Source organism: Amycolatopsis vancoresmycina (genome assembly GCF_000716785.1).
GTDB lineage: Bacteria > Actinomycetota > Actinomycetes > Mycobacteriales > Pseudonocardiaceae > Amycolatopsis > Amycolatopsis vancoresmycina.
The window spans coordinates 284221-395945 of record NZ_JNYY01000001.1 but is presented as its reverse complement, the minus strand read 5'-3'; the positions used below and the strand labels follow the sequence as shown (position 1 = coordinate 395945).

At 72.7% G+C, this 111725-nt stretch carries 112 protein-coding genes (2 of these 112 only partly in view); 45 read left to right on the top strand and 67 right to left on the bottom strand.

What is annotated here, in order from left to right:
- The 3 genes in view from OO60_RS46265 to OO60_RS01805 are tightly spaced (each overlapping or abutting the next) and all read left to right on the top strand, a layout consistent with a single transcriptional unit that may run on beyond the window.
- On the top strand, positions 1–641 hold the 3' portion of the coding sequence (locus OO60_RS46265; protein WP_051767613.1) for a hypothetical protein. It extends 535 nt beyond the left edge of the window; only the last 641 of its 1176 coding nucleotides appear in the window; the start codon falls outside the window, past its left edge; its stop codon occupies positions 639–641.
- Positions 635–2056, top strand: coding sequence for a vWA domain-containing protein (locus OO60_RS46260; protein ID WP_244885473.1), 1422 nt, complete (start codon positions 635–637; stop codon positions 2054–2056). The genes OO60_RS46265 and OO60_RS46260 overlap by 7 nt, the downstream gene beginning before the upstream one ends.
- The gene (locus OO60_RS01805) at positions 2043–2762 is read left to right on the top strand and encodes a hypothetical protein (RefSeq protein ID WP_155848946.1); all 720 of its coding nucleotides are present in this window, start codon (positions 2043–2045) and stop codon (positions 2760–2762) included. Before OO60_RS46260 ends, OO60_RS01805 begins: the two co-directional genes overlap by 14 nt.
- Positions 2763–2803: 41 nt before the next feature.
- Here the strand turns inward: OO60_RS01805 and OO60_RS01800 are convergent, their stop codons facing one another.
- Both OO60_RS01800 and OO60_RS01795 read right to left on the bottom strand, forming a co-directional pair.
- Positions 2804–3337, bottom strand: coding sequence for a carboxymuconolactone decarboxylase family protein (locus tag OO60_RS01800; protein WP_003092449.1), 534 nt, complete (start codon positions 3335–3337; stop codon positions 2804–2806).
- Between the two features lie 101 nt (positions 3338–3438).
- Complete coding sequence (locus OO60_RS01795; protein ID WP_003092445.1) at positions 3439–5154, bottom strand: glycosyl hydrolase family 18 protein; 1716 nt, start codon at positions 5152–5154, stop codon at positions 3439–3441.
- Positions 5155–5439: 285 nt separating this feature from the next.
- Between OO60_RS01795 and OO60_RS01790 the strand changes: the two genes are divergently transcribed.
- The 4 genes from OO60_RS01790 (at position 5440) to OO60_RS01775 (ending at position 9822) form a co-directional block, all read left to right on the top strand.
- Entirely contained in the window at positions 5440–8022 is a 2583-nt protein-coding gene (locus OO60_RS01790) for an FtsX-like permease family protein (protein WP_003092441.1), read from the top strand.
- A complete protein-coding gene (locus OO60_RS01785) occupies positions 8015–8707 on the top strand; it encodes an ABC transporter ATP-binding protein (protein ID WP_003092438.1) in 693 nt (230 codons plus the stop codon). The genes OO60_RS01790 and OO60_RS01785 overlap by 8 nt, the downstream gene beginning before the upstream one ends.
- On the top strand, positions 8704–9372 hold the full coding sequence (locus OO60_RS01780; RefSeq protein WP_003092436.1) for an ABC transporter ATP-binding protein: 669 nt from the start codon (positions 8704–8706) through the stop codon (positions 9370–9372). Before OO60_RS01785 ends, OO60_RS01780 begins: the two co-directional genes overlap by 4 nt.
- Before the next feature lie 96 nt (positions 9373–9468).
- Entirely contained in the window at positions 9469–9822 is a 354-nt protein-coding gene (locus OO60_RS01775; protein WP_003092433.1) for a VOC family protein, read from the top strand.
- On the opposite strand, the gene OO60_RS01770 is transcribed toward OO60_RS01775, so the two are convergent.
- Complete coding sequence (locus tag OO60_RS01770; RefSeq protein WP_003092430.1) at positions 9819–10658, bottom strand: oxidoreductase; 840 nt, start codon at positions 10656–10658, stop codon at positions 9819–9821. The two genes, OO60_RS01775 and OO60_RS01770, sit on opposite strands and share 4 nt — an antisense overlap.
- 97 nt (positions 10659–10755) lie before the next feature.
- On the opposite strand from OO60_RS01770, the gene OO60_RS01765 reads away from it, so the two are divergent.
- The gene (locus OO60_RS01765; protein WP_003092428.1) at positions 10756–11658 is read left to right on the top strand and encodes a LysR family transcriptional regulator; all 903 of its coding nucleotides are present in this window, start codon (positions 10756–10758) and stop codon (positions 11656–11658) included.
- Here OO60_RS01765 and OO60_RS01760 read toward each other — a convergent pair.
- Both OO60_RS01760 and OO60_RS01755 read right to left on the bottom strand, forming a co-directional pair.
- Positions 11646–11981, bottom strand: coding sequence for a rhodanese-like domain-containing protein (locus OO60_RS01760; RefSeq protein WP_003092425.1), 336 nt, complete (start codon positions 11979–11981; stop codon positions 11646–11648). The two genes, OO60_RS01765 and OO60_RS01760, sit on opposite strands and share 13 nt — an antisense overlap.
- A gap of 11 nt (positions 11982–11992) precedes the next feature.
- Positions 11993–12622 (bottom strand): FMN-dependent NADH-azoreductase, encoded by a 630-nt coding sequence (locus OO60_RS01755; RefSeq protein WP_003092423.1) that lies wholly within the window; start codon positions 12620–12622, stop codon positions 11993–11995.
- 62 nt (positions 12623–12684) lie between these two features.
- Here OO60_RS01755 and OO60_RS01750 point away from each other — a divergent pair, with 62 nt between their 5' ends.
- Both OO60_RS01750 and OO60_RS01745 read left to right on the top strand, forming a co-directional pair.
- On the top strand, positions 12685–13317 hold the full coding sequence (locus tag OO60_RS01750; RefSeq protein ID WP_003092420.1) for a TetR/AcrR family transcriptional regulator: 633 nt from the start codon (positions 12685–12687) through the stop codon (positions 13315–13317).
- Between the two features lie 43 nt (positions 13318–13360).
- Positions 13361–14440: a GDSL-type esterase/lipase family protein gene (locus tag OO60_RS01745; RefSeq protein WP_205624208.1), complete on the top strand. Its 1080-nt coding sequence runs from the start codon at positions 13361–13363 to the stop codon at positions 14438–14440.
- 133 nt (positions 14441–14573) lie between these two features.
- Here OO60_RS01745 and OO60_RS01740 read toward each other — a convergent pair whose 3' ends face one another.
- From OO60_RS01740 to OO60_RS01725, 4 genes are read right to left on the bottom strand one after another with little or no spacing between them, the layout of a single operon-like run.
- Entirely contained in the window at positions 14574–14873 is a 300-nt protein-coding gene (locus OO60_RS01740) for a hypothetical protein (protein ID WP_003092405.1), read from the bottom strand.
- Entirely contained in the window at positions 14860–15084 is a 225-nt protein-coding gene (locus tag OO60_RS01735; protein WP_033260675.1) for a hypothetical protein, read from the bottom strand. Before OO60_RS01735 ends, OO60_RS01740 begins: the two co-directional genes overlap by 14 nt.
- A 45-nt stretch (positions 15085–15129) precedes the next feature.
- Positions 15130–15585 carry an Lrp/AsnC family transcriptional regulator gene (locus OO60_RS01730; protein WP_003092399.1) on the bottom strand — a complete coding sequence of 152 codons (456 nt, stop codon included), beginning with the start codon at positions 15583–15585 and terminating at the stop codon, positions 15130–15132.
- Complete coding sequence (locus tag OO60_RS01725; RefSeq protein ID WP_033260674.1) at positions 15582–16724, bottom strand: M24 family metallopeptidase; 1143 nt, start codon at positions 16722–16724, stop codon at positions 15582–15584. The genes OO60_RS01730 and OO60_RS01725 overlap by 4 nt, the downstream gene beginning before the upstream one ends.
- A gap of 205 nt (positions 16725–16929) precedes the next feature.
- On the opposite strand from OO60_RS01725, the gene OO60_RS01720 reads away from it, so the two are divergent.
- Positions 16930–17874 (top strand): 5'-3' exonuclease, encoded by a 945-nt coding sequence (locus tag OO60_RS01720; RefSeq protein WP_033260883.1) that lies wholly within the window; start codon positions 16930–16932, stop codon positions 17872–17874.
- On the opposite strand, the gene OO60_RS01715 is transcribed toward OO60_RS01720, so the two are convergent.
- The 4 genes from OO60_RS01715 to OO60_RS01700 form a co-directional block, all read right to left on the bottom strand.
- Complete coding sequence (locus OO60_RS01715; RefSeq protein WP_003065109.1) at positions 17871–19088, bottom strand: GNAT family N-acetyltransferase; 1218 nt, start codon at positions 19086–19088, stop codon at positions 17871–17873. The genes OO60_RS01720 and OO60_RS01715 overlap by 4 nt on opposite strands.
- 49 nt (positions 19089–19137) lie before the next feature.
- A complete protein-coding gene (locus tag OO60_RS01710; RefSeq protein ID WP_003065105.1) occupies positions 19138–20340 on the bottom strand; it encodes a GNAT family N-acetyltransferase in 1203 nt (400 codons plus the stop codon).
- Between the two features lie 70 nt (positions 20341–20410).
- Positions 20411–21169: a DUF4333 domain-containing protein gene (locus OO60_RS01705; RefSeq protein WP_033260673.1), complete on the bottom strand. Its 759-nt coding sequence runs from the start codon at positions 21167–21169 to the stop codon at positions 20411–20413.
- Positions 21170–21419: 250 nt separating this feature from the next.
- Entirely contained in the window at positions 21420–24197 is a 2778-nt protein-coding gene (locus tag OO60_RS01700) for a DEAD/DEAH box helicase (RefSeq protein WP_003065098.1), read from the bottom strand.
- A 166-nt stretch (positions 24198–24363) separates the two neighbouring features.
- Between OO60_RS01700 and OO60_RS01695 the strand changes: the two genes are divergently transcribed.
- Positions 24364–24927, top strand: coding sequence for a hypothetical protein (locus OO60_RS01695; RefSeq protein ID WP_003065095.1), 564 nt, complete (start codon positions 24364–24366; stop codon positions 24925–24927).
- On the opposite strand, the gene OO60_RS01690 is transcribed toward OO60_RS01695, so the two are convergent.
- The 7 genes from OO60_RS01690 to OO60_RS01660 form a co-directional block, all read right to left on the bottom strand.
- Positions 24924–25805 (bottom strand): diacylglycerol/lipid kinase family protein, encoded by an 882-nt coding sequence (locus tag OO60_RS01690; RefSeq protein WP_003065093.1) that lies wholly within the window; start codon positions 25803–25805, stop codon positions 24924–24926. The two genes, OO60_RS01695 and OO60_RS01690, sit on opposite strands and share 4 nt — an antisense overlap.
- Positions 25805–26776: a twin-arginine translocase subunit TatC gene (gene tatC / locus OO60_RS01685; protein ID WP_003065090.1), complete on the bottom strand. Its 972-nt coding sequence runs from the start codon at positions 26774–26776 to the stop codon at positions 25805–25807. The genes OO60_RS01690 and tatC overlap by 1 nt, the downstream gene beginning before the upstream one ends.
- Before the next feature lie 89 nt (positions 26777–26865).
- Positions 26866–27153, bottom strand: a complete 288-nt coding sequence (tatA, locus tag OO60_RS01680) for a Sec-independent protein translocase subunit TatA (protein ID WP_003065087.1) — start codon at positions 27151–27153, stop codon at positions 26866–26868.
- A gap of 61 nt (positions 27154–27214) precedes the next feature.
- Positions 27215–27427 carry a bacteriophage holin gene (locus OO60_RS01675; protein ID WP_003065084.1) on the bottom strand — a complete coding sequence of 71 codons (213 nt, stop codon included), beginning with the start codon at positions 27425–27427 and terminating at the stop codon, positions 27215–27217.
- A 9-nt stretch (positions 27428–27436) separates the two neighbouring features.
- Positions 27437–28417: a helix-turn-helix transcriptional regulator gene (locus OO60_RS01670; protein ID WP_003065081.1), complete on the bottom strand. Its 981-nt coding sequence runs from the start codon at positions 28415–28417 to the stop codon at positions 27437–27439.
- Entirely contained in the window at positions 28414–29397 is a 984-nt protein-coding gene (locus tag OO60_RS01665) for a helix-turn-helix transcriptional regulator (protein WP_033260671.1), read from the bottom strand. Before OO60_RS01665 ends, OO60_RS01670 begins: the two co-directional genes overlap by 4 nt.
- A 10-nt stretch (positions 29398–29407) precedes the next feature.
- Positions 29408–29839 carry a winged helix-turn-helix transcriptional regulator gene (locus OO60_RS01660; protein ID WP_003065074.1) on the bottom strand — a complete coding sequence of 144 codons (432 nt, stop codon included), beginning with the start codon at positions 29837–29839 and terminating at the stop codon, positions 29408–29410.
- A gap of 104 nt (positions 29840–29943) precedes the next feature.
- Here OO60_RS01660 and OO60_RS01655 point away from each other — a divergent pair, with 104 nt between their 5' ends.
- Positions 29944–30864, top strand: a complete 921-nt coding sequence (locus tag OO60_RS01655) for an NADP-dependent oxidoreductase (RefSeq protein ID WP_003065072.1) — start codon at positions 29944–29946, stop codon at positions 30862–30864.
- Between the two features lie 21 nt (positions 30865–30885).
- On the top strand, positions 30886–31584 hold the full coding sequence (locus tag OO60_RS01650; RefSeq protein ID WP_003065069.1) for an SDR family oxidoreductase: 699 nt from the start codon (positions 30886–30888) through the stop codon (positions 31582–31584).
- Here the strand turns inward: OO60_RS01650 and OO60_RS01645 are convergent.
- The gene (locus tag OO60_RS01645) at positions 31581–32603 is read right to left on the bottom strand and encodes a WD40/YVTN/BNR-like repeat-containing protein (protein ID WP_033260670.1); all 1023 of its coding nucleotides are present in this window, start codon (positions 32601–32603) and stop codon (positions 31581–31583) included. The genes OO60_RS01650 and OO60_RS01645 overlap by 4 nt on opposite strands.
- A gap of 99 nt (positions 32604–32702) precedes the next feature.
- Positions 32703–34061: a Pup--protein ligase gene (pafA, locus tag OO60_RS01640; RefSeq protein ID WP_033260669.1), complete on the bottom strand. Its 1359-nt coding sequence runs from the start codon at positions 34059–34061 to the stop codon at positions 32703–32705.
- 200 nt (positions 34062–34261) lie between these two features.
- On the opposite strand from pafA, the gene OO60_RS01635 reads away from it, so the two are divergent.
- Together OO60_RS01635 and OO60_RS01630 are read left to right on the top strand one after the other, a co-directional pair.
- Positions 34262–35686: a bifunctional phosphatase PAP2/diacylglycerol kinase family protein gene (locus OO60_RS01635; RefSeq protein ID WP_051767635.1), complete on the top strand. Its 1425-nt coding sequence runs from the start codon at positions 34262–34264 to the stop codon at positions 35684–35686.
- A gap of 100 nt (positions 35687–35786) precedes the next feature.
- Entirely contained in the window at positions 35787–37013 is a 1227-nt protein-coding gene (locus OO60_RS01630; RefSeq protein ID WP_003075637.1) for an alpha/beta hydrolase, read from the top strand.
- A gap of 287 nt (positions 37014–37300) precedes the next feature.
- On the opposite strand, the gene prcA is transcribed toward OO60_RS01630, so the two are convergent.
- The 4 genes from prcA to dop form a co-directional block, all read right to left on the bottom strand.
- Positions 37301–38089, bottom strand: coding sequence for a proteasome subunit alpha (prcA, locus tag OO60_RS01625; RefSeq protein ID WP_081655801.1), 789 nt, complete (start codon positions 38087–38089; stop codon positions 37301–37303).
- A 57-nt stretch (positions 38090–38146) separates the two neighbouring features.
- Positions 38147–39001: a proteasome subunit beta gene (prcB, locus tag OO60_RS01620; RefSeq protein ID WP_003075643.1), complete on the bottom strand. Its 855-nt coding sequence runs from the start codon at positions 38999–39001 to the stop codon at positions 38147–38149.
- Positions 39002–39111: 110 nt separating this feature from the next.
- A complete protein-coding gene (locus OO60_RS01615; RefSeq protein ID WP_003075646.1) occupies positions 39112–39306 on the bottom strand; it encodes a ubiquitin-like protein Pup in 195 nt (64 codons plus the stop codon).
- Between the two features lie 86 nt (positions 39307–39392).
- Positions 39393–40895 (bottom strand): depupylase/deamidase Dop, encoded by a 1503-nt coding sequence (gene dop / locus OO60_RS01610; protein ID WP_033260668.1) that lies wholly within the window; start codon positions 40893–40895, stop codon positions 39393–39395.
- Between the two features lie 41 nt (positions 40896–40936).
- Between dop and OO60_RS01605 the strand changes: the two genes are divergently transcribed.
- Positions 40937–41455, top strand: a complete 519-nt coding sequence (locus OO60_RS01605) for an NUDIX domain-containing protein (RefSeq protein ID WP_003075656.1) — start codon at positions 40937–40939, stop codon at positions 41453–41455.
- On the opposite strand, the gene OO60_RS01600 is transcribed toward OO60_RS01605, so the two are convergent.
- The 3 genes from OO60_RS01600 to OO60_RS01590 are packed head-to-tail and all read right to left on the bottom strand — an operon-like array spanning position 41446 to position 43376.
- Positions 41446–42057, bottom strand: coding sequence for a hypothetical protein (locus OO60_RS01600; RefSeq protein WP_240490661.1), 612 nt, complete (start codon positions 42055–42057; stop codon positions 41446–41448). The genes OO60_RS01605 and OO60_RS01600 overlap by 10 nt on opposite strands.
- A gap of 48 nt (positions 42058–42105) precedes the next feature.
- Positions 42106–43041 (bottom strand): aldo/keto reductase, encoded by a 936-nt coding sequence (locus tag OO60_RS01595; RefSeq protein ID WP_003075662.1) that lies wholly within the window; start codon positions 43039–43041, stop codon positions 42106–42108.
- Complete coding sequence (locus OO60_RS01590; RefSeq protein ID WP_003075665.1) at positions 43038–43376, bottom strand: hypothetical protein; 339 nt, start codon at positions 43374–43376, stop codon at positions 43038–43040. The genes OO60_RS01595 and OO60_RS01590 overlap by 4 nt, the downstream gene beginning before the upstream one ends.
- A gap of 47 nt (positions 43377–43423) precedes the next feature.
- On the opposite strand from OO60_RS01590, the gene OO60_RS01585 reads away from it, so the two are divergent.
- Both OO60_RS01585 and OO60_RS01580 read left to right on the top strand, forming a co-directional pair.
- Positions 43424–43762, top strand: a complete 339-nt coding sequence (locus OO60_RS01585; protein ID WP_003075668.1) for an ArsR/SmtB family transcription factor — start codon at positions 43424–43426, stop codon at positions 43760–43762.
- A gap of 66 nt (positions 43763–43828) precedes the next feature.
- Complete coding sequence (locus OO60_RS01580) at positions 43829–44704, top strand: TIGR03620 family F420-dependent LLM class oxidoreductase (RefSeq protein ID WP_003075671.1); 876 nt, start codon at positions 43829–43831, stop codon at positions 44702–44704.
- On the opposite strand, the gene OO60_RS01575 is transcribed toward OO60_RS01580, so the two are convergent.
- Positions 44693–45517: a DUF3626 domain-containing protein gene (locus OO60_RS01575; protein WP_003075674.1), complete on the bottom strand. Its 825-nt coding sequence runs from the start codon at positions 45515–45517 to the stop codon at positions 44693–44695. The genes OO60_RS01580 and OO60_RS01575 overlap by 12 nt on opposite strands.
- A gap of 76 nt (positions 45518–45593) precedes the next feature.
- Between OO60_RS01575 and OO60_RS01570 the strand changes: the two genes are divergently transcribed.
- Entirely contained in the window at positions 45594–46520 is a 927-nt protein-coding gene (locus tag OO60_RS01570; protein ID WP_003075677.1) for a DMT family transporter, read from the top strand.
- A gap of 50 nt (positions 46521–46570) precedes the next feature.
- Here the strand turns inward: OO60_RS01570 and arc are convergent, their stop codons facing one another.
- Positions 46571–48373 (bottom strand): proteasome ATPase, encoded by a 1803-nt coding sequence (arc, locus tag OO60_RS01565; RefSeq protein WP_033260667.1) that lies wholly within the window; start codon positions 48371–48373, stop codon positions 46571–46573.
- Between the two features lie 367 nt (positions 48374–48740).
- On the opposite strand from arc, the gene OO60_RS01560 reads away from it, so the two are divergent.
- Positions 48741–49619, top strand: a complete 879-nt coding sequence (locus OO60_RS01560) for a hypothetical protein (protein ID WP_003075684.1) — start codon at positions 48741–48743, stop codon at positions 49617–49619.
- Between the two features lie 13 nt (positions 49620–49632).
- Positions 49633–50079, top strand: a complete 447-nt coding sequence (locus tag OO60_RS01555; RefSeq protein ID WP_033260666.1) for a hypothetical protein — start codon at positions 49633–49635, stop codon at positions 50077–50079.
- Between the two features lie 61 nt (positions 50080–50140).
- Here the strand turns inward: OO60_RS01555 and OO60_RS01550 are convergent, their stop codons facing one another.
- Together OO60_RS01550 and OO60_RS01545 are read right to left on the bottom strand one after the other, a co-directional pair.
- Positions 50141–50971 (bottom strand): tRNA (adenine-N1)-methyltransferase, encoded by an 831-nt coding sequence (locus OO60_RS01550; RefSeq protein ID WP_033260665.1) that lies wholly within the window; start codon positions 50969–50971, stop codon positions 50141–50143.
- 62 nt (positions 50972–51033) lie between these two features.
- Positions 51034–52185, bottom strand: coding sequence for a site-2 protease family protein (locus tag OO60_RS01545; protein WP_051767612.1), 1152 nt, complete (start codon positions 52183–52185; stop codon positions 51034–51036).
- A 261-nt stretch (positions 52186–52446) separates the two neighbouring features.
- On the opposite strand from OO60_RS01545, the gene OO60_RS01540 reads away from it, so the two are divergent.
- From OO60_RS01540 to OO60_RS01530, 3 genes are all read left to right on the top strand, one after another.
- Complete coding sequence (locus tag OO60_RS01540; RefSeq protein WP_003099141.1) at positions 52447–53346, top strand: RecB family exonuclease; 900 nt, start codon at positions 52447–52449, stop codon at positions 53344–53346.
- Entirely contained in the window at positions 53346–54137 is a 792-nt protein-coding gene (locus tag OO60_RS01535) for a thioesterase family protein (RefSeq protein WP_003099144.1), read from the top strand. The genes OO60_RS01540 and OO60_RS01535 overlap by 1 nt, the downstream gene beginning before the upstream one ends.
- A 64-nt stretch (positions 54138–54201) precedes the next feature.
- Positions 54202–55137, top strand: coding sequence for a ParA family protein (locus tag OO60_RS01530; RefSeq protein ID WP_003099146.1), 936 nt, complete (start codon positions 54202–54204; stop codon positions 55135–55137).
- An 87-nt stretch (positions 55138–55224) separates the two neighbouring features.
- On the opposite strand, the gene hisG is transcribed toward OO60_RS01530, so the two are convergent.
- From hisG to metH, 6 genes are all read right to left on the bottom strand, one after another.
- The gene (hisG, locus tag OO60_RS01525) at positions 55225–56070 is read right to left on the bottom strand and encodes an ATP phosphoribosyltransferase (protein ID WP_003099149.1); all 846 of its coding nucleotides are present in this window, start codon (positions 56068–56070) and stop codon (positions 55225–55227) included.
- Positions 56071–56102: 32 nt separating this feature from the next.
- A complete protein-coding gene (locus OO60_RS01520) occupies positions 56103–56366 on the bottom strand; it encodes a phosphoribosyl-ATP diphosphatase (protein ID WP_003099151.1) in 264 nt (87 codons plus the stop codon).
- Between the two features lie 102 nt (positions 56367–56468).
- Positions 56469–56954 (bottom strand): methylated-DNA--[protein]-cysteine S-methyltransferase, encoded by a 486-nt coding sequence (locus OO60_RS01515; protein WP_003099155.1) that lies wholly within the window; start codon positions 56952–56954, stop codon positions 56469–56471.
- Between the two features lie 17 nt (positions 56955–56971).
- Entirely contained in the window at positions 56972–58435 is a 1464-nt protein-coding gene (locus tag OO60_RS01510) for an AlkA N-terminal domain-containing protein (protein WP_033260664.1), read from the bottom strand.
- 59 nt (positions 58436–58494) lie between these two features.
- A complete protein-coding gene (locus OO60_RS01505) occupies positions 58495–59127 on the bottom strand; it encodes an HAD family hydrolase (protein WP_240490623.1) in 633 nt (210 codons plus the stop codon).
- A gap of 49 nt (positions 59128–59176) precedes the next feature.
- Positions 59177–62731 (bottom strand): methionine synthase, encoded by a 3555-nt coding sequence (gene metH / locus OO60_RS01500; protein ID WP_033260663.1) that lies wholly within the window; start codon positions 62729–62731, stop codon positions 59177–59179.
- A gap of 38 nt (positions 62732–62769) precedes the next feature.
- Between metH and OO60_RS01495 the strand changes: the two genes are divergently transcribed.
- Positions 62770–63675 carry a PAC2 family protein gene (locus OO60_RS01495; RefSeq protein WP_003064933.1) on the top strand — a complete coding sequence of 302 codons (906 nt, stop codon included), beginning with the start codon at positions 62770–62772 and terminating at the stop codon, positions 63673–63675.
- Between the two features lie 18 nt (positions 63676–63693).
- On the opposite strand, the gene OO60_RS01490 is transcribed toward OO60_RS01495, so the two are convergent.
- Complete coding sequence (locus tag OO60_RS01490) at positions 63694–64629, bottom strand: phosphotriesterase family protein (RefSeq protein ID WP_240490622.1); 936 nt, start codon at positions 64627–64629, stop codon at positions 63694–63696.
- Positions 64630–64667: 38 nt separating this feature from the next.
- Between OO60_RS01490 and OO60_RS01485 the strand changes: the two genes are divergently transcribed.
- On the top strand, positions 64668–65213 hold the full coding sequence (locus OO60_RS01485) for a CGNR zinc finger domain-containing protein (protein WP_033260662.1): 546 nt from the start codon (positions 64668–64670) through the stop codon (positions 65211–65213).
- Here OO60_RS01485 and OO60_RS01480 read toward each other — a convergent pair.
- From OO60_RS01480 to OO60_RS01470, 3 genes are read right to left on the bottom strand one after another with little or no spacing between them, the layout of a single operon-like run.
- Positions 65208–66041, bottom strand: coding sequence for a metallophosphoesterase family protein (locus OO60_RS01480; RefSeq protein WP_033260661.1), 834 nt, complete (start codon positions 66039–66041; stop codon positions 65208–65210). The genes OO60_RS01485 and OO60_RS01480 overlap by 6 nt on opposite strands.
- Entirely contained in the window at positions 66005–67267 is a 1263-nt protein-coding gene (locus OO60_RS01475) for an MFS transporter (protein ID WP_033260660.1), read from the bottom strand. Before OO60_RS01475 ends, OO60_RS01480 begins: the two co-directional genes overlap by 37 nt.
- Positions 67264–67851: an ArsR/SmtB family transcription factor gene (locus OO60_RS01470; protein WP_033260659.1), complete on the bottom strand. Its 588-nt coding sequence runs from the start codon at positions 67849–67851 to the stop codon at positions 67264–67266. The genes OO60_RS01475 and OO60_RS01470 overlap by 4 nt, the downstream gene beginning before the upstream one ends.
- Before the next feature lie 145 nt (positions 67852–67996).
- On the opposite strand from OO60_RS01470, the gene OO60_RS01465 reads away from it, so the two are divergent.
- Together OO60_RS01465 and OO60_RS01460 are read left to right on the top strand one after the other, a co-directional pair.
- Complete coding sequence (locus tag OO60_RS01465; RefSeq protein WP_033260658.1) at positions 67997–68473, top strand: MarR family winged helix-turn-helix transcriptional regulator; 477 nt, start codon at positions 67997–67999, stop codon at positions 68471–68473.
- A gap of 155 nt (positions 68474–68628) precedes the next feature.
- A complete protein-coding gene (locus tag OO60_RS01460) occupies positions 68629–70260 on the top strand; it encodes an ABC-F family ATP-binding cassette domain-containing protein (RefSeq protein WP_033260657.1) in 1632 nt (543 codons plus the stop codon).
- Positions 70261–70315: 55 nt separating this feature from the next.
- On the opposite strand, the gene mshC is transcribed toward OO60_RS01460, so the two are convergent.
- Both mshC and OO60_RS01450 read right to left on the bottom strand, forming a co-directional pair.
- On the bottom strand, positions 70316–71554 hold the full coding sequence (gene mshC / locus OO60_RS01455; RefSeq protein ID WP_033260656.1) for a cysteine--1-D-myo-inosityl 2-amino-2-deoxy-alpha-D-glucopyranoside ligase: 1239 nt from the start codon (positions 71552–71554) through the stop codon (positions 70316–70318).
- A gap of 24 nt (positions 71555–71578) precedes the next feature.
- Positions 71579–72355: a MerR family transcriptional regulator gene (locus OO60_RS01450; RefSeq protein ID WP_033260655.1), complete on the bottom strand. Its 777-nt coding sequence runs from the start codon at positions 72353–72355 to the stop codon at positions 71579–71581.
- Positions 72356–72408: 53 nt separating this feature from the next.
- Between OO60_RS01450 and OO60_RS01445 the strand changes: the two genes are divergently transcribed.
- Positions 72409–73737 carry an amidohydrolase family protein gene (locus OO60_RS01445; protein WP_081911129.1) on the top strand — a complete coding sequence of 443 codons (1329 nt, stop codon included), beginning with the start codon at positions 72409–72411 and terminating at the stop codon, positions 73735–73737.
- Here OO60_RS01445 and OO60_RS01440 read toward each other — a convergent pair.
- Together OO60_RS01440 and OO60_RS01435 are read right to left on the bottom strand one after the other, a co-directional pair.
- Positions 73734–75695, bottom strand: a complete 1962-nt coding sequence (locus OO60_RS01440) for a vWA domain-containing protein (protein WP_004562807.1) — start codon at positions 75693–75695, stop codon at positions 73734–73736. The two genes, OO60_RS01445 and OO60_RS01440, sit on opposite strands and share 4 nt — an antisense overlap.
- Positions 75692–77089, bottom strand: coding sequence for an ATP-binding protein (locus tag OO60_RS01435; protein WP_004562808.1), 1398 nt, complete (start codon positions 77087–77089; stop codon positions 75692–75694). The genes OO60_RS01440 and OO60_RS01435 overlap by 4 nt, the downstream gene beginning before the upstream one ends.
- A gap of 100 nt (positions 77090–77189) precedes the next feature.
- Between OO60_RS01435 and OO60_RS01430 the strand changes: the two genes are divergently transcribed.
- Entirely contained in the window at positions 77190–77987 is a 798-nt protein-coding gene (locus tag OO60_RS01430) for a hypothetical protein (RefSeq protein ID WP_004562809.1), read from the top strand.
- A 10-nt stretch (positions 77988–77997) separates the two neighbouring features.
- Positions 77998–78756 carry a class I SAM-dependent methyltransferase gene (locus tag OO60_RS01425; RefSeq protein WP_004562810.1) on the top strand — a complete coding sequence of 253 codons (759 nt, stop codon included), beginning with the start codon at positions 77998–78000 and terminating at the stop codon, positions 78754–78756.
- Here the strand turns inward: OO60_RS01425 and OO60_RS01420 are convergent.
- A complete protein-coding gene (locus OO60_RS01420) occupies positions 78753–79796 on the bottom strand; it encodes a ferrochelatase (RefSeq protein WP_004562811.1) in 1044 nt (347 codons plus the stop codon). The genes OO60_RS01425 and OO60_RS01420 overlap by 4 nt on opposite strands.
- Positions 79797–79882: 86 nt before the next feature.
- On the opposite strand from OO60_RS01420, the gene OO60_RS01415 reads away from it, so the two are divergent.
- Positions 79883–80464, top strand: a complete 582-nt coding sequence (locus tag OO60_RS01415) for a TetR/AcrR family transcriptional regulator (protein ID WP_004562812.1) — start codon at positions 79883–79885, stop codon at positions 80462–80464.
- 70 nt (positions 80465–80534) lie between these two features.
- Complete coding sequence (locus OO60_RS01410; RefSeq protein ID WP_004562813.1) at positions 80535–81695, top strand: Cmx/CmrA family chloramphenicol efflux MFS transporter; 1161 nt, start codon at positions 80535–80537, stop codon at positions 81693–81695.
- 6 nt (positions 81696–81701) lie between these two features.
- Here OO60_RS01410 and fabI read toward each other — a convergent pair whose 3' ends face one another.
- Together fabI and fabG are read right to left on the bottom strand one after the other, a co-directional pair.
- Positions 81702–82469 (bottom strand): enoyl-ACP reductase FabI, encoded by a 768-nt coding sequence (gene fabI / locus OO60_RS01405; RefSeq protein WP_004562814.1) that lies wholly within the window; start codon positions 82467–82469, stop codon positions 81702–81704.
- 34 nt (positions 82470–82503) lie between these two features.
- A complete protein-coding gene (gene fabG / locus OO60_RS01400) occupies positions 82504–83208 on the bottom strand; it encodes a beta-ketoacyl-ACP reductase (protein WP_004562815.1) in 705 nt (234 codons plus the stop codon).
- A gap of 179 nt (positions 83209–83387) precedes the next feature.
- Here fabG and OO60_RS01395 point away from each other — a divergent pair, with 179 nt between their 5' ends.
- The 7 genes from OO60_RS01395 to OO60_RS01365 are packed head-to-tail and all read left to right on the top strand — an operon-like array spanning position 83388 to position 89139.
- Positions 83388–84704, top strand: coding sequence for an MFS transporter (locus OO60_RS01395; protein ID WP_004562816.1), 1317 nt, complete (start codon positions 83388–83390; stop codon positions 84702–84704).
- Between the two features lie 7 nt (positions 84705–84711).
- On the top strand, positions 84712–85380 hold the full coding sequence (locus tag OO60_RS01390) for a response regulator transcription factor (RefSeq protein ID WP_004562817.1): 669 nt from the start codon (positions 84712–84714) through the stop codon (positions 85378–85380).
- A gap of 6 nt (positions 85381–85386) precedes the next feature.
- Entirely contained in the window at positions 85387–86781 is a 1395-nt protein-coding gene (locus tag OO60_RS01385) for a sensor histidine kinase (RefSeq protein WP_004562818.1), read from the top strand.
- The gene (locus OO60_RS01380; RefSeq protein ID WP_033260654.1) at positions 86778–87722 is read left to right on the top strand and encodes a TAXI family TRAP transporter solute-binding subunit; all 945 of its coding nucleotides are present in this window, start codon (positions 86778–86780) and stop codon (positions 87720–87722) included. The genes OO60_RS01385 and OO60_RS01380 overlap by 4 nt, the downstream gene beginning before the upstream one ends.
- A 16-nt stretch (positions 87723–87738) precedes the next feature.
- Positions 87739–88161, top strand: coding sequence for an acyl-CoA thioesterase (locus tag OO60_RS01375; protein WP_033260653.1), 423 nt, complete (start codon positions 87739–87741; stop codon positions 88159–88161).
- Positions 88162–88164: 3 nt separating this feature from the next.
- Positions 88165–88620 carry a tRNA (cytidine(34)-2'-O)-methyltransferase gene (locus OO60_RS01370; protein WP_033260652.1) on the top strand — a complete coding sequence of 152 codons (456 nt, stop codon included), beginning with the start codon at positions 88165–88167 and terminating at the stop codon, positions 88618–88620.
- A gap of 9 nt (positions 88621–88629) precedes the next feature.
- The gene (locus OO60_RS01365; RefSeq protein ID WP_033260651.1) at positions 88630–89139 is read left to right on the top strand and encodes a hypothetical protein; all 510 of its coding nucleotides are present in this window, start codon (positions 88630–88632) and stop codon (positions 89137–89139) included.
- A gap of 1 nt (position 89140) precedes the next feature.
- On the opposite strand, the gene OO60_RS01360 is transcribed toward OO60_RS01365, so the two are convergent.
- The 5 genes from OO60_RS01360 to OO60_RS01340 form a co-directional block, all read right to left on the bottom strand.
- On the bottom strand, positions 89141–90121 hold the full coding sequence (locus tag OO60_RS01360; RefSeq protein WP_033260650.1) for a VWA domain-containing protein: 981 nt from the start codon (positions 90119–90121) through the stop codon (positions 89141–89143).
- Complete coding sequence (locus OO60_RS01355; RefSeq protein ID WP_033260649.1) at positions 90118–91062, bottom strand: DUF58 domain-containing protein; 945 nt, start codon at positions 91060–91062, stop codon at positions 90118–90120. The genes OO60_RS01360 and OO60_RS01355 overlap by 4 nt, the downstream gene beginning before the upstream one ends.
- A gap of 7 nt (positions 91063–91069) precedes the next feature.
- Entirely contained in the window at positions 91070–92140 is a 1071-nt protein-coding gene (locus OO60_RS01350) for an AAA family ATPase (RefSeq protein WP_033260648.1), read from the bottom strand.
- A 171-nt stretch (positions 92141–92311) separates the two neighbouring features.
- A complete protein-coding gene (gene mobA, locus OO60_RS01345) occupies positions 92312–92857 on the bottom strand; it encodes a molybdenum cofactor guanylyltransferase (RefSeq protein WP_033260647.1) in 546 nt (181 codons plus the stop codon).
- Positions 92858–92866: 9 nt separating this feature from the next.
- Positions 92867–93580: an SAM-dependent methyltransferase gene (locus OO60_RS01340; RefSeq protein ID WP_033260646.1), complete on the bottom strand. Its 714-nt coding sequence runs from the start codon at positions 93578–93580 to the stop codon at positions 92867–92869.
- Between the two features lie 60 nt (positions 93581–93640).
- Between OO60_RS01340 and OO60_RS01335 the strand changes: the two genes are divergently transcribed.
- Positions 93641–94030: a DUF1801 domain-containing protein gene (locus OO60_RS01335; RefSeq protein WP_033260645.1), complete on the top strand. Its 390-nt coding sequence runs from the start codon at positions 93641–93643 to the stop codon at positions 94028–94030.
- On the opposite strand, the gene OO60_RS01330 is transcribed toward OO60_RS01335, so the two are convergent.
- Positions 94027–95337 carry an NlpC/P60 family protein gene (locus OO60_RS01330; protein ID WP_033260644.1) on the bottom strand — a complete coding sequence of 437 codons (1311 nt, stop codon included), beginning with the start codon at positions 95335–95337 and terminating at the stop codon, positions 94027–94029. The two genes, OO60_RS01335 and OO60_RS01330, sit on opposite strands and share 4 nt — an antisense overlap.
- 347 nt (positions 95338–95684) lie before the next feature.
- On the opposite strand from OO60_RS01330, the gene OO60_RS01325 reads away from it, so the two are divergent.
- Together OO60_RS01325 and OO60_RS01320 are read left to right on the top strand one after the other, a co-directional pair.
- Positions 95685–98498 carry an aconitate hydratase gene (locus tag OO60_RS01325; RefSeq protein ID WP_003101792.1) on the top strand — a complete coding sequence of 938 codons (2814 nt, stop codon included), beginning with the start codon at positions 95685–95687 and terminating at the stop codon, positions 98496–98498.
- A gap of 69 nt (positions 98499–98567) precedes the next feature.
- Positions 98568–99338, top strand: coding sequence for an alpha/beta fold hydrolase (locus OO60_RS01320; protein WP_003101789.1), 771 nt, complete (start codon positions 98568–98570; stop codon positions 99336–99338).
- Here OO60_RS01320 and OO60_RS01315 read toward each other — a convergent pair.
- The 8 genes from OO60_RS01315 to OO60_RS01280 form a co-directional block, all read right to left on the bottom strand.
- Positions 99335–100039, bottom strand: coding sequence for an MgtC/SapB family protein (locus tag OO60_RS01315; protein ID WP_003101787.1), 705 nt, complete (start codon positions 100037–100039; stop codon positions 99335–99337). The two genes, OO60_RS01320 and OO60_RS01315, sit on opposite strands and share 4 nt — an antisense overlap.
- A gap of 212 nt (positions 100040–100251) precedes the next feature.
- Positions 100252–101871 carry an alpha/beta hydrolase gene (locus OO60_RS01310; protein WP_033260643.1) on the bottom strand — a complete coding sequence of 540 codons (1620 nt, stop codon included), beginning with the start codon at positions 101869–101871 and terminating at the stop codon, positions 100252–100254.
- Positions 101872–101990: 119 nt separating this feature from the next.
- Entirely contained in the window at positions 101991–102413 is a 423-nt protein-coding gene (locus OO60_RS01305) for a nitroreductase family deazaflavin-dependent oxidoreductase (protein WP_003101782.1), read from the bottom strand.
- Between the two features lie 46 nt (positions 102414–102459).
- Complete coding sequence (egtD, locus tag OO60_RS01300) at positions 102460–103437, bottom strand: L-histidine N(alpha)-methyltransferase (RefSeq protein WP_003101781.1); 978 nt, start codon at positions 103435–103437, stop codon at positions 102460–102462.
- Positions 103434–104189 carry an ergothioneine biosynthesis protein EgtC gene (egtC, locus tag OO60_RS01295; protein ID WP_003101779.1) on the bottom strand — a complete coding sequence of 252 codons (756 nt, stop codon included), beginning with the start codon at positions 104187–104189 and terminating at the stop codon, positions 103434–103436. The genes egtD and egtC overlap by 4 nt, the downstream gene beginning before the upstream one ends.
- Before the next feature lie 4 nt (positions 104190–104193).
- Positions 104194–105531, bottom strand: coding sequence for an ergothioneine biosynthesis protein EgtB (gene egtB / locus OO60_RS01290; protein WP_003101778.1), 1338 nt, complete (start codon positions 105529–105531; stop codon positions 104194–104196).
- Entirely contained in the window at positions 105528–106787 is a 1260-nt protein-coding gene (locus OO60_RS01285; RefSeq protein WP_003101775.1) for a glutamate-cysteine ligase family protein, read from the bottom strand. Before OO60_RS01285 ends, egtB begins: the two co-directional genes overlap by 4 nt.
- A gap of 120 nt (positions 106788–106907) precedes the next feature.
- Positions 106908–107834: a LysR family transcriptional regulator gene (locus tag OO60_RS01280; protein WP_003101774.1), complete on the bottom strand. Its 927-nt coding sequence runs from the start codon at positions 107832–107834 to the stop codon at positions 106908–106910.
- 120 nt (positions 107835–107954) lie between these two features.
- On the opposite strand from OO60_RS01280, the gene OO60_RS01275 reads away from it, so the two are divergent.
- Positions 107955–109148 carry a Glu/Leu/Phe/Val family dehydrogenase gene (locus tag OO60_RS01275; RefSeq protein WP_003101773.1) on the top strand — a complete coding sequence of 398 codons (1194 nt, stop codon included), beginning with the start codon at positions 107955–107957 and terminating at the stop codon, positions 109146–109148.
- Here the strand turns inward: OO60_RS01275 and pip are convergent.
- The 3 genes in view from pip to OO60_RS01260 are tightly spaced (at most 59 nt apart) and all read right to left on the bottom strand, a layout consistent with a single transcriptional unit that may run on beyond the window.
- Positions 109138–110085: a prolyl aminopeptidase gene (gene pip, locus OO60_RS01270; protein ID WP_003101772.1), complete on the bottom strand. Its 948-nt coding sequence runs from the start codon at positions 110083–110085 to the stop codon at positions 109138–109140. The genes OO60_RS01275 and pip overlap by 11 nt on opposite strands.
- Positions 110086–110144: 59 nt before the next feature.
- On the bottom strand, positions 110145–110873 hold the full coding sequence (locus tag OO60_RS01265; protein WP_003101771.1) for an ESX secretion-associated protein EspG: 729 nt from the start codon (positions 110871–110873) through the stop codon (positions 110145–110147).
- Between the two features lie 52 nt (positions 110874–110925).
- Positions 110926–111725, bottom strand: the 3' portion of a protein-coding gene (locus OO60_RS01260; RefSeq protein ID WP_033260642.1) for a WXG100 family type VII secretion target. It continues 529 nt past the right edge of the window; only the last 800 of its 1329 coding nucleotides appear in the window; its start codon lies beyond the right edge, outside the window — the gene reads right to left on this strand; the stop codon is at positions 110926–110928.

Here is a 111725-nt window from a genome sequence, read left to right as displayed (position 1 = left end):
TGTCAGCCGGAGACCGCTGGCAGAACTACAACCCCCGGCTCAGCGGAAACCGGCTGCTGGTGCAGTCCCCCGACCCGTGCCGGAGCTACTCGGGTGCCGCCTACGTCGGGCTGGTCGCCTACGCGACGTACGGCCATCCGGCGGCGACGGAAGCCGAAGCGGACGAGCAGGCGCGCGGGATCAAGCCGATGCTGGACGCCGAAGGCCAGCACAGCGACGACATGGCGCCGAAGTTCTTCGTGCCGGAGGGCCGCAGCTTCGCCACGGTCGCGGTGATCTACGAGCACCAGTACCTGGCCTACCAGAACCGGCGGCTCGCCAACGGCCTCGGGCTCGACACCGACCGGGTGCTGCTGTACCCCAGCGCCCAGCACGAGACCGCACCAGACCTGATCTCGTTCAGCCCCGAGGGCGACGCCATCGGGTCGCTGCTGATGACCGATCCGGCGCTGCGGCGGCGGGCCGTGGAGCTGGGGTTCCACGTCTACTCGGCCGACACCGCGCAGTTCGACTTCGCCGGGTACCTGGCCGAGCGGCACATCCCCGAGCCGGCGACCGCGAACACCGACGACGAGACGTGGCTGCCCAAGGACGCGCCGTTCCGGCGGATGATCGACGCCGTCGGGGACTGCCGGTGGTGAGGGCCGCGCTCGTGGTGCTCCTCCTGCTCGCCGCGTGCAGCCCGGCTGCGCCCGACGACACGAAGCTCACCGTGCTGGCCGCGAGCGAACTCGCCGACCTGGCCCCGGTGCTGGCGGACCTGCGCCGCGACACCGGGGTCGAGCTGGTCGTCGACTACCGCGACACGCTCGCCGCACCGGCGGACCACGACCTCGCGTGGCTGCCGACCGCCCGGTTCCTGCGGCTGCGCGGCGCCGAGCCGGGGACGGCGACGTCGATCATGCTGTCGCCGCTGGTGCTCGGCGTGAAGGCGGGCGAGGCCGCGAAGCTGGGCGCACAGCCGACGTGGGCGGACATCGCCGATCGCGCCGCCGGCGGCGAGCTGCGGTTCGGCATGGCGGATCCGCACGTCTCCGGCAGCGGGCTGGCGGCGCTGATCGGCGTGGCCACCGCGGCGGCCGGGACCGGCGCGGCGCTGCGCCCGGAGGACGTCCGGTGCGACCGGATCCAGGGCTTCCTCGCGGGCCGGGCGTTCGGCGCGCCCGACGTCGCCGGGGAGTACGTGCGCCGCCAAGACGGCACCGACGGCCTCGTCGCGCCGGAGTCGGCGGTCCTGGCGCTCAACGCGTCGGGCCGGCTGCGCGAACCCCTCGTCGTCGTCCACCCGCGGGACGGGAGCGTGCTCGCGGACTACCCGCTGATGCTGCTGAACCCGGACCGGCGCGGCGCCTACGACAAGGTCGTGCAGTGGCTGCGCACGCCGTCGGCGCAGCGGGCGATCATGGACCGGACGTTCCGGCGGCCCGCCGACCCGGCGGTGCCGCGCACGGGAGCCCTCGCGGCGCCGATCGGGAACCCGCTGTACTTCCCGGACCGCCCGGAGGTCCTCGACCGGCTGCTGCAGGCCTACGACCGCGCGGGCACCGGGCGGCAGGTGATCTTCGTGCTGGACTACTCGCTGTCCATGGCCGGGCCGCGGGTGGCGGCGCTGCGCCGGGCGTTCGCCGCGCTGACCGGATTCGACCGCTTCTACGTCGGCGAGCGGGTGACGATCATCCGGTTCGCCGGCGAGGTGCTCGAGGAGCGCACGGTCACGGTGTCGCGCCGGGAGGACGCCGACGGGCTGCAGGCGGTGGTGGCCTCGGCGGACCTGCGGCCGCGCACGGCGATCTGGGCCGCGCTCGGGGAGGCGTACCGGCTCGCGCGGCCGGGAGCGGCGATCGTGCTGATGACCGACGGCGAGAACAACACCGGCCCGGACCTGGCGGCGTTCCTCGCCGGACGGCACGACGCCGGGCCGACGTACGCGATCCGGTTCGGCGAGGCGAACCCGGCCGAACTGGGCCGGGTCACCGCCGCGACCGGCGGGCGCGTCGTCGACGGCAACGCGGAATCGTTGACAGAGGCGGTGAAAGAGCTTCGTGGATGCCGATAGGGCGATGCTGTGGTCGGTGCTGGGCTGGTGGGGCTGGGTCTGGGTGGTGACGGCGCTGGCGGCGGTGCTGACGCTGGTGGTACTGCTCGGCGGGCTGCGGCGCAGCCGTCCGGTGATCCTGCCCGGCCTGCCGTTCTACCTGGACGAGCCGCGGGTGATCGAGATCTGCCAGCAGGGCGGCTACGGCGACATCGCGGAGAAGACCATCCGGGAGTTCGTCAAGCGCAACACCGACGGTTCGTTCGGGTTCACCAGCCAGTGGTTCAAGCTCGGCCGCGGCGCGAACCGCGGCCACGAGACGGAGACGAGCTACGACGTGCACGTCACCGCGAACACGCTGCTGGGCCTGGCGGTGAAGTCGCTGGAGGACCAGCACGGCGTGGTGCACGCGAACCTCACGGCCGGGGTGGTGCAGGGTGACCGGGCCTGGCGCCGGACGCGGTCGCCGCTGCTGTCGGAGGTCCACGACGGGTACGTGGTGGTCCAGGGGCGGTTCACGGTCGCCGAGGAGTCCGGCGACGAGGTGGTGCTGCACGCGCGCATCGGCGGCCACGAGGCGAAGGTGCGGGTGGCCTGCCACGACGGCCACCTGCGCCGCAAGGAGGTGCCGTCGGGGCAGTTCAACGCCCGCTGCCTCGGCAAGAGCCAGACGTGGCGCCCGGACACCGGCGAGCTGGTCATCCTGCCGATCGCGGTGCTGCAGTAGCCGGCGGCCCGGGCGGCCCGGGCGGGCCGCCGGCCGGCGTGCTAGCGGACGTAGCCTTCGGTGGCGAGGACCTTCCCCATCTGGTCGTAGGCCGCCGGGTCCTCCGGGGCGATCGTGGCGAGGCCGTCGACGTAGCGGTTGTACATGCAGAACGCCGCGGCGATCAGGACCGTGTCGTGCAGTTCGACGTCGGTGGCGCCTTCCGCGCGGGCGGCCGCGATCAGCTCGGACGTCACCGCCCGGCCGGTTTCGCGGACCGCGAGCGCGATCCGCAGCAGGGCCTTGAGCTTCTCCCCCACCGGTGCGTCGTCGACGCCGGCGCAGGCGGCGTCGACGACCTCGCGGCCGCCGTCGAGGGTTTCGGCGGCTGCAGCGGCGTGGCTGCCGTGGCAGAAGCGGCATTCGTTGCCGTTCGACACCACCGCCGCGATCAGCTCGCGCTCGCCGACCGGGAGGCTGCTCGGGCCGCGCAGCAGGGTCTGCGCCAGGTGGTTGAGCGGGACGGCGGTTTCCGGCCGGAAGGCCATCAGCGACCGGATCCCGGGCAGCTGCGGGTCGAGCGGGATGTGCGGCATCGGTTCCTCCTCGCGGGCGGAAGATCTTCCCCGCGCAGTCTTTCGGCCCGCGGCGGCCCGGCCAACCTCCGTCTTGCCCAACCGGGCCGCCGCCGAAAGACTCAGCCGATCGCGAAATCGTCGGCGTACACGGCACTTTGGCCGTACCAGCCGTGGACGTACACCGTCACCGCACCCGACGCGCCGGTCGTGAACGGCACCGACAGCTTCGTCCAGCCGCTGCTGGAGGTCCACACGCTGGCGGTGGCGCCGCCGCGGACGCCGACGTAGGCGTAGTTGCCCTGCACCCACGCGGTGAGGGTGTAGGCGTGGTTCGGCGCGAGCGTCACGTTCTGCGCGGCTTCACCGGTCGCCGACGCCGAGGGCACCACCTGCAGCGCGTGGGTGCCCGAGTGCGCCGGGGACGCGACGACCGCGTCGCCGGCGGCGCTCCACGGGCTCAGCGCACCGGTCTCGAAGCCGCCGTTGACGACGCCGCCGGCGGGCGGGGTGCCCTTGACGGTGAGGGTGAAGGTGGTGCTGTGGCTGCCGGAAGGCGCGGCGCCGGTCACGGTGAGCGGGTAGCTGCCGGGGACGGCGGCCGCGGTGGTGCTCACCGACAGCGTCGCGCTGCCGCCCGCGGTGACCGAGCCCGGGCTGACGGACGCGGTGACGCCGGCGGGCGCGCCGGTGACCGACAGCGTCACCTGCTGGGCGGAGCCGGAGGTGACGGCGGTGCTGACCGTCGCCGAGGCCGAGCCGCCCGGGTCCACCGAGGCCGACGCCGGGTTGGCGGCGAGGGAGAAGTCGTTGCCGGGCACCGAGGTGCCGCCGGTGAAGGGTTCGAAGGCGTGGCTGAAGAACCAGGTGTCCTGGGCGATGCCGGAGCAGTTGTCGGCGGCGGCGCCACCCGGGCAGCTGCCGTTGTCGCGTTGCAGGGCCCAGAAGGACAGGGTGTTGATGCCCTTGGACACGGCCCAGTTGTAGACGGTGTTGGCGTCGGCGGTGGTGAACGTCTCGGCCGGCCCGAAGTCGTCGACGCCGATCATCTCGGTGACGCCGACCATCGCCCACAGCTGCGCCTGGGTCTTGCCCGGGTAGAGGGAGCCGAGCTGGGCGACCAGGCCGCTCGCGGCGGTCTGGGTGTCGGTGGCCATCTGGTGGGCGGCGTTGTCGTAGTAGTCGAAGGTCATCAGGTTGACGACGTCGACGCGGGTGCCGTTGGTGACGGCGTTGCGCAGCACGGCGAGGCCGCTGTCGGCGAGGCCGTGGGTGGTGGTGGGCAGGGTGTAGGAGATCTGCAGGGAGCGCCCGGAGGCGGCGGCCCAGTCCTGGACCTTCTTGATGGCCTTGTTGCGGCGGTCGATCCCGGCGGAGTTGGTGAGCGAGTTGTCCTCGATGTCCATGTCGAGGCGGGGCACGTCGTAGGTGGTGATCACCGACTCGTAGGCGGCCGCGATGGAGTCGACGTTGGTGCAGCTGTCGGCGATTTCGGTGCCGGTGTTGTCGGCGGTGTAGCCGCCGAAGGACGGGATGACGTCGCCGCCGCGGGAGCGGATGGTGGCGATGTCGGCGCCGAAGGTGCCGTTGGCGATCGGCATCCCGGTGTCGCCGTTCCAGTACACGGTGCAGGAGCCCTTGGTGGCGGCCTGGATGAAGGCCATGGTGAGGTGCTTGGCCCCGGACTGCTGCGCCAGCGCGGCCGGGCTTTCGCCGGTCCAGGCTTCGAAGTAGGGCGCGAAGACGTGCGTGGGCAGCGGGGTGGCGGCCTGCGCGGTGCCGGCCGCGGCGACCAGCGAACCGGCCGAAACGGCGGCCAGGGCAAGGAAAACGGACATTCGGGCGAATGGTCTGCGTCGACGCATCGGTGCTCCAGTACCGGCGGGGAGCCGTGCGGCGGCGGTGCACGGCGGGACCACCCCAGGATTGGATCAGACCAATCTGTCCGTCAAGGTCTAGACCACTAAACCGGCCGGATGGCGGTACCGGTTGCTCGGTCGCAACACCGGACGGCGAACACACGGGGTGAGCAACGATCGTGACAAAAACGTTCCAACTGTCGCGGTGGGCCGGTAGCGTCTGCGGCCATGCGGGTGATGTGGGGGAAGATTGGACAACGCAGAGTGACCAAGCCGTGGCGGGCGGCCCCGAAGGCCGCCCTCTCCAGCCCGCTGACGCTGGTCGTGGCGGCCGTGACCTCCCTGTTGGCCTGTTTCCTCGGCACCGCGGCGGTGCTGCAGGCGTCCGCGGCCGGCGGCGCGGCGGTGGCCTACCAGACCGGGATCACCTGCCCCGACAGCTACGGCCCGATGTTCGGCAAGGGCAACATCCCGGTGCGGGACATCCCGGTGCTGACCGGCGCGGTGCAGCGGCACGCGGCCGCGCACGGGTTCTCGACGCCGGTGGTGAGCCAGTACACCACCGTGCTGCGCGGCACCGAGTTCAACGGCGACCCGCACTACAAGATCCGCCTCGCCTACCGGGACCAGGCCGGCCTGGACAACCTGACGCTGCAGCAGGGCACGCGCGCGCCCGGGCTGTGGCTGGGCAACGTCGTGGCCGACGCCGAGCACATCGGGGTCGGGACGAAGCCGAGCATCGCGGGTGCCGCGCTGCCGCCGGTCACCGGGATCTACCGCGACCTGCTCGACCCGCCGCCGCGGTGGTGGTGCTCGCAGCAGTCCGGCGCGGTGATCGACCGGCTGGTCGACGACCCGATCGACTCGATCGTCTTCGCCACCGACCGCCGGACGTTCGACGCCGCGATCGCGGCGGTCGGGGTGCCGACGATGCAGTACTTCCACATCTCGTTCTACGAGCCGGCGCCGGCCACCCTCAGTGCCGCGGAGGACCTGCTGCGGCGCTCCCGCGACCTCGTCGCCGACGTCCGCGCCGACCTGGTCGCCCAGGGCCGCGGCGCGCTGGTGGCCGCCGACGTCCCGACGTTCGAGCGGTCGGTGCAGATCGCCCGCCAGGCCCAGGACAACGTGTTCGTCTCGATCCTGCCGCTGGCGCTGATCAGCGTCCTGGTCGGCTGCGCCGGCCTCGGCACGGTCGCGCTGCAGTGGTACCAGCGGCGGCACGCGCAGCTGCGGCTGCTGTCCGCGCGCGGCAGCGGCCCGGCCGCGCTGGGTGGTCTCGCCGTCGCGGAGCTGGGCCTGCCGATCCTGTTCGGCGGCGCGGCCGGGGCGGTCGCGGCGCGGCTGCTGCTCGGGGTGTACGGGCCGCCGGGGGCGCCGGATCCGGGCGCGGTGCTGCGCGCGGCCGGGGTCGCGGCGGCGACGCTGGTGGTGTCGCTGGCGTTGCTGGCGCTGGTGGTGGCGGTGCGGGTGCACCGGGAGTTCGAGCTGGGCCGGGTGCGCCGCGGCGCCCGCCGGGTGCGGCTGCTGGCGTACTTCCCGTGGGAGCTGGCGACGGCGGGCATGGCGTGGCTGGGCTGGACGCGTCTGGCGCACTACGGCACGACGTCGCGCTTGGGCAATCCGCTGCCCCAGGTGGACCCGCTGGCGCTGACCTACCCGGTGTTCGTGGTGCTGACCGTGGGCCTGCTGACCGCGCGGCTGGCGTGGCTGGCGCTGCACGCCTCGCACCGCGCCCGGTTCTGGTCGCGCCCGGCGCTGCAGCTGGCGATCCGCCGGCTGGCCGGTGCCCGGGCGCCGGTGACCGGGGTGCTGGTGATCGGCACCCTCGCCATCGGGACGCTGGCCACCGGCATCGGCATCGCCCGCGGCCAGGAGGAGGCGCTCGACACGAAATCGGCGATCTTCGTGGGCAGCAACGCCCGCCTCGACACCGACAGCCCGATCGGCATGGGCGACGTGGCGATGCCGGCGTCGCTGGCCGGGAGCAGCACGGTGGTCGGCGAGCTGACCGGGACCGGCAGCGTGGTGCTGGTGGTCGACCCGGCGACGTTCACCCGCGCCGCCGCGGTGGACCGCGTCCCCGGCGACGACCTGGCCGGGCTGCTGCGGAAGATCTCGCAGCCGGACCCGCGCGGCACGCCGGTGATCCGGGTCGGGCACACGGCCAAGCAGGACGCCAGGCTGCCGGACCGCCTGCCCGACGCGGTCGTCGCCGGCGACCTGCCGGTGTTCCCGATGATCGGCACCTCCCCCGGGTACGTCGTCTCGCGCACGGTGCTCGCCCGCGCGCAGCTGGACGGCATTCCGAAGTGGAGCGTGCTGACGACGTCGCCGATGGCGGAGGCGACCACCGCGCTGCGCGCGGCGGGGGTGTTCATCCCGAACCGGATCAGCCGCGAGTCCGCTTTGGACGGTCTGCCGTTCTTCGTGGTGTCGTGGACGTTCTCCTTCGTCGCGCTGCTGGGCGCGGTGCTCGGGGTGGTGGCGATCCTGGCGCTGCTGGTCGCGGTCGAGGTCCGGCGGCGGCAGAACGCGCTGGCCGGGGCGCTGGTGCTGCGGATGGGCATGCGGCCGCGGACGCTGCTGGCCAGTCACCTGATGGAGCTGGGTGCTCTCAGCGGGCTGGCGATCGTCGTCGGGGTCGCGTGCGGGGTGTCGGTGGCGGGGTTGTCGGTGCCGCGGTTCGACCCGGCGACGTTCCTGGCGCCGCGCTCGGAACTGCCGGATCCGCTGCCGTTCGTGCTGACCGTCGTGGTGATCGGCGTGGCGGTGGTCGCGCTGGCCGGCTGGATCGCGGTGCGCTCGGTGCGCACCGCCCGGACCGCGGAGCTGATCCGTGCCTGAGAAACCCATTTTTTCCCTGCGCGGCATCGGCGTGGACTACCAGACCCCGGCCGGGGTCGTCACCGGCGTCGACGACGTCAGCCTCGACGTGCCGGCCCGCGGGATGACCGTGCTCGCCGGGCCGTCGGGGTCGGGAAAGTCGACGCTGCTGCGGGTGCTGGGGCTGTTCGAACAGCCGGCGCGCGGCACGCTGACGTTCCAGGGCGCCGACGTCCGCAAGCTCAAGCACCGGGAGCGGCGGGCGTTGCGGCGCCACCACCTGGGGCTGGTGTTCCAGAACCCGGCCGACAACCTGCTCGGCTACCTGAGCGTGGCGGAGAACCTGCACGCCGCGGCCGAGGCCGCCGGGGTCGAGTGCACCGCCGAGGACATCCTCGGGCAGCTGGGCCTGCACGGCACCGGCGGCTGGAAGATCTCGGCGCTGTCGGGCGGGCAGCAGCAGCGGCTGGCGTTCGGCTGCGTGCTGGCCGCGCGTTCGACGGTGATCCTGGCCGACGAGCCGACGTCGCAGCTGGACGAGGCGTCGGCCGACCTGGTGCTGGACACCCTGCGTTACCTGGTGGACCAGGACTTCGCGGTGCTGGTCGCCTCCCACGACGAACGCCTCATCGACCTCGGCGCGCGGGTGGCCCGGCTGCACAAGGGCTCGCTCGAGCGCGTCGAAGAACGGGAGCCCCGGCCATGACCCTGGTGGAAGCCGTCGGGCTGCGCCGCAGTTTCGCCCACCCCAGCGGGGACATCGAGGTGCTGCGCGGGCTGGAGCTGCGCGTCGGCGCGGGTGAGCTGGTGACGGTGTCGGGCCGGTCGGGCTCGGGCAAGAGCGCGCTGCTGGCCCTGCTGTGCGGGTTCGACTCCCCCGACTCCGGCTGCGTGCTGCTGGACGGCGTCCCGATCAGCGGCGCGCCGCCGTGGCACACCTGCGCGGTGCTGCCGCAGGCGCTCGGGCTGGCCAACGAGCTGACGATCGCGGAGAACGTGGCGCTGCCCCTGCGGCTGCGGTCGGACGTGCCACGCCCGTCGCGGTCGGCGATCGCGGCGCGGGTGACGGAGCTGCTGGAGGAGCTGGGCATCGGAGAGCTCGGCGACCGCTACCCGCTGGAGGTGTCGTTCGGGCAGCAGCAGCGGGTGGCTTTGGCCCGCGCGGTGGCGGGACGGCCACGGGTGCTGCTGACCGACGAGCCGACGGCGCACCTGGACGCGGGCTCGACCCCGCGGGTGCTGCGGCTGCTGCGCCGGTGCGCGGCGGAGGGGGCGGCGGTGATCGTGGCCACCCACGACGAGGAGGTCCACCGCATCGCCGACCGCCGCGTCCGGCTGCTCGACGGCGTGCTCACGGCGCTGCTGGACTGACCGGATCGAACCGATCAGGAATCGAGAAGCGCTGGTCAGCGGGCCGGGAATAGCGTTGCCGGCGTACCGCAGACCACGACTTCAGGAGCACCGAAGATGAGCACCCAGGGGATCAAGACCGTCCTGCACCCCGTCACCGACCTGGCCGCCGCCAAGGCCGTCTACACCGCCCTGCTGGGCACCGAGCCGCAGGCCGACGCGCCCTACTACGTCGGCTACGACGCCGAGGGGCAGCACATCGGGCTGGTGCCGAACGGCGCGCAGCAGGGCATGACCGGGCCGGTGACCTACTGGCACGTCGCCGACATCGAGGCGAAGCTCGCCGAGGTGACCGCGGCGGGCGGGCAGGTCAAGGACGAGCCGAAGGACGTCGGCAACGGGCGCCTGGTGGCGACCTTCACCGACCCCGACGGCAACGTCCTCGGTGTGCTGCAGGACCCGCAGTCCTAGCCGAGCGCGGTGGCCCGGCTGACCTCCTCCCAGGCGGCCAGGTCCGCCGCGACCGTTTCGTGGTGGGCGCGGATCGCTTCGACGGCGTCCGCGCCCAGCGCGAGCCGCAGCGGGGCGTCGTCGCGGCCCACCGCGCCGACGATCGCCGCGGCCGCCTTGGCCGGGTCGCCGGGCTGGGTGCCGTCCATGTTCTCGACCGCTTCGCGCGTTCCGCCGGTCGACACGGTGTAGGCGTCGATCGTGCGGGAGCGGTGCATGCGGCCGCCGCCGAACTCGGTGCGGAACGCGCCCGGCTCGACGATCAGCACCTGCACCCCGAACGGCGCCACCTCGGCGGCCAGCGCCTCCGAGATGCCCTCCAGGGCGAACTTCGCCGCGCAGTAGGCGCCGAAGCCGGGCATCGACAGCTGGCCGCCCATCGAGCTGATCTGCACGACCGTCCCGCTGCCCCGGGCACGCAGGTGCGGCAGCACGGCCTTGGTGACCGCGACCGCGCCGAAGAACATGACTTCCATCAGCGCGCGCAGTTCGTCCATGGTGAGCTCTTCGACCGCGCCGACCGAGCCGCTGCCGGCGTTGTTGACCACGACGTCGATCCGGCCGAACTCCTCGAGCGCGGTCTTCACCGCCGCGTCGATCTGGCCGGTGTCGGTGACGTCGAGGGCCGCGGTCCGGACCCGGTCGCCGCCGCGGTCCAGCAGGTCCGCCAGGGTTTCCGGGCGGCGGGCGGTGGCCACGACCCGGTCGCCCGCGGCCAGCGCGGCCAGCGCGATCTCCCGGCCGAAGCCGGCGGAGCAGCCGGTGATCAGCCAGACGCGGCCGTCGGTGTTCGTCATCTTCGGTGTCCTCCCAGTGGTTTCTCCCTTCCATCCTGGGGATGATCACGGCCGCGGCGCCAACACCGATGTCCTGCCGCAGCTACAGTCTGAGCCTGTGACCCCCGAACTGCGGCAGCTTCGCTACTTCGTCGCCGTCGCCGACGAAACGAGCTTCACGCGGGCCGCGGCCGGGCTGCACATCGCGCAGCAGTCGCTGTCGCAGCAGATCACCGTGCTGGAACGCGGCCTGGGTGCGCGGTTGTTCGACCGGGACGCGCGCGGGGCCCGGCTGACCGCCGTGGGGCGGCTGTTCCTGCCGGAGGCCCGCGCGGTCCTGGCCCGTGCCGACGAGGCCGTGGCGACGCTCGGGCGGGCGGTGCGCGGCGAGATCGGCGACGTCCGGCTCGTCTTCCTGGCCACCACGGCGAACTACCTGCTGCCGCCGGTGGTCCGCGCGGCGCGGGAGCAGCTGCCCGACCTCGCGGTGACGACGGCGGAGGCGTCGATCGCCGAGCTCGTCGCCGGGCTGCGCGAGGGCCGCTTCGACCTGGCGTTCACCCGGCCGCCGCTGGTCGGCGACCTGGTGTCCCGGACGTTGCTGACCGAGGAGGTGTGCGCGGTGCTTCCCGCGGAGCACCCGCTGGCCGGGCGGGCATCGCTGCAGCTGGCCGACCTGGCCGGCGAACCGTGGGTGCTGACCCCGCGCGGTAGCTGGGAGCCGTGGCACCGCAGCTACGACGCCGATTTCACCGCCGCCGGCTTCACCCCGCGCGTGGTGCAGCGCGCCACGACCGTGCAGGGGCTGCTGGGGCTGGTCGCCGCGGGGGTCGGGATCACCCGGCTGGCCCGGTCGTCGCACAGCCTCCGCCGCAGCGGGGTGGCGTTCGTGCCCCTGGACGGCGAGGTCGCCCGGACGGAACTGGTGTGGCTGCCGGGCAACGACAACCCGGCGGTGCGGGCGATCGCCGATGTCGCGGCCGGGCTGGCGGCGGCCACGGACCTGACTCAGGCGGGCTGACCGCTTTCGGTCGGCAGGCCGTGCTCCACCCAGTCTTCGATGCCGGCGGCGTACTTGCGGACGTTGGTGTAGCCCAGCCGTTCCAGCTGCGCGGCGACCTGGCCGCTGTTGGCGCAGGCGGGGTTGGAGCAGTAGGTGACGATCGCGGCGGCCTTGTCCGGCAGCAGGCCCGGGGCCTTGCCGGCGACGTCGCCGGCGACGAGGTTGAGCGCGCCGGGCAGGTGCCGGGCGGTGTAGTAGGACTCCGGGAGCGCGTCGACGAGGACGAGGTCGCCCGCGGCGAGCCCGGTGCGGAGGGTGTCGCGGTCGATGGTGGCGGTCATGGGGCTTCCCTTCAGAAGGTCTTGGCGGTGTCGCGGGCGGCTTCGGCGGCGAGGCGGCCGGCCTCTTCGGCGTCGCCGGTGAGGGTGGGGTGGAACCGGATTTCGGTGACGTCGTCGATGCCGGTCCAGTTGAGCCAGCCGGTGAAGAAGGGGCCTTGGAAGTCGGCGCCGAACTCGCGCCCGAGGCCGGGTCCCCACACCGCGCTGGTGTAGATGACCGCGGCGCGCTTGCCCCGGCCGGCGAGCAGGCCTTCGTACCCGGTCGCCGGGTCGAGGCCGAACACCAGCCCGGGCTGGGAGACGACGTCGACGAACTGCTTGAGCACGTACGGCACGCCCGAGTTCCACATCGGGACGCTGAACAGGATGCGGTCGGCGGCGTCGAACCGGGCGAAGGCCGCCTTCGCCGTCGCCAAGGCCGCTGCTTCCTCGCCGGTGGGGGTGCCCCCGCCGACGACGGTCATCTTGCCGCGGGCGGCGGCCGGGCCGAAGGGCGGCAGGGTGCCGTCCCAGAGGTCCCATTCGTCGATTTCGGCGTCCGGGTGGTGGGCGCGGTAGGTGTCCAGGAAAGCAGCTGCCAGGCGCAGCGACTGGGAGTCCTCCCCTCGCGGGGACGCGGAAATGTGCAGGAGATCGGGCATCTCGGAGCTCCTCGGAAGGGTGTCGGCTTTCGCCGGACGAGAAATCGGACTAGAGTCCGCTTATGTCCTCGAACCGTAGCGGACCGCAGTCCGCTTCGTCAACACCGGCCGAGCTGCCGGTGCTCGGCGCGCCCGTCCGCGAACGGGCGGACGCCGCCCGCAACCGCATCCGGGTCCTGGAAGCCGCCGAAGCGCTCTTCGCCGAACGCGGGGTCGACGCGGTGACCATGGACGACGTGGCGGGCGCCGCCGGCGTCGGCAAGGGCACGCTCTACCGCCGGTTCGGCGACAAGGGCGGCCTGGCCATGGCCCTGCTCGGCGAGCGGGAACGCGAGCTGCAGGAGCGGATCCTCACCGGCCCGCCACCACTGGGCCCCGGCGCCGATCCCGCGGACCGGCTCGGCGCGTTCGTCGAGGCCTACCTGGACCTGCTGGACCGGCAGCTGGACCTCGTCCTGCTCTCGGAAACCGCCACGCCGGGTGCCCGGTTCCGGACCGGCGCGCACGCCCTGTGGCGGCAGCACTGCCGGCACCTCCTGGACGCCGGCGGCGCGGCCGACGCCGCGATCGCCGCCGACGTCCTGCTCGCGGCGCTGGCGGCCGAGCAGGTCCGGCACTGGCGGCGTGACCGGGAAATCGACGCGGCCACCCTGGCGGAGTCGCTCGTCGGGCTGGTCCGGACGTGGCTGCGGTGACGCACCGTGTCCGCGGCTCGGCCGGTCCGTAGAATCGGGGGCGATGCGACGCCTTCGGTGGTACTGGGGAGCCCTCGTCCTCGTGTGTGTGGCCCTGCTGGCCGGTTTTTTCGTCTTCTTCGGCTCCGAGAGCCAACCGGGGCGCCCGCAGCCGCGGCAGGGTCCGCCGGGCACCGGCCCGCTCACCGTCGTCGCGATGGGTGACAGCACGGTGTCCGGGGAAGGCGCCGGCCAGTACACCCCGGCCACCAACGGCCAGGGCGGCAACTGGTGTCACCGCTCCCCCAACGCGTTCGTCGAGAAGATCGCGGTCCCGGGCATCACCGCGCAGGTGAACCTCGGCTGTTCCGGCGCGCCCGCCGAACAGGTCGCACTCGGCGACGTCAAGCAGTGGACAGAGGGGTCGCAGGCGCAGCAGCTGGCCGCGCTGGTGAAGGACCACCGCGTGGCCGCGGTGGTGATCGCGGTGGGCGCCAACGACGAGCCGAAGTTCTCCAACCAGGTCACCGAGTGCTTCAAGGCGTGGTTCAACCCCGGCGGCCCGTCGTGCAGCGACGCGCTCAAGCAGACCTGGCAGTCCAAAGTGGACGCGATGGTGCCGAAGGTGGCGGCCGCGGTGTCGGACGTGAAGAAGGTGCTGGCCGCCGCCGGTTACGTCCCGGCGGACTACCAGCTGATCCTGCAGTCCTACGCGGCACCGATCGGCCCGGACCTGCCGGAGGACCTGCGCAGCCTCAACGGCTGCCCGTTCCGCACCGAGGACCTGCGCTGGATCGCCCAGACCGGCATCGGCGTGCTGTCCTCGGGCCTCAAGGCGGCCGCCCAGCAGACCGGGGCGCGGTTCCTGGACCTGGCCAAGGCCGGGGTCAAGCACGAGGCGTGCAGCGGCGGCCCGAACCCGGCGACGGAGTGGTTCACCCGGCTGACGCTGCAGCTGGCCGACCTCGGCCAGGCCGAGCGGGCGGGCCACGCGCTGCAGGAGTCGTTCCACCCCAACGCCGCCGGCCACACGGCGATCGCCAACTGCCTGACGGAGTTCATCACGGCCAAGGAGGGCAACGCCACCTGCCTGGCCGGCGCGGACGGCAAGCTCCACGCGGTCCCGGAGGTCGTCGCCCGCTGACCCGAAGGGTCGGCTCGCGTACCCCGGCAGTCGGTTCGCGTACCTGAAGGGTCGGCCGGTGAGCCGACCGTCCAGGTACGCGAGCCGACCCTCCGGGTACGCGAACCGACCGTCCGCGTACGTGTCGCGGGCGTCAGAGGTCGAGGGCGGCCCGCAGGGCGATGTCGATGCGCTCCTGGACGTCCTGGTCGATCTCCGCGATCCGCTCGTCGAACCACGGGCGGTAGAGGCGGGTCAGGTTGAGCGTCGACACCCAGTAGCGCGCGTCGATCGCCACGCCGAGGATGTCCATCGGGTCGCGGTCGAGCAGTTCGGTGCCGAGCAGCCAGGGCCGCTCGGACTCGTTCACCCCGTCCGAGGACAGCAGCACCACCGTGCGCTGCCGGGCCGGTTCGGTCGGGGGGTGGTACGTCCAGACTTCACCCCTGCGCACGCAGATCCTTCTCCGCCGCGCTCAGCTCGGCCTCGTCCGATTCCGCGACGACCGGTTCCGGCTTCTGCGGCGTGTAGCCGGTGCGAACCGCCTCGCGCCTGGCTGCCTTCGACAGCCAGGACGAGACCGAGATTCCGTGGGCTTTCGCGGCGCGTTCGGCGAATTCCAGAGCCCCGCTGTCCAGCGAAAGAGTCACCTTACGTGTTGCCATACCTTTTACCGTACCAGTGCCCCGGTCACCGGGCGGCCGCCGGAGTCAGAACGTCGGCGAACGTCCCTCGAACGGCGTAGAGAGCACCACCGTCGTGCGGGTCGACACCTTCGCCGCCTCCCGGATCCGCCGCAGCAGGTCCTCCAGCGCCAGCGGCGACTGGACGCGCACCAGCAGGATGTAGGACTCGTCGCCGGCCACCGAGTAGCACGACTCGATCTCCTTGATGTGCTGGATCCGCTGCGGGTAGTCGTCCGGCGCCGCCGGGTCGTTCGGCGTCAGCGAGATCAGCGCCGTCAGCGGCAGGCCGATCTGCTCGCCGTCGAGCCGCGCGGTGTAGCCGAGGATCACCCCGCGCTGCTCGAGGCGGCGCACCCGCTGGTGCACCGCCGACACCGACAGCCCGACCCGCTCGGCGAGGTCGGTGAAGCTGCGCCGCCCGTCGGCCGCGAGCTCCTGCACGATCGACTGGTCCAGCGGCTCCAGGCCGCCGGGCGTCATGCGTCCAGCACGACGAGCTCGTGCGGCTGGTTGTTGACGGACTCGACGCCGTCTTCGGTGACGATGACGATGTCCTCGATCCGGGCGCCCCACCGGCCCGGCTGGTAGATGCCCGGCTCGACGCTGAAGGCCATGCCCGGCTCCAGCGGCAGCGCGTTCCCGGCGATGATGTACGGCTCCTCGTGCACGTCCAGGCCGATGCCGTGCCCGGTGCGGTGGATGAAATACTCGCCGAACCCGGCTTCGGCGATGACGTCCCGCGCGGCGGCGTCGACGGCCTCGGCGGTGACGCCCGGCCTGACGGCGGCGACGGCGGCGGCCTGCGCGCGCTGCAGCACCGCGTAGGTCTCGGCCACGTCGGCGTCCCGCGGGGTGCCGACGGCGTAGGTGCGGGTGGAGTCGGAGTTGTAGCCGGCCGGCAGCGGCCCGCCGATGTCGACGACCACGACGTCACCCTCTTCGATGACGCGGTCGGAGACGTCGTGGTGCGGGCTGGCGCCGTTCGGCCCGGACCCGACGATCACGAAGTCGGCCTGCACGTGGCCCTCCTCGACGATGGCCGCGGCGATGTCGGCCCCGACCTCGGCCTCGGTCCGGCCGGGCCGCAGCCACTCGTGGACCCGGGCGTGCACCCGGTCGATGGCCGCACCGGCCTCCCGCAGCGACGCGATCTCCGCGGCGTCCTTGCGCATCCGCAGCTCCCGGACCACAGGCCCGGCCAGTGTCTGCTCGGCCTCACCGAGCGCCGACCGCAGCGCCAGCACGTGCAGCGCGGGGGTGAAGTCGCTGACGGCGACCCGCCCGGGCTTGCCGAGCCGGTCGGCCACCAGCTTGTAGGGGTCGTCGCCGTCGACCCAGGTGAGCAGTTCGACGCCGAGCTCGTCGGTGGGGACGTCGGCGTACCCGGGTGCCTCCAGCTTCGGCACGACCAGCGCGGGCGTGCCCTCGGCCGGCACGACGAGGGTGGTCAGCCGCTCGAAGGACCCCCCGGCCTGCCCGAGCAGGTACCGCAGGTCGGAGCCGGGCGCGATCAGCAGGGCATCGGTCCCCGCGGCGGCCGCGGCAGCGCGGGCCCGGTCCAGCCGGGCGCGGAGGGAAGCGGCATCGGGGGCAGGCGTGTGGAGGGATCGGCGCGACATGGAGCCGAGCCTAGTGGGCGCCCGCACCGGAGGACGCGCCCGGGCCCGCGACATGCCGGGCCGGGTGACACGCTCCCCCGCTCCCCCGCCCCGGTCGTGAGTGGTAAGGCGAGTTCTAACCCGCCTTACCACTCACGACCCGGGTGGGGACCGGGTCGCGGTGCGTCGCGTCCCGCCGCCGCGTCCACCGTGGCAGGCTGTGCGGGTGACCGGACCCCTTGCCCTGCTCGACTCCGCGAGCCTCTACTTCCGCTCCTTCTTCGCCCTGCCCGACTCGATGCGAGCCGCGGACGGGACGCAGGTGAACGCCGTGCGCGGGTTCGCCGACACCATCGCGCGGATCCTCACCGACCGGCGGCCCGCGCGGCTCGTCTGCTGCCTGGACGCCGACTGGCGGCCGAAGTTCCGCACCGATCTGTTGCCCAGCTACAAGGCCCACCGCGTCGCCGAAGAAACCCCCGCCGGGCCCGACGTCGAAGAGGTCCCCGACACGCTCACCCCGCAGGTGCCCATCATCCTCGACCTGCTCGAAGCGTTCGGGTTCGCCACCGCCGAGGCCGACGGCTACGAGGCCGACGACGTCATCGGCGCCCTCGCCACCCGCGAGGAGCACGACCCGGTCGAGGTCATCACCGGCGACCGGGACCTGTTCCAGCTGGTGCGCGCCGAACCGTCACCCGCGTCGGTCATCTACGTCGGCAAGGGCTGGGCCAAAGCCGAGGTGCTGGGCCCGGCCGAGATCGCCGAGCGCTACAGCCTCCCCCGCGACACCGCCGGGCCCGCCTACGCCGACATGGCCGCCCTGCGCGGCGACCCCTCCGACGGGCTGCCCGGCGTCGCCGGCATCGGCGAGAAGACCGCGGCGAAGCTCATCACGCAGTTCGGCTCCCTCGACGCCCTCATCAAGGCGGCCGAAGCCGGTGACTCCGCCGTCCCGCTCAAGACCCGCCTGCGGCTCAAGGACGCCGCCGACTACCTCGCCGTCGCCCCGACCGTCGTCCGGGTGGCGGTCGACGCGCCGGTCGAGCAGTCCCGGCCCGACACCGTCCCCGCCACCCCGGCCGACCCCGAACGCGTCGCCGAACTCGCCGAGCGCTGGAACCTCGGCAACTCCGTCGAGCGGCTCCTGAAAGCCCTGCCCGGCACCTAGAAGTGCGTGCCGCACCACGGCGCCGTCACCGTGGTGAACAGCTCGTCGGCCCGCGCCACCGCACCCGCGTCGCGGACCTCGAGCCGGCCCGCCTCCGCCAGCGCCGTCGCGGTCCACTGCCCCAGGTACAGCATCCCGAGCGCGTCGACGTCGAGGGCCAGGTCCGCCGCCGCGTCCGTGCGCCGGGCGCCGTCCGGGCCCACCTCGTAGTGGCCGGTGTTGGCCGGCAGCAGCCGGTCGGTCACCGCGACCACCACCGGGCCCGCCGCCCGATAGGTGCGGGCCGCCAGCGCCGCGGCGACGTCGACCGGCCGCAGCCACAGGTCGTCCTCGACCGCGAGGGTGCCCGCGTGGCGGTGGTCGGTCAGCAGCACCGCCAGCGGCTCGTCGACCGGGCGGTGCCGGGCATGCACCGCCGACACCAGGTCGACCGACAGCAGGAACCGCCACAGCGCGGCCCGCGCCGCCGGATCGGCGCCGTGCAGGTCGTGCACGTCCAGCACCGCGCCCCGGTCCGGCGACTCGGGCGACCGGTGGCTGATCGTGGCGTACACGACGAACCCGTCGTCCCCGTCCGGTCCACTGTGGACCGCGACCAGGTGGTCACCGTCCGGGCCCACGTGCCGGTCGTGCGAGATCGGCCACCACCGCGGCGGCCGCGCGATCATGCCCGGCCGGTGCAGCCCGATCCGCCGGTACAACGCGGGGATCTCCCGCACCGCCTCCTCCGGCGTCAGCATCCGGACCTCCCCGGCGGCCGGGACGCGCTCGTGCAGCCGCGCCGCCGGCCGCGTCACCCGCACCGTCTTGCCCAGCGCCGCCGACCCGTAGCCGAACCGCCCGTAGATCGTGGGCTCACTGGCGTGCAGCACCGCCAGCGGCACCCCGCGCGCGGCGAACTCCGCCAGCTGCGCGGCCATCATCGCGCTGAGCACCCCGCGGCGGGTCCGGTCGGCCCGGACACCCACCCCCTCGACCGCGGCGGCCGGCACCACCCGCCCGCCGGGAACGGCCAGTTCGGTGTCGAACGAGCTCACGATCCCGATCGGGGTCCCGCCCTCGAACGCGCCGAACTTCCGCGCGGCAGGCCACGATTCCCCCACCCGGGCCCACACCTCGCCGGTGACCCGCGGGACGTGCAGGGCGCGGCGCAGCAGGTCGAACGTGCTGCGCCGCTCGTCGTCGGTGATCGGGCGGACGTCGAAGTCGGTCATCCTCCCGATCCTGCCGCCCGCCACCCCACCCGGCACCCGGTTTTCCCGCTCAGAAGTGACTGCCGCTCCACGCCGCCACCCGCGTGCCGAACAACAGGTCCGCCGCCGGCAGCGCCGCCGGGTCACGCACCTCGATCCGGCCCGCCGCGGCCAGCGCCGACGGCCGCCACGTCCCCAGGTACACCATCGCCAGCGTCGTGACGTCCAGCCGCAGGCCGGCCGGCCCCTCCGCGCGCTCGGCGCCGTCCGGCGCCACGCGGTAGCCACCGCTGTTGCCCGGCAGCAGCGGGTCGTACACCTCCAGCACCACCGGATCGGCGTGCCCGTACTCGCGGGCGCGCAACGCCGAGGGCACGTCGACGAGCCGGATCCAGTGCTCGTCCCCGATCCGCTCGACGTTCCCGCGGCGGTGGTCGGCGAGCAGCAGCTCGGCCGGATCGTCCACCGGCCGCGACTCCACGACGATCCGGTCCACCAGATCGACCCCCAGCAGGAACCGCCACAACCCGGCATACGCCGCCGCCGAACCCGCGAACAGGTCCACCACCTGCAGGTTCTTCGTCCACGGATGCGCACGCAGCCCGTCGACGTGGTAGAGCGCGAACCCGTCCGGCCCACCCGGACCGTGGTGCACCGCCGCCTTCACCGGCGACGCGTGCCGCCGCAGCTGCAGCTCGTACAACCGCCACAGCACCTCCGGCCGGGTCATCATCCCCGGCCGGTGCTCCAGACCGGCGTACACACCCGGACAGACCTCCAGCGCCCGGTCGAGGTCCAGCAGCTCCACCGCACCGCCCACCGGCGCGTCCGGCCGCAGCCGCGCTCGGTGCCGATCGACGCTGTAGACGCGGAACCGCGTGGCCAGGCCGTAGCCGAACCGGCCGTAGATCGGCGCCTCCGACGCCAGCAGGTTCGCGAACACCACCCCGCGCGCGGCGAACCCCTCCAGCTGCTCGGTCATCAACGCCCGCAGCACACCCCGGCGCGTCCGGTCGGCCCGCACCCCGACCGACGTCACACCCGCCATCGGCACCCGGGCCCCACCGGGCACGGTCAGCTCCGCGTCGAAGAACCGCGCCGTCCCGATCAGCTCCGGGTCGAACGCACCCAGCGTCCCGCCCGGCTGGTAGTACCGGGCCGCGAGCACCCACTCCGCGTCATCGGCCGGCGGGAAGTGCACCGTCTCCCGGAACAGGTCGCACGCCGCCCGGTGCTCCTCGACGCCCAGCGTCCGGATCTCGAACTCGCTCATCCCCGGATCATCTCCGGAGACACCGCGGCCCGGCCACCGGAAATCTCGGTGGCCGGGCCCGGAACCCGCGCTACTTCGAAACCGGCGGCGAAACCTCGTAGTTGCCGCCGGTGCCCTTCACCGTGATCGGCACCTGCTGCGGCTTGCCGGCGATCGTCGCCGTGCACTCGAACTTCGCCCCGTCCTCCACCTTCTGCTCGGCGGGACAGGTGACACCGGTGACACCGTCGATCTTGTACGTCTCGGTCAGCAGCTTCTGCACGTCGGTCTGCATCTGCGTGTTGTTGAAGACCTGCGTCTTCAGGAACCCCGGCGTGACGAACGCGGTGAACAGGAACACGGCCACCACCGCCACCGCGACGATGACCCCGATCAGCAGCCCCTTCTTCGACTTCGCCGGCTTCTCCGCCTCCGGCGCACCCGCACCGGCGTACTGCTGCTGGCCGTAGTCGTACTGCCCCGGCTGCTGCTGCCCGTACTGCGGCTGGGCCTGCGGCCCGCTCTGCGGATACCCCCCACCCGGCTGCTGCCCGTACTGCGGCTGGGCCTGCGGCCCGCTCTGCGGGTACCCCCCGCCGGGCTGCTGCCCGTACGGCGGCGGCTGCTGCCCCCACTGCGGCTGCGGCGGCGGCGCATACCCACCCGGCTGCTGCCCGTACTGGGGCTGCTGCGGCTGGCCCCACTGCTGCTGGTTCGGGTCGTAAGAAGGCTGCTGCGGCTGCTGCCCCCACTGCGGCTGCTCCTGCGGACCGCTCGGCGGGTAGCCCCCACCCGGCTGCTGCCCGTACTGGGGCTGCTGTGGGTCGTTGCCGCCATACGGCGTGCTCATCGTCTGCCTCCGCCTGCTTCGCTCATCTTTCGTCCACCCCGAAACACCGCAAGCCGCGCAAACACGGTGTCGCACGCGATCCAACCACAGGTCGGACTCGAGCACACGATCCCACGCTCACGGCGTCCACCTGGGCTACTGCGCCGATCGTCAGCAATCCGACCACAGCCACGGCCGAATGACTTTCGCGGCTACCGTCACTCGCCGTCCGGGGGTCGGCCTGCTTTTGGCCGGATCGCTGACACCGAGTTCACGCCGCCCCCGCGGCCACCACCCCACGGCGCAGCGCCTTCACCGCATCGGCCGCCGCCGCACCCACCGGGTCCGCCTTGCCCAGCACGTCCCGGATCTGGTCCAGCAGATCGATCACCTGCCGCGACCAGCGCACGAAGTCACCCGCCGACAGCTCCTGTCCGTTCGCCTCCGCCGCCGTCAGCACCTTCTCCAGCGACTCACCCCGCGCCCACCGGTACACCGGCCACGCGAACCCCGCGTCCGGCTCCCGCGTCCGGTCCAGCCGGTGCCGCCGCTCGTCCTCGGTCAGCTCCACCCACAGCCGCGCCGTCTCCTGCCACGCCTCCGGCACCGCACCGCCCGGCAACCGCGGCTCCCCCGCGGTGTCCCGCCGCGCCTCGAACACCAGCGTCGACACCACCGCCGCCAGCTCCGCCGGGTTCAGGTTCCGCCACACCCCGTGCCGGATGCACTCCGCCGCCAGCAGGTCCGACTCGCTGTACAACCGCGTCAGCCGCCGCCCGTCCTCGGTCACGCGGTCCTCGCCGTCCCCGGCCGACTCCGGGCCGAGGTAGCCACGTTCACCCAGCAGCGCCAGGATCCGGTCGAACGCCCGCGCCAGCGAGTGCGTCGTCGCCGCGACCTTCCGCTCCAGCTGCTGCGTCTCCGCCGCCAGCCGCTGGTACCGCTCCACCCACCGCAGGTTCGCCTCACGCTCGGCCAGCCCGTGGCACGGGTGCGCCCGCAACGCCCGCCGCAACGCGGCCAGCTCCCCGTCCTCGTTCGCCCCCGACCGCCGCTTCTGCCGCCCCGGCAGCGAAATCCCCGCGTTCCGCAACGTCGACGCGATGTCCCGCCGCGCCCGCGGCGACCGCAGCTCCACGTGCTTGGGCAACCGGATCCGCCCCAGTGCCTCCACCGGCGCCGGGAAGTCCGCCACCGACAACGGCCCCGACCACCGGTCCTCGGTCACCACCACCGGCCGCGGCTCCCGGATCGGGTCCAGCCCCGGATCCACCACCACGGCCAGCCCCGCCCGCCGGCCCGCGGGCACCGCGATGACGTCACCCTTGCGCAGCTTCTCCAGCGACTCCGCCGTCCCGGCCCGCCGCGCCGCGGTGTTCTGCCGCGACAACGCCTTCTCCCGCGTCGAAATCTTCGCCCGCAGCTCGACGTACTCCAGCATCTCGTCGAAATCGCCGGTCACCGCGGCCGCGTAGCCCTTCAGGGCCTCCTTGTTCCGCTCGATCCGGCGCGCCGTCCCCACCACCGACCGGTCCGCCTGGAACTGCGCGAACGACTGCTCCAGCAGCTCCCGCGCCTCCGCCGCCCCGACCTGTGCCACCAGGTTCACGGCCATGTTGTACCCCGGCCGGAACGACGACCGCAGCGGATACGTCCGCGTCGACGCCAGCCCCGCCACCTGCTTCGGATCCACCCCCGGCTGCCACGCGACGACGGCATGCCCTTCGACGTCGATACCGCGCCGCCCGGCCCGGCCCGTCAGCTGCGTGTACTCCCCCGGCGTCAGGTCGACGTGCGCCTCGCCGTTGTACTTGACCAGCCGCTCGAGCACGACCGTCCGCGCCGGCATGTTGATCCCCAGCGCGAGGGTCTCGGTCGCGAACACCACCTTCACCAGGCCCCGGACGAACAGCTCCTCGACGGTTTCCTTGAACGCCGGCAGCAACCCCGCGTGGTGCCCGGCGATCCCGCGTTCGAGGGCCTCCCGCCACTCCCAGTACCCCAGCACCCCGAGGTCACCCTCGGGCAGGTCCGCCGTCCGCTCCTCGATGACCCGCCGGATCTCCTCCACCTCACCCGGCCCGTTCAACCGCAGCCCCGACCGCACGCACTGCGTCACCGCAGCATCGCAACCCGCGCGCGAGAAGATGAACACGATCGCCGGCAGCAACCCCGCCCGGTCCAGCTGCTCCACCACGTCCACCCGCGACGGCGGCCGGAACCGCGGCATCCGCGGCGGCGCACCCCGGCGCCCCCGCGGGCTCCGGAACCCGGCCGGCGCGTACTGGCGGCCGATCTCCTCGGTCCGCCGCAGCAGCGTCGGGTTGATCCGCAGCTCCGCCCCCGGCGCGTGCACGTCCTCCCCGGCGAACAGGTCCAGCAGCCGGTTCCCCACCAGCATGTGCTGCCACAGCGGCACCGGCCGGTGCTCGTCCACCACGACCGTGGTGTCGCCCCGGACCTCCACCAGCCACTCGCCGAACTCCTCGGCGTTGCTCACCGTCGCCGACAGCCCCACCACCCGCACGTGCTCGGGCAGGTGCAGGATCACCTCTTCCCACACCGCACCCCGGAACCGGTCGGCCAGGTAGTGCACCTCGTCCATCACCACGTACCCGAGATCGGTGATCGTCGACGAGCCGGCGTAGAGCATGTTGCGCAGCACCTCGGTGGTCATCACGACCACCTGCGCGTTGCCGTTGATCGAGGTGTCCCCGGTCAGCAGGCCGACCGCGTCGGTGCCGTACCGGGCCACCAGGTCGGCGTACTTCTGGTTCGACAGCGCCTTGATCGGCGTCGTGTAGAAGCACTTGCGGCCTTCGGCCAGGGCCAGGTGCACGGCGAACTCGCCGACCACGGTCTTGCCCGCCCCGGTGGGCGCGCAGACCAGCACGCCGTGACCGCCCTCGAGGGCCTCGCACCCGCGGATCTGGAACTCGTCGAACTCGAAGGACGCCTCCGCGGCGAAGCGCGTCAGCTGGGGGTACTTCCCGCGGCGCGCGGAGGCCGCATAGGCCTCGGCCGGGGACGAAGAAGGGCTACTGGCCACCTCGTCAGGGTTTCACATCCCCCCGGCAGTCCGCACGCCGCGTGACGTCCGGGCGTTTTGTTCTTCGTGGTGGCGACGATCTTGATCTTGAAGACTGCCCCACAGTATAGGGCGTTATACACTTGAGTACCGGAACCGGCCTGGGGCGGGCCGCGTCGGAGCGGGCATGACGGAACCGTGTCCGAGCTGCGGGCTGCTGGATCAGGTCCAGCACGTGCCGGCGGTGTACCGCGGCGGGCATTCTTTTTTCCGCGGCCGGGGCCCCCAGGTGACGGTGCCGGCGGGCGAGGGGTTCGTGGTGACGAATCCGCAGTTCAGCGGCATATCGGTGACGTCGGTAGCGCGTTCCCTCGACCCCTTCCCTCCCCCGCGCCGGGGTGGCGGGCTGCTGGCGGCGGCGATCGTGCTGGCGCTGGCCGGCAGCTGTTTCCTGCTGTTGCCGTTCGCGGCGATCGGCGACCCGCCACCGGGCGGCGCGGTGGGCATCGCCGTGGTCTCCCTGCCGGCGGTGTGCGTGTACGTCGCGGCCGGAGTGCTGGTCTGGCTGTACGCGCGGCGGCTGCGTGAACACCGGAAGCAGCGGCGTGGGGTGCCGGCGGCGCAGCAGGTGTGGGAGCAGGGCTGGTTCTGCCACCGCTGCGGCGGCGTCTACTTCGCGGCCGCGGGCCGCCTGCTGACCCCGGAGCACTTCCGGCACCTGGTGGCGCGCGCGGGCGGCTACGACCGTTAGGCCAGCACCGTCAGGGCGCCCGGGACGCAGCTGACGGTCACCGGCACGGTCCCCTGCGGCTCGCCGTCGGCGTACGCGGGCCAGGCGTTGCCGGACAGGGTGACCGAGCGGGCGCGCAGGGTGCGGACCGCGGGGTGGGTGACGTGGTTGCCGGTGCGCATGCCGGGGAGCATCCGGATCAGGCCGCGGCGGGTGGCGTGACCGATGATCGTGACGTCGAAGACGCCGTCCTCAGGGTCGGCCGTCGGGCAGATCGGGACGCCGCCGCCGTAGAAGCGGGTGTTGCCGACCGCGACCAGGGTGGCGTCGAGTTCGAAGCGTTCGCTGCCGGTGTCGACGACCACCGGGCGGCAGCGGAACCCGGCGAGCTCGGCGAGGATCGCGAGGTCGTAGCGGCGCGGCCCGGACGGCCAGCGCATCCGGTTGGCGCGTTCGTTGACGCTGGCGTCGAAGCCCGCGCACAGGACCGTCGCGAACCAGGTGGAGCCGATCCGCCCGAGGTCGATCCGGCGGCGGGCACCCGAGCGCAGGGCCGCGACCAGCGCGTCGACCGCCGGCAACGGCTCCCCGGGGACGCCGAGGGCGCGCGCGAAGTCGTTGCCGGTGCCCGCCGGGACGAGCCCGAGCGCGACGTCGTTGTTCGCGCAGAACTGGACGCCCTGGTGCGCGGCGCCGTCGCCGCCGAGGACGACCAGCACGTCCAGCCCCGCGGCGTGGGAGGTCCGCATCAGCTCGCGGGACTCCTCGACCGTGTTCGCGACGAGCACGTCGAGCCGGTCGACGGCCGTGCGCAGCCGCGCGGCGACCGTGTCGGCGATCCGGGCGGCCGCGCCGTGCCCCGAGGCCGGGTGCACGGCGAGCGCGGCGTGGAGCCCCACTAGGTGACGTCGTCGGTGCTCGACCGGCCACCGGAGGCGGTCGGCGTGGACGGTTCGTCGTCGACGGTGCTCGGCGTGTAGTCGAACGGCGCCGCCTCGTCGTCGGCGAGCTGGTCCCAGCCCTCGTCGTGGCGTTCGCGGTCCTTGCGGCGGTCGTGGATCCGGGCGAGCTGGACGGCGATTTCGAACAGCACCGTCAGCGCACCGGCCAGGCCGAGCATCGAGAACGGGTCGGACCCGGGGGTGGCGAAGGCCGCGAAGACGAAGAGGGCGAACACGATGCCGCGGCGCCACTTCTTCAGCTGCGCGTACTTCACGACGCCGACGCGGTTGAGCATGACCACCAGCAGCGGCAGCTCGAAGCTGATCCCGAAGATGATCAGCAGCGACAGCAGGAACGAGATGTACTTGTCCGCGGTGAGCGCGGTGACGAACGCGTCCTGGCCGAAACCCATGAGCAGCTGCAGGGCGTGCGGGAACAGGATGTAGGCGAGCACGGCGCCGCCGGCGAACAGCACCGACGCGAACCCGACGAACGTCAGCGCGTACTTGCGCTCCTTGCTGTACAGGCCGGGCGCGATGAACGCCCAGATCTGGTACAGCCAGACCGGCGAGAGCAGCACCGCGCCGGCCGCGATGCCGACCTTCAGCTGCGTCATGAACGCCTCGAACGGCACGGTCTGCAGCAGCCGGCACCCTTCGGCGCTGTCGAGCCGCCGGTTGGGCGGGATGGCGCAGTACGGGTCCTTGACGAGGTCGCCGAGCGACGGGATCGGCCCGATGTGGGTGCCGAACCAGAAGAACCCGATGATCCCGCCGAGCACGACCGCGAGCAGCGCGAAGCCGAGGCGGCGGCGGAACTCGTAGATGTGCTCGATGAGCGTCATCGTGCCGTCGGGGTTGGCGCGACGGCTGCGCCTGCGCCGCTTCGACCGGCGGCTGTCACCGTTTCCGGAGGCGGATTCCGCCACGGGTTGTTCCGTTCTCGTCGGAGTCCGCCGGAGCGCGCCGGCCGGGCGCGCTCCGTGGACCAGGGACCGGGTGTGGCTTCAGTACCGCGTCAGCTGGCGTTCTTCTGCGGCTGGTCCGCGGCCTGCTGCTTCTTGAGTTCGTCGAGCTGCCGCTGCAGGTCGGCGACCTGCTGGTCGGTCGTGGCCGCCGGGGCGGGCGTCGCCGGGATCTGCTTGGTCTCGACGGGCTCGGCGTCCTCGTGCGAGGCGTTCTTGTCGCCCGCGAGGTCCTTGGTCTCGGCCTTGAAGATCTTCATGGACTTGCCGATCGACCGCGCCGCATCGGGAAGCCGCTTGGCCCCGAACAGCAGCACGACGAGCAGCACCAAGATGATCAAATGCCATCCTTGCAATCCGTTGGCGAACAAGATGGCCTCCTATCTGCGTCTGGTAGGGATGTTACTGGTTTTCCGGTTTCCGGCGGCGCTGCTCGAACGCGACGCGCAGCGCTGCCGTCCGGGCGCGGAGCAACCCGGCCCGGTCCTGGGTGTTCGTAGCCACCATGCTTGCGGTCTGCCGGAAACCACGCAAGACCTTGACCGTCCGCACCAGGAGGACCAGGAGCAGCAGGAGGCCGAGCGCGGCGAGCGCGATCGTGGGCAGGTACGGCACGCCGTCAGCCTAGTGGTCGCAGGTTGACGGAAGGTGACGGGCTCGGGCCACCGCGCCGGCGGCGCGGCGACCGACGTCCGCCGCGAGGTCGGCCGGGCTCTCCACCAGCGCTTCCCCGCCCAAACCCAGGACAAGGCGCACCATCCAGGACTGGTCGGCGTAGCGCATCCGGATCCGCAGGCGGCCGCCGTCGAGCTCGTCGAGCTCCTCGCACGGGTAGTACTCGGCTACCCAGCGTGCGTCCGGGTCGAGGACCAGCACCGCCTCCCGCTGGTCGGGACGCTCACGAAAGACACCCTCGGAGATGTCGGTGGGGTGGGCGTGCGCGGGCGGGCGGGACGGCTCGTCGAGGATCGCCAGCTCGTCGATCCGGTCGAGCCGGAACAGCCGGACGCCCTCGGCGCGGCGGCACCAGGCTTCGAGGTAGCCGACCGCCTGGACGATCAGCAGCCGCATCGGGTCGACCGTACGCTCGGTGATCTGGTCCTTCGACGCGGTGTAGTAGCGGATCCGCAGCGCCCGCCCGTCCTGCAGGGCGCGGGCGACCTCCTCGCGGGTGCGCGCGGTCCGCTTGCCTTCGCGCACTCCCCCGCCGACGACCACGCCGGCCGGCTGGGCCTGCCCGGCGGCGGACTCGATCTTGGCGATGGACCGGCGGACGGCGTCGCCGTCGACCACGCCCGGCGTCTCGGCCAGCGCCCGCAGCGCCACCAGCAGCGCGGTCGCTTCGCCGCCGGTGAGGCGCAGCGGGCGGCTCATCCCGGCGTCGTGGGTGACGACGATCGTGTCACCCTCGAAGGACAGGTCGATCAGGTCGCCCGGCCCGTAGCCCGGCAGCCCGCACATCCACAGCAGCTCGAGGTCCTTGCGCAGCTGCTTCGGCGTGACGTCGAAGTCGTGCGCCGCGTCGTCGATGCGCACACCCGGGCGCGCCAGCAGGTAGGGCACCAGCGCGAGCAGCCTCGGCATCCGGTCGGTGGACCCGCTCACGACACGCCCCCCTGCCGGGCCACGACGGCTTCGAGCCGGTCCTGGACGCTCTTGGCCAGCACGTCGGGTTCGAACACGACGACGTCCGGGCCCTGGGCGGCGATCCAGTCGGCGGCCGACTCCGGGTAGAGCAGGCCGATCTCCACGAGGTCGCCCTCTTCGCCGTCGACGGTGGTCCGGCCGACGACGGTGCCGCGGCGGCGGACCCCGGCCGCGCGGCCGTCGGCGACCCAGACCCGGGCCGTGGTGACCGGTGACGGTTCGCTGTCGCCGGTGGCCGTGACGAGCTTGAGCAGGTTGACCCCCTCGGGGCGGCGCACCTCGCCGGGCTTGCCGACCGGGCGGACCTGGCCGGTCACGCGGGAGAGCCGGAAGCAGCGGGTGGCGCCGCGGTCGCGGTCGTGCCCGACGACGTACCAGCGGGCCCGCCACGACACCACGCCCCACGGTTCCAGGGTGCGCATGATCCGTTCCGGCGAGCCGCTGCGGCGGTACTCGAACCGCACGGCCTGGCCGTTCTGCACCGCGGCCAGCAGCGGCCCGAACGCCGGCTCGGCGCGCACCCGCGGTTCGACGACCGTGGGCGCCTGGTCGTCGACCTCCAGACCGGCGGCGCGCAGCTTCACCAGCGCGCCCTGCGCCTGCCCGGTCAGCTCCGGGGAGTCCCACAGCCGCGACGCCAGCGCGACCGCAGCGGCTTCGTCGGGCGCGAGGTCGATCTCGCCGAGTTCGTAGTCGCGGCGGGCGATGCGGTAGCCCTCGATCGCGTCGAAGGCGGAGTTGCGGCCGGTTTCCAGGGGGATGCCGAGCTCGCGCAGTTCGGTCTTGTCGCGTTCGAACATCCGGAAGTAGGCGTCGTCGCTGGCCGCGTCGCCGTATCCGGGCACGATGCCGCGAATCCGCTCGGCAGTGAGGTACTGCCGGGTGGACAACAGGGCCAGCACCAGATTGACCAGCCGTTCGGCGCGTGCGGTGGACACCCGGTAGAGCCTAGCCCGCGCCGCCCGGCCCGATCGTGAGGTCCGGCGTACGCGCGTCGTAATCGGTGCGGGCGGCGTCGACGGCTTCGAAGTTGGCCTCGGCCCACGCCTTGAACCCGGCCATCAGCGCGCGCAGCGATTCCCCCAGCGGCGTAAGGGAATAGTCGACGCGTACGGGCACCGCCGGGGTGACCTCGCGGCGGACGAGACCGTCCCGTTCGAGCACCCGCAGGGTCTGGGTGAGCATCTTCTGGCTGACCCCGGCGATCCGCCGCGAAAGGTCGCTGTAGCGCTGCGGGCCGTCACCGAGCGCGACGAGGATCAGGCTGACCCACTTGCCGGCGATCTCGTCCAGCAGCTTCCGGGTCGGGCAGGCGGCGAGATAGGCGTCGTAGGCGGCCTTTTCGGCCTGCCGCCGCTGTTCCGCCGTGCGGGTGGGCACCGGGCGAACCTCCTCCTGCGGTAGGCACCTGCAGGTGCGTACTTCCCATCGGAGAGTAGCTCCCCATACGTTCGCGGGGAAGGTTTCCGGCGGGTGGAGGTGCGATGCGGGCGATCGTGGTACGGCGGTTCGGGGGCCCCGAGGTGCTGGAAGAGGTGGCGGTGCCGGTCCCGGAGCCCGGCCCGGGCCAGGTCCGGATCCGGGTGGCGGCGGCCGCGGTCAACCCGGTCGACGTCGCGACCAGGGCGGGGTGGCTGACCGAGGCCGGCGTGGTGCCGGCGCGGGAGGTGCTGGGCCTGGGCTGGGACGTGGCGGGCACGGTCGAGACCCCGGGCGGCGGGTTCGCGCCGGGCGACGCGGTGATCGGCCTCCGCGACCGCATCGCCACGCCGCTGGGCGCGTACGCCGAGCAGATCGTCCTGGACGCCTCGGCGGTCGCACCGGCACCGGCCGGGGTGTCGGCGGTCGAAGCGGCGACGCTGCCGCTGAACGCGCTGACCGCGGCCCAGGCCCTGGATCTGGTGGAGACGACGGGCAGCGTGCTGGTGACCGGCGCGGCGGGCGCGGTCGGCGGGTACGCGGTGGCGCTGGCACACGCGCGGAAGCTGCGGGTGGTGGCGGTCGCAGCGGAGACGGACGAGGCGGAGGTCCGCCGGTTCGGGGCGGACGAGTTCGTGCCACGCGGCCCGTCACTCGGCGACCGGGTGCGGGCGGTGGTGCCGGGCGGGGTGGACGCGGTGCTGGACCCGGCGTTGCTGGGCCTGGACGCGCTGGACGCGGTCCGAGGTGGCGGCGAGTTCGTGGCGTTCGCGGCGGGGGCGGCGCCGCTGCCGTTGCGCGGGATCCGGGTGAGGAGTGTGTGGATCCGCGCGGACGGCGGGCGGCTGGCGGAGCTGGCCGGGTTGGCGGAGAACGGGACGTTGCCGTTGCGCGTGGCGGGGGTCCTGCCGCTGTCGGAGGCGGCGGTGGCCCACGAACGGCTGGCCACCGGCGGCCTGCGCGGCCAGCTCGTGCTGACCCCGTGAAACCTCCCTAGCCTGGAGCGCATGGATGATCGCGTTCTCCTCATCACCGGTGCCTCCCGGGGCCTGGGCGCCGCCACCGCCCGGCTCGCCGCCGCCTCCGGGTTCCGGGTCGCCCTCGTCGCCCGCCAGGCCGACGCCGTCGCTCCCCTCGCCGCCGAGCTCGGCGAAGACCGGGCCCTCGCCCTCGGTGCCGACGTCGGCGACTGGCCCGGCATCTCCGGAGCCGTCGACGACACCGTCCGGCGGTTCGGGCGCCTCGACGCCGCCTTCGCCAACGCCGGGATCGGGGTCGGGACCTCCTTCTTCGGCGATGACGATCCCGATCCGCGCGCGTGGGAGCCCATGGTCCGCACCAACGTCCTCGGAGCCGCCTACACCGCCCGCGCCGTCCTGCCCGCGCTCCGGGAATCCGCCGGGCACCTGCTGATCACCGGTTCGGTCGCCGGCCGCTACATCCGCAACGCCAGCCTCTACTCCGTGACCAAGTGGGCCGTGACCGGGATGGCCGGGGCGATCCGGGAAGAGGCCGTCGGCACCGGGGTGCGCGTCACGCTGATCAACCCCGGTATCACCGACACCGACATCCTCACCGACGAGCAGCGCGAGAAACCCCACCTGGAGCCGGCCGACATCGCCCGTGCCGTGCTCTACGCGCTCTCCCAGCCGCCGTCGGTCGACGTCAACGAGATCATGGTCCGCCCGACCGGGCAGGTGCTCTAGCGGAGGCGGGCGACGCGGCCCTGGGCGCCGCTCGCCCAGCAGGCCGCCCCGGCGCAGTCCACGGTGTCGAAGCTGCCGGTGTCGAACCGGGTCCAGTGCCGTCCGCCGTCGGAGCTCAGGTCGCTGCCGCCCGGGCCGACGGCCAGCACCGTCCCGCCGCGCCACGCCAGCCCGGAGCGGTAGCCGGCCGGGTACTGCGCCGGTGTCCGCCAGGTGCGGCCGCGGTCGCGGGTCAGCGCGACCGCCGGGCCCGGCGCGTCCGGGTTCGCGAAGTCGCCGCCGATCGCGACGCCCTGGCCCGGGGTCCGGAAGGCGAGCGCGAACACGCCGGCCGACGGGCTGCTCGGCAACGGCGTGTCCGACGCCGTCCAGTGGCGGCCGCCGTCGCCGGAGTGCAGGACGCGGGCCGTCGCGCCGCCGCCCGTGGCGAGCCAGGCGTCGAACGGCCCGGCCGTCGTGACGCATTGGCCGCTGGCCGCGAACCCGGCCTCGCCGGGCAGGGCGGGCGGGAAGCCGCTGTCGGGCACCGGGCGCCAGCTTCGGCCGCCGTCGAACGTCGCTTGGACGCGGAACCGGCCGTCGACCGGGTCGCTCATCGCCAGCCCGCGCCACGGGTCGAAGAAGGCGAGGCAGTCGTAGAACGCCGCCGCGTCGGTGTTCTGGAACGTCTGGCGCCAGTGCGTGCCGCCGTCGTCGGTCCGGTAGACGCGGGAGTCGGTGCCGGGGCCGATCGAGAGGACCACGGCGTGCTCGGCGTCGAACGCCTCGATGTCCCGGAACTGCAGCGTCTCGGTCCCGGGCGGCCCGACGGACTTCCAGGTCGCCCCGCCGTCGGTGGTGCGCAGGACGGTCCCCTGCGTGCCGCTGACCCACGCCACCCGCGCACTGACCGCGGACAGGCCGCGGAACTGAGCCGTGACGCCGGTCGGCTTCAGCTCCCACTGCGGCAGGTGCTCCCCCGCCGACGCCGGGACCGCGATCGAGACCAGCAGGGCGCACACGAGCAGCACGACACGCATGCGGCGATCCTGCCGCACCGGCCGCGCGACTTTCGTCGGGACTGCCCACCGTCGTGAGTGGTAAGGCGCGTTAGAACGCGCCTTACCACTCACGACCGGCTAGAGCGAGCTGATCAGGCGTTCCACGCGCTCGTCGACCGAGCGGAACGGGTCCTTGCACAGGACCGTGCGCTGGGCCTGGTCGTTGAGCTTCAGGTGCACCCAGTCGACGGTGAAGTCGCGGCCCGCGGCCTGGGCGGCGGCGATGAAGTCGCCACGCAGCTTCGCCCGCGTCGTCTGCGGCGGGGTGTCCTTGGCCGCCTCGATCTCGCCGTCGTCGGTGACCCGGCGGACCAGGCCCTTGCGCTGGAGCAGGTCGAAGATGCCCCGGCCCCGGCGGATGTCGTGGTAGGCCAGGTCGAGCTGGGCGATGCGCGGGCTGGACAGGTCCAGGTCGTGCTTGTGCCGGTAGCGCTCGACCAGCCGGTGCTTGATCGCCCAGTCGATCTCGGTGTCGATCTTGCTGAAGTCCTGCTGCTCGACCGCCTCGAGGGCCCGGCCCCACAGCTCGACGACGCGCTCGTTCGCCGCCGTCGACCCGTTGTCCCTGATGTGCTGGACGGCCCGAGCGTGGTACTCGCGCTGGATGTCCAGAGCCGACGCCTCGCGGCCGCCGGCCAGCCGGACCTGGCGGCGGCCGGTGAGGTCGTGGCTGATCTCGCGGATCGCGCGGATCGGGTTGTCCAGGGTGAAGTCGCGGAACTGGACGCCGGCCTCGATCATCTCGAGCACCAGGTTCGCCGAGCCGACCTTGAGCATGGTCGTCGGCTCGGCCATGTTCGAGTCGCCCACGATGACGTGCAGGCGCCGGTAGCGCTCGGCGTCGGCGTGCGGCTCGTCGCGGGTGTTGATGATCGGCCGCGACCGGGTCGTCGCGCTGGAGACGCCCTCCCAGATGTGCTCGGCACGCTGGGAGAGGCAGTAGACCGCGCCGCGCGGGGTCTGCAGCACCTTGCCGGCGCCGCAGATGAGCTGGCGGGTCACCAGGAACGGGAGCAGCACGTCCGCGATCCGGGAGAACTCACCCGCGCGGGTCACCAGGTAGTTCTCGTGACAGCCGTACGAGTTGCCCGCCGAGTCGGTGTTGTTCTTGAACAGGAAGATGTCGCCGCCGATGCCCTCGTCGGCGAGCCGGCGCTCGGCGTCGACCAGCAGGTCCTCGAGGATCCGCTCGCCCGCCTTGTCGTGCGTGACGAGCTGGACCAGGTCGTCGCACTCGGCCGTCGCGTACTCGGGGTGCGAGCCGACGTCCAGGTAGAGCCGTGAGCCGTTCGACAGGAACACGTTGGAGGAGCGTCCCCACGACACGACCCGCCGGAACAGGTACCGCGCCACCTCGTCGGGCGAGAGCCTGCGCTGTCCGTGGAAGGTGCACGTGACCCCGAACTCGGTCTCGATGCCAAAGATCCGCCGCTGCATCCCACCAGAGTAGGCGCTGCACCCCCTTCGACGGTGCGCCGTTCGGGCGTCGACACGCCCCCAGTACGCCACAGACGGTGAAATCTCCCCGAATCAGGCACGATTGGAGCACAGCTCTTGACGACGTGCGGAAGGCGGACTCCTTGTCACATCAGCTCATCCGGGCCTTCCGGCAGGTCGGCCGGACCGATCGGGCGCTGATGCGCCGCAGCGCGGCCCTGCCCGCCTCCCGAGCCGACGACGCGCTGATGACGCTGTCCAGATCGGCGAACAAGTCCCGGCTGTGGTGGGGCGTCGCGGCGCTGCTGGCCGCCCGCCCTGGCGAGACGCGCCGGGCCGCGCTGCGCGGGGTGGTCGCGATCGCCGGGGCCAGCGCGGCGGCGAACCTCATCGGCAAGCCGCTGTTCCCCCGCCGCCGACCGGCCGAGGAGGAGACGCCGGTGCGCCGCCGCCTGCGGAAACGGCCCACGTCCTCGTCGTTCCCGTCCGGGCACTCGGCGTCCGCGGCCGCCTTCGCGACGGCGGTGGCGATGGAGTCGCCGCGGGCCGGGCTCGCCGTGGCGCCGCTGGCGCTGGCCGTCGCCTACTCCCGCGTCCACACCGGCGTCCACTGGCCCTCAGACGTCGGCGTCGGCCTGGGCATCGGCGTCGGCGTGGGGCTGGCCACCCGGCACTGGTGGCCGCTGCACGACGACGTCCCCGGCCGCACCGCCCACGACGCGGACGCCCCCGAGATGGTCGACGGCGAGGACATGCTCGCGGTCGTCAACCCGAACTCCGGCGTGGCCGGCCAGGACCCGACCGAGGACGTCAAGTTCGCCTGGCCCGCGGCCACGGTGCTCTACCCGGACCCCGGGCAGGACCTCCGCGCCCAGCTCGAGGCCGAAATCGACGCCCGCGGCACGGTCCGCGCGCTCGGCGTCGCGGGCGGGGACGGCACCGTCGCCGCGGTGGCCTCCGTCGCCGCCGAACGCGACCTGCCGCTGGCCCTGGTCCCGGCCGGGACGCTCAACCACTTCGCCCGCGACGTCGGCGTCAGCTCCATGCCCGACGCCGACGCGGCGACCGAGATCGGCAACGCCGTCCGCGTCGACCTGGGCGAAGTCGAGATCGAGGGCGCCGGCGAGCCGGCCCACCGCTGGTTCGTCAACACCGCCAGCCTCGGCGGCTACCCGGAGATGGTCCGGTTGCGCGAGAAGCTGCAGGAGAAGCACCCGAAGTGGCCGTCGGCCGCGATCGCGCTGGCCAGGACGCTGCGGAACGCCAAGCCGCTGACCGTCCGGCTCAACGGCAAGAAGGCGCAGGTCTGGCTGCTGTTCGTGGGCAACGGCACGTACGCGCCCAAGGGCTTCGCCCCGAGCCGGCGGCCGGCGCTCGACACGGGCCTGCTCGACATCCGCTACCTGCGCGCCGACCTGCCCTACTCCCGGGCCCGGTTCCTGCTGGCGATGGTCACCCGCAGCCTCGCCGCCAGCCACGTCTACCAGGAGCTCGACCTGCCGGAACTGGACGTCGAGCTGCTCGACGGCAACCGCCGCGTCGCCACCGACGGCGAGGTCGGCCCGCTCGGCAACCGGTTCCGGTTCCGGTCCCGCCCCAGCGCCCTGACGCTCTACCGCCCCTGAGGTTGCTTTACCTTCTCTCAACGAACCCACAGGGAGTTCCCGCTAGTTTCGCGACCGAGTTGCGGGCAACCCTGCCCGCGGCCGGGACGGGCGGGGTTGCATGGACGGGTACGGCCTGGCGAGCGTCATCCACCGGGCCGGGACCGACCCGGTGCTGCCGGGGAACATCACCGCGCGCGCCCGCGACCTCGGCCCGCTCGAGTCGCCGCTGATCTGGCTCGGGCTGGCCTCGGGTGCGGTTGCCGTCCTCGCCGTCGTGGTCGCGCTGTGGTACCGCCGGCGGGTGCGGCGTTGGGGGTTCACCGCTTTCGGCGTTCTTCTGCTGCTGGCCGCTGTCACCGCGGTCAACAGCTACGTCGGGTATGTGCGCACGTCAGACGACCTCGCTCGTCTCCTCCAGCGCGGTCCTGGGGTGATCAATGTCGCCGGTCATCTGCTCGATGACGGCAAGGAGGCTCCTGAGCCGTCGTCGGATTCCTCTTCCGCGCCGCGGCCTGGGAAGGGGCCCGGTAAGGGGGTGGGTTCGGCCGCTGCTGGGCAGCGGATCGACGTCGTCAACCTGGCCGATCCCGCTCATGGGGTGCCTTCCGGTAGCAACTACGTCATCCTGCCGCCGGGGTACGACGCCGACCCGGGCCGCCGGTATCCGGTCGTTTACCTCATTCACGGGTATCCCTTCGGCGGTCCTCGTGACTGGCTGACCTCGGGGGATGCTCCCGGTACCCTCCTGGCGCTGCAGCAGGCCAATGTCATCGCGCCGATGATCGTGGTCAGCGTCGACCTGACCGCGGGGAATCCGAGTACCGACTGGGAGTGTCTTGACGTTCCCGGTGGGCCTCAGCTGGAGACCTATCTTGCGAAGACCGTTGTTCCTGCCGTTAACCAGCGGTATCGGACCTATGCCGATCGTGCTCACCGGGCTCTGGGCGGGATGTCCGGTGGGGGGTTTGGGGCGCTCAACATCGGGCTTCATCATGTGGACGAGTTCGCGACTCTCGTGATCGCGCTGCCTTATGACGATCTCAACGACTCGATTGGGATTCTGGGTGGTGATCAGGCCGCTATCGCTGCCAACACGCCTCGGCGGTACCTGCCTGGGATGAAGTTCAGTGCTCCGATTTCGGTCATGCTTGCTGTTGGTACTGGGGCTCCTACTGATGTGAGCACCGCTCGGCGGATTGCTGCTGCTCTGCAGGCTCGGGGGCAGGATGCTGTTGTTCATGCCGAGCGGGGGTTCAACCACACCTGGCATACCGCTCGGGCTACGCTTCCTTACCTGCTTGCCTTTGCTGATCAGAACTTTCGGGCTTCGCCTGCTGTGTCTTGAGTTCTTCTCCTGCCGGGGTTTGCTCTGCCGGACTCTGCCCTGCCGGAGTCTCCCCTCCCGCCCGAACGCCGGATTGTTCAACGGCCGACAGGCCGTGTCAAGGCGGGAAAGCGTGCCTTGACACGGCCTGTCGGCCGCTGATGCGGCTGCGTATCGGGTCGGCAGGGGGGTGTGGTTGGAGGGCCTGTTTCTCCGGGGTCTGGTTTTCTTGCCTGCGCCGGGGTTTGGGACTGCAAGGGCAAACAAAGGGGCGTGACCTTCGGCCACGCCCCGCTTTGGTGCTCTGCTTACTCGCCTTCTGGTTTGCCCTCTGGCTCCTCGCCCTGGGGGTCGGGGACCGGGAGGAGGGTGTCCAGGGCTGCTCCTGTCAGGCGGCGGAATGATCGGCGGGGGCGGTCTCGGTCCAGGACCGCCACCTCCAGTTTGATCGGGTCCGCGTCGCCGTTTCCGTTCGATGTGGCCGTCGATGACGACGACGAGCCCGATGACGATGCCGGGGCCGGCTGGCTCGGGGCCCTCAGGGCTGCCACCGCCACTCCCAGGGCCGCCTGCAGGTCCAGGCCGTCCTCGAACGTCTCCTTCAGCTTTGCCGAGATCTTGTCCGTCTGGCCGCCCATCACCACGTACTGGGGCTCGTCGAAGATCGAACCGTCGTACGTCAGGCGGTACAGCTGGTCCTCCGCTGCGCTTGCTCCGACCTCCGCTACGCAGATCTCCACCTCGAACGGCTTCAGCTGCTCCGTGAAGATGCTGCCCAGCGTGGCCGCGTACGCGTTCGCCAGTGCCCGTGCGCTCACGTCGCGGCGGTCGTACTGGTAGCCCTTGAGGTCCGCGTGGCGGATTCCCGCCACGCGCAGGTTCTCGAACTCGCTGTAGCGGCCGACCGCCGCGAATCCGATGCGGTCGTAGATCTCGGAGACCTTGTGCAGGGTGGCCGACGGGTTCTCCGCCACGAACAGCACGCCGCCCGCGTACTTCAGCACCACCACGCTCCGGCCGCGCGCGATGCCCTTGCGCGCCAGCTCGGAACGCTCCCGCATCAGCTGCTCGGGAGAGGCATACAACGGCATCGTCACGGTGTGCGCTCCAGGTCTTCCGGTGTTCCAACGTTCACTGGTTCAGCTCCGCGGGGGTCAGGACAGGCGGCGCTGGTGGCGCTCGATCCGGCCCGCCACCACCGCTTCCGCGACCGCCGCCGCCTCGGCCGTCGGCAACTGCAGAGCGCCCTGCTCCGCCGTGATCGTCACGACGGTCGGGAAGATGCGCCGGACCAGGTCCGGGCCGCCCGAGGCCGTGTCGTCGTCCGCTGCGTCGTACAGGGCCTCCACCGCCGCGCGGATTGCGCCCTCGACGTCGGCGTCCGGGTCGTGCAGCTTCTTCAACGCCGATTTCGCGAACAGCGAACCCGAACCGATCGATGCGTAGCCGCCGTTCTCCTCGTAGCGGCCGCCCGCGGCGTCGTACGAGACGATCCGGCCGGCGTGCTTGGCGTCCTCGGCCTCCAGGTCGTAGCCCACGAACAACGGGATCGCCGCCAGCCCGGCCATCGCCATCTCGAGGTTCGCCTTGACCATCCCGGCCAGCTTGTTCGTCTTGCCGTCCAGCGACAGCGAAACGCCCTCGATCTTCTCGTAGTGCGCCAGCTCCACCGCGTACAGCCGGACCATCTCCACGGCCAGCCCCGCCGTGCCCGCGATGCCCACCGCCGAATACTCGTCGGTGACGTGCACCTTCTCCATGTCGCGGCTCGCGATCAGGTTGCCCGACGTCGCCCGGCGGTCACCCGCGATCAGGACCCCGCCCGCGAAGGTGCACGCGACGATCGTCGTCCCGTGCGGCACGCCCAGCTCCGCCGCGCTCGCGGCCATCCGGCGCTGGGGCAGCAGCTCCGGCGCCTGCTCCCGCAGGAAGTCGGAAAACGACGACGTCGCCGACGAAAAGTACGCCCCGGGCAGCGCGGGACCCGAGATGCCCCTGGTGTTGTCCATACGTGCTCAAAAATCCCATCTGTGCGGGCCGGAGCCCCGCGCGGGCAGGACGCCGCGCGGAACGCCGGCCGCCGGCTGAACGGTCGGCAAGGGCGGAAAGCCCCGAGCGGCTATTCGCCGCCCTTCTGCACGTAGGCCCGGACGAAGTCCTCGGCGTTCTCCTCGAGCACGTCGTCGATCTCGTCGAGGATCGTGTCCACGTCCTCGCCGAGCTTCTCGCGCCGCTCCTGACCCGCCGCGCCGGTGTCCTCGAACTCCTCGTCGGAGTCACCACCGCCGTGCTTTTCGATCTTTTCCTGGGCCATCTCGCCTCCCGGTGTGGCTGATGTTTCCTAGCCTACCCAGCGCCCCCGACATTCGGGGTCACGCCGCGATCGCTGGTGCGTCCCGCCTAGTCCGAACCGGTGAGCGCCTCCACGAGCTCCTCCGCCGTCGCCGCGTTGTCCAGCAGCTTGCCGACGTGCGCCTTCGTCCCCCGCAGCGGCTCCAGCGTCGGGATCCGCACCAGCGACTCCTTGCCCACGTCGAAGATGACCGAATCCCACGACGCCGCCGCGATCGAGGTCGCGTACTTCTCCAGCGCCCGGCCCCGGAAGTAGGCCCGCGTGTCCGACGGGGGCGTCGTCACCGCGGCCAGCACCTCCTCCTCCGAGACCAGCCGCTTCATCGACCCGCGCGTCACCAGCCGGTTGTACAGGCCCTTCGCCAGCCGAACGTCCGAATACTGCAGGTCCACCAGCCGCAGCCGGGGCGCGCCCCAGGCCAGGCTGTCGCGCTGCCGGTAGCCCTCCAGCAGCCGCAGCTTCGCCGGCCAGTCCAGCCGATCCGCGCACTCCTGCGGGTCCCGCGCCAGCGCGTCCAGGATCTCGCCCCAGACCCGCAGGACCTCCTTCGACGCCTGGTCCGCGCCCGTGCGCTCCAGGTTCTGCGACGCGATCTCGTGGTAGGCGAACTGCAGGTCCAGCCCGGTGTACTTCTTCCCGTTCGCCAGCGCGACCTGCGTCTTCAGCGTCGGGTCGTGGCTGATCTGGTGGACCGCCTTGACCGGCTCGTCCAGCTTCAGCTCGTCGAACCGGATGCCCGACTCGATCAGGTCCAGCACCAGCGCCGTCGTCCCGACCTTGAGGTACGTCGAGTACTCCGACATGTTCGCGTCGCCGATGATGACGTGCAGCCGCCGGTACTTGTCCGCGTCCGCGTGCGGCTCGTCGCGCGTGTTGATGATCCCGCGCTTCAGCGTCGTCTCCAGGCCGACCTCGACCTCGATGTAGTCCGCGCGCTGGGACAGCTGGAAGCCGGCCTCTTCACTCTGCTGGCCGATCCCGACCCGGCCCGAGCCGGTCACCACCTGCCGCGACACGAAGAACGGCGTCAGCCCCGCGATCACCGCCGTGAACGGCGTCGACCGCGCCATCAGGTAGTTCTCGTGCGTGCCGTAGCTCGCGCCCTTGCCGTCGACGTTGTTCTTGTACAGCTGCAGCTGGGGCTGCCCCGGCACGGACGCGGCCTTCATGGCCGCCTCCTCCATCACCCGTTCGCCCGCCTTGTCCCAGATGACCGCGTCCCGCGCGTTCGTCACCTCGGGCGCCGAGTACTCCGGGTGCGCGTGGTCGACGTACAGGCGCGCGCCGTTGGTCAGGATGACGTTCGCCGCGCCCAGGTCCTCGACGTCCGGGTCGTGGCCGGGGCCGCCCGGGCCGGTCAGGTCGAACCCGCGCGCGTCCCGCAGCGGGCTCTCCACCTCGTAGTCCCACCGCGCCCGCCGGGCGCGCGGGATGTCGGCCGCCGCCGCGTAGGCCAGCACGACCTGGGTGGAGGTGAGTACCGGGTTCGCCGTCGCGTCGCCCGGCACGGAGATGCCGTACTCGACTTCGGTTCCCATGATCCGCCGCATGTCACCACCCTACGGGGTCGCCCTAGTGGAACGATGCACCCATGCCAGGCAGTGACGAACTCGTTGCCCTCTATGACCAGGCCGGCGCGGTCGTCGGCGCCACGACCCGCGCCCGCGTGCGCGCCGAAGCGCGGTGGCACGCCGCCGGTGTCGTCCTGGTCCGTTCGGGTGACGGATCCGCCGTCTACGTGCACCTCCGCACCCCCGGCAAGGACGTCTTCCCCTCGACCTGGGACTGCTGGGCCGGCGGGGTGGTCGCCGCCGGCGAGACCCCGGCCGAGTGCGCCCGCCGCGAACTCGCCGAAGAACTCGGCGTCCAAGGGGTGGAACCCGTTCCGCTGTTCACCAAGGTCTACGACGACGGCCGCAACCGCTGCCACAACTTCGCCTTCGAGGTCCGCTGGGACGGCCCGATCCGCCACCAGGCCGAAGAGATCGTCGAAGGCCGCTGGATCCCCCTGGCCGACCTGCGGGCCTGGGTCGACGACCCGGCCCCGGAGCTGCCCTTCATCCCCGACGGCCGCGAAGGCGTCCAGGAGTGGTTCCGCCGCTACGGCTGAGCCGTCAGCTTCGCCGTCATCGCCGGGAGCAGGCGCTTCGCCGCGTCCACGGCCCGCGTCTCGGTGCTCGCCGAGACCGTCAGCTCGGACACGAGGCTCCCCTTGGCCAGCAACACCGTGCAGGTCTTGCCCTCGCACCAGGCCTGCTGCCGCTCGGTACCGGGCTGGACGGGGACGTTCACCACCTTGCCCGCGCACTCGTTCTCCGCGACGGCCTGGGCGGCCGACCGGTCCGGGAACGCCACGACGCGGTGGCTCAGCACCGACCCGCTGGGGTAGCGCCAGGTCGCGGTCCGGCTGCCCGCCGACGGCCCGTCCGCCAGACACCCCGAAGCCTCACCCGAGCCCGGCTGCACCCCTTCCGCCGCGACGTCCGCATCGGACAGCAGCGCGCGTTCGGCGAGCAGGCCGAGGTCGGGCGCCTGCGGCGTGACCGGAGCGGCCTTCGCCGGACTCACCGGCACCTCGGCCGTCGTGACCGGCGCGGACGTCGGCGCCGGATCGTCGTAGTAGGTCTCGAGGTTGTTCGGGTCGGGCCCTTCGCAGGCCGTCAGGCCCACCAGCGCGACCGCGGCCAAGGCGACCACCTGACGATGACGCACCCGGCCTCCTGTCGTCGGTTTCGTGCCTGCGAAGGGTAGTGCAGCCCGTCAGCGCCACGCCAAGGAGGACCGGTGTCGCCAGTACGCCCCGGGCTCCTCGGCGAGTCCGGCCAGCGCAGCCCGCTCGGCCGCGGTCAGCTCCACGGTCGTGGCCCGCAGGTTGGACGCCAGCTGCGCCGGGCTCGCCGGGCCGATCACCGCCCGGTCCACCCAGCCGTTCGCCAGCACCGCGGCCACCGCGACCGCGTCCGGGCCCGTCCCGTGCGCGGCCGCGATCTCGCGCACCGCAGCCGGCGCCTCGACCACCAGCCTGCCGTTGGCCAGGGTTTCCTTGACCAGCACCCGGTTCCCGGCCGCGTGCGCCGCGGCGAGCGCCGTCCCCGCGGACGGTTCCAGGACGTTCCACGTCGACTGCACCGCGGAGAACACGGGGCGCCCGGCCACTTCCAGCGCGAACGCCCGCTCGATCGCCGCCGCCTGCGCCGGCCCCGACGTCGAAAACCCCACCGCGACCCCGTTCGCGGACAGCTCGGCCAGCGCTTCGAGCAGCGGCTCGTCGGTGAACAGCGGACTGTCCACAGTGAGCGAATGCACCTGGTAGAGCCCCACCCGATCCGCCAGCAGCGCCAGGGTTTCCGCCCACTGCGCCGCGAACCGCGCCGCCGAGTGCTCCTTCACCTCGTGCACGTCCGCGTCGAGCCGCCAGTCCCCGACGTAGGCGTAGCCCCACTTGCTGGAGACCTCGACCCCCGTGTGCCCGCGCTCGGCGAACCACCCGGCCAGGAACTCCTCGGAGCGCCCGTACGACCGGGCGACGTCGACGTGCCGGACACCCGCGGCGTAGGCGTCGTCGAGCACCGCGAAGGTCGCCGCGCGCATCGAAGCGACGTCCCGCACCGGCGGCAGCGCCCCTTCGCTGCCGAGGTTGATGTAGGCCGGGCGGCCCAGCGCGGCCAGGCCGAGGGCGACGCGATCCGCGCTCATGCCGTCTGCTTGTGCCGCAGGATGGCCAGCCACTGGCTCGCGTTCTGGGCCTGGCGGTGGAGCTTCTCCAGCCGCGCGGCCGGCGCCCGGACGTAGCCCTTGCCGAAGACCGGGGCGATCTGGCGGAGGCTGGCGCCGCTTTCCCGCGCCGCGAGCAGCAGCCAGTCCGAGGCGTCGGCGCAGGCCGCGGACGCCCGGCGCAGCTCGCCGAGCAGGTCGATGAGGTCCTGGGCGCCCACCTCCCCCGCCTCGACGGCGGCCGCGGTCGTCTCCAGCCAGGCGAGGACGTCGGATTCGGTGATCGGCGCGCGCGGCCGCGAGTGTTCTTCGCTCACAGGCTGCAGTATAGGTCGTTATACGCCGATATACTGGGCGCCACACCATGACGACACGCACCGGATCCCAGGCCGACGTCAAGCAGCTGCTCGACGTCTTCAAGGCGTTGGCGAACCCAGTTCGGCTGCAGGTGCTGCAGTGGCTGCGGGAGCCGGCGCGGCACTTCCCGGTCGAGCGGGCGATCGCCGATCCGGTGGAGGTCGGGGTGTGCGTGACGCACATCCGGGAGAAGGCGGGGCTCGCGCAGTCGACCGTCTCCGCGTACATGGCCGAACTTCAGCGTGCCGGGCTGGTCCGGGCGACGCGCGTCGGCAAGTGGACGTACTACCAGCGGGACGAGGCCCGGATCGCCGAGCTCGTCGCCACCCTCGGCCGCTCGCTCTGACCCCCGCTCCCCCGCTGAGCCGACCCCCGCGTTGCGTCATATCGAAGATCCGCAATACTTCGATCCATGAGCATGATCGAGAACATGCGGCTGGGTCGCTACGGGATCTGGACGTTCGACTTCGAGGACCAGCCGGCCGGCCTGATCCGGGACTCGGTGCAGGAGCTGGAAGAACTCGGCTGGCCGGCGGTCTGGATCCCGGAGAGCGAGGGGCGCGAAGCCCTGACGCACGCCGGGTTCCTGCTGTCGGCCACCGAACGCCTCACCGTCGTCAACGGGATCGCGCAGATCTGGTCCCGCGAAGCCCAGTGGACCCGCGGCGGGGCCCTGCTGCTGGCCGACGCCTACCCGGACCGCCACCTGCTGGGCCTCGGTTTCGGCGCCGGAAAGCCCGGCGCGAAGCCCCTGCAGGCCATGAACGACTACCTCGACGCCCTCGACCTCGACCCGAAGGTCAACCCCGCACCGCGCGCCCCGGTGCGCCGGATCCTCGCGGCGTACGGCCCGAAGATGCTGGCGCTGGCCCGCGAGAGGTCGGCGGGCGCGCACACCTACCACGTGACCCCGGACCACACCGCCCAGGCGCGCGAAATCCTCGGGGCCGGGCCGTTCCTCGGCGTCGAGCACGCCGTGCTGTTCGAAACCGATCCGGCCAGGGCGCGGGAGATCGCCCGCGCCCACCTGCACCCGTACCTGACCACGCCGTACAACATCGCCAAGTTCCACCGGCTCGGCTACTCGGACGCCGACCTCGCGGGCGGCAGCGACCGGATCGTCGACGACCTCGTGTTCTGGGGCGACCTCGACACGATCACCGCGAAACTGCGCGGCCACCTCGACGCGGGCGCCGACCACGTGGGTGTCCAGGTCATCGGCGTCGAGCCGGGCACGTCGGCCATGCCGTACTGGCGGCGGCTGAGCGAGGCGCTGCTACCCGCGTAGGCCGAACCGCGCGGTGCAGTGCCACACGCGCTTCAGCACCTGGGGATCGTGCCGGCCGGCGCGGACGGCGTCGCCGATGACGCGGGCGTCCAGCCACCCGTCTTCGGCGATGTCCTCGCCGGCCCGCACGGCGTCCTCGCCGCGGTAGTCCACGTGCGCGGCGAGGTCCGCCACCGGCAGCCGGAAGCCGTGGTGCCAGCGGGTCGGGAACGGGAACTCCGCGGCCGCGGCTTCGACGCCGGTGCCGCGGAAGGCCGGGTCCAGCACCAGCGCGGCGATGTCGTCCGGCAGCCGCACCGGGCCGTGGACGTGGGCCTCGACGTAGTCGTCGAGCTCGTCGGGGGCGTCGGCTTCGACGACCGGGAGCAGCGGGAAGTGCGTGCTCGTGCCGAAGTGCGCCGGCTCGTGGAAGCTGTCCGGGTAGCAGAACGTCGTGCGGTGCAGGACTTCGGCCCGGAGCCGGAAGTGCGCCGACCCGAACCGGACCGAGCCGCCCGCCGGGCGGCGGCGGTGGTTCAGCGAGCCGTACTTCGGGCGGGCCGCGGGCGGCAGCTCGTCGTAGACGCCGCCGAACATCCGGTGTTCCCAGCGCCACCGGGCACCGCCGGGGTGCGCGGTGAGGCCACCGTTGCTCGTCCTCGTCTCGAACTGCGAACGGTAGACGCCGTCGGTCAGCCAGTGCCGCAGCAGCGGCACGTCCCCCACCAGCCGGTCCGGGTGGAAGTGGATCGTGACGTCGAGGCCCGCCGGCAGCGGCGGCCCGTCGGCGCGGGCTTCCACGTACTCGACCGCTGACTGCCATTCCTGCCCCATGGTATAGGCCGTTATACACAACACGGCGTCGGAAAACCACTGGCTTCACGGCCCGTCCGCCGGTTTGACTGCGGCCATGCGTCTGGCGGAGTTCGGGGTCACGGTGCGGTTCGCGCTGCTGGCCGTGGTGTGGGGTGCGAGTTTCCTGTTCATCAAGGTCGGTCTCGACGGGCTCTCCCCCGGTCAGGTCGCGCTCGCCCGGGTGGCGCTCGGCGCGCTCGCGCTGGCCGGCATCCTGCTGGCGCGCCGGCGGCGGCTGCCCCGCGATCCCATCCTGTGGGCGCACCTCGCGGCCGTGTCGGTGCTGTTGTGCGTGGTGCCGTTCCTGCTGTTCTCGTGGGCGGAGCAGTACATTCCGTCCGGCTTGGCGAGCATCTTCAACGCGACGACGCCGCTGATCACGATGCTGCTGGCGGCCGCGGCGCTGCCGGAGGAGCGGTTCACCCCGCCGCGGGTGCTCGGGCTGCTGCTCGGGTTCCTGGGCGTGCTGACGATCGTCGGGGTGTGGCACGGCATCGACGTGTCCCACCAGCTGACCGCCCAGCTGGCCTGTCTGGGCGCGACGACGTGCTACGGCGCGTGTTTCGTGTACCTGCGCCGGTTCGTTTCACCCCGTGGGACGGATCCGGTGGTCGTCGCGTTCGGGCAGACGGCGTCGGCGACGGTGATCCTGGGCCTGCTGACCCCGGTGATCGCGGCGACGCCGGTGCACCTGAGCCTGCCGGTGGTGGCGAGCATGCTCGCGCTCGGCGTCTTCGGCACGGGGATCGCCTACGCCTGGAACACCCGGATCATCGCGGCCTGGGGCGCGGCCAACGCCTCGGCGGTGACGTACCTGACGCCGGTGGTGGGCGTGCTGCTCGGCGTGCTCGTGCTGGGGGAACCGGTGAGCTGGAACCAGCCGGCCGGCGCGCTGCTGGTGGTGCTGGGCATCCTCGCCGCACACGGGAAGTTGCGCCTGCGCCGCTCAACTTCCGGCGAAGCCGAACTGGTCCGCCGCTAGACACGCCGATGGGGCGGCTGCCGCGGCAGCCGCCCCATCGCGCGTCGGAACTACAGGTACTGACCGGTGTTCGTGGCGGTGTCGATCGCCCGCCCCGAGTCCTGGTTCTTGCCGGTGACGAGCGTGCGGATGTAGACGATCCGCTCGCCCTTCTTGCCGGAGATCCGGGCCCAGTCGTCCGGGTTGGTGGTGTTGGGCAGGTCCTCGTTCTCCGCGAACTCGTCGACGATCGCGTCCAGCAGGTGCTGCACGCGCAGACCCGGCTGCTTGGTCTCCAGGACCGACTTGATCGCCGACTTCTTCGCCCGGTCCACGATGTTCTGGATCATCGCGCCCGAGTTGAAGTCGCGGAAGTACAGGACTTCCTTGTCCCCGTTGGCGTAGGTCACCTCGAGGAACCGGTTCTCGTCGCTCTCCTCGTACATCCGCTCGACCGTGTGCTGGATCATCGCGTCGAACGTCGCCTTGTGGTCCCCGCCGAACTCGGCGAGGTCGTCGGCGTGGATCGGCAGGCCTTCGGCCAGGTACTTGGAGAAGATGTCCTTCGCGCCTTCGGCGTCCGGACGCTCGATCTTGATCTTGACGTCGAGCCGGCCCGGCCGCAGGATCGCCGGGTCGATCATGTCCTCGCGGTTGGAGGCGCCGATGACGATGACGTTCTCCAGGCCTTCGACACCGTCGATCTCCGACAGCAGCTGCGGCACGATCGTGGTCTCCACGTCGGACGACACGCCCGACCCACGGGTCCGGAAGATCGAGTCCATCTCGTCGAAGAACACGATCACCGGGGTGCCCTCGGAGGCCTTCTCCCGCGCCCGCTGGAAGATCAGGCGGATGTGCCGCTCGGTCTCCCCGACGAACTTGTTGAGCAGCTCGGGGCCCTTGATGTTCAGGAAGTAGGACTTCCCGTCCGCCGCGTCGCCGCGGGCCTCGGCCACCTTCTTGGCCAGCGAGTTCGCCACCGCCTTGGCGATGAGCGTCTTGCCGCAGCCCGGCGGGCCGTAGAGCAGGACACCCTTCGGCGGCCGCAGCTGGTACTCCTGGTACAGGTCGGCATGCAGGAACGGCAGCTCGACCGCGTCCCTGATCTGCTCGATCTGCCGGGTGAGGCCACCGATGTCCTCGTAGCGGACGTCGGGCACCTCCTCCAGCACCAGGTCCTCGACCTCCGCCTTCGGCACGCGCTCGTACGCGTAGCCGGCCTTGGAGTCGACCAGCAGCGAGTCGCCCGGCTTGAGCGGCTGTTCGGCCAGCAGGTCGGAGAGCAGGACCACCCGCTCCTCGTCCGCGTGCCCGACCACGAGCGCACGGGGGCTGCCGCCCTCGACGTCCGGGGCGAGCACCTCGCGCAGCGCGCACACCTCACCGGTGCGTTCGAAACCGCCGCCCTCGACCACGGTGAGCGCCTCGTTGAGCCGCAGCGCCTGGCCGCGGCGCAGCGACGAGATCTCGACCGCGGGCGAAACCGACACCCGCATCTTCCGGCCGGCCGTGAAGACGTCCACCGTGTTGTCCTCGTACGCCTCGACGAAGACGCCGTACCCGGACGGTGGCTGGGCCAGCCGGTCGACCTCCTCGCGGAGGGCGAGGAGCTGTCCTCGCGCTTCGCGCAGGGTTTCGACCAGTTTGGTGTTGCGCTCGGTGAGCTGGCTCACCCTTTCCGAGGCCTCGGCGAGCCGCTGTTCGAGAACCCGGTTCTGCCGTGGCGAGTCCGTCAGTTTGCGGCGCAGCAGCGCCACTTCTTCCTCGAGAAAACGGATCTGCCGAGCCTGCTCGTCCGCCGTCGTCCCAGCTCCGGATGTTGCTGAAGGGTCGGCCTCCTCGCGCCGACCTCCGGGAAGGTCATGATGCATCGGGCACCTCCTCGGAGTGCTTTTCATTCCACGGTACCGGCGATCACCGACAAGAAAAGGCCTTTCCGGATCACAAGATCGGCGCGTCGCGGTTTGCCTGCCGCCCCCAGCACGGACATTCCCGCAGCGCAAGCGGCCATTTCGGTGCCGCGGCGCCGGTGTGTCGCGGGTCCGGCCGGGCCGGGATGAAGCAAGCACGTCGGGAGTACCCCGCCCGCGGACGGCCCAACCCCCGCCGGGCGAGCGGGCAATTCCGGCCAGTTCCGCCCTAACCGCGCGGCAGGACGGGCCGGTGGCTAGCATCGGGCGACGCGGTACCGGCCCCGACGGCCGGGCGCTATCGAGGGAACGCTAGGGGGCACCACTCATGACCTACCCGCCGCAGCAACCGGGCGGCTACGGCCAGCAGCCCGGCGGCTACGGGCAGCAGCCCGGGCCGTACGGTCAGCCGCAGCCCGGCGGTTACCCCCAGAGCGGACCCCAGCCGCAGCCCGGCTACGGCGGCACGCAGCAGTACGGCCAGCCCGGCCCCTACGAGGGCGGCACGCAGCAGTTCGGGCAGCCGGGGCCGTACGACGGCGGTTACCCGCCCCAGACCGGCCCTCAGCCCCAGCAGGGCTACCCCCAGTACGGGCAGCAGGACCAGTGGGGCCAGCCGCCGCAGGGCTCTTACGGCGGGTTCGACCAGTACGGCGGCTTCGGCGACGCACCCCCGCCCAAGAAGCGCAAGACCGGCCTGATCGTCGGCATCGCGGTGGCCGCCGTGGTGGTCGTCGGCGGCGGCGTGACCGCCTTCGTCCTCATGAACGGCAAGGACGACCAGACCGCCGCCCCGCCCGCGAGCAGCAGCTCCGCGGCGCCGACGTCGGTGCCCAAGGCGTCGACGCCCAAGCCGAAGACCAGCGCGCCGACCAGCCCGACGTCGAAGCCGAGCAAGCCGGCGGGCGGCCCGGCCCCCGGCGGCAAGGGCAGCTCGCAGGAGCTCTTCGATTCGACGATTTCGGCCTACAACGCGGGTGACGAGAAGGCGCTCGGCGACGTCATCTGCCGCAGCGTCTACGAGGGTTCGACCGGCCAGATCCCGAAGGTGACGGTCAAGCTGACCGGCGACCCGCAGGAGACCGGCGACAAGGCCACCGTCCGCTACTCGGCCACCGACGGCAGCAAGACGAAGGTCGGCACGATGTCGGCGCAGAAGGAATCCGGGCTGTGGTGCCTGTCCAACGTCAGGGCGGACGGCTCGTGAGCACCCGCCTTCGGTGAACCGCGCGCTCGCCGCCGGGCTGGTGCTGCTCGGCGTGGCCGCCGCGGGCGTGGTCCTCGGCCTGCTGCTCGTCGCGCCGTCGGGTGCACCGCCGTCGACCTCGAGCCCGGCACCGCCGCCCCGCCCGTCGGCGCCGGCCGCTCCCGACGAGGCCGACACGGCGGCAGTGGCCGTGCTGGCCCGCGCGATCGTCGACGCCATCGCCCACCACGACTCGGCGGCGTTCGGCAAGCTCACCTGCCGCCCGCAGAGCACCGAGGCGCTGGCGGGCCTGCAGCGCACGTGGGACGCGGCCGGCCCGGTCACGGCGAAGCTGACCGGGCCGCCGGAGCTGCGCGGCGAATCGGCGACGGCGAAGGTGCACGTCGAGGCGGCGGGCGGCGTCAAGGACACGCCGTTCCCGCTGCACAAGGAGAACGGCCGCTGGTGCGTGCCGGGTTAGGCGGGCGGGGTGCACCCGGCGGGCCGGCGGGTGGCCGCGTCGGCGATCGCCGCCCCGGAGGTCAGCCCTTGCCCTTGCTGGGCCGGCGCGACACCCGCGGGGACACGGTGCCGTCGGCCAGGCGCCGCGCGGTGAGCAGGAACGCCGTGTGCGCGACCATCCGGTGGTCCGGGCGCACCGCCAGGCCCACCACGTGCCACGGGCGCATCAGCGTCTCCCACGACTCCGGCTCGGTCCAGCACTGCTGCTCGCGCAGCGACTCCGTGACGCGCGAAAGCTGCGTGACCGTCGCGACGTAGACCGTCAGCACGCCGCCCGGCACCAGGTGGGCGGCCACGTTCGGCAGCTGGTCCCACGGCGCCAGCATGTCCAGCACGACCCGGTCGACTTCGCCCTCGTGCGAGGCCAGGTCGGCGACCGTGAGCGACCAGTTGGCCGGCTTCTCGCCGAAGAACTTGACGACGTTGCGCTCGGCGTGTTCGGCGTGGTCGTCGCGGATCTCGTACGAGTGCACGCGGCCCGCCGGGCCGACCGCGCGCAGCAGCGAGCACGTCAGCGCGCCGGAGCCGGCGCCGGCCTCGAGCACGCGCGCGCCGGGGAAGATGTCACCCCACATGACGATCTGCGCCGCGTCCTTCGGGTAGATCACCTGCGCGCCGCGGGGCATCGAGAGCACGTAGTCGGGCAGGAGCGGGCGCAGCGCGAGGTAGGTCGACCCGCCCGCCGAGGTGACCACCGAGCCCTCGGGCCTGCCGATCAGGTCGTCGTGGGCGAGGGCGCCGCGGTGGGTGTGGTACTCACCGCCGTCGGCCAGGGTCAGGGTGTAGTGCCGCCCCTTCGAGTCGGTCAACTGCACCCGATCACCCGCGCGAAACGGTCCGCTGACCGACAACACTTCCTCCTGTACCCCGAATGGCCGACGACAGATCTTCGCAGGCCGCCCGGGGCCCGGCCTCAGCGGGTGCGGCGGTTCATCGCCGCCCGCAGGTCCTCGCGGCGCAGCACGCCCGCCGGACGGCCCTCGTCGTCGACGACGAGGAACTGCCAGGCGGCGGTTTCGCGGACGCGCTCGATGACGTCTTCGCCCGGCTCCGACGCCAGCAGCACGGTTTCGGCCCGGATCGGCTCGGCCGCCAGTTCGGCCGGCGCGTGCGGCGACGAACCCGCGAGCCGCTCCGCCGCGCCTTCGTCGAGGAGCCCGGCGGCCACCCCGTCGGCGCGGACCAGCACGACCCCCCGGCCGGCCGACGCGGCCAGCGCGTCCGACACCGGGCTTTCGGCGGGCAGCTGCAGCACCGGCCGGACCAGCTCGCCCAGGACGAGGCCCTCCGGCCAGGTGCGGCGCGCCTCGGCGGCCAGCTCGGAGCGGGCGCCGAGGATCACGAACCACGCCGTCACGACGCAGACGCCCAGCCGCAGCCAGCGGTCCGGGCTCGCGGTCGCCAGGCCCCACAGCGCCCAGACGAGCAGCCCCGCGGCGACGACGGCCCCGCCGGCGACCGCGGCCCGCGTGCCCTTCGCGCGGATGCCGGTGACCGCCCAGACACCGGCGCGGACCAGCCTGCCGCCGTCCAGCGGCAGCCCGGGGAGCAGGTTGAACACGCCGACGGCGAGGTTCGCCACCGCGCACTCGCCGATCAGCAGCCAGACCGCGCCGTCCGCGGGCACGGCGAACATCAGCAGGCCGCAGAACCCGCCGAGCAGCAGCGACACGGCGGGCCCGGCCGCGGCGACCAGGCCCTCGTCACCGGGGCGCTTCGGGGTGCGGGCCACTTCGGACAGGCCGCCGAGCAGGAACAGCCGCAGCCGCCGCACCGGGATCCCCAGCCGCAGCGCGACCAGGCAGTGCCCGAGTTCGTGGGCCAGCACCGACAGCCCCAGCAGCAGCGCGAACGCGCCGGCCAGCAGCCACGACGTCCCGGTCGAGGCGTCCGGCAGCAGCCGCCCGACCAGCGGCGCGTACAGCACGACGACGATCAGCGAGCCGACCCACCAGGAGGGTGCGAGCAGCACCGGCACCCCGGCGACCCGGAACAGCACGAGGCCACCGTCCGAGAGGACGGCCTGCCGGGTGCCCCCGGTGCCCTGCTCACTGGTCGCGGCCATGCGGAGAGCCTAGAGCCCCGGGTGTGGGTCCCGGGTGATCCGGCCCCCGATGGGCGACCCCCGTACCCGGACGGTCGGCTCGCGTACCTGGACAGTCGGCTCGGTGCCCGGGTCCGCCGACCGTCCGGGGACGCCAACCGACCCTCTGGGTACGCAAGCCGACCGTCTGAGTACGCGGGCCGACCGTCTGGGTACGGGTCGGGTGGGGTGGCGGGCGTTGCGGTCGCCGGAACTGTCGTACCCCGGCGTTACGCTCTGCCCATGCCCGACGCCGACACTGTCACCACCGACACCCCAGCCGCCGCCGTCGCCACCGAGGTGCGGCGGCGGCCCGCGCTGTCGCCGTCGAGGGCCAGCGACTTCAAGCAGTGCCCGCTGCTCTACCGGTTCCGGGCGGTCGACCGGCTGCCCGAGGTCCCGACGAAGGCCCAGCTGCGCGGCACGCTCGTGCACTCCGTCCTGGAGCGGCTGTTCGCGCTGCCCGCCGCCGAGCGCGTCCCGGCGCAGGCGCGGGAGCTGCTCGGCCCGGCGTGGACCGACCTGTCCGCGGACCGTCCGGAGTGGACCGAGCTGTTCGACGGCGAAAAGCCCGACGACCACGCCGAGTGGCTGCGCTCGGCCGAGAAGCTGCTGGACGCCTACTTCGAACTCGAGGACCCGCGGCGGCTCGAACCCGAGGCCTGCGAGCTGCACGTCGAGATCGAGCTCGGCTCGGGTGTCCTGCTGCGCGGCTACATCGACCGGCTCGACGTCGCCCCGACCGGCGAGATCCGGGTCGTCGACTACAAGACCGGGGCCGCGCCGCGCGAGATCGGCGAGGCCAAGGCGATGTTCCAGATGAAGTTCTACGCCGTGGTGCTGTGGCGGCTGCGCGGGATCGTGCCCCGCCAGCTGAAGCTCATGTACCTCACCGACGGGCAGTCGCTGGCCTACACGCCCGACGAAGCCGAGCTGCTGCGCTTCGAGCGCACCCTGGAAGCCATCTGGCAGGCCATCCTGAAGGCGGGCAAGACCGGCGACTTCCGGGCGAACAAGAGCAAGCTGTGCAACTGGTGCGACCACCAGGCGCACTGCCCCGAATACGGCGGCACCCCACCCGCATACCCCGGCTGGCCGGAGCCCGACGCGGGCGACGAGACACCGCTGGACCGGGCCGACTGATGGCCGACGCCTTCTACGTCCCGCTCGGCGAGGGCCGGTTCTCCGCGACCGCGCACACCGCCGGGCCGTGGACCCCCGACGCCCAGCACTTCGGCCCGCCGTCGGCGTTGCTGGTCCGGGCCCTCGAAACCGTCGAATCCGGCCACCCGGCCGAACTCGCGCGGGTGACGGTGGAGATCCTCGGCCCGGCACCGGTCGCCGAACTCACCGTGCGGGCCCGGGTCGAGCGGCCGGGCCGGTCGGTCGAACTGCTGCAGGCGGAGCTGGCGAGCGCCGAGCGGGTGGTGGCGCGGGCGTCGGCGTGGCGCATCGCGACGTCGGACACGGCGGAGATCGGCACCGACGCCGGTCCCCTGCTGCCCGGGCCCGGCAGCGTCGAAGAGTCGCCGTGGCCGGAGGGCTGGCAGGGCGGCTACCTCGACGCGGTCGAGTGGCGCGCGGTGCGCGGCGGCATGGACGTGCCCGGCCCGGCCGCGGTGTGGGCCCGCCAGCGGGTCCCGCTGGTCGACGGCGAGGAGCCGAGCGGCCTGCAGCGGCTGTTCGCGGTCGCCGACTCCGGCAACGGCGTGTCGAACTACCTCGACCCGCGGCAGTGGTGGTTCATCAACTCCGAACTCACCGTGCACCTGCGGCGGGTGCCGTCGGGCGAGTGGATCGGCCTGGACGCGGTCACGCTGGTCGGCAAGCACGGCATCGGCACGGCGACCAGCATCCTGCACGACGACGGCGGCCCGGTGGCCACCGGCGCGCAGGCGCTGATGGTCCGGCCGCGACAGGCCGGGGGCGGATAGCCACCCACAACGGGCCCGCATCCAATAACCTTCGCGGAACGACCGACTTGAGGAGCGCTCGGGCATGCAGATCACCTCGGTGGTCAACCAGAAAGGCGGGGTCGGCAAGACCTCACTGAGCGTCGGCACCGCGGCCGCACTGGCCGAGCGGGGCCGGCGGGTGCTGCTGGTCGACCTCGACCCGCAGGGCCACGCGACGACCGAGATGCTCGGGTTGTCCGAGGTCGCCGCGGACCAGCCGAGCCTGGCGAAGGCGCTGGCCAAGACGTGGAAGGGCCCGATCGAGGAACTCGTCGTGCCGCACCCGCGCAGCAACCTCGGCAAGGGCGGCGCGCTCGACGTGGTGCCGACGTCGCCGGGGATGTTCGACCTGATCCGCCGGCTGGACTCGTTCCGCGTCCCCGGCTGGCAGCTGGCCCGGGTCATCCAGTTCGCCAACTACGACCACTGCGTCATCGACTGCCCGCCGGCGCTGGACGTGCTGACGAACAACGCGCTGGCGGCGTCGCACGGCATCCTGGTCCCGGTCCAGCCGGACAAGACGAGCATCCGCGCGCTGCGGCTGCTGGCCGACCAGGTCCGGTACGTCGAGCAGACCGTGGGGCGGCAGCCGCTGTCATGGTTCGGCCTGGTGCCGAGCCTGTACCGGCGGCCGATCTCGCACTACGCGGCCGCGGCGCTGCAGGAGATGTACGACTTCGGCATCCCGATGCTGTCGCACCTGCCGCTGGGCGTGGTGATGAACGAGGCGGCGGCCCACGGCGTCCCGGTGACGACGTACGCGCCGGAGACGTTGCAGGCGCTGTCCTTCCGCGAGATCGCCGAGAAGCTCGACAGCCACCTGGCGGAGAACGCGGCCCCGGCGGTGGTCCCGGCCGACGAGGAGTTCGTCTTCGAGGACTTCATCTCGGAGGTCGCGGTGGCCCGCAACGTCAACGACAACGGCGCCCGCAAAGGCCTCTACGACCTGCTGCCCAAGAAACCCAACCGCCCGCGCTGAGTCTCGCCGGCCGAGAAGGTCGCGAATGACTCATTCGGGACGTCCGACGTCCCGAATGAGTCATTCGCGGCAGTACGAGAGCCGCGGTCAGAGGCGGCAGGAGCGGATGTCGGAGGCCAGGATCGCCTTGGCGCCGACCTCGGCCAGCTCGTCCATGATGAGGTTGACCTTCTTGCGCGACACCATCGCGCGCACCGCCACCCAGTCCTCGTCGGCCAGCGGGGCGACCGTCGGCGACTCCAGGCCCGGCGTGATCGCGATCGCGCGCTCCACCAGCGTCCGCGGGCAGTCGTAGTCCAGCATCATGTACTGCTGCGCGAACACGACCCCGCGCAGGCGCGCGGCCAGCTGCGTCTTCGCCTTGCTCTCCTCGGTCCCGCGGCGCTGCAGCAGCACGGCTTCCGACACGCAGATCGGGTCGCCGAAGGCCACCAGGTTGTTCTGCCGCAGCGACCGGCCCGACTCGACGACGTCCGCGATCGCGTCCGCCACGCCGAGCTGGATCGAGATCTCCACCGCGCCGTCGAGGCGGATCACTTCGGCCTCGACGCCGTGGCGGGCGAGGTCGTCGCGGACCAGCCGCGGGTACGACGTCGCCAGCCGCTTGCCGTGCAGGTCCGCCGGCTTCCAGTCCCGGCCCGCCGGGGCGGCGTAGCGGAACGTCGAGCCGCCGAAGCCGAGCGCCTGGACCTCCTCCACCGGGGCCCCTGAGTCGAGCGCGAGGTCCCGGCCGGTGATGCCGAGGTCGAGCTCGCCGGAGCCGACGTAGATCGCGATGTCCTTGGGCCGCAGGAAGAAGAACTCGACCTCGTTGACCGGGTCGAGCACGGTCAGGTCGCGCTGCTCATGCCGCTTGCGGTAGCCCGCCTCGCCGAGCATCTCCGTCGCCGCGGCGGCGAGGGCTCCCTTGTTCGGCACGGCAACACGCAGCATTTCGCTTCTCTCCTCGTGGTTGGAGCGGCCCGTCACAGGTAGCGGTAGACGTCCTCGGCCGACAGGCCGCGGCCGAGCATCAGCACCTGCACCCGGTACAGCAGCTGGGAGATCTCCTCGGCGAGGCGCTCGTCGGACTCGTGTTCGGCGGCGATCCACACCTCGCCGGCTTCCTCGAGCACCTTCTTGCCCTGGGCGTGCACCCCGGCATCGAGGGCGGCGACGGTGCCGGACCCGTCGGGACGGGTACGCGCGCGCTCGGCAAGCTCCGCGAACAGCTCATCGAAGGTCTTCACGGTGCGGAATCCTTCCATCCCGGGGCCCGCGGCGCCGCCCCGGCCCGCCGGGGGTGCTGCCCATCTCACACTGCCGTGGACGCCGCCTCCCACCAGCTGGGATCAGAACAGGGCGCCCTGCTCGAAGTCCAGCAGGTACCGCTTGCGCTCGAGGCCGCCGCCGTAGCCGGTGAGCGAGCCGTTCGAGCCGACCACCCGGTGGCACGGGACGATGATGCCGATCGGGTTCTTGCCGTTGGCCAGGCCGACCGCCCGCGACGCCGCGGGCTTGCCGAGCCGGTCGGCGAGCTGGCCGTAGGAGATCGTCGTGCCGTAGGGGATCTTGCGCAGCTCCGCCCAGACGAGCTGCTGGAACGGCGTGCCGGCGAAGGCCAGGGGCAGGTCGAACTCGTGGCGCTGGCCGGCGAAGTACTCCTTCAACTCGGTTTCGGCGCGGGCGAAGATGTCCGCGCCCGCGTCCGCCGAGCCGAAGGTCAGCTCGTGCGGGCGGTGGCGCTGGTCGACCATGTAGAGGCCGCAGAGCGCGCCGCCCTCGGCGACCAGCGTCAGCGGGCCGAACGGGCTGTCGACGACGGTGTGGCTGCGCATGGGTTCTCCTGCCGGGTTCATGCCGCGGGCATCCGGTTGATCGCGTGGTCTCCGGTGGCCCACAGGTGCTGGGTGGCGTAGGCGCGCCAGGGGCGCCAGGCGGCGGACCGGGCGACGACGGCGGCCTGGCCGCCGAGGCCGAGGGTTTCCGCCGCGTACTTGATGCCGAGGTCGGTGGGGAGGAAGGCGTCGGGGTCGCCGAGCGCCCGCATCGCGATGCTTTCGACCGTCCACGGCCCGAAGCCGGGCAACGCGGTCAGGGCGGCCCGCGCCGCTTCCCAGTCGCTGCCCGCGCTGAGGTCCAGACCGTCGGTCAGCGCCGAGACCAGCGCGAGCAGCGTGCGACGGCGGGTGCGCGGCATGGCCAGGGTCTCGGGGTCCAGCGAGGCCAGCGCCGACGGGGAGGGGAACAGGTGGGTCAGGCCGCCTTCGGGGTCCTCGACCGGCTCGCCGTGCGCGACGACGAGCCGGGCCGCGTGGGTCCGCGCCGCCGCCGTCGAGACCTGCTGGCCCAGCACGGCCCGCACGGCGAACTCGGCGCCGTCGACGGTGCGCGGGACCCGGCGGCCGGGTGCGGCCGCGACGAGCGGGGCGAGCAGCGGGTCGGTGGCGAGCTGGTCGTCGACGGCGACCGGGTCGGCGTCGAGGTCCAGCAGGCGGCGGCAGCGGCTGGTCGCGGTGGGCAGGTCGCGGAGGTCGGTGAGGGTGAGCCGGCAGGCGATGTGGCCGTCCTCCGGGCGCAGCGCGACGACGCCGTGGCCGTGGGGCAGCCGCAGCGTCCGGCGGTAGGCGCCGTCCCGCCACTCCTCCACGCCGGGCACGCCGGTCGCGGCCAGGTGCCCGAAGAGGTTGTCCGGGCACAGCGGCTTCCGGTACGGCAGCCGCAGGACGAGCGCGCCGGCCGCGGCCTGCGGGACGTTCTTCGCGCGCTGCCGCAGTTCGGTCGGCGAAAGCGCGAACACCTCGCGGACGGTGTCGTTGAACGTCCGGATGCTGCCGAACCCGGCGGCCAGCGCCAGTTCGGTCATCGGCAGCTGGGTCGTCTCGATCAGGGTGCGCGCGGTCTGCGCGCGCTGGGCCCGCGCCAGCGCCAGGGGGCCCGCGCCGAGCTCGGCGAACACCTGGCGTTCGACCTGCCGGACGCTGTAGCCGAGCCGGGCGGCCAGGCCGCGGACGCCTTCGGTGTCGACGACGCCGTCGGCGATCAGCCGCATCGCCCGCGCCACCAGGTCGGCGCGCTCGTTCCACAGCGGCGAGCCGGGGCTCGCGTCGGGACGGCAGCGCTTGCAGGCCCGGAACCCGGCCTGCTGGGCGGCCGCGGCGCTCGGGTGGAAGCTCATGTTCTGCCGCTTGGGCGGCACCACCGGGCAGCTGGGCCGGCAGTAGATCCGGGTGGTCAGGACCGCGCAGTAGAACCACCCGTCGAACCGGGCGTCCTTCGCCTGCACGGCCCGTACGCACCGCTCGAAGTCCTCATGCACCGCACCAGCATCGCGGACGCGGGCGATCCCCGGCTAGCGGAAAAGCGACATGGTCGTGGTCAGCCGAGCAGGGCCGCCAGCGCCGGCACGTCGATGCCCACCAGGGAGTCGCGGAACACCCGCCGCTCCCCCGGTTCGACCGGGACGTCGTTCGGGATCACCAGCACCGTGCAGCCCGCCGCGACCGCGGACGCGGTGCCCGGCGGCGAGTCTTCGACCGCGACACAGCGCGCGGGGTCGACGCCGAGCAGCTCGGCCGCCTTGAGGTACGGGCGCGGGAGCGGCTTGTTCAGGCCTTCGACTTCGTCGCCGCACACGGTGACGTCGAAGAAGTCCCGGCCGATCGTGTTCAGCGCGAGCTCGGTCAGGTCGCGTTCGGTGGAGGTGACCAGCGCCGAGCGCAGGCCCGCTTCGCGCACCGCCGTCAACGCTTCGCGCGCGCCGGGGCGCCACGGCAGCTCGTCGTCGAACAACCCGGCCGTGCGGCGGCGGATCTCCGCGCCGGTCGACGCGATCGACTCGGGGGTCACCGGACGGCCGACCACTTCCAGGAGGTACGCCGACGTGTCGTCCATGTTGGACCCGACGAGCGTCATCCGCTGCTGTTCGGAGAGCTTCCCGCCGAGCCACTCCGCCGTCTCGTAGAGGGCGACGTCCCACAGCTTCTCGGAATCGACCAGCGTGCCGTCCATGTCCCACAACACGGCGTCGAGACCGTCCACAGTGGATCTACCTCCAGGATCAGGTGTTGAAGTACTTGGCTTCCGGGTGGTGGCAGACGATCGCGTCGGTCGACTGCTCGGGGTGCAGCTGGTACTCCTCCGACAGCTTCACGCCGATCCGGCCCGGTTCGAGGAGGGCGACGATCTTCGCCCGGTCTTCGAGGTCGGGACAGGCGCCATAGCCCAGGGAGAACCGTGCCCCACGGTAGCCGAGCTTGAAGAAGTCCTCGACGTCGTCGGGGTCCTCTGAGGCGACCGCCACACCGCCGGGGAAGGTCAGCTCCTGCCGGATGCGGCAGTGCCAGTACTCGGCGAGCGCCTCGGTCAGCTGGACGCCGAGGCCGTGGACCTCGAGGTAGTCGCGGTAGGCGTTGGCGGCGAACAGCTCGTTGGCGTAGTCGGCGATCGGCTGCCCCATGGTAACCACGGTGAACGGCACCACGTCGACCTCGCCGGACTCCCGCGGCCGGTAGAAGTCGGCGAGGCAGAGCCGCCGGTCGCGGCGCTGCCGCGGGAAGGTGAAGCGCAGCCGCTCCGGCGCGTCCGGCTCGGGCTCGGTCAGCACGACCAGGTCGTCGCCCTCGGCGACGCACGGGAAGTAGCCGTAGACGACGGCCGCGTGGGCCAGGACACCGTCGGCGGTCAGCCGGTCGAGCCAGTACCGCAGCCGCGGCCGGCCTTCGGATTCGACGAGTTCCCCGTACGTCGGCCCGGCGCCGCCGCGGGCGCCCTTGAGGCCCCACTGGCCCATGAACGTGGCGCGCTCGTCGAGCATGGCGGCGTAGTCGGCGAGGGCGACGCCCTTGACCACCCGCGAACCCCAGAACGGCGGGGACGGCAGCGGCACGTCGGTGGCGACGTCCGAGCGGGCGGGCGGCGGCCCTTCGAGGGCTTCCTCGTCCGCCTTGCGGGCTTTCCGCGCTTCCGCGATCCGCAGTGAGCGTTCGCGGCGTTCCTTGCGCTCCTGGCGCTTCTGCTCCGCATCGGCGTCGACCAGCGGCGATTCGCCGCGTTTGGCGGCCATGATCGCGTCCATCAGCCGCAGCCCCTCGAACGCGTCCCGTGCGTAGCGGACATCGCCCAGGTACAGCTCGGTGAGGTCGTTCTCCACATAGGACCGGGTGAGCGCCGCGCCGCCGAGCAGCACCGGCCAGCGCGCGGAGACCCCCCGGGAGTTCATCTCCTGGAGGTTCTCCTTCATGATCACCGTGGACTTGACCAGCAGCCCGGACATCCCGATCGCGTCGGCGGCGTGCTCGTCGGCCGCGTCGAGGATGGTCGTGATCGGCTGTTTGATGCCGAGGTTGACCACCTCGTAGCCGTTGTTGGACAGGATGATGTCGACGAGGTTCTTGCCGATGTCGTGGACGTCGCCGCGCACGGTGGCCAGCACGATCCGGCCCTTGCCCGAGTCGTCGCCCTTCTCCATGTGCGGTTCGAGGTGGGCGACGGCCGCCTTCATCACCTCGGCGGACTGCAGCACGAACGGCAGCTGCATCTGCCCGGACCCGAACAGCTCGCCGACGGTCTTCATGCCCGACAGCAACGTGTCGTTGATGATCTGCAGGGCGGGCCGCTGCTCCAGGGCCGCGTCGAGGTCGTCGGTGAGGCCGTTCCGTTCGCCGTCGACGATCCGGCGTTCGAGGCGTTCGAACAGCGGCAGCGCGGCCAGCTCTTCGGCGCGGGACGCCTTGGACGAGGCCGCGCTGACGCCCTCGAACAGCGCCATCAGCTCCTGCAGCGGGTCGTAGCCCTCGCGACGCCGGTCGTAGACGAGGTCGAGGGCGACCGCGCGCTGGTCGTCCGGGATGCGCGCCATCGGCAGGATCTTCGACGCGTGCACGATCGCGGTGTCGAGCCCGGCTTGGACGCACTCGTGCAGGAACACCGAGTTGAGCACCTGCCGCGCCGCCGGGTTGAGCCCGAAGGAGATGTTCGACAACCCGAGGGTGGTCTGGACCTCGGGGTGCCGGCGTTTGATCTCGCGGATGGCCTCGATCGTTTCGATGCCGTCGCGGCGGGACTCCTCCTGGCCGGTCGCGATGGTGAAGGTCAGGGCGTCGACGATGACGTCGGCGGTGCGCAGGCCCCAGTTCCCGGTGATGTCCTCGATGAGCCGGGTGGCGATGTCGGCCTTCTTCTGCGCGGTGCGCGCCTGGCCTTCTTCGTCGATGGTCAGGGCGACGACGGCGGCACCGTATTCGCTGACCAGTTCCATGACCTGGGTGAACCGGGATTCCGGGCCGTCGCCGTCCTCGTAGTTGACGGAGTTGACCGCGCACCGGCCGCCGAGCCGTTCCAGCCCGGCGCGCAGGACGGCGACCTCGGTGGAGTCGAGCATGATCGGCAGGGTGGACGCGGTGGCCAGGCGCCCGGCCAGCTCGGCCATGTCCGCGGTGCCGTCGCGGCCGACGTAGTCGACGCACAGGTCCAGCAGGTGGGCGCCGTCTCGGGTCTGTTCGCGGGCGATCTCGACGCAGTCGTCCCAGCGGCCTTCGAGCATCGCGGTGCGGAACGCCTTCGAGCCGTTGGCGTTGGTCCGCTCGCCGATCATCAGCACACTGGCGTCCTGCTTGAACGGGACCGCCTGGTACAGCGACGACACGCCGGGCTCGGGCCGCGGCCGCCGGGGCACCGGCGGCGTGCCGGCGACGGCCGCGGCGAGCTGCCGGATGTGCTCGTCGGTCGTGCCGCAGCAGCCGCCGACCAGGCCGACGCCGAACTCGCGGACGAACCCGGTCAGCGCCTCGACCAGCGCTTCCGGGCCGAGCGGGTAGACCGCACCGTCCGGGCCGAGTTCGGGCAGCCCGGCGTTCGGCATCACCGACAGCGGCACCCGGGCGTGCTTGGCCAGCTGCCGCAGGTGCTCGCTCATCTCGGCCGGCCCGGTGGCGCAGTTGAGCCCGATGACGTCGATGCCGAGCGGCTCCAGCGCGGCCAGCGCGGCGCCGACCTCGGTACCGAGCAGCATCGTGCCGGTCGTTTCGACGGTGATCGAAGCGAGGATCGGCACGCGCCTGCCCTCGGCGGCCATCGCCCGCTTCGCGCCGATGATCGACGCCTTCGTCTGCAGGATGTCCTGGGTGGTCTCGACGATCACCGCGTCGACACCGCCGGCCAGCAGGCCGCGGACCTCCTCGCGGTAGGCGTCACGCAACGTGGTGAACGGCGCGTGGCCGAGCGTCGGCAGCTTCGTGCCGGGGCCGACCGAGCCGAGCACGAACCGCGGGCGGTCCGGCGTCGCGAACTCGTCGGCGGTCTCGCGGGCCAGCCGGGCGCCGGCCTCGGCGAGCTCGAAGATCCGCCCGGTGATGTCGTACTCGGCGAAGTTGGCGAAATTGGCCCCGAAAGTGTTGGTCTCGACGGCGTCCGCGCCCGCCTCCAGGTACCCCCGGTGCACCGAGCGGACCACGTCCGGCCGGGTGACGTTGAGGATCTCGTTGCAGCCTTCGAGACCGGCGAAGTCGTCCAGGCTGAGGTCGTGGGCCTGCAGGGCGGTGCCCATCGCCCCGTCGGCCACCAGGACGCGGGACTGCAGGGCGAGCAGGAACGGTGACGACAGGCGGTCGGACATGCTGAACAGCGTAAGGCCGGTGGTCGTAGGCTGGTCCGGTGAGTGAGCCCGTCGACGAGACCCCGCGGCCGCCCGGCGACCGCACCGAACCCACCCGGCCGCTGATGGTCGTCGCCTTCGAAGGCTGGAACGACGCCGGTGACGCGGCGAGCCGGGCGGTCGAGCACCTGCAGCTGAACTGGGACGCCACCCCGCTGGCGGAACTGGAGCCCGACGACTACTACGACTTCCAGGTCAGCCGCCCGACCGTCCGGATGGTGGACGGTGTCACTCGCCGGGTGGACTGGCCGACCACGACGCTGTCGGTGTGCCGCCCGGACGGCTTCGACCGGGACGTCGTCCTCGTGCAGGGTCCCGAGCCGAACATGCGCTGGCGCGCCTTCTGCGCCGAGCTGCTGGACCACATCAAGCAGCTGGACGTCGCCACCGTGGTGACGCTGGGTGCGCTGCTCGCCGACACGGCCCACACCCGGCCGGTCCCGGTCACCGGGACGGCCTACGACAAGGACACCGCGTCGCTCTACGGGCTCGACCTGAACAACTACCAGGGCCCGACCGGCATCGTCGGGATCCTGCAGGACTACTGCGTGCAGGCGGGCATCCCGGCCGTGTCGATCTGGGCCGCGGTGCCGCACTACGTGTCGCACCCGCCGTCCCCGAAGGCGACGCTGGCGCTGCTGCACAAGCTGGAGGACATCCTCGACGTCGAGATCCCGCTGGGTGCGCTGCCGGAGCAGGCCGAGGAGTGGCAGCGCACGGTCACCGAGATGGCCGACGAGGACGAGGAGATCAGCGAGTACGTCCGCAGCCTCGAGGAGCGCGGGGACGCCCAGACCGAGGTCGCGGAGCAGGACGTCAGCGGCGACAAGATCGCCGCGGAGTTCGAGCGCTACCTGCGCCGCCGCGGCCGCGGCGGCGGGCAGGAAGGCTTCGGCCTGCGCTGAGTCGTTTCACCTGCTGAGTCACTTCTTCCAGCTGGTGGCGAACGCCCGGGCGGGGTTCGCCACCAGCATGGCGGTGACGACGTCGCCGCCGAGCTGCTTGGTCAGCCGCGGTGCGAGCGTGGTGAGCAGGTAGGACGCGCCCGGCTGCCACCGGGCCGCGGCCGTCGTGGTGTCGCCGCCGAGCAGGATCTGCCCGCCGTGCCCGGCCTCGACGAGCGCTTCGAGACCGTCGAAGAGCCGCCAGTCCGTGGCGTGGTTGGCCCGCGACGGGCCGTCGAAGCCGAGGAAGACGCCGGTTTCGGCGATCTCCCGCTGCAGCGGCGCGTCCGGGTTCCGGTTCAGGTGCCCGAGGATCACCTTTTCGGGTGAAACATCCAGCTTTCCGCAGAGCAGCTCGACCGTCTCCAGGGCCGCCGTGCCGAGTTCGAGGTGCACGGCGATCGGTGCCCCGGTCTCCTCGTGGGCGACCGCGGCGGCGGTCATCGTCAGCCGGGCGTGGGAGTCGATCGCGTGGAAGGCGCCGGCCACCTTGACCAGCCCGGCCCGCGGGCCGCTGCGCGGCTCGTCGGGCAGGTCGGCCGGCTGGGTGCCCTCGGTCAGATCGGCGACGAACTCCTGCACCAGGCCGTCGACGACGCGGCCGAGGATCGCCGGGGGGTAGTGCTCGGCGCGGTGCAGGCCGGTGGCCGCGACCACGTGCACCCCGATCTCCTCCGCCATCCAGGCCAGCTCGCGGGTCCGCCGGGTCAGGCCGTACGGCGTCCACTGGACGAGCGCTTGGCCGCCGCGGGTCTTGAACTCGAGGAGCGCGTGGGCCGCCTCGGTCGGATCGTCCAGTTCCTGGCCGGGCAGCAGCTTGGAGGCGAAGAAGAGGTGGTCGTGCGAGTTCGTCACGCCCAGTTCGGCCGGATCGATGTCGCCCAGCACCGTGCGGACCTTGGGTTCCCCAGTCACGACGGCGAGTGTAACGCCTCAACCGTTACGATGGCGAGGTGTCCGAAGACTTCCGCCTCGACATGGGCGCACCCTGGCTGAACCTGCTGGCCACGCGTGGCCGCCACTTCGGTGCGCAGCCCGTCGAGCGGATCCCGGATGTGGAGCGGCTGCGGGAGTGGCTGACCGCGGCCGAGCTGACCCCGCTGAGCCCGGTCACGCACGCCGACCTGCGGGCGGCCCACCACCTGCGCGAGGTCCTGCGCGAACTCGCGCTGGGCGCGATCGACGGCGTTCCACCGAAAGCCGATCAGGTGAGCCCGCTGGCGCCCTTCCTCAAGGCCGAGCCGGTGCACCTCGCCGCGCTCGACCGGCTGCACCGCAGCGCGCCCGCGACCACCGCCGACGCACTCAGCCGGCTGGCGCACCAGGCCGCGGACTGGCTCACCGGCCCCCTGCGGCACGACCTGCGGGCGTGTCCCGAGCAGGACTGCCGCGGGGTGTTCGCCGACCCGGGCGGGCGGCGGCGGTGGTGTCCCTCCCCCGCGTGCGCGAGCCGCGGCCGGGTCCGGGCGCTCCGGGAGCGGCGGCGCGGCGGATCATGACGGCCAGAGGATCCGGCGCATCGGCACCGCGCCCCGCGCCCGCTTCCGCCACTCGCGCGGGTAGCCCAGCGAGACCTCCTCGAACCGGACCCCGTCGGCCTCCGTGCTGCGCGGGATGTGCAGGTGCCCGTACACGGCGATCTCCGCGCGGTAGCGGACGTGCCAGTCCTCGGTCTTCGTCGTGCCGCACCACAGCGCGAACTCCGGCCAGTACAGCGGTGCCGTCGGGTGGCGGTGCAGGGGCCAGTGGGACATCAGGATCGTGCCGTGGTCCTCGGGGATCGCGTCGAGGCGTTCGGTGCTGAGCTTCAGCCGGGCCTCGCACCACGCCTGGCGGCTGGGGTACGGGTCCGGGTAGAGGAAGTACTCGTCGGTGCAGACCACGCCGGCCTCGCGGGCCTGGCGCAGGGCCTCCTCCAGGGACTGGCCTTCCGCTTCCGGCGTCCGCCAGCTGTAGTCGTAGAGCAGGAACAGCGGCGCGATCGTCAGCGGCCGGGAGCCGTGGCGCCAGACCGGGAACTCGTCTTCCGGCGTCAGGACGTCGATCTCGCGGCACTGCTCGACCAGGTATTCGTACCGAGCCTGGCCCCGCAGCTGGCAGTCGTCGTTCTTCGTCGTCCACAGCTCGTGGTTGCCCGGCACCCAGACGACCTTCGCGAACCGGCTGCGCAGGGTCTTCAGCGTCCCGATGGTGGCTTCGGCGAGCTCGGCGACGTCGCCGGCGACGAGCAGCCAGTCTTCGGGGGTTTCCGGGACGACCGAGTCGAGGATCGGGCCGTTGCCCTCGTGGGTCACGTGGAGGTCGCTGGTGGCGAAGAGGTGCGGCACCCCTCCACCGTAACCACCGCGGCCGGGGAAGCTACGCGAAACCTGCCTTTCCGGAACACCATCAGCGCACCGGCGAGGACGTAGACCCCGGCTTGGACGTTCAGCAGCACGGCGGGCCCGGTCGTCGCCACCAGGGCCCCGGCCAGCAGCGCCCCGGCCGTCGTGCCCAGGGCGATCAGCGCGAACGTCGTGCTCAGCACCCGCCCGGCGCGCTCCGGGGCGACCGCGATCTGGATCTCCGACAGCACCCCGGCGCCCACGGCCACCCCCGGCGCGCCGACCACGACGAACAGCCCGGCGTACACCCCCAGCGCCGTCGTGACCGGGGAGAGGTTCCAGATCACCGCGGACACCAGCCCCAGCGCGAGCGCGCCCCAGCCGAGCAGCGCGGCGGGCGCGGCCCGCCGCGCCACGGTGGCCAGGGCGAACCCGGCGGCCAGCCCGCCGAGCGCCTGCACGCCCCGCAGCAGGCCCGCGTCGGCTTCGCTGCCGCCGAGCACGTCCAGGACGTATACCACGAACAGCACCAGGAACATGCCCTGCGCCAGGGAGGTGAACACCAGCGCGACCCCGGTGCGCCGCAGGCGCCGGTTGTGCGTCAGCTCGCGCAGGCCGTCCAGCCAGGCCCGCACCACCGGTTCCCGCACGGCTGCCGGCGCCGGCGCGGCGATCCGGCGGAACGGCTTGGCCAGCAACGCGGCCGCCACCGCGAGGACGGCCAGGTAGCCGGTGATCACGTCGGCGAGCCCACCGAACCCCAGGAGGGCGCCGCCGGCCCAGCCACCCGCCAAGCGGGCGACGCTGCCGTTCACGCTCATCAGCCCGTTCGCCGCGGTCACTTCCGCGACGCCGACGAGCTCCGGGACGAGCGCGTTGCGCGCGGGTTCGAACACCGAGGCCAGCGCCGCCTGTGCGGCCATCACCGCGTACACCACGGGGACGCCGGGTTCGGCCAGCAGCGGCAGCGCCACGGCGGCCAGGCCGAGGCAGACGCCGAAGAGCACCGCGCGGCGGTTCCACCGGTCGGCGACGACCCCGGCGACCGGGCTCAGCAGCACCGCGGGCAGCAGGCCGAGCACGATGCTCAGGGCCGTCGTGGCGGCGGAGCCGGTGCGCTGGAAGACGTAGACCGGCAACGCGACCTGCAGCATCCACTCGGCCGTTTCGCCGAAGAACGCGGCCACCCACAACCGCGCGAACGCGGGCACCCCCAGCAGCTGCTTCACGCCTCCGCCTTCCCCGAGTGTTCGATGCGCGGGAACGCCCGCAGGCCGACGTGCACCGGGCGGGCGCCGTCGGGGGCATCGGTGCGGATCGCGCCGACGTACGGCCGGACCAGGGCGTCGATCGCCTCGGTCAGGCGAGTCAGCTCCGCCGGCGTGACGCGCAGCGCGTACGTGGTCAGCCCGGCCGCGGCGCGCCAGGCCGGGTCGAGGTCGTCGAGGGAATCGAGGTAGCGCTGGGTCAGCTCCTGCTCGTGGGTCAGCTGCGCGCCGACCACGCCCAGCTGCGCGGCCCGGTGCGCCGGGTCGTCGGCCGGCTCCCCCATCTCCAGGCCGACCTGCCGGGCGCGCCACGGCCGTTCGCGGCCGTCCTCGCCCTCGGCCCGCTCGACCAGGCCGTACTGCGCGAGCTGCCGCAGGTGCCAGCTGCAGTTGGACGCCGTCGAGCCGACCGCCTCGGCGCACTCGCTCGCGGTGCGCGGGCCGACCGCGGTCAAGTGGTTCAGCAGCGCGGACCGCAGCGGGTGCGCCAGCGCGCGCAGCAGCTCGACGTCTTCGATCCGCTTGCGCGGTGGCAGCCCGGCCATCGGTCGTCCTATCTGAAAGAGTTATTTCGAAAGATCTCTTTCAGAGTTGGTCCCGCCTGCGGGTTTGTCAACCGGCTTCGCTATCGTTCGCGGGGCAGTGACTGCACCGAGCAGTGACTGTGTCGTCACAGACCTTGGATGGACGTTGCCCGACCAGCGCGAACTCGCCACCGCCGCCGCCCTCGCCCTCCCCCGCTTCGTGGGGTCGACCGCGCTCTTCCACGCCGCGGTCGCCGAGCGGATGGCCGTCACCCCGACCGAGCTGCACTGCCTGCACCTGCTCCACGGCGGCGTCAGCGACTCCCCGTCCGAGCTCGCCCGGCTCCTCGGGATGAGCACGGGCGCGTTCACCCGCCTGCTCGACCGGATGGAACGGCACCGGCTCGCCGAGCGCGCGCCCGATCCGGCGGACCGCCGCCGGCTCGTCGTCCGGCCGCTGCCCGACCGGATGGCCGAGCTCGCCGAGCTCTACGCGCCGATGGCCCGGTTCGTCGGCGAGCGCCTGGCCCGGTTCGACCGCCGTCAGCTGACCGCCCTGCTGGAGTTCCTCACCGACGGCACGGCGGCGGCCGAACGGTCGACGGACGAGCTGCCGGATGTGACCCAGGCCATAACCCGTTGACTAACTCTACTGATGTTGCGTTAACCTGGGTCCACTATGAGGAACTGAACCGCGCCCATCCCGCCTGAGGCGGCACCGGTCGAGCCGACGCTCCCGCGTGCCACGACGCCCGGCCGGGATCCCGCTTTCTCTCCCCCAGGGCCCGGTGATCACCCATGTCTCCCGTTTTTCCGTTGCAGGCCAAGGACGTCGTCTTCGGCTACGGCACCCGCATCGTCCTCGACGGCGTCTCGCTGACCGCGTCGGCCGGGCAGCGGCTCGGCCTCGTCGGCGAGAACGGCACCGGCAAGTCCACCCTGCTGCGCCTGCTCGCCGGGCTCGAAGAACCCCGCGCCGGCGAGGTGCTGCGCGGCCCGGACGTCGGGTTCCTGCTGCAGGAACTGCCCTTCGGCATGGACGCCACGTTCTCCGACGTCCTCGACGACGCCCTCGCCGAGATCCGCGTCGCCGCCACCCGGCTCGACGAGCTGACCGCGGCCATGACCGACCGGCCCGACGACGCGACCGTGCTCGAGGAGTACGGCCGCGTCCTGGAATGGGCGCAGGCCCACGACCTGTGGGACGCCGACCGCCGCGCGAAGCTCGTCTGCGACGGGCTCGGCCTCGGCGGCGTCGCACCGGATCGGCGGCTCGGCACGCTGTCGGGCGGGCAGCGGTCGCGGCTCGGCCTGGCCGCGCTGCTGGTCCGGCAGCCGGAGACGCTGCTGCTGGACGAGCCGACCAACCACCTCGACGACGCCGCGATGGCGTTCCTGGAACGCCACCTCACCGAGCTGACCGGGATCGTGGTGCTGTCCTCGCACGACCGGGTGTTCCTCGACGCCGTCTGCACCGACATCGTCGACCTCGACCCGGCGGCGGCCGACCGGCAGGCCGGTGGCGCGGTCCGCTACGGCGGCAGCTACACCGACTACCTCGGCCACAAGAAGGCCGAGCGAGCGCGGTGGGAACAGCGGTACGCCGAAGAGCAGGAGGAGCTGAAGGAGCTGCGGGAGACCGTCGCGGTCACCGCGCGCAACGTCGCCTACGGCCGCGGCCCGCGTGACAACGACAAGTTCATCCACCACTTCAAGGGCGCCCGCGTCCAGAAGACGATCTCGCGGCGGGTGCGCGACGCCGAGCAGCGGCTGGAGAACCTGGAACGCGACCAGGTGCGCAAACCCCCGGCGCCGCTGCGGTTCCGGGCCGAGCTCACCGGCCGGGCGGCCGGGGAGGGCCCGGCGATCTCGGTGCGTGCCCTCGAAGTGCCGGGGCGGCTCGCGCTGCCGCGGCTGGACGTCGACGGTTCGGCGCGGTTGCTCGTCACCGGCGGGAACGGCGCCGGGAAGTCGACGCTGCTGTCGGTGCTGGCCGGCCGGCTGACGCCGTCCACCGGGGCCGTCCACTTCGGACACGGCGTGCGGGTCGGCCTGCTGGAGCAGGACGTCGTGTTCACCGAACCGGACCGGAACGCGGCCCGGGTGTACCGGGACGCGCTCGGCGAGGAGGCTCCCCCGCTGAGTCAGCTGGGCCTGCTGGCGTCGCGGGATCTGCGGCAGCCGGTCGGGGCGCTCTCGGTCGGCCAGCGGCGGCGGCTGGCGCTGGCGATCCTGCTGGCCGAACCGCCGGACGTGCTCCTGCTGGACGAGCCGACGAACCACATTTCGCTGACCTTGGCGGAAGAACTGTTCGCGGCACTGGAGACGGCGCCGGGCGCGGTCGTCATCGCGTCCCACGACCGGTGGCTGCGCCGGGACTGGTCCGGTGACCACCTGGAGCTGGCCGATGGCCGGCCCGTCGCAGTGTAGGCCGTTATACACCGGTGAGGGCCGCCCGTTCCCGGGAAAGGGCGGCCCTCGACCGTTAGAGGGTGATGCCGAGGAGGGCGTCGACGGCGTCGCGGATCAGGCCGGGGGCCGTCGGGTCGGTGCCGTCGCGGCGGAGGGCCTCGTTCGCCCACGCGTCGATCGCCGCCAGGGCCTTCGGCGTGTCGAGGTCGTCGGACAGGTGATCGCGCAGCCGGGTGACCGTGTCCTCCGCCGCCGGGCCGGTCGCCAGGGAGACGGCTTCGCGCCAGCGCGCGAGCCGGGCTTCGGCGTCCGCGAGCAGCCGGTCGGTCCACGGCCGGTCTTCGCGGTAGTGGCCGGAGAACAGCGCCAGCCGGATCGCACCCGGGTCGACCTGGTCGGCGCGCAGCCGCGAGACGAACACGAGGTTCCCGCGCGACTTCGACATCTTCTCGCCGTCGAGGCCGATCATCCCGGCGTGCACGTAGTGGCGGGCGAACGGGCCGTCCTTGGCGACGGCTTCGGCGTGCGCCGCGCTGTACTCGTGGTGCGGGAAGATCAGGTCCGAGCCGCCGCCCTGGAGGTCGAAGCCGAGGCCCAGCCGGTTGACCGCGATCGCGCTGCACTCGATGTGCCAGCCCGGGCGGCCGGCGCCGAGCTCGGACTCCCACGACGGCTCGCCCTCGCGGGCCACGCGCCACAGCAGCGCGTCCAGCGGGTGGCGCTTGCCGGCGCGGTCGGGGTCGCCGCCGCGCTCGGCGAAGAACTTCCGCATGGTCGGCTCGTCGTAGTTCGACTCGTAACCGAACTTGCCGGTCGCGGTGTGGTCGAAGTAGACGTCGGGGAACTCCGGGTCGTCCGCGCGGTAGGCGGCGCCGTTGGCCAGCAGCTTCGCGATGACCTCGACGATCTCCGGGATGCTCTCGACCGCGCCGACGAACTGCTGCGGCGGCAGTACCCGCAGGGCGACCATGTCCTCGCGGAACAGCGCCGTCTCGCGCATGCCCAGCACGACCCAGTCGTCCTTGTCCCGCTCCGCGCGCTCCAGCAGCGGCTCGTCGATGTCCGTCACGTTCTGCACGTAGTGGACGTCGTGCCCGTTGTCCCGCCAGACGCGGTTCACCAGGTCGAAGGCGAGGTACGTCGCGGCGTGCCCCAGATGCGTCGCGTCGTAGGGCGTGATGCCGCAGACGTACATCCGGGCGGTGGCGCCGGGCGCGGTCGGGCGGATCTGCCCGGTGGCCGTGTCGTGGAGCCGCAGCGGGCGGGGGGTGCCGGGGATGCGGGGCACGTCGACCGATGACCAAGTCTGCATACCTCGACTGTAAGGGCTGGTGGTTCAGTCCTTCCCGAGCGGTGGGACGAGCCTCACGCGCGCGTAGGCTTCGATGGCCCGCGCCAGCCAGTCCGGCAGGTCCGGGTCGGCCCGCGCGGCGAGCTCCCGCTGGCGGGGATCGGTCCGGTACAGCCCGCCCAGCGCGGCGTAGGCCGCGGCCGTCGGCTGCCAGAAGTGGCTCACCGACCGGTGGTGCTCGGCGACGGCGTCGAGCGCGGCGGGATCCTCCGGTGCCACCCCCGAGCGCCTGACGGCGGCCAGCCGCCGGAACAGCGCCGCCCCCTGCGCCGCGGCGTGCTGGTAGTCCGCGGCGGTGAGCCCTTCCTGGGCGGCCTGGGCGACGTCGAAGGCCGTCGCGGCGCCCGCGCCGAACGTCTCGCGGTAGGTCCGCCGCATGGCGGCACCGTCCTTGCGCAGGCCGGCGAAGAACCGGTCGGGGTCGTCGATCCGGGCGTCGCCGAGGTCGGCGACCGTCTCCTCGACGGTGGCGATCACCCGGTCGAGGCGGCGCCGCTCCTCCTCGAGCTGGGCCAGGTGCCCGCGCAGCGCGGCCGTCTCGTCGACCTGTTCGCCCAGCACCGCGCCGATCTCGGCCAGGCCGAGCCCGAGCCGCCGCAGCAGCAGGATGCGCTGCAGGCGCAGCAGCTCGAACCGGCCGTACCAGCGGTACCCGTTCGCCGCCACGGACGCCGGGGTGAGCAGGCCGATCGCGTCGTAGTGGCGGAGCATCCGCGCCGACACGCCGGACGCCTTCGCGACCTGGCTGATCGAATACTGCATCCGTTCACCTTGGGATTGACCTTCACACGGTGTCAACTTCTACCGTGACCGCCGTGACCACGACCACCATCACCGGCGCCCGCGTCTTCGACGGCGAGCGCTGCACCGGCCACACGGCCGTCCGGCTCGCGGGCGGCCGCATCGACGCGGTCGGCGACGACACCCTGCGCCGCCCCGGCGACCAGCACGTGGCCGCCCGCGGCGGCACCCTGCTGCCCGGGCTGATCGACGCCCACGTGCACCTGCTGCCGGGTGCGCCGCGGCAGGCGCTGACCTTCGGCGTCACGACGTTGCTCGACATGTTCAGCAAGCCGGACACGGTCCGGGACGCCCTGGCCACCGGGCCGGGCTGCGCCGACGTGCGGTCCTCCGGCATCGGGGCGACGGCGCCGGGCGGGCACCCGAGCCTGATGTACGCGCCCTTCCCGTACGTGACGGGTCCGCAGGACGCCGAGCGGTTCGTCGCCGACCGCATCGCCGAGGGCGCGACGCACCTGAAGGTGCTCTACGACGACGGCACGGGCGGCCCGATGCCGATGCCGTCGCTGGACGTACCGACGATCGCCGCGCTGGCCGAGGCTGCGCACGCGGCCGGGCTGCTCGTCGCCGCGCACGTGTCGACCGCCCGTGGCGCCGTCGATTTGCTCGCCACCGGCGTGGACGTGCTGGCCCACGTGCCGTTCGATGCCCTGTCCGCGCACCAGGTGGCCGCGATCGCCGCGGCCGGGGTCGCGGTCATCTCGACGCTGTCGATCGCCGACGGCTTCCCCGGGAACTCGCTCCTGGCCGACCCCGCCCTCGTGACCCGCTTGGGCCCGGCGTGGTCCGCGGTGCTCGAACGGCAGCAGCGGCGGTGGCTGCCGCCGCAGCTCCCGGACTTCGGCGTGGCCCGGGAGAACGCCCGGCTGCTGCACGAAGCCGGTGTGCCGGTCCTGGCCGGAACGGACGCGCCCAACCCGGGGACGGTGCACGGCGCGAGCCTGCACCGGGAGCTGGGACACCTGGTCGCGGCCGGGTTCTCCCCCGCCGCGGCCCTGACCGCGGCGACGGCCCGGCCCGCCGACGTCTTCGGGCTGGCCGACCGCGGCCGGATCCGGCCGGGGCTGCGCGCGGACCTCGTCCTGGCCGACGGCCGCCCGGACGAGGACATCACCGCGACCCAGCGGGTCACGGCCGTCTGGCAGGAAGGGGCCCGCGCCGACCTGAGCGGTTACGTCGGCTCGGCCGACGAGCAGGCGGGCCTCGCGGCCCTGCGGGCCCAGACGGAGAAGGTGATCGCCGCCGTCCGCGACCGCCTGGGAGCGCCCACCACCGGGGTCGTGAGTGGTAAGGCGGGTTCTAACTCGCCTTACCACTCACGACCGGCGCGGCAGGGCGGCTAGCGGCGGGTGCGCAGGTAGTCGCCGACGACGGCGGCGCCGAGGCCGTCGAGGTCCGGGGCGATCACCCGGCCGCCCGAGCGGCGGGCGATCAGGTCCACGAACGCCGTCAGGCGCGGGTCGTCGCCGAGGCGGAACACCGAGATCGACGCGCCCAGCTTGGCCAGCCGGTCCACTTCGGACAGTGTCTTGTGGAGGGTCCGGGGCTGGGGCGGGTAGTCGAAGACCGCCTCGCCGTCGGGCTCCAGGTGGGCCGTCGGCTCGCCGTCGGTGACCATCAGGACCACCGGCTGGGCGTCCGGGTGCCGCCGCAGGTGCTGCCCCGCGAGCAGCAGCCCGTGGTGGGCGTTGGTGCCCTGCTCCCACGCGCCCTCCAGGCCGACCAGCTCCGGCAGTTCCATCGACTGCGCGTAGCGGCCGAAGGTGATCAGCTGCAGGGCGTCGTTGCGGAAGCGGGTGCTGATCAGCTGGTGCAGCGCGAGCGCCGTGCGCTTCATCGGCAGCCAGCGCCCTTCCTGCACCATCGACCACGACGTGTCGACCAGCAGCGCTACCGCCGCCCGGGTCCGGTGCTCGGTCTCGACCACTTCGACGTCCTCGACGTCGAGCCGGACCCGCGGCTCCCCCACCGACACCGACCGGAGCACGGCGTTGCGGATGGTCCGCGGCACGTCCCAGGGCTGCATGTCCCCGAACCGCCACGGCCGCGACGCCCCGGTCGGCTCGCCGGCCGCGCCCGCCGACTCGGTCTCGCGTTCGCCGGTCTTGCCGCGCAACGCGTTCACGATGTCGGACAGCACTGTCTCGCCGAGGCGCCGCAACGCCTTGGGCGACAACCGGAGCGAGCCGTCGGCGGCGCGTTCGAACAGGCCCTGGCGGCGCAGCTCGCGTTCCAGCTCGGCCAGCCGCCGGGCGTCGACACCCGCGTCCTTGCCGAGCTGGCGCTCGAGCGCCTCCAGGTCGATGTCCTCCAGCCGCGCGCCCGGGTACGACTGGCCGAGCTGCTCGGCCAGTGCGTCGAGCTCGGCGAGCTCCTGCATGGCCTGGGCGCCTTCGCCCATGCCTAACGGGTTGTTGCCGCGGAAGCGCGCCGACCCGGTCCAGTCCTCGCCCGGCCGGGCCGCGCGCAGCTGACTGTCCAACCGGGACAGCTGCTGCGCCAGGCGCGGGTCGCCGAACGCCTGCTGGGTCAGCTCGGCGAGTTCGGCGCGCTGCTCGGCCGACATCGAGTTGAGCATGCGCTGCGCGGCCGCCGACCGCTCGGCCAGCGCGTCGATCAGCTCCTCGACGGTGCGCGGGTTCTCCGGGAAGAACTCGCCGTGCTTGCCCATGAAGTCGTCGAAGCGCTGCTGGATGTCCTCGGCGCCACGGGCGTGTGCTTCCAGGAGGTCGTTGAGGTCGTTGAGCATCTCGTTGATCCGCTCGACGTCCTCGGGCCCGGCGTTCTGCAGCGCCTGCTTCATGCCCTGGAACCGGGACTCCATCAGCTCCTGGCCGAGCAGGTCCCGGATCTTCTGGTAGTTCTCGCGGCCCTGCTCGGACCGCCAGTCGTAGTTCGCGAGCTCGTTGACGGCCGCGGCCGTGCCCGGCGGCAGCGCGTCGAGCTGGGCCTCCCGGAACCGGGCGTCGTCGTCCGGGTCCGGGAACAGCTCGCGGCGCTCGGCGTCGAGGGCTTCCTGCAGGAGGCGCTGGACCTCCTGCAGGGTGCCGTCGAGGTTGTTGCGCCGCTGGATCTGCGAGCGGCGCCGCCAGAGCCGCCGGGTCAGCTCGTCGAGGCCCGACGTGCGCTCGGTGCCGCGCCGCAGCAGCTCCTCCAGCGCGGACCGCGGCGAAGCGCCCGCCATGACGTCGCGGCCGATCTCGTCGAGCGCGTCCCGCAGGTCGGCGGGCGGCGCGAGCGGGTCCGGCCCGTCGTGCCACGGGCCGTAGGAATAGCCGTCGGGAAGCGGGACCGCGGTCATCGGCCGTAGACGGTCGTCGCGTCGTCGGAGTCCTTCGCGAGCCTTCGCGACAGGAACAGCGATTCGAGGGCGAGTTCGACGGCGGCCGCGATCCGGCCGGCGGGCTCGTCGGCGGCGACGCCGGCCCGCTGGGCGACCTCGTGCAGCACCGGGAGTTCCGGCAGGGCTTCGAGGACGTCCTTGCCCGGCACGCGCTCGCCGGTGGCGACCAGGTGGCCGTCCCCGACCGCGTCGGCCAGCGGCCGCAGGTCCAGGCCGGCGAACCGGTCCCGCGCGGTTTCCGCGATCGCCAGCCGCAGCAGGTGGACGAGGTGCTCGATCTCGCGGCCCTCTTCGCCCGGCTCGAACTCGATCTTGCCGCGCAGCACCGACGGCACGGCGTCGAGGTCGACCGGGCGGGCCACCGCGGGCTCCTCCCCGGTCAGCGCCGAACGCCGCAGGGCCGCGGCCGCGACGGTTTCCGCCGCGGCGACGGCGAACCGCGCCGAGACGCCGGAGCGCTGGTCGATCACCGTGGATTCGCGGAGGTTCCGGACGAACCGGGCGAGCACTTCCAGCAGCGGCTCGCCGACTTCGGCGACGAGGTTCGCCTCCTGCCGGACGACGGCGACCTCCGCCTCGACGTCAAGGGGGTAGTGCGTGCGGATTTCGGCGCCGAAGCGGTCCTTCAGCGGGGTGATGATCCGGCCGCGGTTGGTGTAGTCCTCGGGGTTCGCGGTGGCGACGAGCAGCACGTCCAGCGGCAGCCGCAGCGTGTAGCCGCGCACCTGGATGTCGCGCTCCTCCATCACGTTCAGCAGCGCGACCTGGATGCGCTCGGCGAGGTCGGGCAGCTCGTTGATGGCCACGATGCCGCGGTGGGCCCGCGGGACGAGGCCGAAGTGGATGGTCTCCGGGTCGCCGAGGCTGCGGCCTTCGGCCACCTTCACCGGGTCGACGTCGCCGATCAGGTCGCCGACCGAGGTGTCCGGCGTGGCGAGCTTCTCGGTGTAGCGCTCGGAGCGGTGGCGCCAGGCCACCGGCAGGGCGTCGCCGAGCTCGGCGGCGCGGCGGATCGACGCGGGCGTGATCGGCTGCAGCGGGTGTTCGCCCAGCTCGGAGCCCTCGATGACGGGGGTCCACTCGTCGAGCAGGCCGGCCAGGGTGCGCAGCAGGCGGGTCTTGCCCTGGCCGCGCTCGCCGAGCAGGACGACGTCGTGGCCGGCCAGCAGGGCGCGTTCGAGCTGCGGCAGGACCGTGCGCGAGAACCCGACGATGCCGGGCCAGGCGTCCTCGCCGGTCTTGAGGGCGGTCAGCAGGTTGTCGTGGATCTCCTGCGCGATCGGGCGCGGCTCGTACCCGGCCGCGCGCAGAGCCCCGGCGGTGCGGGGAAGAGCGTCTGGAACAGCGTTCACCTCCTCGACGCTACTGCCGGATCGGCGGCCCGTCGACGTGGAGCGGCTCCAGCGTGGGCGCGCACCCGACATCGCGGGCGAGCCGGTAAAATAGGGCGTCGTGTGCCGTCCCAGTGCGACTTTCGCCGTCTGGTCGAGCGCGTGGCTCAACGGGGCCGCCGCGTCCGACGATGTCCTCGATGCCCTGCTCGCGTGGGGTGAGGCCCACGACGTCGTGGCCGCCGACGCCGCCGCGGCCGAGGCGTTCGCGCTCCCGCTGGCGTTCAACCGGGCGGCCACGCCGGTGCAGCTGCTGATGGCGCTGCGTTCGCAAGGAGCGAAATCGCTGCAGCTGGTGCTGCCGGTCCCGGGCGACGTCCGCGGGCTCGGCGGCGGCGGCCCGTTCACCGAGGCGGCGTTGCGCGCGGGTGACGCGCTGGTGCTGCCGGACCTCGGGTTCGGCCTGGTGCCCGAGCCGATCGCCGAAGGACTGGTCCGCTGGACGGTCTATTCGCTGGCTTCGCCGACGACCCCGGAGTTCGTCGCGCTCGGCGAGGCCGAGCACGGGCTGACGGACGCGATCCGCGCCAGTGCCGGGGCGCTGCAGACCCTGGACGTGGCCTCGGACCGGCCCGGCGTGCGCGCGGAGCTGTCGGCCCACCTGCGGTCGCGGCCGGACGTCGACTGGCCGGCCGGGACGCCCGGCCGCGCGTTGCGGGTGCTGCAGCGGGCCGAGGAGATCGCGGCGATCCTGGCGATCGCGTCGTCGGACGACCCGGGTGGCGCGTTGTCGGCGTCGGCGTCGACGCTGCGGGCGCAGGCGTTGCGGCCGCTCTCGGACGCGGTCCGCACGGCCCGCTGCGCGGCGGTCAACGAGGCGGTGCGGGTGTTCGCGGAGCAGACGGCCCGCGAAGGCTGAGCGGTCCCCGATGCCGGACGACACCTGGGCGGCGGTGGCCGACGAGTTCGCCGACGGCGCCTACGCTTCCGCGAAAGGGCGCGTACGCACGTACGTGATGCATCGGCAGCTGATGGCGCACCTGCCCGGCCCGCCGGCCTCGGTGCTGGACGTCGGCGGCGGCGCGGGGCACCAGTCGTTCCCGCTGGCCCGCGCGGGCTACGACGTCACGCTGCTCGACTCGTCGGCGGCGATGCTGGACAAGGCCCGGCGACGGCTGCCGGAGCGGGTGACGCTCGTGCGAGCCGACGGCGCGAACGCCGCGGACGCGGTCGGCGGCCGCCGGTTCGACGCCGTCCTGTGCCACGGCGTGCTCGGTTACCTGGACGACCCGGAACCCGTGCTCGACCAGCTGTGCCGGTGCGCCGCGCCCGGCGGGCTCGTCTCGGTCATGACCGGCAACGCCGACGCCACGGCGGTGCGCCCGGCGTTGGAAGGACGCTGGGAAGACGCGCTGGACGCGTTCGGCACCCGCACCGAAGTCGGCGTGCTGGGCCTGCCGACCCGCGCCGACACGGTGGCGGAACTGAGCGAGGCGCTTCGCCGCCGCGGGGTGGAACCCGTTGCGTGGTACGGGGTCTGGCTGTTCGTCGACTGGCTCGACCTCAGCGGCGCCGGGCCGGACCCGGCCGACGCCGAACGGATCGCGGCCGTCGAGTTCGAGGCCGGCCGGCGGGATCCCTACCGCTGGCTCAGCCGCGCCTTCCACCTCGTGGGGCGCAAGACCTAGCGGGCGGGGCGCTTCGCGGGTTCGCAGCAGCCGATCGCGCACGGAGCGCCGTTGACCGTGCAGCCCGCCACCGGGAACGACGACAGCTTCCGCGGCTCCACGCCGTGCGTGTGCTCGCGGATCAGCTCCACCACCAGCTCCGCGAACCGCGGGTCGCTGCCCGCCGTCGCCGCGCGGGCGAACTTCATCCCGTGCTCGGCCGCGCGTTCCGCCGCCTCGTTGTCCAGGTCCCAGATCACCTCGAGGTGGTCGGACACGAACCCGATCGGCGACACGACCACGCCCGGCACCCCCGAGGCGTGCAGCGCGTCGAGGTGGTCGACGATGTCCGGCTCCAGCCACGGCACCTGCGGCGGCCCGGATCGCGACTGCCACACGACGTCGTACTCCGCGATCCCCGCCTCGGCCGCCACCAGGCGGGCCGCCTCCGCGATCTGGCGCGAGTAGCGGCGGCCGCCCTCCGACGGCGGGCCCGAGGCCCGGTCCGCGCTTTCCGGCACCGAGTGCGCCGTGAACACCGTGCGGATCCCGGGCTCGTTCCCGAGCGACGCGTGGGCCGCGCGCACGCCGTCGGCGACCGCCGAGACGAACAGCGGGTGGTCGAAGAACTGGCGGATCTTCACCAGTTCGGGGGCGCCGTCGCCGACTGCGGCGCGGGCGCGCTCGATGTCCTCGTCGTACTGGCGGCACGCCGAGTAGCCGCCGTACGCGCTCGTGGGGAACACCAGGACCCGCTTCGCGCCTTCCGCCGTCAGCGCGGCCAGGGTGTCCTCGACCATCGGGGACCAGTTGCGGTTGCCGAAGTGCACCGGCAGCTCCATGCCGGCGCCCGCGAGCTGCTTCTCCACCGCCGCCATCGCTTCGCGGTTCAGCCGGTTGATCGGCGAAACCCCGCCGAAGTGCTGGTAGTGCTCGGCGACCTCCAGCAGCCGCTCGCGCGGCACGCCCCGGCCCCTGGTGACGTTCTCGAGGAACGGCATGACGTCGTCGGGCCCTTCCGGACCGCCGAACGAAAGCCACAGCAACGCGTCGTATCCCACCCCGTCATCTTGCCGATGTGGCCGCCCGCACGCCGACCCGGGCCCGTTATGAATCGACCAGTCCAAAACCGTGGTACGGTCTCCCCATGGCCAGGCCACGGGAGTTCGACGAGACCGCCGCCGTCGAGAAGGCGATGCACGCCTTCTGGGCGCACGGCTACGAAGGGACGTCGACGCAGGACCTGTGCGACGCCACCGGGCTCGGCCGCAGCAGCGTCTACAACACGTTCACCAGCAAGCGGGCCCTCTTCGGGCGTTCGCTGACGCACTACACCGGCACCCAGCTGGACAAGCGCCAGGCGATCCTCGACGGGCCGGGCACGGCGGCCGAGCGGCTCACCGCGATGCTCGACAGCGCCATCGAGGACGACGTCGAGGAGCGCCGCCGCGGCTGCCTGGTGGTCAACACCCTGGCCGAACTCGGCCTGCCCGACGACGAGGTCGGCGCCGCACTGCGGGCCGACACCGACCGGAACCTCGCCATGTTCGCCCAGTGCGTCCGGGAGGGCGTGCTCGACGGCAGCCTCCGGGACGGCCTGGACCCGGCCGACGTGGCTGAGTACCTGCTCAGCACCACGTCGGGGCTGCGCGTGATGGCCCGGCGGGGTTCGAGCCGCGACAGCATGCACGCCGTCGCCGACATCGCGCTTTCGGCCATCACGCGCTGAGCACTGCGCGAAGTCAGCGACGCACGCCTTGGTTTTGAACTGACCGATACACAACCGGGAGGGACCCCTCATGCCCCTGGCCGTCTTCGTCCTCGGGCTCAGCGTGTTCGCGCTGGGCACGTCCGAGTTCATGATCACCGGCCTGCTCCCCGGCATGGCCGCCGACCTGCACGTCAGCATCCCCGACGCCGGGCTGCTGATCTCGGCGTTCGCCGTCGGCATGGTCGTCGGGGCGCCCCTGCTGGCGATCGGGACGCTGCGGCTCCCCCGCCGCCGCACGCTCCTGGCCCTGCTCGCCGTGTTCGCCGTCGCGCACGTCGTCGGCGCGCTCGCCGAGGGATACGCACTCCTGTTCGCGACTCGCGTGATCGCGGCGCTCGCCTGCGCCGGGTTCTGGGCCGTCGCGCTGGCGACGACGATCGCGCTCGTCCCCGTCGAACGGCGCGGGCGCGGAATGGCCGTGCTCGTCGGCGGCCTGACCGTGGCGAACATCGCCGGGGTGCCGGCGGGGACGTTCCTCGGCCAGCACGCCGGCTGGCGGACGGCGTTCTGGGCGGTGACGGTGGTGACGCTGGTCGCGGTGGCCGGCGTGGCGCTGCTGGTGCCGGAGACGACCGGCGGCCCGCTGAGCGTCCGCGGCGAACTGCGGCTCTACCGCCGGGGCCGCGTCTGGCTCGCGCTCGGCGTGATCGCGTTGTGCCAGGCCATGATCTTCGCCGCGTTCAGCTACCTCGCGCCGCTGCTGACCGAGACCGACGGGCTCGCCGAGGGCTGGGTGCCGGGCGTTCTCGCGCTGTTCGGCGTCGGCGCGCTGATCGGGATCAGCGCGGGTGGCCGGCTGGCCGACCGGCGGCCGTTCGCGACGCTCTACAGCTGCCTCGCGCTCGCGCTGGCCGCGTTGCTGGTGCTCGCCCTGACCACCGACGCGCTCGTGGCCGTCGTGGCCGTGCTCGTCTTCGGCATCGCCGCGTTCGGCGCCAACCCGGCACTGAACCTGCGCGCCTTCCAAGCCGCCGGGGACGCGCCCACGCTCGTCGGCGCCAGCACGACGGCGGCGTTCAACGTCGGCAACACCGCCGGGCCGTGGCTGGGCGGCGTCGCGATCGACGCCGGGCTGGGCTTCCCGAGCGTGGCGTGGACCGGCATCGCCCTCGGCGTGGCCACGCTGGCCACGCTCACGGTCGCCGCCGCCGTCCAGCGCAGCGACGACCGTGAACTCGTGGCCGTGTAGAGGTTCTCAGACGCCGAGGAAGTGGACCCCGCCGTCGACCATGATCATCGAGCCGGTGGTGGCGGGGAGCCAGTCCGACAGGACCGCGCAGACGCTCTTCGCCACCGGGTCCGGGTCCGTGCTGTCCCAGCCGAGCGGCGCGCGCTCGCCCCAGCCGTCCTCCAGGTCGACGAAGCCCGGGATGGACTTGGCGGCCATCGTCTTCATCGGGCCCGCGCTGACCAGGTTGACCCGGATGCCCTGCGGCCCCAGCTCCTTGGCCAGGTACCGGTTGACCGACTCGAGCCCGGCCTTCGCGACGCCCATCCAGTTGTAGACCGGCCACGCGACGCGGGCGTCGAAGTCCATGCCGACGTAGGACGCGCCCCGGCCCAGCAGCGGCAGGCACGCCTTCGCCAGCGACATGTACGAGTACGTCGAGATCTCGATCGCGGTCTTGACGTCTTCGGCGGGCGCGTCCATGAACGGCGCGCCGAGGCAGGTCTGCGGGGCGAAGCCGATCGAGTGCAGCACGCCGTCGAGGCCGTCGACGTGCTCGCGGACCTTGTCGGCGAGGCCGTCGAGGTGCTCCTGGTTGGTGACGTCCAGCTCGATCACGGGCGCCTCTTCGGGCAGCCGCTTCGCGATGCGCTCGACCAGCGACATGCGGCCGAAGCCGGTGAGCACGACCTTGGCGCCCTCCTGCTGCGCGATCTTGGCCGCGTGGAAGGCGAGCGAAGCGTCGGTGATGATGCCGGTGATCAGCAGGCGCTTGCCTTCGAGCAGTCCGGGCACGGGTCCTCCAAGTCTGGTTTCTGGGTAACGGGAATCAGTGGCCGAGGCCGAGGCCGCCGTCGACGGGCAGCACCGCGCCGTTGACGTAGCCGGCCTCGTCGGAAGCCAGGTAGCGGACGGCGGCGGCGATCTCCGCCGGCTCGGCGTACCGGCCGGAGGGCACCTGCGCGAGGATCTCCTTCTTGCGGGCCTCGGGCAGCTCGTCGGTCATGTCGGTGTGCACGAACCCGGGCGCGACGACGTTCGAGGTGATGTTGCGCGAGCCGAGCTCCCGGGCCAGCGACCGGGCGAACCCGACGAGGCCGGCCTTCGACGCGGCGTAGTTGGCCTGGCCGGCCGAGCCGGAGAGGCCGACGACCGAGGAGATGAAGACGAACCGGCCCCACTTGCCGCGCAGCATGCCGCGGGAGGCCCGCTTGGCGACCCGGAAGGCGCCGGTGAGGTTGGCGTTCAGGACGCGCTCGAACTGCTCGTCGCTCATCCGCATGAGCAGCGTGTCGTCGGTCAGCCCGGCGTTGGAGACGAGCACCTCGACCGGCCCTTGGTGCTCCTCGACCAGCTTGAAGGCGGCGTCGACCTGCTCGGTGTCGGTGACGTCGGCCTGCACGCCGAACAGCCCTTCGGGCGCCCCCGAACCACGGTGCGTGACGGCGACCCGGTGCCCCTGCTCGGCGAGGTCCCGGGCGATCGCCAGACCGATGCCCCGGTTGCCCCCGGTGACCAGAACGGACCGTCCCACTGTGCTCTCCACTCTTCGTCTGCGCGGCTGACGCGCACGAGGCTATCGGCAGTGCCCGCGGGTCGCGCACCCGCGTTGGCGTCTTCGCGACCGTCCTAAGCAGGTGTTAGGAACTGCCTCCCGACCTTGCTGGTTACCCGCTGGTTGGTCACCGTGAGTCGCAACACAGGAGGTCGACGATGACAACCCGGATCAGCCCCGCGACCACGGGGGCCGCCAGCGAGAAGCGTGTGATCGGCAACGTGCTGCGCGGCTCCATCGGCAACCTGGTCGAGTGGTACGACTGGTACGCCTACGCCGCGTTCACCACGTACTTCGCCAAGTCCTTCTTCCCCACGGCCGACACGACGGCCGCGTTCCTCGGGTCCGCCGCGGTGTTCGCCGTCGGGTTCCTCATGCGCCCGCTCGGCGGCTGGATGCTCGGCCGGTTCGCCGACCGCTTCGGCCGCCGCAGCGCCCTGGTGCTTTCGGTCACGCTGATGGCGGGTGGCTCCCTGCTCATCGCCGTGACGCCGAGCTATCACACGATCGGGCTCGCGGCGCCGATCCTGCTGCTGGTCGCCCGGCTGATCCAGGGGTTGTCCGTGGGCGGCGAGTACTCCACCTCGGCCACCTACCTGTCCGAAGTGGCCACCCCCGGCAAGCGCGGGTTCTACTCGAGCTTCCAGTACGTGACGCTCTACGGCGGCCAGCTGCTGGCGCTGGGCCTGCAGCTGATCCTGCAGGGCCTGCTCACCGAGCAGCAGCTGACGTCGTGGGGCTGGCGGATCGCGTTCGGCGTCGGCACGGTGGCCGCGCTCAGCGTCATGTGGCTGCGCCGCGGCATGGACGAGTCCGAGAGCTACACCCGCGAAGCGGACGAGAGCAAGGCGACCGGCGAACGCGGCACGCTGCGCACGCTGGCCAAGTATCCCAAGGAGATCGCGCTCGTCGTCGGCCTGACCCTCGGCGGCACCGTGGCGTTCTACACCTTCGCCACCTACAGCCAGAAGTTCCTCGAGAACACCGCCCACATCCCGCGGCGCACGGTCACGGTCATCCTGTTCTCGGCGATCCTGCTGGCCGCGATCCTGCAGCCGCTGGCCGGCAAGCTGTCCGACCGGATCGGCCGCCGCCCGCTGCTGCTGTTCTTCGGCATCGCGGGCACGCTGCTCACCGTCCCGATCATGACCGTGATGGGCTCGACCCGGAACCCGGTCGGCGCGTTCTTCCTGGTCCTGGCCGGTCTGGTCGTCGTGGCGGGCTACACCTCGATCAACGCGATCGTGAAGGCCGAGCTGTTCCCGACGAAGATCCGGGCCGTCGGCGTCGGCCTGCCGTACGCGCTCACCGTCGCGATCTTCGGCGGCACCGCGGAGCTCATCGCGCAGGCGCTGAAGAGCGCCGGGCACGAGTCGGTGTTCTTCTGGTACGTCGCGGGCTGCGTCCTGGTTTCCCTGATCGTCTACGGCACAATGCGGGAAACCTCGAAGACCTCCGAGCTGGAACAGCGCTGACAAGGGGATGGCCGTGCGCGTGCTCCTCGTCGAAGACGACGCGGGGGTCGCGGGCGCGCTGGCGGAGTCACTGCACACGCGCGGCCATCCCGTCACCAGCGTCGCCCGCGGCGCCGACGCGCTGCACCACCACCGCGACGCCGACCTGGTCCTGCTGGACCTGGGCCTGCCCGACCTGGACGGCCTCGACGTCCTGCGCAAGATCCGGGCCGTCTCGCCGGTCCCGGTGATCGTGCTGACCGCCCGCGGCGACGAACGCTCGGTGGTGCGCGGTCTGCGCCTCGGCGCGGACGACTACCTGACCAAGCCGGTGCGGCTGGCCGAGCTGCTGGCCCGGATGGACGCCGTCGTCCGCCGCGCGGTGGCCCGCACCGCGCCCGCGGGCGACGTCGTGCGGGTCGAGGACGTCGAGATCGACCTCGGCGCCCGCCGGGTGCTGGTCGCCGGGCACGACATCGCGCTGACGACCAAGGAGTTCGAGATCCTGGCCGTGCTCGCCGCCCGCCCCGGCACCGCCGTCAGCCGCCAGCAGCTGATGGACGAGGTCTGGGGCGACGCCTACCTCGCGGTGTCGCGCTCCCTCGACGTCCACCTGACCGGGCTGCGCGCCAAGCTCGACCGGCCGGGGCTGCTCACCACCATCCGCGGCTTCGGCTACCGCCTCGGCCGGGACTGACGCCGCGTGCGCGCCCGCCTCCTGGTGGTCCTGGTCGCCCTCGCGCTGGCGGTGGTCGCCGCGTTCGCCGTGCCGCTGCTGGGGTCGACGGCCGAGCAGCGCACGCAGCAGCTGGTCATCTCGCGCACCGCCGACGTCGACCGGTTCGTCGTGCTGGCCCAGCAGGCCGTCGACACCCGCGATCCGGCCGCCCTCGCCGCCGACGCGGCCCGCTACGCCGAGCTGTACGGCGAAGGCGTGGTCATCGTCGACGCCCGGCGCGTCCCGCTGGTGCAGGCGGGCGGGCTGACCGCGGCCGACCCGGCGGTGCACGCCCTGGTCGAGGCGACCATGCGCAACGAACCGGCACCGCGCGTCGACGGGCTCTCCCCGTGGTCGGCCGAACCGGCCTACTTCGCCCGCCCGGTCGGCACCGGCACCCGCGTGTCCGGCGTGGTCGTGCTGCGCGCGTCGGTGACGGCGGCGGCCGCGGACGTCGCCACCCGCTGGGGCACCATCGGCGCCGGGGCGCTGCTGGTCGCGGTGGTGTTCGTGCTGCTCGCCGTGGTGCTGGCCCGGTGGATGGTGCGGCCGCTGCACGAGCTGGAAACCGGCGTCCTGGCCGTGGCCGCCGGGCACCGCGCGCACGTCCCCGAGCGCGCCGGGCCGCGTGAGCTGCGGTCGCTGGCCGCCGAGGTCAACCGGATGTCCGAAGCCGTCCTCGAAGCCGCCGAGCAGCAGCACCGGCTGGTCGCCGACGCCTCGCACCAGCTCCGGAACCCGATGGCCGCGCTGCGGCTGCGCGTCGACTCCCTCGCCGGGCGCATCGACGGCGACGACACCACCTACCGCGCCACCGTCGCCGAGGTCGAACGCCTGGAAAAGCTCCTCGACGGCCTGCTGGCGCTCGCGCTGGCCGAAAGCACCGCGACCCGCGTCGCGGCCGGGGGCGCGGACGCGGCGTGCGACCTCGCGTCCGTGCTGGCCGAACGCGTCGACGCCTGGCGCCCGGCGGCCGAGGACGCCGGTGCGGTGATCGTGCCCCCGCCGGGCCATGCCGAGCCGGTGACCGTGCGCTGCCCCGAAGGCGAGCTCGCGCAGATCCTCGACGTCCTGCTCGACAACGCCGTCCACTACGCCGGCCGCGGCGCCAGGATCACCGCGGACTGGGAAACCGGTGGCTCGACCGCCACGCTCGTCGTCGCCGACGACGGGCCCGGCCTGTCCGCCGCAGACCGCGCGCGGGCCACCGAGCGGTTCTGGCGCGCCGGAGGCGAAGGCGCCCCGCGCGGCACCGGCCTCGGCTTGGCCATCGCGCACCAGCAGGTCCGCACCCGCGGCGGGGTCCTCGAACTGCGGCAGGCGCGCCCGCACGGCCTCGAAGTCCGCGTCACGCTGCCGTTGCAGGAGGTGCCGCGATGACGCTCACCCGCCGCACGGCCCTGCTCGGCGGCCTCGGCCTCGCGCTGACCGGGTGTTCGGCCCGCGGCTACCGCGGCCCCGAACGGGACGTCACCATCGCCGCGGGCGAGCGCGGCGGCTTCTACCTGGCCTTCGCGGAGCTGCTGGCGGCCGAGCTGAGCCGCGCCGAGCCGCGGCTGCCCGCGAAGGCGGTCCCGACCGAGGCGAGCGTCGCCAACGTCGACCTGGTGCGGCGCGGGCAGGCCGACCTCGGGCTGGTGCTCGCCGACGTCGCCCAGACGGCGGTGCGCGGCGACGCGCCGTTCGCCGGGAAGGTGCCGCTGCTCGCGCTCGGCCGCGTCTACGAGAACTACCTGCAGCTGGTGGTCCTGGCCGACGGGCCGGTGCGCCGGCTGGCCGACCTGGCCGGGCGGCCGGTGTCGCTGGGCGCGAGCGGCTCCGGCGCGGCCCAGCTCGGCGAGCGCGTCTTCGCGAAGGCCGGCGTCGCGGTGGACGCCCGGCACCTGCCGTTCGACGACGCGGTCCGGGCACTGGCCGGACGGCGGATCGACGCCATGCTGTGGTCGGGCGGCGTGCCCACGCCGAAGCTCGCGGACCTCACCCGGACGACGCCGATCGCGCTGCTGCCCCTCGATTCGGTGGTGCCGGCCCTGCGCGCGGCGTACGGCCCGGTGTACGACCAGGTCCAGGTCCCCGACGGCGCCTACCGCGGCGTCGGTGCGCTGAGCACGATCGGCGTCGCGAACCTGCTGGTGTGCGCGCCTTCCCTGCCCGACGACGTCGCCGCGGCGGTGGTGCGGCTGCTCGTGGAGCGCGCCACGGCGCTGGTGCCGGCGGAGGCCGTCGGCACGCAGTTCCTGGACGTGCGGACGCTGATCGGCACGGAGCCGGTGCCCCTGCAGCCCGGCGCGGCGGCCGCGTACCGGGCGCTGCACGGCTGAGCGTTAGATTGAGCCCGTGACCGAACCCCGCCGCCCGCTCGCCGAGATGCCGTTGCGCGTGCGCTACCACGAATGCGACGGCCAGGGCATCGTCTTCAACGCGCACTACATGGCCTATGTGGACATGTGCGTCTTCGAGGCGGAGAAGGCGCTCTTCGGCTCGCACGACGAGTTCCTCGCCCACCGCACCGACGTCGTGGTCGCGGAGGCGAACCTCAAGTTCCGCGCGCCGGCCCGGTACGACGAGGAACTGGTCGTCTCGCAGTACCTGACCCACCTCGGCACCACGTCGCTGGTCTTCGACTTCGAGATCCACCGCGGCGAGACGCTCCTGCTGGCGGCGAACGTCCGGTACGTCTTCATCGACCCGGCCACCCTGCGGCCCGCCCCGCCGCCCGACGCCGTCCGCAAGGTCTACGCGGACCTGCTCGGGGACTGAGCCGTGTTCCGCGTTCTCTTCTACCACCCGGAAATCCCGCCCAACACCGGCAACGCGATCCGCCTCGCCGCCAACACCGGTTGCGAACTGCACCTGGTCGAACCGCTCGGCTTCACGTTGGAGGACAAGCAACTGCGCCGCGCCGGCCTCGACTACCACGACCTGGCCCGCGTCCACGTCCACGCCGATCTCGACGCGGCGTGGCGCGCCCTGCTCCCGGCGAAGGTGTACGCGTTCAGCGCGTCGGCGACCCGGCTCTACACCGACGTCGCCTACACCCCGGGCGACGTGCTGCTGTTCGGGCCGGAGTCGGTGGGACTGCCCGCCGAGGTCCAGGAAGCACCCGAGGTGACCGACCGCGTACGGCTGCCGATGCTGCCGACGAGCCGGTCGCTCAACCTGGCCAACACCGCGGCCATCACGGTCTACGAAGCCTGGCGCCAGCACGGCTTCCGGTAGGTTCGCCGGATGCGACAGCAGTTCCTGGGGGTGCTCATCGGCGCCGCGTTCGGCACGGTGTTCGTCCTCGTCAACTCCGGTGCCCCGCTCCCCGCGGCGCTCGGCTGGGTGCTGCGCGCCCTCGCCGTCGTCGTGCTCGCCGCGGTCGTGGCGCTCGGCCTGCGCGCCGGGGACCGGCCGACGCTCGACGACCGGCCGGTGTTCGGGCCGGCGTACCGGGTCGTCGTCGCCGGCGAAGTGGTGCTGCTCGTCGCCGGGTTCTTCGTACTGAGCCTGCTCGACGCGCCGGTGCAGGCCAACGTCGCCTGGATCGCCACCGTCGTCGGGCTGCACTTCGCCGCGCTCGCCTCCGCCTGGAAGACCCGCTCGATCCTCGTGGTCGGTGCGGTGCTGACCGTGCTCGGTGTCGCCGGGCTCGCCCTGCTCGGGAGCGCCGCGGAGTGGGTGCCGTTCGTGAGCGGAGTGCTCTCCGGGGTGACCCTGCTCGGCGGAAGCCTCTACGGCGTCCGCCGAGCCTGAGTCACGGCAGTCTCTGCCCGAAGAAAAGGCTGGCCGCCGCGCCCAGCATGAGCAGCAGCGTGCCGACGACCACCCACGGCTTGCTCGCGTCGGCGTCCTTGAGCTCGTAGCCGATCTGCTCGCCGAGGTCCGCGTACACCTTCTTGAGCTCTTCGGCGCTCGCCGCCTTGTAGAAGTCGCCGCCCGAGAGGCGGGCGATCTCGCGCAGGGACTCGTCGTCCACGCTCACCGGCTGCGACTTGTCGTCGATGGTGACCGACCCGTGGGTGGTGCCGAAGGAGATCGACGAGATCGGCACCCCGGCCTGCTTCGCGGCCTGCGCCGCGGTGTACCCGCCTCGCGCCGCATACAGGTCCTCGGGCACCGTCTGCTTGCCGTCCGACATCAGGACGATCCGCGCCGGCGGTGGCCCGTCGGCGCCGCCGACGACGCTCGAGAAGCTCTCCACCGACTGCAGGGCCGCGAAGATGCCCTCCCCGGTCGCCGTCGACTGGGCCAGCTTCAGGTTTTCGATCGCCTTGATCACGCCGTTGCGGTCGGTGGTCGGGTTGACCAGCACCGTCGCCGTGCCCGCGAACGAAATCAGCCCCAGGTTGATCCCCGGCGTCATGTTCCGGGCGAAGCTCGTCGCCGCCTCCTGGGCCGCCTGCAGCCGCGTCGGGGCGACGTCGGTGGCCTCCATCGACAGCGACACGTCGATCACCAGCATCACCGTCGCCCGGTTGCGCGGCACCTTCTGCTCGGCGGTCGGCCCGGCCAGCGACACCGTGAGCAGCAGCAGGGACAGCACGATGAGCACCGCGGGCAGGTGCCGGACCCAGCCCTGGCTCTTCGGCGCGACCTTCTCCAGCAGCTCCAGGTTCGCGAACCGCATGGTCCGCTTCCGCCGCACGCGCTGGGCGAGCACGTACCCGATCGCGACCGCCGCGACGACGATCAGCAGCAGGAACCACCACGGCGAGGCAAACCCCGTCAGGCTCACGCCACACCCCCCGACCAGCGGCGCTTGCGGGCGACGACGAACCGCACCATGTCGGCGATCCAGTCGGCGTCGGTGCGCAGCGTCAGGTGCGCCGCACCCGCGCGCCGCAGGCCGGCCGCCACCTTCTGCCGGTGGGCGTGGGCCGCGGCCCCGAACTCCTTGCGCAGCAAGGCCGACGCGTGCACTTCGCGCTGCTTCCCTGTCTCCGGGTCGGCCAGCACGACGGTGCCCACCTCGGGCAGGTCGACGTCGCGCGGGTCGAGGACTTCGATCGCGATCAGTTCGTGGCGCCCGCCCAGCGCCCGCAGCGGCCGCTCCCAGGAGGTGTCGCCCAGGAAGTCGGAGATCACCACGGCCAGGCCGCGGCGGCGCGGCGGGCGGCGCAGCGCTTCGAGGGCCGCGGCGAAGTCGCCCCGGGTGCCCTCGGCCGCGCGCGGGGTCTCGGCGAGCTTGCGCACCAGCCCGCGGGCGTGCGCCAGGCCGCCACGCGCCGGGATGCGCGTGGTGTCGGCGCCGGTGGAGACCAGCGCACCGATCCGGTTGCCGCCGCCCCCGGTGAGGTGCGCGACCGCCGCGACGGCGCAGACCACCAGGTCCCGCTTCTCGCACAGCGCCGTGCCGAAGTCGAGGCTCGCCGACAGGTCGGCGACCACCCACGTCTCCAGCTCGCGGTCGGCCACGGTCTCCCGGATGTGCGGGGTCGTGGTCCGGGCGGTGACCGCCCAGTCCATCCGGCGCACGTCGTCGCCGGGCTGGTAGGGGCGGGCCTCGCCGGGCTCGGACCCCGGCCCCGGCACCAGGCCGAGGTGGTTGCCCTGCAAGAGCCCGTCGAGCCGGCGGCGGACGTCGAGCTCCAGCGTGCGGAGCCCGGCCTCCAGCCGGTCGCCCCGCAGCACCGGGGGCGCCCACGAAGGGCGGACGCCCTTCTCGTTCTTCGCCATCGCCGGGTTACCTGACCGGCGCGCCCGCCGGGACCGGGCCGCCCTGGCCGGCCCCGCCCTGCGGCCGGGCCGAGACCTGCGGCAGCGGCACGGTCTGCAGCACGCGCGTGATGATGTGGTCGATCGGCACGCCGTCGGCCAGCGCGTCGTAGGACAGCACGAGCCGGTGGCGCAGCACGTCCGGGACGACGTCGACGACGTCCTGCGGCAGCACGTAGTCGCGGCCGCGGACCAGGGCCAGCGCCCGCGCGGCGGCGATGATGCCCAGGCTCGCGCGCGGCGAAGCGCCGTAGGACACCCAGCCGGCGACGTCGGCGAGGCCGTGCTCGTTCGGCGTCCGGGTGGTCAGCACCAGCCGCACGACGTAGTCGACGAGGGCGTGGTGCACGAACACCTGCGACGCGACGCCCTGCAGCCGGACCAGCTCGCCCGGGCTGAGCACCTCGTGCGGGGTGGGCGGGGTGACACCCATCCGGTAGATGATCTCGCGCTCCTCCTCGGCGGAGGGGTACTCGACGACGATCTTGAACAGGAACCGGTCGCGCTGGGCTTCCGGCAGCGGGTAGACGCCCTCGTTCTCGATCGGGTTCTGGGTGGCGAGCACGAGGAACGGGTCGGGCATCGGGAACGTCTGGCCGCCGATCGAGACGTGCCGCTCGGCCATCACCTCGAGCATCGCCGACTGGACCTTGGCGGGCGCGCGGTTGATCTCGTCGGCGAGCACGAAGTTCGCCACCACCGGGCCGAGCTCGACGTCGAAGCGCTCGGCGCCCTGGCGGTAGATGCGGGTGCCGAGGATGTCGGCGGGCACCAGGTCGGGGGTGAACTGGACGCGGGAGAACGAGCCGCCGACGACCCGGGCGAACGTCTCCACCGCGAGGGTCTTCGCCACGCCGGGCACGCCTTCGAGCAGCAGGTGGCCCTTGGCCAGCAGGCCGACCAGCATCCGCTCGACCAGGCGGTCCTGGCCGACGATGATCCGCTTGACCTCGAACACGGTCCGCTCCAGCAACTGGGCGTCCCGGGCCGGTGTCGCCTGCTGGCCGTTCCCGCCCTCGGCGTAGCCGGGCTCGGTCACTCTGCCTCCTCGAATTCTCGTGCGCCGCCCCCGCGACGGTGATCACGCGGTGCGACCGTACTGCGCCCCCGGTCGGCCGGCTCATCCGGCACGCGGACGGGCCTGCCCCGGGATCAGCCAACACCGTCACCGGTGTGGCACCTGTGAAGCCCCTGCCCGGCTTGGTACGGCTCAGCGGTGCCGCTCGAGGTCCTCGGGCGTGTCGATGTCGTCCGCTTCGCCCCGTTCCGCCGGGACCTCGGTGACGCCGAGCCCGCCGAGGACGCGGCGCAGGGCCGCATCGGCCACGTCGTCCGGCAGCGCCGCGCGCAGGGCCGCGGCCCGCCACGCACCGAGCAGCCACTGCCGTTTCCCCGCCGCGTCGACCAGGACCGCGCCGTCGCCGTCGCCGATCGCGGCCACCAGCCGGTCCACTGTGGACGGCCGGACGCCCGGGAGGTCGGCGGCCAGCACCACGACCGCCTCGACGTCGTCGGGCACGAACACCAGGCCCGCGGCCAGCGCGGCCACCGGCCCGGTGCCGGGCACCGGTTCCCGGGTCCACACGACGTCGAAGCCGGGCCGCCGCGGCCCGACGGCGATCACCCGTTCGGCGCCTTCGAGGGCGTGGATCGCGCGGGCGAGCAAGGGCTTGCCGCCCACCGACAGGGCCGGCTTGTCCACACCGGACAGCCTGCGGGCCGAGCCACCGGCCACCACGATCCCCGCGTAGCGCATCCGGGGAATCTAGCGGCCCAGCACGAGGTAGGTGAAGCCCAGCACGCCGCGGTAGCCGCGGACGTATTCGCGCAGCCGCCGGTCGAGCCACTCGCGGACCGCCCCGGCGCGCGGGTCGGCCGGGTGCGCGGCCAGCCACTCCTCCCACGCCCGCCGCGACGTCGACTCGAAGTCGTCCCACTCGAGCCGGTCGGCGGTGCTCAGGTGCAGCACGCGCCAGCCGGCGCCGGTCGCGGCGTCGAGCAGGTCCGGCAGGGTCAGCACGTCCGGGCCGAAGATCTCCCGCGCGGCCGGGCCGGGCGGGGCGGCCCAGAACCCGTCGCCGTAGAGCAGGCGGCCGCCGGGCGCCACCACCCGGGCGAGGGCGTCGAGCGCGCCTTTCGTGGAGCCGAAGATGTGGGCGGCACCGATGCAGAAGGCCCGTTCGGCGGCAACGTCCCAGCTCGCCGCGTCCGCCTCGAGGAAGTCCACCGACAGGCCACGCGACGCGGCCGCCGCCCGGCCGCGCTCGAGGCCGGTCACGTCGGTGTCGACGCCGGTGACGTGCAGGCCCGGCGCCCGGGCCGCCGCCCGCAGCAGCAGCTCACCCCAGCCGCAGCCGAGGTCGACCAGGTGTCCCCCGGCGAGCTCCATCCGGTCGAGCAGCAGCTCGGCGTGCGGCTCGGACAGGGGCGTGTTCCAGCGCATCCGGGTGCGGCGCAGGGCGTTCAGTTCGTCGTCCACCCGGTGATCCTGACCGCGGGGCGGCGACCGCGTCGACGGGTTTTCGCGCATACTCGCCCCATGACCTACGTCGCCGAGCCGCGCGTGGACGCCTACATCGACGCCCTGCCCGCCTGGCAGCAGGCGATCTGCCGGGAGGTCCGCGAGCTGGTCCACGCGGCGGACCCCGAGGTCGCCGAGACGATCAAGCGCACCCGGCAGCCCTACTTCGTGCTGCAGGGCAACATCTGCGCCCTGCTGGCGGCGAAGGACCACGTCAACGTGTTCGTCTACGACGGCGGCATCGTCCCCGACCCGGCGGGCATCATCACCGCCGGGCACGGCAACAAGACCGCGCGGACGGTCGCCTTCCGCGAAGGAGAGAAGATCAACGCGCCCGCGCTCACGGCGATGTTCCGGCAGATCATCGCCAACAACCGCGCCGGTGGCTGGCGCAAGCTCAAGGGCTAGCCGACCAGCCGCGTCGCGTACGGCATGATCCCGCCGTAGCGGACCGGCGCGACCCGGACCCGCAGGCCGGACTGCGGGGCCTCGACCATCTGGCCGCCGCCGAGGTAGAGGGCCACGTGGTGGATGCCGCCCGGCCCGCCCCAGAACAGCAGGTCGCCGCGGCGCATCCGGGACAGCGGGACCTGGCGGCCCGACGAGTACTGGTAGCCGCTGTAGTGCGGCAGGGAGCGGACCCCGGCGAAGGCGTAGATCATCAGGCCGGAGCAGTCGAAGCCGATCTTGTTGTAGTCGCCGTAGCGGTCGGCGACGCCGCCGTCGCGGATGCCGCGGGTCGCGCCGCTTGCGTTGCCGCCGCCCCACGCGTACGGCATCCCGAGCTTCGACAGCGCCCGGGCGATCACCGCCTCGATCGAGGAGCCGGCCGGGCCCGGCGGCGCCGCGCCACCCGACGGGCCCCCGCCGCCAGCGGACGCGAGGGCGGCCTGGCGGGCACGTTCCTCGTCCTCGCGCTGCTTCTGGGCGAGCCAGTCGTCGTAGCGCTGCCGCTGGCCCTGCAGGCCGCTGACCTTCGCCTGTGCGGCGTAGAGCTGCTGCTCGACGTCGGACTTGTTCTTCTCGAGCTGGGTGTTCTGCGCCGCCTGGCCGTCCTGGGCCCGTTCGGCGGCGGTCTGCGCGGCGTCGGCGCTGCTCTTCGCCTGGCGGGCCGCGTCCTGCTTCTGCCGGGCGATCTCGGCGGCCTTGCGGGCCGCGGCGTCCTTGTTCGACTTCTCGGTCTGCGCCTGCTGGAGCCGGTCGAGGGCGTTGAGGCGGTCGCCGCCGACGGCGTCGAGCAGCTGCGCGCGGGCGAGCATGTCCTTGGGGCTGGCCGCGCTCAGGTACGCCGAGAGCGAGCCGACCGTGCTGCCCTGCTGGAAGCTGGCGGCGGCGAACGTCTTGAGGTCCGCGCGGGCCTGCTCGATGGCCGCCGACGCGGCGTCGGCCTCGGTGCGGGCGGCCTTGGCGTCGTTCTCCGCCTGCGTCGCCGCGTCCTGGGCGGTCTGCAGGTCGACCAGCGCCTTGTTGGCCTCTTCCTGCTTGAGCTCGACGTCGTCCTGCAGCTGCGACAGCTTCTGCTCGGCCTGGGCGAGCTGGTTGGTCAGCCGGCCGACCTCGCCCGCCTTCGCGTTCGCGTCGGCCTTGCCGGCCTGGATCTCGGAGTCACTCGGGTTCGGCGGCGGCGGGGGCGCCGCGAGGCCCGTGCCGCCGGCGCCGAACAAGATCACCAGCGTGAGCGTGCTCACGCTCAGTCCCCGGCGGGCGCACGGCACTCTCGGCCCCCTGCACCGTCCAAACAAGACCGCCACCTCCGCTCACCAGCGCACACCCCGTGTCACTGCCGTCACACCACTATCACAAGCCTCAGCGGAAACTTACACAACGTAGGCACCAATTCCCCTCATTGAGGGACCCCGGCAACGGATGGCGCAGCCCACACCGCGTGTCGTCTTGTCCGTTAAACAGGACACGCGTACTGTTTAGGGCACCGCGAGGTGTGGCATCCCGAATCCGGTCCTACGGTGGGGGTGCGCAAGACTCGCTGCCACCGAACCCGACCGAACTGACCCGGGACTCGACCGCCGCACCGGCGCGGAAGTCCACGCCACTGGAGTTAGACGTGACCGCACCTGCCAGCAAGGACAGCTTCGGCGCCAAAGACACGCTGAAGGTCGGCGACGCCTCGTACGAGGTGTTCCGCCTGAACAAGGTCGAGGGCGCCGAGCGGCTGCCCTACAGCCTGAAGATCCTGCTCGAGAACCTGCTGCGCACCGAGGACGGCGCGAACATCACCGCCGACCACATCCGCGCGCTCGGCTCGTGGGACCCGAACGCCGACCCGTCGATCGAAATCCAGTTCACGCCCGCCCGCGTGATCATGCAGGACTTCACCGGCGTGCCGTGCGTGGTCGACCTGGCCACCATGCGCGAGGCGGTCACCGACCTGGGCGGCGACCCGGACAAGGTGAACCCGCTCGCCCCGGCCGAGCTGGTCATCGACCACTCGGTCATCATCGACGTCTTCGGCCGCGCCGACGCCTTCGAGCGCAACGTCGAGATCGAGTACGAGCGCAACCGCGAGCGCTACCAGTTCCTGCGCTGGGGCCAGGGCGCCTTCGACGAGTTCAAGGTCGTCCCGCCGGGCACCGGCATCGTGCACCAGGTCAACATCGAGCACCTCGCCCGCACGGTGATGTCCCGCAACGGGCAGGCCTACCCCGACTCCTGCGTCGGCACCGACTCGCACACCACCATGGTCAACGGCCTGGGCGTGCTGGGCTGGGGCGTCGGCGGCATCGAGGCCGAGGCGGCCATGCTGGGCCAGCCGGTGTCGATGCTCATCCCGCGCGTCGTCGGCTTCAAGCTGACCGGCGAGATCCCGGCCGGCGTCACCGCCACCGACGTCGTGCTCACCATCACCGAGATGCTGCGCCGCCACGGCGTGGTCGGCAAGTTCGTCGAGTTCTACGGCGAGAGCGTCGCCGAGGTGCCGCTGGCCAACCGCGCCACCATCGGCAACATGAGCCCGGAGTTCGGCTCCACCGCGGCGATCTTCCCGATCGACGACGAGACCGTCCGCTACCTCAAGCTGACCGGCCGCTCGGCCGAGCAGGTCGCGCTGGTCGAGGCCTACGCCAAGGAGCAGGGCCTCTGGCACGACCCGTCGCGCGAGGCGGCTTACTCCGAGTACCTCGAGCTGGACCTCTCGACGGTCGTCCCGTCGATCGCCGGCCCGAAGCGCCCGCAGGACCGCATCGAGCTGTCGGACGCGAAGTCGTCGTTCCGCAAGTCGATCCACGACTACGTGGACGGCGAGGACACCACGCCGCACACCAAGATGGACGAGGCCTCCGAGGAGTCCTTCCCGGCCAGCGACGCCCCGTCGCTGTCGTTCGCCGAGGACGACGCCGCGCCGGTGACCTCCTCCGCCGCGAACGGCGCGTCGGGCCGCCCGAGCAAGCCGGTCAAGGTCACCAGCGAAGACCGCGGCGAGTTCATCCTCGACCACGGCGCCGTGGTGATCGCCTCGATCACCTCGTGCACCAACACCTCGAACCCGTCGGTCATGCTCGGCGCCGCGCTGCTCGCGCGCAACGCGGTCGAGAAGGGCCTCGCGGTCAAGCCGTGGGTCAAGACGTCGATGGCGCCGGGCTCGCAGGTCGTCACCGACTACTACACCAAGGCCAACCTGTGGCCGTACCTGGAGAAGCTGGGCTACCACCTGGTCGGCTACGGCTGCACCACCTGCATCGGCAACTCCGGCCCGCTCTCGGACGAGATCTCCGCGGCGATCCAGGAGAACGACCTCACCGCGGTCTCGGTGCTCTCGGGCAACCGGAACTTCGAAGGCCGGATCAACCCCGACGTGAAGATGAACTACCTCGCGTCGCCGCCGCTGGTCATCGCCTACGCGCTGGCCGGCACCATGGACTTCGACTTCGCGAACCAGCCGCTGGGCCAGGACGCGCAAGGCACCGACGTCTTCCTGAAGGACATCTGGCCGACGGCCAAGGAGATCCAGGAGACCATCGACCACGCGATCACGCAGGAGATGTTCACCAAGGACTACGCGGACGTCTTCGACGGCGGCGAGCGCTGGAAGTCGCTGCCCACCCCGGAGGGCAAGACCTTCGAGTGGGACGCCGAGTCCACCTACGTGCGGAAGCCCCCGTACTTCGAGGGCATGACGCCGGAGCCGTCGGCGGTCACCGACATCACCGGCGCGCGCGTGCTGGCCAAGCTGGGCGACTCGGTCACCACCGACCACATCTCCCCCGCCGGCGCGATCAAGCCGGGCACCCCGGCCGCGCAGTACCTGACCGAGCACGGCGTGGAGAAGAAGGACTTCAACTCCTACGGCTCGCGGCGCGGCAACCACGAGGTGATGATCCGCGGCACGTTCGCGAACATCCGCCTGCGCAACCAGCTGCTGGACGACGTGCAGGGCGGCTACACCCGCGACTTCACGCAGGAGGGCGCCCCGCAGGCGTTCATCTACGACGCGGCCCAGAACTACGCGGCGGCGGGCACCCCGCTGGTCGTGCTGGGCGGCAAGGAGTACGGCTCCGGCTCGTCGCGTGACTGGGCGGCCAAGGGCACGTCGCTGCTGGGCGTCCGCGCGGTGATCACCGAGTCGTTCGAGCGCATCCACCGCTCGAACCTGATCGGCATGGGCGTCATCCCGCTGCAGTTCCCGGCGGGCGAGTCGGCCTCGTCGCTCGGCCTGGACGGCACCGAGACGTTCGACATCGCGGGCATCACGGCGCTGAACGACGGCGACACCCCCCGCACGGTGCACGTCACGGCCACCAAGGAAGACGGCGGCAAGGTGGAGTTCGACGCGGTCGTCCGCATCGACACCCCGGGTGAGGCGGACTACTACCGCAACGGCGGCATCCTGCAGTACGTGCTGCGGAAGATGACGCAGGCGTAAGGGTTTCCGCCCCGAAGGCCTCCCCATCGAGCAGGTGGGGAGGCCTTCGGCGTCCGGTACCGTGGTGCCGTGGGGGAACTGCTGAGCCACGACGAACGCGGCCGCGGACGGCCGCTGGTGTTCCTGCACCCGGGCGGCTTCGCCCGGCAGGTGTGGGACGAGCAGCTGGACCGCTACGCCGCGAGCCACCGGGTCGTCCGGTGCGACGCCCGCGGGCACGGCGGTTCACCGGGACCGGTGCCGGGGTTCTCCCACTTCGACGACCTCCGGCAGCTGCTCGACGCGCTGGGCATCGAGCGCGCGGTCCTGGTGGGTTCCTCGCTGGGCAGCCGCACGGCGGCCGACTTCGCGCTCGTGCACCCGGATCGGGTCGACGGGCTGGTGCTCACCTCGCCGGGGTTGAGCGGCATGGTCGAGCGCGACCCGTTCACGCTCGACCAGCGAAGGCAAGCAGGCGAAGCCATCGCGGCCAGCGACTACCCGCGTGCGTTCGAGTGTGTGCTCCGCATGCTCGTCGACGGCCCGCACCGGACACCGGCCGAGGTAGACCCGGCGGTCCGCGCCTTGTTCGGGCGGCTGCTGGCCGGCAACGCGCGCCAGGGCCACGGCGGGTTCCCCCTGGGTGACGAGCTGACCGCGGTGGCCCGGGTCGCAGAGATCCGGGCCAGGACGCTGGTGGTCACCGGAGCGCTCGACAGCACCGACATCCACGGCATCGCTGACCTGATCGCCCGCGAAGCACCCCACGCCCGCCAGGTGACGATCGAGGGCGCCGGGCACCAGGTCAACGTCGAGCAGCCCGCCCGGTTCGGCGAGCTGCTCGACGAATTCCTCGCCTAAGCCGGCACGGCCACCCAGCGGACGCTCGACACCGACGGTTCCAGCGAAAGCCGCGACACCGCGGCCTCCATCTGGGCGTCGTCGCGCTGGTCGCCGATCAGCTCGGCGCGGACCTCGACCGTGCGGTCCTCCCGGTCGGTGCTCAGCACCGACAGGAGCCGGAAGTCCGTGCGCGTCAACGCCTGCACGAGCAGCGCCCGCACGTGGGCCTCGGCCTCGTCGCGGGTCACCGCCTGGAATTCGTAGCGCGCCGGCGTCTCGTCGCCCGACTCCGGACGGCGGTCGACGACGCGGCCCAGTGGCCGCAGCACCACGTTCACCCCGACCACGACGGCCGTCCCGGCCGCGGCGACCGCGTACAGGCCGGCCCCGGCGAGGGCGCCGACCGCGGCCGAGCACCACAGCGTCGCGGCGGTGTTGAGGCCGCGGACGTTGAGGCCGTCGCGCAGGATGACCCCGGCACCGAGGAACCCGATGCCCGACACGATCTGCGCGGCCACCCGCGTCGGATCGGCGTCGCCGCTGGAGGCCAGGCCGCCGAAGCCGTGGGCGGACAGCAGCACGAACAGGGTCGCGCCGACGGCGACGAGGGCGTTGGTGCGCAGCCCGGCCATCCGGGCGCGGAACTGCCGCTCGAACCCGATGACGGCCCCGAGGCCGACCCCGGCACCGACGCGCAGCAGCATTTCGAAAATGGTCATGATCCGGCTCTTTTCCGGCGTGCGCGCACTGCCGGACAGGGAACGGCCGAAGTCAGCCCCGCCGGAAACCCCCGGTGAGCGCGCGCCCGGCCGTCCGATGACTGTCCGCTGGCATGTGCCGCTCACCTCGCTTCCGTTGTCCGTGGATGATCAACCTGATCATGGTAACCGCTCCCGCGGCCCGGGGAAGGGCCGCGGGACCGGGTTCACACTCAGAACGGCTGGACGTTCGGCTGGAACACCTGGCCGCTCGCCGGCACCTCGAGGTCGGTCAGGTAGTCGGCCACGGCCTGGTCGACCCCCAGCGCGTCGCCGAGGATGCAGTGGCCGAACGCGTCCACCGACAGCAGCCGGGTGTTGCCGAGCTCGGCCGCCATCCGCTGGGCGAACCGGTACTGCGTCGCCGGGTCGTAGTAGTTGCCGACCACGACCACCGGGACGTCGGTCCTGGCCCGCCACGGGCCGCGGTAGGCGTCCGGGCGCTTCACCGGCCACACCGGGCAGGCCGCCGTGTCGGCGAACGCCTGGTAGCGGCCGAAGGTGCGCGATTCGCGCTCCCACTTGGCGGCGATGTCCGGCACCTCCGCCTGGTCGATCCGGAACGGCTTGTCGGAGCAGTTGACCGCGAAGTACGAGTCGTCGCCGGTGTACGGGCTGTCCGGGTTCCGGTCGGCCAGGCCCCGCTTGTTCGGGGTGATCACCTTGAGCGGCGTGGCAGGCACCACCTGGGTCTGCGCACCCGCCGGGTGGATCGCGGTGTAGAGGGTCTGCAGCTCCTCGGCCAGGCGGGCGAAGCTCGCCGGCGAGTACAGGGCACTCGACACCCCGCCGGTGAACCCGCTGATGTCGAGCGGGTCGGCGCCCGGGAGGGTGATCGGCTGCTTGCGCAGGTACTCCCGCAGCTCGTCGAACTTCGCGCGCGGGTCGCCGTCGCTGAACGCGCACTTCGCGCCCACCTGGTCACAGCGCTTCAGGAACCCGTCCAGCGAGATTTCGAACCCCTGGGCGCGCTCGCGGTCGTACTCGACGCCGTCGCTGGTGCGCAGGGCCGGGTCGACGTTGCCGTCGATCACGATCGCCCGGGACTGCTTCGGGAACATCGCCGCGTACGTCGAGCCGATCAGCGTCCCGTACGAGAAGCCGACGTAGGTCAGCTTCCGGTCGCCGACCGCCGCGCGCAGCGTGTCGAGGTCGCGCACGACGTCCTTGGTGGACATGTGGTTCAGCAGCGAACCGGCGTTGTTCCGGCAGAACCGGCCGTAGTCGCGGTAGCTCGCGAGGGTCTTCGAGATTTCGGCGCGCGACAGCGGCACGCCGACCTGGGCGCCGAAGACCTCGTCCGCGTCCTCCTGGGTGGTGAAGCAGCGCAGCGGGTTGCTCGCGCCGACCCCGCGCGGATCGAAGCCGATGAGGTCGAAGCGGTCGAGGACCTGCGGCCGGAAGATCGCCTCGCCGGCGATCGGCAGGGTCAGGCCCGGGCCGCCGGGGCCACCGGGGTTGAGGAACAGCGAGCCGACGCGCTTGGCCGGTGTCCGGGCCGCGCGCTTGAGCAGGGCGATGTCGATGGTGCCCAGCGACGCGTTGTCGTGGTCGATCGGCACGCGGTACCGCGCGCAGCTGTAGAACTTGACCTGGTCGGCGGGCACGCCGGCGAGGACGTCGCTCTCGCAGGCGCCCCAGGCGACGGCCGGGGTCGCGCCGACGGCGGCTGGCTGAACGGCCGCGTCTTCGGCCGCGGCGGCGGTCCCGGCCGGCCCCGCCAGCCCCACGCCGGCCACGAGTGCCCCCACCAGTGCGAACGCCCGAACCCGGCGCTGAGTGGATCTCGGCAAGACGGCTCCTCCCTCAGGGTCACGCATTCGCCGTGCGCTCACGGCGTCACGGCGCGTCACCCGGGTGAGACTGGCACAAACCGGTGAATCACGGCACCGGCCGAACGGATGGTCGGTGCCTACCGGCCCACTCGGGCGAGGACGAAAACCGGCAACGGCCGGGCGGCCTCGCGCTGCTCCATCTCATACCCCGGCCAGAACCCGAGCAGCTCCTGCCACATGGCGTCGTACTCCTCGCCGTGCAGCTCCCGCGCGACGACGTCGACCGGCTTCCCGGCCAGCGCCACCTCGCACTTCGGGTGGGCGCGCAGGTTGAGCGCCCACGCCGGGTCGTGCGGGCGGCCCCAGTTGGACGCGGTCAGCACGTAGTCGCCGCCGCGCGGGAAGTAGAGCAGGTTGGTGCTCCGCGGCAGTCCGCTCTTCCGCCCGGTCGTCGTCAGGCGCAGGGACGGCAGCCCGGCGAGCGCCACGAGGCTCACCCGGCCGCCGAACGCCTTGTGCAGTTTCTTGTCCGCCCACACGACGAACCGGGCCGTGCGCATCAGCCACGGCTTGGTGCCGACGGCCCGGGCGAGCGCCCGGAGAGGATTAGCCACGCACGGATTTTGCCAGGCTCACCCCGAACCGCTGCTGGGAGTCGGTCCACCAGTGCTCGAGCGCGAACCCGGCCGCGGCCAGCTCGGCTTCGACGCCGCTCGGGCGGAACTTGGCCGAGATCTCCGTCCGGATGTGCTCCCCCGCGGCGAAGGCCACCGTGAGATCCGCGCCCGGGATCTCGACGGTCAGGTCGTGGCGGGCGCGCAGGCGCATCTCGATCCACTCGTTCTCCGCGTCCCAGTGCGAGACGTGCTCGAACTCGTCGGGGTCGAAGTTCGCGCCGAGGCGGGTGTTGATCACCCGCAGTACGTTCTTGTCGAACTCCGCTGTCACCCCGGCCGCGTCGTCGTAGGCGCGTTCGAGGATGCCCGCATCCTTGACCAGGTCGGTGCCGAGCAGCAGCCACTCCCCCTCGTCCAGGACCTCCCGGACCGAGCGCAGGAAGGCCGCGCGTTCGGCGGGCAGGAAGTTGCCGATCGTGCCGCCGAGGAAGGCCACCACCCGCGGCTGGCCGTCCGGCAGCAGGGCCAGGTGCTGGGTGAAGTCGCCGACGACCCCGCGGACGGCCAGGCCCGGGTAGTCCTTCGAGATCGCTTCGGCGGCCTCGGCCAGCGCGGACTCGGACACGTCCAGCGGGACGAACGCCTCCAGGGTGCCGTGCGCGGTGAGCGCGTCGAGCAGCAGCCGGGTCTTCTCGCTCGACCCCGAGCCGAGCTCGACGAGCGTGTGCGCGCCGGTCAGCTCCGCGACGTCGGCGGCGTGCGCGGCCAGGACCTCGCGCTCGCTGCGGGTCGGGTAGTACTCCGGCAGCTGGGTGATCTTCTCGAACAGCTCGCTGCCGTCGGCGTCGTAGAACCACTTGGGCGGCAGCCACTTCTGCGGCGCGGTGAGCCCGGCGACGACGTCGGCGCGCAGTTCCGCGGTGACGGCGTCGCCGGAGCGGTGGTGGTCGAGATCGACTTCGGTCATGAGGTCTCCTGGGTCAGGGGAAGCAGGTCGACGCCGGCCGCGGTGGCGCGCACGGCGTGGTGGTCGGGGACGGGCCGCCAGCGCGGGTCGCCGTCGAGGGGTTCGGACGCCAGCCACACGCCGGCCGGGGTCTCCAGCACGGACAGCGCGTGCGTCCAGGTGGTGCCGATCAGCGTGGCGCCGTCGGTGAGCAGGAAGTTGAGCCGGGAGCCGGGCGCGGCCGCCTCGACGGCGGCGGTCAGCGCCGCCACCGCCGTCAGCGGGTCCTCCCCCGTGGCGAGCCGGGCCCGCAGCAGGGCCCAGAGCACCACCGAATCCGTCGACGCCTCCAGCGTCAGCAGTTCGGTGACCGGCAGGGTCTTCGCCAGTTCCGCCAGCGAATCCGGGTAGCCGCGGACGACGCCGTTGTGGCTGAACAGCCACCTTCCGGCGGTGAACGGCGCCGCGGCCGCTTCGGTCACCGGCAGGCCTGTGGTGCCGTTGCGGACCGCGGCGACGAACGCGCCCGAGGTGACCGCCGCGGCCAGCGGCGGCAGTGTCTCGTCCGTCCACAGTGGAGTCGAACGCCGGTGGCGCAGCGGCGGCGAGCCCGGGCCGGGGTACCACCCCAGCCCGAACCCGTCGGCGTTGACCGAGCCGCCGCCGCGCATGTCCGCCGGCGCGTACGACTGCACCAGCAGCGAATGCGGGGCGCGGAAGAGCGCCTCGGCGGGCGAGACGGGCTCGCCGAGGTAGCCGATGTGGCGGCACATGCGCCTACCCCACCTCGCCGGGGGCCGCGTCGCGGGCGGTGCGGAAACCGGCGAAGATCTGCCGCCGGATCGGGTAGTCCCAGTTGCGGAACGTGCCCCGGATCGCTGCGGCGTCGGTGCCGAACGAGCCGCCGCGCAGCACCTTGTACTCCGGTCCGAAGAAGACTTCCGAGTACTCGCGGTACGGGAAGGGCGCGAAGCCCGGGTAGCCGTGGAAATCGGTCGACGTCCACTCCCAGACGTCGCCGATCAGCTGGTGCACGCCGGTCGGCGACGCCCCGGCCGGGTACGCGCCCGCGGGCGCCGGGCGCAGGTGCCGCTGACCGAGGTTGGCGTGCTCGGCCGCCGGTTCCTCGTCGCCCCAGGGGAACCGGCGCGACCGGCCGGTGGCCGGGTCGAACCGCGCCGCCTTCTCCCACTCCGCCTCGGTCGGCAGCCGCCGCCCGGCCCAGGCCGCGTACGCCTCGGCCTCGTGGTACGAGACGTGCACGACGGGCTCGTCGGCCGGGAGGCGCTCGTACACGCCGAAGCGGGTCCGCCACCAGCCGTCCTGCTCCCGCTTCCAGAACCGGGGCGCGGTGATGCCGTTGTCCTGCCGGTACGCCCAGCCCGCCAGGCTCCACCACCGCTCGTCGTCGTAGCCGCCGCCGTCGAGGAACTCGGTGTAGGCGCCGCAGGTGACCGGCACGGTGTCCATCCAGAACGCCTCGACGGCGATCTCGTGCGCCGGGCGCTCGTTGTCCAGGGCCCACGGCTCCGCCGACGTGCCCATCGTGAAGGCACCACCCGGCACCAGGACCTCGCGGGGCAGCGCCCCGGACCGCGCGGGCGGCGGCTCGGGTGCGTGCAGCACCGGGTCGCCCGTGCGGAGCTGGTGGGTGGCCAGCATCGTCTCGTCGTGCTGCTGCTCGTGCTGGGTGATCATGCCGAAGGCGAACGCCTGCTCGGTCAGCCGCCTGCCTTCCATCGGCGCGTGCTCCAGCACGTCGAACGCCTTCTCGCGGACCTGCTTGACGTACGCGCGCGCCTCGGCCGGCCCGAGCAGCGGCAGCTCCGGCCGGTCGGCGCGGGCGTGCTGGAAGGCGTCGTAGATGTCGTCGATGTCCGGCCGCAGCGGCTCCCGGCCGCCGACGTCGCGGACCAGCCACAGCTCCTCCTGGACGCCGATGTGCGCGAGGTCCCAGACCAGCGGCGACATCAGCTTGGAGTGCTGGCGGACCAGGTCCTCGTCGTCGACCGCGTCGGTCAGCGCCACGCTGCGCGCCCGCGCCCGGGTCAGTGCTTCGGCCGCCCGGGCGCGCAGGTCCTGCGCGCTCAGGTCGCCCAGTGCTTCCGTGCTCATGCTTCGCTCCTCGATCGGTACGCGCGCCCCTGCACGCTCTCGCTGATCTCGGTGATCGACTCCTCGGCCAGCCCGGTCACGCCCAGCTCGGCGCACCCGAGGTCGGCCAGTGCCGCCGCCGCGGCCGCCAGCTCCGGGTCGGCCAGGCCGCGGCGCGCCGCCGCGGTCCACCGGTCCGCGACCGGGGCGCAGAGCTCACGCACCTTGTCCACTGTGGACGGCCGGGCCAGCAGGGCCGACACGAGCGCGACCGGCGCCAGCCACTCGTCCGGCGGTTGCGCGTCGAGGTACCTGATCTCCAGGTACCCCTGCGGCCGGACCGGGGTGAACATCGTGGTCAGGTGGTAGTCGAGGTCCGCCTCCGTCGGCTTGGGCAGCAGCGCGGCCGCGCCCCGGCCGTCGATCCAGTCGGCGAACGTCAGCCCCTCCGGCGCGTCCCACGGCCGATCGCCGCGGGGCAGCACCATCAAGGGGACGTCCATCAGGCGCCCGGCCCACTCCGCGGCCGGATCGCCCGCCACGGTGGCCGTGCGCGTGCGCACCGCTTCCGTGTCGTGCACCGCCAGCCAGCGGGCCGAGGCGTGTCCCGTGTCCCGTCCGGCGTGGACGCGGGAGGTGGCGAAGAGGGCGAGCAACGGCGGGCCCATCGCGTGGGCGGCCGCCCAGCGGGCCGCGTAGTGCTCGGGCTCTCCCGCGTCGAGGCAGATCTGCAGGCCCGCGGTGCTGCACATCATCGTGAGGCCGCCGGGCCCGATCGGCGCGAACCGGCGTTCCATGGCCGCGTACCGCGGGGTGTGCAGGATCCGGCGGGGCGCCCGATGGGCGTCGATGCCCGTTTCGCCCAGTTCGAAGCCGTGCCGGGCGAGGCGGTCGCGCAGGTGGTGGAGGTCGGCCGTGACGACTGCGTCGAGCTCACGCAGGGAGGCCTGGGGAAGAGCGGAAATCTCGACCTGGCACCCGGGTTCGAGGCTCACGGGAGAGCCGGCCGGGAGCGGCGAGGCGGGGCTGCCGGGGCGGAGCGTCCGCGGGGTGTGCGGACCCAGCGCCGCGGCGAGGACGTCGGGATCGAGGGGTCTGGCCGGGTCGTCGGCGTGGTGCACGGTGAACTCCAGCTCCACGCCGGTCAGGCGGGGTGGCCCGTGTTTGAAGCACACCGATGCGACATACGCCTCGCCGGCCGCGCGGTCCGCCAGGACCCGCGCGGTGCGGTTCGACGCACTACCCGACTTTTCGGGAAAATCGTGCACCGTTTGCATGTCCGTTCCTGTTCCGTGTGGTGGAACTTCTTGACTTCGGACGCTACACGCGGGGTACGACAAATTCAGGCCGGATCTTGCGCAGCGGGAGGCATTCACCACTCCGTAAGAACTCGCTGATCAGGGCAAAGCGGATTCCGTACCGAGGCCGAGCTCGGCCGCCGAAGCCCGCACGGCGTCGATGACGAGGTGCAGCGCCGGCCGCCGGAACGCGGTGCGCCGGTAGGCGATCGAGACCGTCCGCAGCAGCGGTGTCGTGAGGGTGACGACGTCGATCCCCGGCGGCCGCAGCAGGCGAAGGCCCAGGTCCGACACGAGGGTGATGCCCAGCCCGGCGCCCACCATCGCCATCGCCGTCGACTGCTCCTCGACCTCGTGGTTGATCTTCGGGGTGAAGCCGTGGCGCTGGCAGGCCGTGCGCATCGCCCGGCCGAAGTGGGACTTGGCGCCGGCCAGGATCCACGGGTGCTCGGCGAGGTCGTCCAGCGACGCCGACCCGGCGGGCACCGCACCCCGCGGCACCGCCGCGTGCAGCCGTTCGACGGCCACGACCGCCCGCTCCAGCCCGGCGTCCCACGGCATCGGCGCGTCGGAGTAGTCGATCACGAACGACAGGTCGAGGCTCCCGTCACGGACCGCCTCGGCGGTGTCCTCCGGCGCCAGTTCGCGGGTGCGGACCTCGATGCCGGGGTGCGCCCCGGCGAGCGTGGTCAGCGCGGTGGGCAGCAGCCCCGAAGCGACCGACGCCCACACCCCGGCGGTCAGCCGGACCGTCCGCGCCTCCTGGGCCTCCTCCAGGGCGAGCGTCGCCCGCTCGACCGAGCCGAGGATCTCTTCGGCGTGCTCGGTGAGCAGGGTGCCGAGCTCGGTCAGCTGGACGCGCCGGCCGAGCCGTTCGAACAGCTTCGCGCCCACGTCCCGTTCGAGCTGCGCAAGCTGCTGCGACACCGCCGAAGCGGTGTAGTGCAGTGCCGCGGCCGCCGCCGTCACGGTGCCCCGGCGGTGCAGCTCGCGCAGCATCCGCAAGCGGTGCAACGAAAGCTCCATACACAAAACTTAAACGAGATCGTGCAGCAGCGTTAAATGGACGGGCGGGCCACCCCGGGCGCACGCTCGTGGTGGCGGTCACTCGGCCGCCCCCGGACTTCCCTGGAGGTGAGTGGCCCGATGACCCCGGCCGAACCGCTGATGCGGCTCACGTGGACCGATCCCGTCACCGGCGCGCACGGCTACCTGGTCGTGCACAGCCTGGTCTCCGGCGTCGCCACCGGCGGCACCCGGATGCGGGCCGGCTGCACGATGACCGAGGTCGAGGACCTCGCGCGGGGCATGGCCAACAAGACCGCGACGTTCAACCTGCCGGTCGGCGGGGCCAAGGGCGGCCTCGACTTCGACCCCAAGGACCCGCGCGCGTTCGACGTGCTCAAGCGGTTCTGCGCGTTCCTGCGGCCGTGGCTGGACGCCCATTGGGTGACCGCCGAGGACCTCGGCGTGCCGCAGCACCTGATCGACTCGGTGTTCGCCGAGCTCGGGTTGGAGCAGTCGTACCACGCGGCGATCCGCCGTTCGGCCGACCCGGCGCGCACCCTGCGCCGGGTGCAGGCGGGCCTCAACGCGCCGGTGCCCGGCGGGCTGCTGCTCGGCGACGTCGTCGGCGGCTACGGCGTGGCCCAGGCGTGCCTGGGTGTCGCGGCGGCCTGGGACTGGGACGTGCGCGGGACGACCGTGGCGATCCAAGGCATCGGCACCATGGGCGGCGGCGCGGCCTGGTACCTGCACGAAGCCGGGATGAAGGTGGTCGCGGTGGCCGACGCGGCGGGCACGCTGTACGACCCCGCCGGCCTCGACGTCCCGGCGCTGCTGGACCTGCGCGACCGCTTCGGCGAGGTCGACCGCTCCCGGCTGCCCGCCGGGGTCCGTTCGCTGCCGCGCGAAACGATCGTCGGGATCGACGCGGACATCTTCGTGCCGGCGGCGATCTCCTACGCGCTGCGGCCGGACAACGAGAGCGCGGTCAAGGCCAAGGTCGTCGTCGAAGCGGCGAACGCGGCGACGACGCCGGAAGCGGAGTCGGCGCTGTCGGCCCGCGGGGTCGCGGTCGTGCCCGACTTCGTCGCCAACGCGGGCGCGGCGGCCTGGGCGTGGTGGCTGCTGCTCGGCGAGGTCGGCGCGGACCCGGCCGACTCGTTCCTGCGGCTGCGCACGGAGATGCAGGCGAAGGTGGCGCTGCTGCTGGCGGAGTGGAACATGGACCGGCTCCCCCTGCGCGTGACCGGGCTGCGGCTGGCCGAGACCAGCCGGGCCCGGCGCGCCGAAGCCGCGCTCGCCCCGGAAGGCGAGCCGGGCCTGCTCATCCCCTGAGCGCGAAACGGTCGGTCGCGCCGATCAGGACGTCCTGCATCGACGCGGCCGACACCGTGTGCCCGACGTCGTCCAGCATCACCAGTTCGCTGCCCGGCCAGGCGTGGTGCAGCAGCCAGGGCGTGCCGACGAGGTTGCTGGTGTCGAGCACGCCCTGCGCCAGCACGGCGGGGATGCCGGCGAGCTTGCCCGCCTCACGGAGGATCTCGCCGTCGGGCAGGAACGCGCGGTTGCTGAAGTAGTGCGTGACGAGCCGGGCGAAGCAGAGCCGGTAGGCCGGCTCCTCGAAGACGTCGGACGGCGGCACGCCCGGGAGCATCGCGTCTTCCCAGGCGCACCAGCCGTCGGCCGCCCGGTGGTGGACGGCGGGGTCCGGGTCCATCAGGAGGCGGTGGTAGGCCGCGGAGAGGTCGCCGTCGCGCTCGCTTTCCGGTACGCCGTCGCGGAATCGGGCGAAGCCGTCCGGGAAGTACGCGCCGAGGCCGCGGATCAGCATCTCGATCTCGACGTACCGGTCGGTCGCCAGGCCCATGAGGACGATCTCGCTGACGCGGCCGGTGTGGCGCAGGGCGTAGGTCAGGCTGAGCACCGAGCCCCAGGAACCGCCGAACAGCAGCCACTTTTCGATGCCGAGGTGGGTGCGGAGCCGTTCGAAGTCGGCCACCAGGTGGTCGGTGGTGTTGGCGGACAGGTCGGCGACCGGGGCGCCGGCGTACGGGGTGCTGCGGCCGCAGCCGCGCTGGTCGGCCAGGACGATCCGGTAGCGCGCCGGGTCGAAGAACCGGCGGACGTTCGCCGAGCAGCCCGAGCCGGGGCCGCCGTGCACGACGAGCGCGGGCTTGCCGCCGGGGTTGCCGCAGGTCTCCCAGTAGATCTCGTGCCCGTCGCCGACGTCGAGCATGCCGTGTGCGTACGGTTCGATCTCGGGGTACAGCATCAGCGCGTCCTTCCACCCGGAATGCAACAGCGCTGTCAGGTTACCGGCGGGCCGCCGGTTCAGCCCAGGGTGCCGGCCAGTTCGGCCAGGGTGCCGGCCAGCTCCCGCGGCCCGGCCGGGCCGATGTGGATGACGGCGTCGTCCCCCGAGCCGGAGGTGTAGCTGAGGTAGCGCCCCCAGTCGGTGTCGGCGTAGTGCAGCGGCTGCTGCAGGCAGGTGTGCCGCCCGACGTCGTCGCGGCGGCCGGCGTAGAGCTCGCCGCTGCCCGACACCGGGCGTTGCACGAGGCTGACGACGTCGGCGATGGCGGGATCGAGCGGATAGGCGGCCTGCCCGCGACGGGCCGCCTCGGTCAGATCGGCGACCCGGACGGTGCGCGGGTGCCCGCCGCCCGGCCCGACCGGCGGCAGCTGCTCGACGAGCGTCTCGGCGAGCCGGTTCCGATCGATTTCCTGCACCCCAACGCGGCTCCCGTCGGACACGGCCAGGACGGCCTGCAGCCCCTTCGCGGCGGCGAGCACACCGTAGGTCCGGCCTTCGGAGCCGACCCAGCCGTAGTACTCCCGGGCGGGGCTGACCAGCAGCGGAAGCCAGTCGAGGAAGTCGACGGTGACCCGCCCGCGAACGTCGACCAGCCCGGCCTCGGCGAGGGCCGCGTCGATCCGCTTGTCGGCCTCCTCCCGCTCGACGTCCGAAAGCCACAGGGGCTCCGGACGCAGGGTGGGGTGCAGCTGGCCGACCTGTTCGCGGTCGGCCAGCGCGGCCAGCGCCTCGACCGGAACGTCCACCCGGCCTGTTGCCACGTCCACCTGCCTCTTCGCCTTCTTCGCCTTCTTCGCCTTATTCGCCGATGACCGGCGGGCTGGTCCGCTGGTCGGTGCCGAAGATCGCGTCCGGGTCCGCCTCGATCAGGAAGTCCGGCCGCTGGTGTTCCTCGTCCTCATCGCCCTCACCGCGACGGCCACCGGGCCCCATGGGCCCCATTTGCCCACCACGCCCACCGGCGGCGGCCCGCGCGGCAGCCGCTTCCGCGGCGGCGGCGTTGCCGAGGCTGCCCATGCCGGAGCCGCGGCCGGCGCCGAGGCCGCGTTCGCCGGGGCTGCCAGCACCGCTGCCGCTGCCGGTCCCGGTCCCGCCGCGGCCGGTGGGGTCGAGGAGCCGCCCACCGGCGTTGCCGCTGTTGGGGCCGCGGCCGCCGGGGCCGGCGTTCGGGTCGTTGGGGTTGAGGGAGTTCTGGCCGTAGTTCGGCCCGCCCCCGGTGTTGGTGGGGTAGAAGTCGATGCCCCCGGTGTTCGGCGGGGTCTTCCCGGGCTGGTCGGCCGGCTGTCCCGGCCGGGTCGGGACGGTGGGCACCGTCGGACGGCCGGAGCCGGTGGTGTGGGTGTCGTCGCCGGTGCCGCCAGTCCCGCCCGTTCCCCCGGTCCCTCCGGTCCCTCCTGTGCCGCCGGTGCCACCCGTGCCGCCGGTACCTCCGGTCCCGCCGGGCTTGTCGGGCCCGCCGGTCTGCCCCGGGTCGAAGCCGGTGGTCGAGGTGTGGTCGTCACTGCCGGAATCGCCACCGGGGTGTCCGGGCAGCCACTTGCCGCGGTCAGTGGGCTCGACGCGCCCGGGGGTGTTCGGCGTCTCGACGGAGATGGCGG

Excerpts from the sequence above, each read along its gene's own strand:
- OO60_RS01710 (WP_003065105.1), bottom strand. The coding sequence starts at position 20,340 with ATGAGCGAGTTCGAGATCCGGACGCTGGGCGTCGAGGAGCACCGGGCG.
- OO60_RS01425 (WP_004562810.1), top strand. The coding sequence starts at position 77,998 with ATGCCGGACGACACCTGGGCGGCGGTGGCCGACGAGTTCGCCGACGGC.
- egtD (WP_003101781.1), bottom strand. The coding sequence starts at position 103,437 with ATGACCGAAGTCGATCTCGACCACCACCGCTCCGGCGACGCCGTCACC.
- OO60_RS01515 (WP_003099155.1), bottom strand. The coding sequence starts at position 56,954 with ATGCGCAGCCACACCGTCGTCGACAGCCCGTTCGGCCCGCTGACGCTG.
- mobA (WP_033260647.1), bottom strand. The coding sequence starts at position 92,857 with ATGCGCTACGCGGGGATCGTGGTGGCCGGTGGCTCGGCCCGCAGGCTG.
- OO60_RS01730 (WP_003092399.1), bottom strand. The coding sequence starts at position 15,585 with ATGACGCCCGGCGGCCTGGAGCCGCTGGACCAGTCGATCGTGCAGGAG.
- OO60_RS01315 (WP_003101787.1), bottom strand. The coding sequence starts at position 100,039 with ATGACCATTTTCGAAATGCTGCTGCGCGTCGGTGCCGGGGTCGGCCTC.
- OO60_RS01460 (WP_033260657.1), top strand. The coding sequence starts at position 68,629 with ATGTCTCCCGTTTTTCCGTTGCAGGCCAAGGACGTCGTCTTCGGCTAC.
- OO60_RS01440 (WP_004562807.1), bottom strand. The coding sequence starts at position 75,695 with ATGACCGCGGTCCCGCTTCCCGACGGCTATTCCTACGGCCCGTGGCAC.
- OO60_RS01335 (WP_033260645.1), top strand. The coding sequence starts at position 93,641 with ATGACCTACGTCGCCGAGCCGCGCGTGGACGCCTACATCGACGCCCTG.
- OO60_RS01750 (WP_003092420.1), top strand. The coding sequence starts at position 12,685 with ATGTCCTCGAACCGTAGCGGACCGCAGTCCGCTTCGTCAACACCGGCC.
- OO60_RS01630 (WP_003075637.1), top strand. The coding sequence starts at position 35,787 with ATGGACGGGTACGGCCTGGCGAGCGTCATCCACCGGGCCGGGACCGAC.
- OO60_RS01285 (WP_003101775.1), bottom strand. The coding sequence starts at position 106,787 with ATGCAAACGGTGCACGATTTTCCCGAAAAGTCGGGTAGTGCGTCGAAC.
- OO60_RS01725 (WP_033260674.1), bottom strand. The coding sequence starts at position 16,724 with ATGTCGCGCCGATCCCTCCACACGCCTGCCCCCGATGCCGCTTCCCTC.
- OO60_RS01305 (WP_003101782.1), bottom strand. The coding sequence starts at position 102,413 with ATGCGCACGGCCCGGTTCGTCGTGTGGGCGGACAAGAAACTGCACAAG.
- OO60_RS01800 (WP_003092449.1), bottom strand. The coding sequence starts at position 3,337 with ATGCCGCACATCCCGCTCGACCCGCAGCTGCCCGGGATCCGGTCGCTG.
- OO60_RS01450 (WP_033260655.1), bottom strand. The coding sequence starts at position 72,355 with ATGCAGTATTCGATCAGCCAGGTCGCGAAGGCGTCCGGCGTGTCGGCG.
- OO60_RS01635 (WP_051767635.1), top strand. The coding sequence starts at position 34,262 with ATGCGCCGCAGCGCGGCCCTGCCCGCCTCCCGAGCCGACGACGCGCTG.
- OO60_RS01755 (WP_003092423.1), bottom strand. The coding sequence starts at position 12,622 with ATGCCCGATCTCCTGCACATTTCCGCGTCCCCGCGAGGGGAGGACTCC.
- OO60_RS01695 (WP_003065095.1), top strand. The coding sequence starts at position 24,364 with ATGACGGAACCGTGTCCGAGCTGCGGGCTGCTGGATCAGGTCCAGCAC.
- OO60_RS01365 (WP_033260651.1), top strand. The coding sequence starts at position 88,630 with ATGCGACAGCAGTTCCTGGGGGTGCTCATCGGCGCCGCGTTCGGCACG.
- OO60_RS01415 (WP_004562812.1), top strand. The coding sequence starts at position 79,883 with ATGGCCAGGCCACGGGAGTTCGACGAGACCGCCGCCGTCGAGAAGGCG.
- hisG (WP_003099149.1), bottom strand. The coding sequence starts at position 56,070 with ATGCTGCGTGTTGCCGTGCCGAACAAGGGAGCCCTCGCCGCCGCGGCG.
- OO60_RS01735 (WP_033260675.1), bottom strand. The coding sequence starts at position 15,084 with ATGGCAACACGTAAGGTGACTCTTTCGCTGGACAGCGGGGCTCTGGAA.
- OO60_RS01540 (WP_003099141.1), top strand. The coding sequence starts at position 52,447 with ATGCCCGACGCCGACACTGTCACCACCGACACCCCAGCCGCCGCCGTC.
- OO60_RS01505 (WP_240490623.1), bottom strand. The coding sequence starts at position 59,127 with ATGGACGGCACGCTGGTCGATTCCGAGAAGCTGTGGGACGTCGCCCTC.
- OO60_RS01560 (WP_003075684.1), top strand. The coding sequence starts at position 48,741 with ATGACCTACCCGCCGCAGCAACCGGGCGGCTACGGCCAGCAGCCCGGC.
- pip (WP_003101772.1), bottom strand. The coding sequence starts at position 110,085 with ATGCTGTACCCCGAGATCGAACCGTACGCACACGGCATGCTCGACGTC.
- OO60_RS01545 (WP_051767612.1), bottom strand. The coding sequence starts at position 52,185 with ATGGCCGCGACCAGTGAGCAGGGCACCGGGGGCACCCGGCAGGCCGTC.
- OO60_RS01530 (WP_003099146.1), top strand. The coding sequence starts at position 54,202 with ATGCAGATCACCTCGGTGGTCAACCAGAAAGGCGGGGTCGGCAAGACC.
- OO60_RS01645 (WP_033260670.1), bottom strand. The coding sequence starts at position 32,603 with ATGCGTGTCGTGCTGCTCGTGTGCGCCCTGCTGGTCTCGATCGCGGTC.
- OO60_RS01275 (WP_003101773.1), top strand. The coding sequence starts at position 107,955 with ATGACCCCGGCCGAACCGCTGATGCGGCTCACGTGGACCGATCCCGTC.
- metH (WP_033260663.1), bottom strand. The coding sequence starts at position 62,731 with ATGTCCGACCGCCTGTCGTCACCGTTCCTGCTCGCCCTGCAGTCCCGC.
- egtC (WP_003101779.1), bottom strand. The coding sequence starts at position 104,189 with ATGTGCCGCCACATCGGCTACCTCGGCGAGCCCGTCTCGCCCGCCGAG.
- OO60_RS01380 (WP_033260654.1), top strand. The coding sequence starts at position 86,778 with ATGACGCTCACCCGCCGCACGGCCCTGCTCGGCGGCCTCGGCCTCGCG.
- arc (WP_033260667.1), bottom strand. The coding sequence starts at position 48,373 with ATGCATCATGACCTTCCCGGAGGTCGGCGCGAGGAGGCCGACCCTTCA.
- OO60_RS01650 (WP_003065069.1), top strand. The coding sequence starts at position 30,886 with ATGGATGATCGCGTTCTCCTCATCACCGGTGCCTCCCGGGGCCTGGGC.
- OO60_RS01605 (WP_003075656.1), top strand. The coding sequence starts at position 40,937 with ATGCCAGGCAGTGACGAACTCGTTGCCCTCTATGACCAGGCCGGCGCG.
- OO60_RS01390 (WP_004562817.1), top strand. The coding sequence starts at position 84,712 with ATGGCCGTGCGCGTGCTCCTCGTCGAAGACGACGCGGGGGTCGCGGGC.
- pafA (WP_033260669.1), bottom strand. The coding sequence starts at position 34,061 with ATGCAGCGGCGGATCTTTGGCATCGAGACCGAGTTCGGGGTCACGTGC.
- OO60_RS01535 (WP_003099144.1), top strand. The coding sequence starts at position 53,346 with ATGGCCGACGCCTTCTACGTCCCGCTCGGCGAGGGCCGGTTCTCCGCG.
- OO60_RS01575 (WP_003075674.1), bottom strand. The coding sequence starts at position 45,517 with ATGGGGCAGGAATGGCAGTCAGCGGTCGAGTACGTGGAAGCCCGCGCC.
- OO60_RS01585 (WP_003075668.1), top strand. The coding sequence starts at position 43,424 with ATGACGACACGCACCGGATCCCAGGCCGACGTCAAGCAGCTGCTCGAC.
- prcB (WP_003075643.1), bottom strand. The coding sequence starts at position 39,001 with ATGGACAACACCAGGGGCATCTCGGGTCCCGCGCTGCCCGGGGCGTAC.
- mshC (WP_033260656.1), bottom strand. The coding sequence starts at position 71,554 with ATGCAGACTTGGTCATCGGTCGACGTGCCCCGCATCCCCGGCACCCCC.
- OO60_RS01355 (WP_033260649.1), bottom strand. The coding sequence starts at position 91,062 with ATGGCGAAGAACGAGAAGGGCGTCCGCCCTTCGTGGGCGCCCCCGGTG.
- OO60_RS01770 (WP_003092430.1), bottom strand. The coding sequence starts at position 10,658 with ATGACGAACACCGACGGCCGCGTCTGGCTGATCACCGGCTGCTCCGCC.
- OO60_RS01595 (WP_003075662.1), bottom strand. The coding sequence starts at position 43,041 with ATGAGCGCGGATCGCGTCGCCCTCGGCCTGGCCGCGCTGGGCCGCCCG.
- OO60_RS01795 (WP_003092445.1), bottom strand. The coding sequence starts at position 5,154 with ATGTCCGTTTTCCTTGCCCTGGCCGCCGTTTCGGCCGGTTCGCTGGTC.
- OO60_RS01395 (WP_004562816.1), top strand. The coding sequence starts at position 83,388 with ATGACAACCCGGATCAGCCCCGCGACCACGGGGGCCGCCAGCGAGAAG.
- OO60_RS01705 (WP_033260673.1), bottom strand. The coding sequence starts at position 21,169 with ATGAGCACGCCGTATGGCGGCAACGACCCACAGCAGCCCCAGTACGGG.
- OO60_RS01280 (WP_003101774.1), bottom strand. The coding sequence starts at position 107,834 with ATGGAGCTTTCGTTGCACCGCTTGCGGATGCTGCGCGAGCTGCACCGC.
- OO60_RS01655 (WP_003065072.1), top strand. The coding sequence starts at position 29,944 with ATGCGGGCGATCGTGGTACGGCGGTTCGGGGGCCCCGAGGTGCTGGAA.
- egtB (WP_003101778.1), bottom strand. The coding sequence starts at position 105,531 with ATGAGCACGGAAGCACTGGGCGACCTGAGCGCGCAGGACCTGCGCGCC.
- OO60_RS01745 (WP_205624208.1), top strand. The coding sequence starts at position 13,361 with ATGCGACGCCTTCGGTGGTACTGGGGAGCCCTCGTCCTCGTGTGTGTG.
- OO60_RS01775 (WP_003092433.1), top strand. The coding sequence starts at position 9,469 with ATGAGCACCCAGGGGATCAAGACCGTCCTGCACCCCGTCACCGACCTG.
- OO60_RS01570 (WP_003075677.1), top strand. The coding sequence starts at position 45,594 with ATGCGTCTGGCGGAGTTCGGGGTCACGGTGCGGTTCGCGCTGCTGGCC.
- OO60_RS01470 (WP_033260659.1), bottom strand. The coding sequence starts at position 67,851 with ATGGCCGGGCTGCCACCGCGCAAGCGGATCGAAGACGTCGAGCTGCTG.
- dop (WP_033260668.1), bottom strand. The coding sequence starts at position 40,895 with ATGCGGCGGATCATGGGAACCGAAGTCGAGTACGGCATCTCCGTGCCG.
- OO60_RS01580 (WP_003075671.1), top strand. The coding sequence starts at position 43,829 with ATGAGCATGATCGAGAACATGCGGCTGGGTCGCTACGGGATCTGGACG.
- OO60_RS01615 (WP_003075646.1), bottom strand. The coding sequence starts at position 39,306 with ATGGCCCAGGAAAAGATCGAAAAGCACGGCGGTGGTGACTCCGACGAG.
- OO60_RS01760 (WP_003092425.1), bottom strand. The coding sequence starts at position 11,981 with ATGACCGCCACCATCGACCGCGACACCCTCCGCACCGGGCTCGCCGCG.
- OO60_RS01410 (WP_004562813.1), top strand. The coding sequence starts at position 80,535 with ATGCCCCTGGCCGTCTTCGTCCTCGGGCTCAGCGTGTTCGCGCTGGGC.
- OO60_RS01715 (WP_003065109.1), bottom strand. The coding sequence starts at position 19,088 with ATGACCGACTTCGACGTCCGCCCGATCACCGACGACGAGCGGCGCAGC.
- OO60_RS01780 (WP_003092436.1), top strand. The coding sequence starts at position 8,704 with ATGACCCTGGTGGAAGCCGTCGGGCTGCGCCGCAGTTTCGCCCACCCC.